The 112947-nt window shown below is 71.1% G+C and carries 100 protein-coding genes and 3 pseudogenes (1 of these 103 running past the window's edge); 42 read left to right on the forward strand and 61 right to left on the reverse strand.

Going from position 1 to position 112947, the window contains the following annotated elements; translation table 11 throughout:
* The 4 genes from ACFQBR_RS27710 to ACFQBR_RS27725 form a co-directional block, all read right to left on the reverse strand.
* A partial coding sequence (locus ACFQBR_RS27710; RefSeq protein ID WP_465264168.1) for a WD40 repeat domain-containing protein occupies positions 1-2323 on the reverse strand: 2323 nt, incomplete at its 3' end.
* Positions 2324-2936: 613 nt separating this feature from the next.
* Positions 2937-3215 carry a hypothetical protein gene (locus ACFQBR_RS27715; RefSeq protein ID WP_344177932.1) on the reverse strand — a complete coding sequence of 93 codons (279 nt, stop codon included), beginning with the start codon at positions 3213-3215 and terminating at the stop codon, positions 2937-2939.
* A 300-nt stretch (positions 3216-3515) separates the two neighbouring features.
* Positions 3516-4613 (reverse strand): alkene reductase, encoded by a 1098-nt coding sequence (locus tag ACFQBR_RS27720; RefSeq protein WP_344177935.1) that lies wholly within the window; start codon positions 4611-4613, stop codon positions 3516-3518.
* A 59-nt stretch (positions 4614-4672) separates the two neighbouring features.
* Complete coding sequence (locus tag ACFQBR_RS27725; protein ID WP_344177937.1) at positions 4673-5098, reverse strand: RidA family protein; 426 nt, start codon at positions 5096-5098, stop codon at positions 4673-4675.
* Positions 5099-5241: 143 nt separating this feature from the next.
* Here ACFQBR_RS27725 and ACFQBR_RS27730 point away from each other — a divergent pair, with 143 nt between their 5' ends.
* From ACFQBR_RS27730 to ACFQBR_RS27740, 3 genes are all read left to right on the forward strand, one after another.
* Complete coding sequence (locus ACFQBR_RS27730) at positions 5242-5838, forward strand: TetR/AcrR family transcriptional regulator (protein WP_344177939.1); 597 nt, start codon at positions 5242-5244, stop codon at positions 5836-5838.
* Positions 5839-6393: 555 nt separating this feature from the next.
* Positions 6394-7104, forward strand: a complete 711-nt coding sequence (locus ACFQBR_RS27735) for an ABC transporter ATP-binding protein (protein ID WP_378554864.1) — start codon at positions 6394-6396, stop codon at positions 7102-7104.
* Positions 7101-9626, forward strand: a complete 2526-nt coding sequence (locus tag ACFQBR_RS27740; protein ID WP_344177941.1) for an ABC transporter permease — start codon at positions 7101-7103, stop codon at positions 9624-9626. The genes ACFQBR_RS27735 and ACFQBR_RS27740 overlap by 4 nt, the downstream gene beginning before the upstream one ends.
* Before the next feature lie 204 nt (positions 9627-9830).
* On the opposite strand, the gene ACFQBR_RS27745 is transcribed toward ACFQBR_RS27740, so the two are convergent.
* The gene (locus ACFQBR_RS27745) at positions 9831-10523 is read right to left on the reverse strand and encodes a TetR/AcrR family transcriptional regulator (protein WP_344177943.1); all 693 of its coding nucleotides are present in this window, start codon (positions 10521-10523) and stop codon (positions 9831-9833) included.
* Between the two features lie 81 nt (positions 10524-10604).
* Between ACFQBR_RS27745 and ACFQBR_RS27750 the strand changes: the two genes are divergently transcribed.
* The gene (locus tag ACFQBR_RS27750) at positions 10605-11528 is read left to right on the forward strand and encodes an alpha/beta fold hydrolase (RefSeq protein WP_344177945.1); all 924 of its coding nucleotides are present in this window, start codon (positions 10605-10607) and stop codon (positions 11526-11528) included.
* A gap of 137 nt (positions 11529-11665) precedes the next feature.
* On the opposite strand, the pseudogene ACFQBR_RS27755 reads toward ACFQBR_RS27750, so the two are convergent.
* The 10 genes and pseudogenes from ACFQBR_RS27755 to ACFQBR_RS27800 form a co-directional block, all read right to left on the reverse strand.
* Positions 11666-12242 (reverse strand): annotated as a pseudogene (locus ACFQBR_RS27755) (snapalysin family zinc-dependent metalloprotease).
* 807 nt (positions 12243-13049) lie between these two features.
* Positions 13050-13994: a transposase gene (locus ACFQBR_RS27760; RefSeq protein WP_344177947.1), complete on the reverse strand. Its 945-nt coding sequence runs from the start codon at positions 13992-13994 to the stop codon at positions 13050-13052.
* A 2064-nt stretch (positions 13995-16058) separates the two neighbouring features.
* Complete coding sequence (locus ACFQBR_RS27765) at positions 16059-16421, reverse strand: Dna2/Cas4 domain-containing protein (protein ID WP_344177949.1); 363 nt, start codon at positions 16419-16421, stop codon at positions 16059-16061.
* A 29-nt stretch (positions 16422-16450) separates the two neighbouring features.
* Entirely contained in the window at positions 16451-19513 is a 3063-nt protein-coding gene (gene cas3, locus ACFQBR_RS27770; RefSeq protein WP_344177952.1) for a CRISPR-associated helicase Cas3', read from the reverse strand.
* The gene (gene cas7i, locus ACFQBR_RS27775) at positions 19510-20538 is read right to left on the reverse strand and encodes a type I-B CRISPR-associated protein Cas7/Cst2/DevR (RefSeq protein ID WP_344177954.1); all 1029 of its coding nucleotides are present in this window, start codon (positions 20536-20538) and stop codon (positions 19510-19512) included. Before cas7i ends, cas3 begins: the two co-directional genes overlap by 4 nt.
* Complete coding sequence (locus tag ACFQBR_RS27780; RefSeq protein WP_344177956.1) at positions 20538-21944, reverse strand: hypothetical protein; 1407 nt, start codon at positions 21942-21944, stop codon at positions 20538-20540. Before ACFQBR_RS27780 ends, cas7i begins: the two co-directional genes overlap by 1 nt.
* Positions 21941-22516: a CRISPR-associated endoribonuclease Cas6 gene (locus ACFQBR_RS27785; protein ID WP_344177958.1), complete on the reverse strand. Its 576-nt coding sequence runs from the start codon at positions 22514-22516 to the stop codon at positions 21941-21943. The genes ACFQBR_RS27780 and ACFQBR_RS27785 overlap by 4 nt, the downstream gene beginning before the upstream one ends.
* Before the next feature lie 841 nt (positions 22517-23357).
* Complete coding sequence (locus tag ACFQBR_RS27790; RefSeq protein ID WP_344177960.1) at positions 23358-23534, reverse strand: hypothetical protein; 177 nt, start codon at positions 23532-23534, stop codon at positions 23358-23360.
* Between the two features lie 233 nt (positions 23535-23767).
* On the reverse strand, positions 23768-25312 hold the full coding sequence (locus tag ACFQBR_RS27795) for a trypsin-like serine protease (RefSeq protein ID WP_344177962.1): 1545 nt from the start codon (positions 25310-25312) through the stop codon (positions 23768-23770).
* A 116-nt stretch (positions 25313-25428) separates the two neighbouring features.
* The gene (locus ACFQBR_RS27800; protein ID WP_344177964.1) at positions 25429-26034 is read right to left on the reverse strand and encodes a TetR/AcrR family transcriptional regulator; all 606 of its coding nucleotides are present in this window, start codon (positions 26032-26034) and stop codon (positions 25429-25431) included.
* 240 nt (positions 26035-26274) lie between these two features.
* Between ACFQBR_RS27800 and ACFQBR_RS27805 the strand changes: the two genes are divergently transcribed.
* Both ACFQBR_RS27805 and ACFQBR_RS27810 read left to right on the forward strand, forming a co-directional pair.
* Positions 26275-27390: an FAD-dependent monooxygenase gene (locus ACFQBR_RS27805; protein WP_344177967.1), complete on the forward strand. Its 1116-nt coding sequence runs from the start codon at positions 26275-26277 to the stop codon at positions 27388-27390.
* A gap of 112 nt (positions 27391-27502) precedes the next feature.
* On the forward strand, positions 27503-28987 hold the full coding sequence (locus ACFQBR_RS27810) for an MFS transporter (RefSeq protein WP_344177969.1): 1485 nt from the start codon (positions 27503-27505) through the stop codon (positions 28985-28987).
* A 518-nt stretch (positions 28988-29505) separates the two neighbouring features.
* On the opposite strand, the gene ACFQBR_RS27815 is transcribed toward ACFQBR_RS27810, so the two are convergent.
* Complete coding sequence (locus ACFQBR_RS27815) at positions 29506-30108, reverse strand: TetR/AcrR family transcriptional regulator (RefSeq protein ID WP_344177972.1); 603 nt, start codon at positions 30106-30108, stop codon at positions 29506-29508.
* A 72-nt stretch (positions 30109-30180) separates the two neighbouring features.
* Here ACFQBR_RS27815 and ACFQBR_RS27820 point away from each other — a divergent pair, with 72 nt between their 5' ends.
* Together ACFQBR_RS27820 and ACFQBR_RS27825 are read left to right on the forward strand one after the other, a co-directional pair.
* Positions 30181-30957 carry an SDR family NAD(P)-dependent oxidoreductase gene (locus ACFQBR_RS27820; protein ID WP_344177975.1) on the forward strand — a complete coding sequence of 259 codons (777 nt, stop codon included), beginning with the start codon at positions 30181-30183 and terminating at the stop codon, positions 30955-30957.
* 178 nt (positions 30958-31135) lie between these two features.
* A complete protein-coding gene (locus tag ACFQBR_RS27825) occupies positions 31136-31678 on the forward strand; it encodes an SMI1/KNR4 family protein (protein WP_344177977.1) in 543 nt (180 codons plus the stop codon).
* A 269-nt stretch (positions 31679-31947) separates the two neighbouring features.
* Here the strand turns inward: ACFQBR_RS27825 and ACFQBR_RS27830 are convergent, their stop codons facing one another.
* From ACFQBR_RS27830 to ACFQBR_RS27865, 8 genes and pseudogenes are all read right to left on the reverse strand, one after another.
* Positions 31948-34179, reverse strand: coding sequence for a xanthine dehydrogenase family protein molybdopterin-binding subunit (locus ACFQBR_RS27830; protein ID WP_344177979.1), 2232 nt, complete (start codon positions 34177-34179; stop codon positions 31948-31950).
* Positions 34176-35153, reverse strand: a complete 978-nt coding sequence (locus ACFQBR_RS27835) for an FAD binding domain-containing protein (RefSeq protein WP_344177981.1) — start codon at positions 35151-35153, stop codon at positions 34176-34178. Before ACFQBR_RS27835 ends, ACFQBR_RS27830 begins: the two co-directional genes overlap by 4 nt.
* The gene (locus tag ACFQBR_RS27840) at positions 35153-35575 is read right to left on the reverse strand and encodes a (2Fe-2S)-binding protein (RefSeq protein WP_378554867.1); all 423 of its coding nucleotides are present in this window, start codon (positions 35573-35575) and stop codon (positions 35153-35155) included. The genes ACFQBR_RS27835 and ACFQBR_RS27840 overlap by 1 nt, the downstream gene beginning before the upstream one ends.
* Positions 35576-36567: 992 nt before the next feature.
* The gene (locus ACFQBR_RS27845; protein WP_344178158.1) at positions 36568-37077 is read right to left on the reverse strand and encodes a GNAT family N-acetyltransferase; all 510 of its coding nucleotides are present in this window, start codon (positions 37075-37077) and stop codon (positions 36568-36570) included.
* Between the two features lie 291 nt (positions 37078-37368).
* Positions 37369-37869 (reverse strand): annotated as a pseudogene (locus ACFQBR_RS27850) (SAM-dependent methyltransferase); the annotation flags it as partial.
* Complete coding sequence (rsgA, locus tag ACFQBR_RS27855; protein WP_344177984.1) at positions 37866-38960, reverse strand: ribosome small subunit-dependent GTPase A; 1095 nt, start codon at positions 38958-38960, stop codon at positions 37866-37868. The pseudogene ACFQBR_RS27850 and the gene rsgA, both read right to left, overlap by 4 nt.
* Positions 38961-39415: 455 nt before the next feature.
* Positions 39416-39757 carry a hypothetical protein gene (locus ACFQBR_RS27860; protein ID WP_344177987.1) on the reverse strand — a complete coding sequence of 114 codons (342 nt, stop codon included), beginning with the start codon at positions 39755-39757 and terminating at the stop codon, positions 39416-39418.
* Between the two features lie 208 nt (positions 39758-39965).
* A complete protein-coding gene (locus ACFQBR_RS27865) occupies positions 39966-40568 on the reverse strand; it encodes a DUF6199 family natural product biosynthesis protein (RefSeq protein WP_344177990.1) in 603 nt (200 codons plus the stop codon).
* A 237-nt stretch (positions 40569-40805) separates the two neighbouring features.
* On the opposite strand from ACFQBR_RS27865, the gene ACFQBR_RS27870 reads away from it, so the two are divergent.
* Together ACFQBR_RS27870 and ACFQBR_RS27875 are read left to right on the forward strand one after the other, a co-directional pair.
* Positions 40806-41390: a hypothetical protein gene (locus tag ACFQBR_RS27870; RefSeq protein WP_344177992.1), complete on the forward strand. Its 585-nt coding sequence runs from the start codon at positions 40806-40808 to the stop codon at positions 41388-41390.
* Positions 41383-44259, forward strand: coding sequence for a tetratricopeptide repeat protein (locus ACFQBR_RS27875; protein ID WP_344177995.1), 2877 nt, complete (start codon positions 41383-41385; stop codon positions 44257-44259). Before ACFQBR_RS27870 ends, ACFQBR_RS27875 begins: the two co-directional genes overlap by 8 nt.
* Positions 44260-44412: 153 nt before the next feature.
* On the opposite strand, the gene ACFQBR_RS27880 is transcribed toward ACFQBR_RS27875, so the two are convergent.
* The 12 genes from ACFQBR_RS27880 to ACFQBR_RS27935 all read right to left on the reverse strand — a co-directional run bounded on the left by ACFQBR_RS27880 (position 44413) and on the right by ACFQBR_RS27935 (position 58497).
* Positions 44413-45207, reverse strand: coding sequence for a nucleotidyltransferase domain-containing protein (locus ACFQBR_RS27880; RefSeq protein ID WP_344177997.1), 795 nt, complete (start codon positions 45205-45207; stop codon positions 44413-44415).
* Between the two features lie 131 nt (positions 45208-45338).
* Complete coding sequence (locus tag ACFQBR_RS27885; protein WP_344178000.1) at positions 45339-45992, reverse strand: hypothetical protein; 654 nt, start codon at positions 45990-45992, stop codon at positions 45339-45341.
* 150 nt (positions 45993-46142) lie between these two features.
* Complete coding sequence (locus ACFQBR_RS27890; RefSeq protein WP_344178002.1) at positions 46143-47189, reverse strand: hypothetical protein; 1047 nt, start codon at positions 47187-47189, stop codon at positions 46143-46145.
* Positions 47190-47553: 364 nt separating this feature from the next.
* Complete coding sequence (locus ACFQBR_RS27895) at positions 47554-47859, reverse strand: hypothetical protein (RefSeq protein ID WP_378554833.1); 306 nt, start codon at positions 47857-47859, stop codon at positions 47554-47556.
* A gap of 356 nt (positions 47860-48215) precedes the next feature.
* The gene (locus ACFQBR_RS27900) at positions 48216-48911 is read right to left on the reverse strand and encodes an alpha/beta fold hydrolase (RefSeq protein WP_344178008.1); all 696 of its coding nucleotides are present in this window, start codon (positions 48909-48911) and stop codon (positions 48216-48218) included.
* A 302-nt stretch (positions 48912-49213) separates the two neighbouring features.
* Positions 49214-49897 carry an NAD(P)H-binding protein gene (locus ACFQBR_RS27905; RefSeq protein ID WP_344178010.1) on the reverse strand — a complete coding sequence of 228 codons (684 nt, stop codon included), beginning with the start codon at positions 49895-49897 and terminating at the stop codon, positions 49214-49216.
* A 206-nt stretch (positions 49898-50103) separates the two neighbouring features.
* Positions 50104-50850 carry a sulfite exporter TauE/SafE family protein gene (locus tag ACFQBR_RS27910; protein ID WP_344178012.1) on the reverse strand — a complete coding sequence of 249 codons (747 nt, stop codon included), beginning with the start codon at positions 50848-50850 and terminating at the stop codon, positions 50104-50106.
* Positions 50834-51748 (reverse strand): sulfotransferase family protein, encoded by a 915-nt coding sequence (locus ACFQBR_RS27915; protein ID WP_267944872.1) that lies wholly within the window; start codon positions 51746-51748, stop codon positions 50834-50836. The genes ACFQBR_RS27910 and ACFQBR_RS27915 overlap by 17 nt, the downstream gene beginning before the upstream one ends.
* Positions 51745-53052: an aminotransferase class III-fold pyridoxal phosphate-dependent enzyme gene (locus tag ACFQBR_RS27920; RefSeq protein WP_344178014.1), complete on the reverse strand. Its 1308-nt coding sequence runs from the start codon at positions 53050-53052 to the stop codon at positions 51745-51747. The genes ACFQBR_RS27915 and ACFQBR_RS27920 overlap by 4 nt, the downstream gene beginning before the upstream one ends.
* 9 nt (positions 53053-53061) lie before the next feature.
* Positions 53062-54558: a GMC family oxidoreductase gene (locus tag ACFQBR_RS27925; protein ID WP_344178017.1), complete on the reverse strand. Its 1497-nt coding sequence runs from the start codon at positions 54556-54558 to the stop codon at positions 53062-53064.
* A gap of 912 nt (positions 54559-55470) precedes the next feature.
* A complete protein-coding gene (mtnK, locus tag ACFQBR_RS27930) occupies positions 55471-56751 on the reverse strand; it encodes an S-methyl-5-thioribose kinase (protein ID WP_344178019.1) in 1281 nt (426 codons plus the stop codon).
* 39 nt (positions 56752-56790) lie between these two features.
* Positions 56791-58497 (reverse strand): flavin monoamine oxidase family protein, encoded by a 1707-nt coding sequence (locus ACFQBR_RS27935; RefSeq protein WP_344178021.1) that lies wholly within the window; start codon positions 58495-58497, stop codon positions 56791-56793.
* 38 nt (positions 58498-58535) lie between these two features.
* On the opposite strand from ACFQBR_RS27935, the gene ACFQBR_RS27940 reads away from it, so the two are divergent.
* The gene (locus tag ACFQBR_RS27940) at positions 58536-59294 is read left to right on the forward strand and encodes a hypothetical protein (protein ID WP_344178024.1); all 759 of its coding nucleotides are present in this window, start codon (positions 58536-58538) and stop codon (positions 59292-59294) included.
* 164 nt (positions 59295-59458) lie between these two features.
* Here the strand turns inward: ACFQBR_RS27940 and ACFQBR_RS27945 are convergent, their stop codons facing one another.
* Positions 59459-60268, reverse strand: coding sequence for a hypothetical protein (locus tag ACFQBR_RS27945; protein ID WP_344178026.1), 810 nt, complete (start codon positions 60266-60268; stop codon positions 59459-59461).
* A 237-nt stretch (positions 60269-60505) separates the two neighbouring features.
* Complete coding sequence (locus ACFQBR_RS27950; RefSeq protein ID WP_344178027.1) at positions 60506-61063, reverse strand: DUF5956 family protein; 558 nt, start codon at positions 61061-61063, stop codon at positions 60506-60508.
* Between the two features lie 278 nt (positions 61064-61341).
* On the opposite strand from ACFQBR_RS27950, the gene ACFQBR_RS27955 reads away from it, so the two are divergent.
* Positions 61342-61695 carry a hypothetical protein gene (locus ACFQBR_RS27955; protein WP_378554840.1) on the forward strand — a complete coding sequence of 118 codons (354 nt, stop codon included), beginning with the start codon at positions 61342-61344 and terminating at the stop codon, positions 61693-61695.
* A 66-nt stretch (positions 61696-61761) separates the two neighbouring features.
* Positions 61762-62181 carry a hypothetical protein gene (locus ACFQBR_RS27960; RefSeq protein ID WP_267944863.1) on the forward strand — a complete coding sequence of 140 codons (420 nt, stop codon included), beginning with the start codon at positions 61762-61764 and terminating at the stop codon, positions 62179-62181.
* Between the two features lie 183 nt (positions 62182-62364).
* On the opposite strand, the gene ACFQBR_RS27965 is transcribed toward ACFQBR_RS27960, so the two are convergent.
* A complete protein-coding gene (locus tag ACFQBR_RS27965; RefSeq protein WP_344178031.1) occupies positions 62365-63111 on the reverse strand; it encodes a phosphotransferase family protein in 747 nt (248 codons plus the stop codon).
* 149 nt (positions 63112-63260) lie between these two features.
* Between ACFQBR_RS27965 and ACFQBR_RS27970 the strand changes: the two are divergent.
* Positions 63261-63395, forward strand: a pseudogene (locus ACFQBR_RS27970) (IS701 family transposase); the annotation flags it as partial.
* A 68-nt stretch (positions 63396-63463) separates the two neighbouring features.
* Here the strand turns inward: ACFQBR_RS27970 and ACFQBR_RS27975 are convergent.
* Positions 63464-63997, reverse strand: a complete 534-nt coding sequence (locus ACFQBR_RS27975) for a hypothetical protein (protein WP_344178162.1) — start codon at positions 63995-63997, stop codon at positions 63464-63466.
* Between the two features lie 249 nt (positions 63998-64246).
* Positions 64247-64612, reverse strand: a complete 366-nt coding sequence (locus ACFQBR_RS27980; RefSeq protein WP_344178034.1) for a MerR family transcriptional regulator — start codon at positions 64610-64612, stop codon at positions 64247-64249.
* 146 nt (positions 64613-64758) lie between these two features.
* Here ACFQBR_RS27980 and ACFQBR_RS27985 point away from each other — a divergent pair, with 146 nt between their 5' ends.
* Together ACFQBR_RS27985 and ACFQBR_RS27990 are read left to right on the forward strand one after the other, a co-directional pair.
* Positions 64759-65664, forward strand: a complete 906-nt coding sequence (locus tag ACFQBR_RS27985; RefSeq protein ID WP_344178036.1) for an NADP-dependent oxidoreductase — start codon at positions 64759-64761, stop codon at positions 65662-65664.
* A gap of 178 nt (positions 65665-65842) precedes the next feature.
* Positions 65843-66439, forward strand: a complete 597-nt coding sequence (locus ACFQBR_RS27990; RefSeq protein WP_344178038.1) for a YdcF family protein — start codon at positions 65843-65845, stop codon at positions 66437-66439.
* 609 nt (positions 66440-67048) lie between these two features.
* Here the strand turns inward: ACFQBR_RS27990 and ACFQBR_RS27995 are convergent.
* Positions 67049-68461, reverse strand: coding sequence for an MFS transporter (locus tag ACFQBR_RS27995; RefSeq protein WP_344178040.1), 1413 nt, complete (start codon positions 68459-68461; stop codon positions 67049-67051).
* Positions 68462-68570: 109 nt separating this feature from the next.
* Here ACFQBR_RS27995 and ACFQBR_RS28000 point away from each other — a divergent pair, with 109 nt between their 5' ends.
* The 5 genes from ACFQBR_RS28000 to ACFQBR_RS28020 all read left to right on the forward strand — a co-directional run bounded on the left by ACFQBR_RS28000 (position 68571) and on the right by ACFQBR_RS28020 (position 73517).
* Entirely contained in the window at positions 68571-69260 is a 690-nt protein-coding gene (locus tag ACFQBR_RS28000) for a TetR/AcrR family transcriptional regulator (protein WP_344178042.1), read from the forward strand.
* A 174-nt stretch (positions 69261-69434) separates the two neighbouring features.
* A complete protein-coding gene (locus ACFQBR_RS28005) occupies positions 69435-69938 on the forward strand; it encodes an NUDIX hydrolase (RefSeq protein WP_344178044.1) in 504 nt (167 codons plus the stop codon).
* 245 nt (positions 69939-70183) lie between these two features.
* The gene (locus tag ACFQBR_RS28010) at positions 70184-71257 is read left to right on the forward strand and encodes a CPBP family intramembrane glutamic endopeptidase (protein ID WP_344178046.1); all 1074 of its coding nucleotides are present in this window, start codon (positions 70184-70186) and stop codon (positions 71255-71257) included.
* A gap of 143 nt (positions 71258-71400) precedes the next feature.
* The gene (locus ACFQBR_RS28015) at positions 71401-72003 is read left to right on the forward strand and encodes a dihydrofolate reductase family protein (RefSeq protein WP_344178048.1); all 603 of its coding nucleotides are present in this window, start codon (positions 71401-71403) and stop codon (positions 72001-72003) included.
* Between the two features lie 278 nt (positions 72004-72281).
* Positions 72282-73517 carry an epoxide hydrolase family protein gene (locus ACFQBR_RS28020; protein WP_344178051.1) on the forward strand — a complete coding sequence of 412 codons (1236 nt, stop codon included), beginning with the start codon at positions 72282-72284 and terminating at the stop codon, positions 73515-73517.
* 88 nt (positions 73518-73605) lie between these two features.
* On the opposite strand, the gene ACFQBR_RS28025 is transcribed toward ACFQBR_RS28020, so the two are convergent.
* Complete coding sequence (locus ACFQBR_RS28025; RefSeq protein ID WP_344178053.1) at positions 73606-74109, reverse strand: CGNR zinc finger domain-containing protein; 504 nt, start codon at positions 74107-74109, stop codon at positions 73606-73608.
* 107 nt (positions 74110-74216) lie between these two features.
* Between ACFQBR_RS28025 and ACFQBR_RS28030 the strand changes: the two genes are divergently transcribed.
* Both ACFQBR_RS28030 and ACFQBR_RS28035 read left to right on the forward strand, forming a co-directional pair.
* Positions 74217-75086, forward strand: coding sequence for an alpha/beta fold hydrolase (locus ACFQBR_RS28030; RefSeq protein ID WP_344178055.1), 870 nt, complete (start codon positions 74217-74219; stop codon positions 75084-75086).
* A gap of 440 nt (positions 75087-75526) precedes the next feature.
* Entirely contained in the window at positions 75527-75820 is a 294-nt protein-coding gene (locus ACFQBR_RS28035) for a hypothetical protein (RefSeq protein WP_344178057.1), read from the forward strand.
* Between the two features lie 135 nt (positions 75821-75955).
* On the opposite strand, the gene ACFQBR_RS28040 is transcribed toward ACFQBR_RS28035, so the two are convergent.
* The 4 genes from ACFQBR_RS28040 to ACFQBR_RS28055 all read right to left on the reverse strand — a co-directional run bounded on the left by ACFQBR_RS28040 (position 75956) and on the right by ACFQBR_RS28055 (position 80643).
* Complete coding sequence (locus ACFQBR_RS28040; RefSeq protein ID WP_344178060.1) at positions 75956-77038, reverse strand: MBL fold metallo-hydrolase; 1083 nt, start codon at positions 77036-77038, stop codon at positions 75956-75958.
* Positions 77039-77120: 82 nt separating this feature from the next.
* A complete protein-coding gene (locus tag ACFQBR_RS28045; protein ID WP_344178062.1) occupies positions 77121-78215 on the reverse strand; it encodes an NAD(P)-dependent alcohol dehydrogenase in 1095 nt (364 codons plus the stop codon).
* 182 nt (positions 78216-78397) lie between these two features.
* A complete protein-coding gene (locus tag ACFQBR_RS28050) occupies positions 78398-79501 on the reverse strand; it encodes a Gfo/Idh/MocA family protein (RefSeq protein ID WP_344178064.1) in 1104 nt (367 codons plus the stop codon).
* Between the two features lie 170 nt (positions 79502-79671).
* Complete coding sequence (locus tag ACFQBR_RS28055; RefSeq protein ID WP_344178066.1) at positions 79672-80643, reverse strand: aldo/keto reductase; 972 nt, start codon at positions 80641-80643, stop codon at positions 79672-79674.
* Between the two features lie 138 nt (positions 80644-80781).
* Between ACFQBR_RS28055 and ACFQBR_RS28060 the strand changes: the two genes are divergently transcribed.
* Complete coding sequence (locus tag ACFQBR_RS28060) at positions 80782-81435, forward strand: MarR family winged helix-turn-helix transcriptional regulator (protein WP_344178068.1); 654 nt, start codon at positions 80782-80784, stop codon at positions 81433-81435.
* Between the two features lie 61 nt (positions 81436-81496).
* Here the strand turns inward: ACFQBR_RS28060 and ACFQBR_RS28065 are convergent, their stop codons facing one another.
* On the reverse strand, positions 81497-81883 hold the full coding sequence (locus tag ACFQBR_RS28065; RefSeq protein ID WP_344178070.1) for a winged helix-turn-helix transcriptional regulator: 387 nt from the start codon (positions 81881-81883) through the stop codon (positions 81497-81499).
* Between the two features lie 202 nt (positions 81884-82085).
* Here ACFQBR_RS28065 and ACFQBR_RS28070 point away from each other — a divergent pair, with 202 nt between their 5' ends.
* The 3 genes from ACFQBR_RS28070 to ACFQBR_RS28080 all read left to right on the forward strand — a co-directional run bounded on the left by ACFQBR_RS28070 (position 82086) and on the right by ACFQBR_RS28080 (position 86506).
* Complete coding sequence (locus tag ACFQBR_RS28070) at positions 82086-84860, forward strand: AAA family ATPase (protein WP_344178072.1); 2775 nt, start codon at positions 82086-82088, stop codon at positions 84858-84860.
* 708 nt (positions 84861-85568) lie between these two features.
* Entirely contained in the window at positions 85569-86174 is a 606-nt protein-coding gene (locus ACFQBR_RS28075) for a hypothetical protein (RefSeq protein ID WP_344178074.1), read from the forward strand.
* Between the two features lie 77 nt (positions 86175-86251).
* Positions 86252-86506 carry a hypothetical protein gene (locus ACFQBR_RS28080; protein ID WP_344178076.1) on the forward strand — a complete coding sequence of 85 codons (255 nt, stop codon included), beginning with the start codon at positions 86252-86254 and terminating at the stop codon, positions 86504-86506.
* Positions 86507-86714: 208 nt separating this feature from the next.
* Here the strand turns inward: ACFQBR_RS28080 and ACFQBR_RS28085 are convergent, their stop codons facing one another.
* The 3 genes from ACFQBR_RS28085 to ACFQBR_RS28095 all read right to left on the reverse strand — a co-directional run bounded on the left by ACFQBR_RS28085 (position 86715) and on the right by ACFQBR_RS28095 (position 88451).
* Positions 86715-87140: a VOC family protein gene (locus ACFQBR_RS28085; protein WP_344178160.1), complete on the reverse strand. Its 426-nt coding sequence runs from the start codon at positions 87138-87140 to the stop codon at positions 86715-86717.
* A 153-nt stretch (positions 87141-87293) separates the two neighbouring features.
* The gene (locus tag ACFQBR_RS28090) at positions 87294-87791 is read right to left on the reverse strand and encodes a hypothetical protein (protein WP_344178078.1); all 498 of its coding nucleotides are present in this window, start codon (positions 87789-87791) and stop codon (positions 87294-87296) included.
* Between the two features lie 345 nt (positions 87792-88136).
* Positions 88137-88451, reverse strand: a complete 315-nt coding sequence (locus tag ACFQBR_RS28095) for a hypothetical protein (protein ID WP_344178080.1) — start codon at positions 88449-88451, stop codon at positions 88137-88139.
* Positions 88452-89553: 1102 nt separating this feature from the next.
* On the opposite strand from ACFQBR_RS28095, the gene ACFQBR_RS28100 reads away from it, so the two are divergent.
* A complete protein-coding gene (locus tag ACFQBR_RS28100) occupies positions 89554-90762 on the forward strand; it encodes a methyltransferase domain-containing protein (protein ID WP_344178084.1) in 1209 nt (402 codons plus the stop codon).
* A 190-nt stretch (positions 90763-90952) separates the two neighbouring features.
* Here the strand turns inward: ACFQBR_RS28100 and ACFQBR_RS28105 are convergent, their stop codons facing one another.
* Positions 90953-91627: a TetR/AcrR family transcriptional regulator gene (locus tag ACFQBR_RS28105; protein WP_344178087.1), complete on the reverse strand. Its 675-nt coding sequence runs from the start codon at positions 91625-91627 to the stop codon at positions 90953-90955.
* A gap of 184 nt (positions 91628-91811) precedes the next feature.
* Here ACFQBR_RS28105 and ACFQBR_RS28110 point away from each other — a divergent pair, with 184 nt between their 5' ends.
* From ACFQBR_RS28110 to ACFQBR_RS28120, 3 genes are all read left to right on the forward strand, one after another.
* Positions 91812-92255 (forward strand): ester cyclase, encoded by a 444-nt coding sequence (locus tag ACFQBR_RS28110; protein WP_344178089.1) that lies wholly within the window; start codon positions 91812-91814, stop codon positions 92253-92255.
* Positions 92256-92296: 41 nt separating this feature from the next.
* Positions 92297-93223, forward strand: a complete 927-nt coding sequence (locus tag ACFQBR_RS28115) for an oxidoreductase (RefSeq protein ID WP_344178092.1) — start codon at positions 92297-92299, stop codon at positions 93221-93223.
* A gap of 74 nt (positions 93224-93297) precedes the next feature.
* Positions 93298-94176 (forward strand): patatin-like phospholipase family protein, encoded by an 879-nt coding sequence (locus tag ACFQBR_RS28120; protein ID WP_344178094.1) that lies wholly within the window; start codon positions 93298-93300, stop codon positions 94174-94176.
* Between the two features lie 435 nt (positions 94177-94611).
* On the opposite strand, the gene ACFQBR_RS28125 is transcribed toward ACFQBR_RS28120, so the two are convergent.
* Positions 94612-96063 (reverse strand): MFS transporter, encoded by a 1452-nt coding sequence (locus tag ACFQBR_RS28125; protein ID WP_344178097.1) that lies wholly within the window; start codon positions 96061-96063, stop codon positions 94612-94614.
* Between the two features lie 158 nt (positions 96064-96221).
* Here ACFQBR_RS28125 and ACFQBR_RS28130 point away from each other — a divergent pair, with 158 nt between their 5' ends.
* The gene (locus ACFQBR_RS28130; protein ID WP_344178099.1) at positions 96222-97013 is read left to right on the forward strand and encodes an AraC family transcriptional regulator; all 792 of its coding nucleotides are present in this window, start codon (positions 96222-96224) and stop codon (positions 97011-97013) included.
* Positions 97014-97228: 215 nt separating this feature from the next.
* The gene (locus tag ACFQBR_RS28135) at positions 97229-97435 is read left to right on the forward strand and encodes a hypothetical protein (protein ID WP_344178101.1); all 207 of its coding nucleotides are present in this window, start codon (positions 97229-97231) and stop codon (positions 97433-97435) included.
* Positions 97436-98108: 673 nt separating this feature from the next.
* On the opposite strand, the gene ACFQBR_RS28140 is transcribed toward ACFQBR_RS28135, so the two are convergent.
* From ACFQBR_RS28140 to ACFQBR_RS28150, 3 genes are all read right to left on the reverse strand, one after another.
* Positions 98109-98765 (reverse strand): hypothetical protein, encoded by a 657-nt coding sequence (locus ACFQBR_RS28140; protein ID WP_344178103.1) that lies wholly within the window; start codon positions 98763-98765, stop codon positions 98109-98111.
* Positions 98766-99192: 427 nt separating this feature from the next.
* Positions 99193-99771 (reverse strand): hypothetical protein, encoded by a 579-nt coding sequence (locus ACFQBR_RS28145; RefSeq protein WP_344178106.1) that lies wholly within the window; start codon positions 99769-99771, stop codon positions 99193-99195.
* A gap of 3 nt (positions 99772-99774) precedes the next feature.
* Complete coding sequence (locus ACFQBR_RS28150) at positions 99775-100110, reverse strand: PadR family transcriptional regulator (protein WP_344178108.1); 336 nt, start codon at positions 100108-100110, stop codon at positions 99775-99777.
* Between the two features lie 420 nt (positions 100111-100530).
* Between ACFQBR_RS28150 and ACFQBR_RS28155 the strand changes: the two genes are divergently transcribed.
* The 5 genes from ACFQBR_RS28155 to ACFQBR_RS28175 all read left to right on the forward strand — a co-directional run bounded on the left by ACFQBR_RS28155 (position 100531) and on the right by ACFQBR_RS28175 (position 105264).
* Positions 100531-101511, forward strand: a complete 981-nt coding sequence (locus ACFQBR_RS28155) for an ArsR/SmtB family transcription factor (protein WP_344178110.1) — start codon at positions 100531-100533, stop codon at positions 101509-101511.
* Positions 101512-101804: 293 nt separating this feature from the next.
* On the forward strand, positions 101805-102194 hold the full coding sequence (locus tag ACFQBR_RS28160) for a hypothetical protein (RefSeq protein WP_344178112.1): 390 nt from the start codon (positions 101805-101807) through the stop codon (positions 102192-102194).
* Positions 102195-102421: 227 nt separating this feature from the next.
* Positions 102422-103597, forward strand: coding sequence for a sensor histidine kinase (locus ACFQBR_RS28165; protein WP_344178114.1), 1176 nt, complete (start codon positions 102422-102424; stop codon positions 103595-103597).
* Positions 103594-104274 carry a response regulator transcription factor gene (locus tag ACFQBR_RS28170; protein WP_344178116.1) on the forward strand — a complete coding sequence of 227 codons (681 nt, stop codon included), beginning with the start codon at positions 103594-103596 and terminating at the stop codon, positions 104272-104274. Before ACFQBR_RS28165 ends, ACFQBR_RS28170 begins: the two co-directional genes overlap by 4 nt.
* Positions 104275-104451: 177 nt before the next feature.
* Positions 104452-105264 carry a CPBP family intramembrane glutamic endopeptidase gene (locus ACFQBR_RS28175; RefSeq protein WP_344178118.1) on the forward strand — a complete coding sequence of 271 codons (813 nt, stop codon included), beginning with the start codon at positions 104452-104454 and terminating at the stop codon, positions 105262-105264.
* Between the two features lie 63 nt (positions 105265-105327).
* On the opposite strand, the gene ACFQBR_RS28180 is transcribed toward ACFQBR_RS28175, so the two are convergent.
* Positions 105328-105633, reverse strand: coding sequence for a hypothetical protein (locus ACFQBR_RS28180; protein WP_344178120.1), 306 nt, complete (start codon positions 105631-105633; stop codon positions 105328-105330).
* Between the two features lie 74 nt (positions 105634-105707).
* Positions 105708-107273 (reverse strand): molybdopterin-dependent oxidoreductase, encoded by a 1566-nt coding sequence (locus tag ACFQBR_RS28185; RefSeq protein ID WP_344178122.1) that lies wholly within the window; start codon positions 107271-107273, stop codon positions 105708-105710.
* A 151-nt stretch (positions 107274-107424) separates the two neighbouring features.
* On the opposite strand from ACFQBR_RS28185, the gene sigK reads away from it, so the two are divergent.
* Together sigK and ACFQBR_RS28195 are read left to right on the forward strand one after the other, a co-directional pair.
* A complete protein-coding gene (gene sigK / locus ACFQBR_RS28190; protein ID WP_344178124.1) occupies positions 107425-108045 on the forward strand; it encodes an ECF RNA polymerase sigma factor SigK in 621 nt (206 codons plus the stop codon).
* Complete coding sequence (locus ACFQBR_RS28195; RefSeq protein ID WP_267944824.1) at positions 108042-108764, forward strand: anti-sigma factor; 723 nt, start codon at positions 108042-108044, stop codon at positions 108762-108764. Before sigK ends, ACFQBR_RS28195 begins: the two co-directional genes overlap by 4 nt.
* 419 nt (positions 108765-109183) lie before the next feature.
* On the opposite strand, the gene ACFQBR_RS28200 is transcribed toward ACFQBR_RS28195, so the two are convergent.
* Entirely contained in the window at positions 109184-109780 is a 597-nt protein-coding gene (locus ACFQBR_RS28200; RefSeq protein ID WP_344178128.1) for a TetR/AcrR family transcriptional regulator, read from the reverse strand.
* 110 nt (positions 109781-109890) lie between these two features.
* Here ACFQBR_RS28200 and ACFQBR_RS28205 point away from each other — a divergent pair, with 110 nt between their 5' ends.
* Complete coding sequence (locus tag ACFQBR_RS28205) at positions 109891-110136, forward strand: hypothetical protein (protein ID WP_344178131.1); 246 nt, start codon at positions 109891-109893, stop codon at positions 110134-110136.
* Positions 110137-110184: 48 nt separating this feature from the next.
* Here ACFQBR_RS28205 and ACFQBR_RS28210 read toward each other — a convergent pair whose 3' ends face one another.
* Together ACFQBR_RS28210 and ACFQBR_RS28215 are read right to left on the reverse strand one after the other, a co-directional pair.
* Complete coding sequence (locus ACFQBR_RS28210; protein WP_344178133.1) at positions 110185-111762, reverse strand: alpha/beta hydrolase; 1578 nt, start codon at positions 111760-111762, stop codon at positions 110185-110187.
* Positions 111763-111885: 123 nt separating this feature from the next.
* Complete coding sequence (locus ACFQBR_RS28215) at positions 111886-112584, reverse strand: hypothetical protein (RefSeq protein ID WP_344178135.1); 699 nt, start codon at positions 112582-112584, stop codon at positions 111886-111888.
* A 113-nt stretch (positions 112585-112697) separates the two neighbouring features.
* On the opposite strand from ACFQBR_RS28215, the gene ACFQBR_RS28220 reads away from it, so the two are divergent.
* A protein-coding gene (locus ACFQBR_RS28220) for a TetR/AcrR family transcriptional regulator (RefSeq protein WP_344178137.1) crosses the window boundary here: on the forward strand, positions 112698-112947 show its beginning. It continues 413 nt past the right edge of the window; the window shows 250 of its 663 coding nt (coding positions 1-250); the start codon lies at positions 112698-112700; its stop codon lies beyond the right edge, outside the window.

Genomic DNA, 112947 nt, shown 5'->3' on the forward strand with positions numbered 1-112947 from the left:
CGGGGGTGGGTCGGTTGGTGGTGGTGTCCCAGAGTCGTGCGGTGCCGTCGTCGCTTCCGGTGGCGAGGGTGGTGCCGTCGTGGTTGAAGGCCACAGCGAGCACCTGGCCGTCGTGGTGGAAGGTTCGGGTGGGGGTGGGTCGGTCGGTGGTGGTGTCCCAGAGCTGTAAGGTGCCGTCGTCGTTTCCGGTGGCGAGGGTGGTGCCGTCGTGGTTGAAGGCCACAGCGCGCACAAACGCACCGATCGGTAGCACGATGTACCCATCGAAATGGAGCACCGAGGTCGTTCCCATGAGTAGCACCACCGTTGCGAGGGTGACCGCACCATGCAACCATCGGCGAACTCGAGAACCGGACCGCCGGCGAATGTCGAGCCAGCGGAGGATGACTCCCCGGGCCGGGGGCGGTCGGCGCTTTGAAGGCCATTGTTCGGCGAGGTGTGTGCGCAGCAGTTCATGGCGGAGCTGATAAGCAGGACCTACTTGACGAAGGACTCCTTTTTCGTGTGCTGTGCGCAGGAAGCGCATGAGGCGCCAGGGAAGCCTTCCTCGGCAGGCGAGCCACAGTCGGGCGACCGTGTACGAAAACCATGCCGAGCCGGATCCCACAACGACCACCGCCATGATTGCGAGCCCGACCACGCCACTTGTCACCCAATCGGCAAGCGTGAGGTCGGCGATCCCCCAATCGTCGGTGGTGAGGTCGGCGTTCCGCCGATCGTCGGTGGCGAGATCGGCGTTCCGCCGATCGTCGTCAACGGTAAAAGCGAGGAACCCCAACGCGGTGAGCGCTCCGCTCGATAGCGCTGCTGTGAGGAGTGCTGTGCGATCACTGCGGAGTACAGACGCCGGAGAACTCGCCTTACGCTCCTCTACGGGCGCTGCCAGCCATCGAACGATGCCCATGGGTATGCCGATCATGGCGGCTGCGAAGGCGTAAGGGGTAATATTAAAATCGTCGAGACCGTAACTCATTATCTCAAGCGTGACCCACAGTGCCGAGAATGACAGGCCCAATAACAACCCTGCCGTCAGGCTGGGCAGGAGGCGGCGTAAATTTGGTGTGCTGCTTTTTGGAGTTCCCGCGCGGAACCCCAGCAGGTTGATGACCAGTATCGCCTGACAGACCAGGAGGGCGACAGGAATGGCACTCAACCATGCTTCGCTGTTGAACGTCCTCAGGTGAAAAATTGTTGTGGCGATAGTGACGGCGGCGTCGCCCAAAAAACTATGATCAGTCATCCTCGCCCCGAGGACCACAAGGATGCCGAGAGTGCAGAGGGCGGCGATCAGGAATTGGATGCCTGTAAGAGTGTCGCTGAGCGTGCTGAAACGGCCGCGATGTGTTCTCGGCTGCTCGGATTCTTTTAGGGAGCGTACGGTACGCAAACCCCCCAAGAAGCCCACGGCGGCTCCCAGGGCGGCTCCCGCTGCGGTTGCGTAAGCCATAGATTCCCAAAAGTCGCTCGTAGGGGTGATATACGAGTCCGTCCAACTGCGCGAGGCCGCAGTGATCCCGAGCAGAAGCGATCCACACAGCGTTGACACAAGGGTGATGAGTAAGAGGAGCAGCCATCGTGGCACGGCCCGAGTCAGGTGCCACCATTCGAAGTCGGGGCCGCCTTGCTCATGCAGGTGGTTCGACAGGAACGACAGCCAGTATTGCGCCTTGTCGTGCTCGCCGGCGGTGAATACCGTGGGAAGGTATTTCTTGAGGAGATGGCTTGTTATCTCCGGCGTCGTCGTGAAACCGGTGAGCTCTTCAGGGGGACTGCTCGACGGCCGATAGATCGAACGGGTCAAGTTGATCATCAGTGGGGTCGACAGGGCATGGGCGAGTGGCCCGCGGGGTTCCCTGCGGATCCGCTCGATGACCACACTCCAACGGTGTGAGTTCGCGACCTCCGGCTCCGTCAGATAGGCAGCGGTGTCTTCGACGCGGATGGGTTCGATGTCGACGACGGCGGCGTGCGCAAGGGCGCCACGGTCGTGGACGGCCTGTGCGAATTCGGCACTGCGGCAGGTCAATACCATCCGCAGACCGATTTCCGCGGCACGGTCGAGATCGGCCAGCGCTGTGCTCAACACTGAACGGGGCATCTCGTCCAACCCGTCCAATACCGGGATAATGCGACGGTCCAGGAGCAGGGCGGATACCTGGTCCGTGTTGAATGTGCCGTTCGCGCCGAAGTCGAGGTAGTCCTCCGTTATTCGACGGACGCACCAGTCCTCGATCCGCTCGGCCGGATCCCACCCTGCCACCGACAACAGGACCGGCACGGGACCCCGGTCCGTGTCCTGCTCGATGACGGCCAAGGTGAACAAGGCCGCCAGAGTGCTCTTCCCCGCGCCCGGTGGCCCCAGTACCACCAACTGCCGACGTGACATGTCCTGGAACGCCGAGGCGAGAGCGTCCGCCGAGCTCAGGTCACCGACTGTTCGGACCAGTTCTCCTCGGATGGGAACGGCATTGGGCCGCTCGGTATCTGAATATGCCCTCTCGACGGGACTCGAGGTCGGTCGCCATCGCAGACGAAGGGGCCGCGGCCTGTGTAAGCCCCGGTGGGACGTCTCGTTCCGCCATTGTGTTCGGACCTGGTTGCGCAAGCGGTTCAGCGCCGATTGGGGAGGGTCACTTCCGCGCGCTCTCTTCCACAGGACCCATATGACAACGAGGAGAACGGCGGCACCGAGCGCCACCACTCCAGCGGTGACCGCCAGGCGCTTCTCAGGGACGATGTTCCATGCGCCCACTGCCAGGGCGGTGGTGGCTGCAAAGGTGATCAGGGCACTTGTGGCAGGCCAGAAAAGACCGGGGCGATGGGGAGCGTGAAGGTGGATATCACCATGAATACTGCCGGTTTGTATCACATGGCCTGAAATGGTCCCTGCTGTCTCGTTGTGTATGGTTGGGCGAGAAGATGCCCGTTTGCTCGGCTCAGGCATCCACTGCTCCTCCATGTCGGCTGCGCTCAAAGGCTGAGAACAGTTCGAAAGCGACCATGGGCGGAACAAGACCGGTGTAACCACAACGGGAACGGAAAGACCGGGCCGTGGCGGCGGCCTCCGCCGCTGCGGTGGTGCCGCTGATCGTTGTCGCTTTGCCGGAGGTGTTCGGGCCTTTGCCGACGGTGAGTCCTTCACCGAACCACAGCGCGCCCCCCAGTACAGCCAGAGCCGTGTAGGTTGCCGCCCAATCCCGCTCCGTCTTGTCCATGTGACCGATTGTGGCGGGAAAGCCCCTGCCCGGTAAGGGGTTTCGGCGGTATCGGCCGCATCCGGCCTGTGGAGCTGAACGGGCGCGCGCGGAGGCCGTCATGGGGCCATGGCGGGCGGACGCGGGTGAGCGACCGCTGGTCGGCCGCGCTGCGTTCGGCGATCACCGCGGGATCGAATACGGGCCTGTCCAGGCCCGGCCGCCGCTCCGGTCCCCTCCACAGGAGGTCGACGCGGGCCCGGACCGCTTCGGCGGTCCGGGCCCGGTGAGCCCCCGGATGAGCGCGGCGTACCGAGCGGCTCAGGCGACCGCCGACACCCCGGATCCGTTTGTCGCGGCAGGGTAATCGGTGTACCCCTCCGCGCCACCTCCGTACAGGTTCTCCGTCGGCGGCCCCGCGAGCGGAATGCCCTCGGCCAGGCGGGCGGGCAGGTCCGGGTTGGTCATGAACAGGCGGCCGAGGGCGACCACGTCCGCATGCCCGTCCCGTACCAGCCGCGCCCCCTCGCCGGGGCTGCTCGGGGTCGGGCCGTTCGTGTTGGCGACCAGCGTTCCCGACCAGCGTGTCCGCAGGTCCGCGATGGCCCCGTACCCGCCGTTCTCCAGCACGTGCAGGTAGGCGAGGCCCAGGGGGTCCAGCGCGTCGACCAGTGCACGGTATGTGGTGCGCGCGTCGGTCTCGGCGAGCTGGTTCTCGGCGTTGTCCGGCGAGATGCGCAGGCCCACGCGGTCCGCGCCGATCTCGGCGGCGACCGCCTCGACGACCTCCGTCGCGAACCGCAGGCGGCCGGTGACCGAGCCGCCGTACCCGTCCGTGCGCAGGTTGGTGTTGTCGGCGATGAACTGCTGGATGAGGTAGCCGTTCGCGCCGTGGATCTCCACGCCGTCGAAGCCCGCCCGGACCGCACGCCGGGCCGCGGACGCGAAGTCCCGCACCGTCCGGGCGATCTCACCGACGGTCAGCTCACGCGGGGTCACGTGATCGAGCATCCCGTCCCGGGTGAAGATCTGCTTCCCCGCGATGGCGACGGCCGAGGGGGCCACCGGCAGTTCGCCGTCCGGCAGCGTCAGCGGGTGCGTCATCCGTCCCACGTGCCACAGCTGGGCGAAGATCGTGCCGCCCTCCGCGTGCACCGCGTCCGTCACCTCCCGCCAACCGCGCACCTGTGCGTCGGTCACCAGTCCCGGGATGCCGGGGCCGCCCTTGGCGAGCGCGTTGACGTACACGCCCTCGGTGATCAGCAGCCCGGCTCCGGAGCGCTGCCGGTAGTACGTCGCCGCGTGCGGGCTCGGCACCCCCGTCACGTCGTCGGCCCGGCCCCGTGTCATCGGGGCCATCGCCACCCGGTTCGCCAGTCCCAGCCGTCCCGCCCGGTACGGCTCCAGCAACTCCCGCATCCTCACACCCTCTTCCGGCATTCCCGTGTCCCGCGCCCGTTCTGTCACGGCCCCGGCGTTCATGCGGTTCGCCGGTCCAGCGCGATGACCTCGACCTCGATCTGCCAGTCGGGCTGGGCCAGTGAGACGACCTCGACGAGGGTGTCGGCGGGGTAGGGCTCGGCCAGGAACTCGCCGCGCAGCGTGATCACGTGCGGGAGGTTCGTCGCCATGTCCCGTACGAAGATGCCGACCTTGACCACGTCGGTGAAGGCCAGGCCGGCCGCCTCCAGCACCCGTCCGACGTTCCTGAACGCCTGCCGCCCCTGCTCCAGGAAACCGCCCTCGACGGTCGTCCCGTCCTCCTCGAAGCCCGCCTGTCCGGACACGTACACGAAGCCCCCGGCCCGGACGGCCTGCGATATCCGGTACGGCGCGTACCAGTCCGGCGTGGTCGCGATCTTCTCGACGTGCCCCACGGTGGCCGCTCCCTCTTCGCTGGACATGCTTCTCCCCTGTCTCGGCGGTGCCCGGAACCGGGCTCGAACGATGGCGTTACGAAACGTTTCGTAACGCCATGGAAGCTAAGTCATCCAAGGCGACTTGTCAAAACGAAACGTAACGTCACGCGGGCGGTAGGATGTGGCCCATGACCTCTGCCCCGAACAGTGAACGGCGTAGCGAGCGCGCCCGCCGGGCGATCCTCGACGCGGCGTTCGACCTGGTGAGCCGCAAGGGCTTCGCGAAGGTGACCATCGAGGGCATCGCCGCCCAGGCCGGCGTGGGCAAGCCCACGATCTACCGCTGGTGGGGCTCCAAGGGTGCGGTGGTGCTGGAGGCGATGAACGAGGAGCTCGGCGACGACTTCGCCTTCCCCGACACCGGGGACATCGCCGCCGACCTCACGACCCAGATCACCGCGGTGAGCCAGCGACTGGTCACCGGCAGGATCAGCGAGGCCTTCAAGGGCGTCATGGCCGAGGCGCAGAACGACGCCGCGCTGATGAAGGCGTTCCGCGAGACGATCCTCGAGCCCAGCATCGCGGAGTGCCGTGCCCGCCTGGATTCCGCCGTCGCCGCCGGGCAGCTCCGCTCCGACGTGCCCACCGACGTGATGGTCGACCTCTTCTACGCGCCGGTCCACTACCGGCACTTCCTGGGCTTCGGCGACGATGCGGTCAGGCGCAGCGCCGATCTCGTCCAGGACGTCCTGCTCGGCCTGCGGCCCCGGCCGGACGCGGGCTGAGCGACCCGTACCCGGCCGCGGCGGACCGCTTCCCCCGCACCGGACCGTCCGCCGGCCGGCCGACGCCTCCGCGCCATCCGTCGTCGTCCCATCCGGATCCCAGGCGCATGCGGGCGGGGAACTCGGGGGAGGGTGGAACGGACCCCTGGGGGTTGTTCACGGCAGGCGCATCCGTCTCCTCGTGCGCTCGTGCGGAATGCGCATTCGGGAATCTTCAGCGGTGCCGACTCCGGTTCTCTCCGGTGTCACTCGCGCGGTCGCGCGAGCGCGGAAGAGGCCGGTCGACGGACGAATCCCACCGGTGGGAAGAAAGGTCGCCCCCCGGTGGTCGAAGTTTCTCTACCCGACCACTCCCACCAGGGCCAGTGACGTTCGCGGCCCGCCTTGTTTGACTTTCCTTGAGTGGGCGACAGGGCGCACCCGGGTCCTGCGACCCGCGCAAGCGATCGGAACATCGGCATGGGCACAAATGGAGGGCGCCGATCCTCGAAAAAGGGGATCGGCGCCCACGACCGGCCATACGGAAAAGAAAAGGATGATCCGACGGTCCTGCGGATCACGGGACTGACCAAGACCTACTCCCGGGGCGTCGTTCCCGTCCATGCCCTGAGAGGGGTGGACGTCGTCTTCCCCCGAGGGGGGTTCACCGCGATCATGGGACCCTCCGGATCGGGGAAGAGCACCCTCCTGCACTGCGCGGCCGGACTGGAGCGCCCCGACGCCGGCGCGGTGCTGGTGGAGGGCCGGGACATCACGGGCCTCTCCGAGAAGGACCTGACACGGTTGCGCGCACGCGCGTTCGGCTTCGTGTTCCAGTCCTTCAACCTCCTGCCCGTGCTCGACGCGGAGGAGAACATCACCCTCGGGCAGCGCCTGGCCGGCCTGCCCCCGGACAAGGCCCGCCTGGCCGGACTCGTGGACTCGCTCGGCCTGGAGGACCGCCTCCGTCACCGGCCCGCCGAACTGTCCGGAGGGCAGCAGCAGCGGGTCGCCGTGGCGCGTGCGCTGCTGCACCGGCCGAGCGTGCTCTTCGCGGACGAGCCCACCGGCAACCTCGACTCCCGCTCCGGCGCCCAGGTCCTGGAGGCTCTGCGGCGTGCGGTGTCCGAGCACGGCCAGACCGTCGTCATGGTCACCCACGACCCGGTGGCCGCGGCGCGCGCCGACCGGGTGCTCTTCCTCCGCGACGGCGGCATCGAGGACGAACTGCCCGACCCCGCCCCGGACACCGTGCTGGAGCGGATCAGGCGCTTGGAGTCCGTGTGATCAGGCTCGTGCTGCGGGGCGTGGCCGACCGGGCCCGCCCACTCGTCCTGTCCGTCCTGACCGTGGCCCTGGGGGCCGGGCTGGCCGTGGCCGCCCTGTCCCTGCAGGGTTCGGCCGACCGGGTGGCCGCCGAGGGGGCGGGTGTTCCCTGGCGGCTCTCGGAGCCGCCGATCGTCGTGGTGGCCGCCCCGGAGGACGCCGGCCTCACCGCGACGCCCTCCGGGGAGCCCGCGCGACTGCCCCCCGCGACCGTGGAAGCGCTGGCGGGGGTCCCCGGGGTCGCGGAGACGGAGGTGGAGGCACCCTTCCCCGCCTACGTGGTGACCGACGAGCGCACGCTGGGGCACCAGACGCAGCGCTCCTGGGGGCACTCGTGGGCACTCGCCGAGGCCGAGCCCCTCACGCTCGCCCAGGGGCTGCCGCCCGGGGCGCAGGGGGAGGTGGCGCTCGACGCCGGGACCGCGGCCGACGCCGGTGTGGCCCCCGGTGACCGCACCCGGGTTCTCACCCCCGAGGGCACAGCCACCGTGCTCGTCACCGGGATCGTGGACCGCGACACGGCCGACGGGCGGGACAGGGGCGTCTTCTTCACGCCGGACGAGGCCGCCGCGCGGGGCGGAGCCCCGGTCCTGGCAGCGGTGTGGCCCCGGGAGGGGACGGACCCCTCCCGGCTCGCCGAGGCGATCCGGGAGGAGCTTCCACAGGTCAGCGTGTTGACCGGGGCCGAGCGGAGCGAGGCCCTCGCACCGGGCCGGACCGGCCGCGAGCTGGCCTCGGGCATGGGGCGGTTCCTGGGCACGGTGTCCGGACTCGTGCTGGCGGTGGCCGCCGTCATGGTCGCCGGCCTGCTCACCACGACGGTGCGCAACCGCGTCCGGGAATTCGCCCTGCTGCGCCTGGCCGGGGCCGCACCCGGGCTCGTCCGACGCCTGGTCCTCGGCGAGGCCCTGGTCCTGGGCGCCGTCGCCGCGGTGCTCTCGTGGGCGGCGGGTGCGCTTCTGGCGGTCCTCCTGGCCCGGTTCTTCGAGGCCATGGGGGTACTCCCGCCGGGGTTCGAGCCGGAGGTGGGGCTGCCCGCGCTCGCCGCCGGAACGGTTCTGGCACTGGCCGTGCCGCTGCTGGCCTCCTGGGCGCCCGCGCGTGCGGCGGGGCGGACGGCGCCGGTCGAGGCCATGCGCACGGCCCAGGTCGCGTCCGCGCCCCTGTCACGGGTGCGGGTCGCTCTCGGTGGGGCGGTCCTGGGCGGGGCCGTGGCGCTGCTCGCCGTGGCATGGGCGGCGGCGGGGAGCCGGGGCGCGGTGGTGGCGGCGCTCGCCGCCTCGATGGTCCTCGTCCTGGCCGCGGCCCTGCTCGCCCCGGTCCTCGTCCGGGGCGTGCTGCGCCTGGCGGGCCCGCTGACGTCGAGGGGGTCGGTGCCCTTCCTGGTGCACAGGGAGGCGTACGCCGACACGCGCCGGGTGGCGGGTGTGATGACGCCGCTCATGGTGACCACCGCCGTCGCCTGCCTGCTGCTGTTCCAGGGGCCGACCACGAGCGAGGCACGCATGCACTCCTACGGGCAGCGCCTCGCCGCCGACCTGGTGGTGTCCGGGCCGGTGGGGGTCGGGCTTCCCGAGAGCGCGGCGCAAACAGCCGCCGGGGTTCCCGGGGTGTCCGCCGCAGGAGGGTTCCGGCAGACGGTCACGGCCGGCACCGGCGCCGCCCTGACGACCTACCTCGTCGACCCCGGGACCGTGGCGGACCTCTACCGGATCGACGCGGAACAGGGTGCGTGGGAGGCGTTCGACGCCGACGGGGTCGCGCTCGACACCGGGACGGCGGGGCAGGAGGGCTGGCGGGTGGGCGACACCGTCACACTCTCCGGGCCCGACGGGCAGCCGATCCGGGCCCGGGTGGCGGTTCTCTACGAGGCGGGGCTCGACTTCCCCGAGGTCCTGCTCCCCCGGCAGGTGCTCGCCCCCCGGATGCTGGACGCGATGGAGAGCGCCGTCTACGTCACGCTGGACCCCGGGGCCGACCCCGCCGCGGTCGCGCGCCTGCTGGAGGGGGCGATCGACGCCGGTCCCGGAACCCTGGTCACCGACCGGCCCGGACACCTGGCCGACGTGGCGGCCCAGGGGGAGGGCGACGACTGGATCACCTACCTGATGGTGGCCGTGGTGGCGGGATTCGCCGGGATCGGCGCGGTCAACACACTCGTCGTCTCCGTGGCGGCGAGGGCGGGGAACTTCTCCCTGCTGCGCCTGGTGGGGGCCTCCAGGGGACAGGTAGCGGGCATGGTCGCCGCCGAGGCGCTGGCGGTGTCGTCGGCGGCGGTGGTCCTGGGGAGCGCGGCCGCGCTGGCCGGGCTCGCGGCCTCCGGGTACGCCTTCACCGGTGACACGGTGGTCCTGTCCGTTTCCCCGGGCCGGTACGCCCTCCTCGCCGCGGCGGTCCTGGCGCTGGGCCTGGCGGCGAACCTGGCGCCGGTCGCCGCGGCCCTGCGTGCCCGGCCCCTGCACGTGGTGTCCGCCAACGGGTGAGGTCCCACTGCCCGGACGCGGCGACCGGGCCGGTCGGGCGCTCCCGGCCGGCCCGGCGGGGGCGGGTACGCGCGGGGAGCTCCCGCGCTCCTCCGAGGGCTGCCGCGACCTGTCGGGGACACGTCGGCCGTCCACGGCCGTTGAGCCGCGGAAGGGGCTCAGGCGCCGGTGCGGCCGGGACCGCCCCGGGCGCCCGCGGGCGGTTCAGGGGTTGTCGACGAGTCCGGTGAGCACCCGGCGCACCACCCGCTCGAACAGGGTGTGCGTGTCCTGGGGCGCTTCGGAGCCGGGACCGTCCGCCAGCGCGGCCAGCAGGAGCGGATGCCGTTCCGCGGTCGCCGCGGAGGCCAGGTGGGAGGCGTGCGCCCGTCGGGGGTCGGCGGACGCGTTCCGGCGCTGGAGCTCGGTGCGGGCGAACAGGGTGACCAGCCCGTTCAGCACCCCGACGGTCTCCAACCGGGCGGGGGAGGACAGCGGCGCCGGAGCCAGTGCGCGCAGCGCGTACTCCAGGTAGTCCATGCCCCGGGGGCCCACTGCGGGTTCCGCGGGCAGGTCGAGCAGCCAGGGGTGGCGCAGGTGGACCTGCTTGGCGCGGACGGCGAGGGCGGCCAGGTCCTCGACCGGGTCCCCGCTCAAGGGGACGCCGAGGTCGATCTCCCCGGCGGCGGCGTCCGCCATGAGGTCGAGGAGGTCGTCCCGGGTGGACATGTAGCGGTACAGCGAGGCCGGTCCCGTGCCGAGCTGTCCGGCCACCTGGCGCATGGACACCGCCGCGAGGCCGCCCCCGTCCGCCAGCCCGATCGCGGCGGCGGTGATCTGTGCCCGGCTGCGCTCCGGCGCGGGACCGCGTGCACCCCGTTCGGGGCGGTTCCACACGGTCGTCGGTTCCTCGGCCATCGGTCCCCGTTCCACTCCTGTTGCGACGCCCCCTACCCTAATACTGAGAACACTGATCGCAGTATTGTGAGGAGTGGGAGCATGGACCGACGACCGTGGACACCGACCCGGTGGGCACGCAACGGCGACGTCCGACTGGCCTGCGACACGTGGGCCGGCGCGGACGGGAACGAACCGCTCCTGCTCGTCATGGGCATGGGCGTCAGCCGGCGGTGGTGGCCGGACGGCCTGTGCCGGATCCTGGCCGACCACGGCTTCTCGGTCGCCCGCTACGACCACCGCGACGCGGGCGAGTCCACGCACCTGCCGCCGACGAGGACCCGCCTGCCCGCCACCGCACTCCTGGGCAGACGCGGCGAGGCCTACACGGCCGAGGACATGGCCGACGACGCCGTCGCCGTGCTCGACGAGCTCGGCTGGGAGGCGGCGCACCTGCTCGGTGTGTCCCTCGGCGGCGCCGTGGCGCAACGCGTCGCGATCCGCCACCCGGACCGTGTCCGCACCCTGACCTCGATGTCGGCGGTCCCCGCGGACGCGGCGGGACTGGGCGTCCTGCGCTACATCCGCGTCCACGCCGTCGCCGGGCTCAGCCGGATGCGCTATCCCGACACCGAGGAGGGCACCGTCCGGGCAGGCCTGGCCATCGCCCGGTTCTGCGCCTCACCCGCCCAGCCCTTCGACGAGCGGGAGGAGCGGGCGAAGGCCGAACGCCTCGCCGACTCCGGCACCCGCGACACCCGGGCGCAGAGCCGTCAGATCGGAGCCCAGTGGCACGGCCCGGCGATCAGCACGATCACGGCCCCCACACTGGTGCTGCACGGCCGGGACGACCCCCTGATCCGGCCGAACGCCGCCGCCGCGATCGCCTCCCGCGTCCCCGACGCACGCCTGGTCCTCCTGCCGGGTGTCGGACACGACATCCCCGCACCGGTGTGGCGCACCGTCGCCGCAGAGGTCCGCGCACTCGCCGACGGCTCACCGGCGCGAGCGAACCGGGGAGAGTGACACCACGGTCCATGACCGGGGCGACGGGGACCGGAGCGTCGGCGACCGGTCTGACGCGGAAGCGGTGACGCCTCCGGCGCCGACCCCTGGTGAGGGTAGGTGCCGGAGGCCGGTGACCGCCGATCCGGTGTGCCCGGTCAGAAGCGGTCGACCAGAAGCCGCCCGTCGGCGGCGCGCTGGCCCGCCAGGCCGCCGCCGTAGTTGGCCTCGACCCGCGCGCGCTCGGAGGCGTTGGGGGCGCGGACGGTGCAGTTCACACCGCCGGTGGAGCCCGACATCAGCGAGGAGCACGGGCCGGGCTTGACGTCGGGCAGGCCCAGGCTGTGGCCGAGCTCGTGCGCGGCGATGCGCACCGCGTCGTAGCCCTGGGCGGTGCCCTGGCGGCCCATCCAGACGGTGACCTGCCCCCCCCGGGCGCACCGGGCCCAGGTGGGCGCGGGGCCAGCCGTCGTCGGCGATGATGCGGATCTCGGCCCGCCGCCCGGCGGGGGCCGGCTCCAGGCGGACGTTGTTGACGCTGGAGTTCCACACGCCCACGGCCGAGGCGACGGCGGAGGCGTACTCCGCGGACTGGCTCGCGTCGTAGTACAGGGTGGTCTGGCGCAGGGGCTGGACCTGATCCGCGGGTTCCGCGGAGGCCGGTACGGCGCCCACCAGCGTCAGCGCCAGGGCGCTCAGCGCGATGAGGAGGGGTGTGAGGATGCGTCTCAGCATGGGGGTCTCCCTGGGATGAGGGTGCTGATCTCTCTGGTGACCCGGTGAGGTCGCCCTGATGCTATGTGTAGTGACGTGTCGCCACAAGACGGGCAGAACGTCTGATTGCGGCGCGGCGCACCGGCGCGGAGGGCCGGGGCGGGGGAGCCGGCTTCGCCGTGGCGGGGCAACGCCTCGTTGCCCCGTCGGGGAGCCCTGCCGGAGGCGCGGCGGCGTCGCGGGGCGGGAGTCGGGGCCGACGCCGGGCCCGCGGGCACCTCCTCGGCCGTCGCGCAGCGGAGTACCGCCTGGTGGCAAAGTCGCTGTGGCCTACGTTCATGATATTAAAAATCATTATCAAAACCGTAGGGGTCGCATCGACCCTCGCCCTGGCCGGGTGCGCCACGGCGCCCGCCCCCGCGACCGACTCCACGGCGGCAGCGGAAGGGGGCGCGACCCCCTACCCCCTCAGTATCGAGAACTGCGACGCCGAGGTGACCGTCGAACAGGTTCCCAAGCGCGCGGTCTCCCTGAACCAGTCGGCCACCGAGATCATGATCCGCCTCGGCCTCGCCGCCCGCATGGCGGGCACCTCCTACGAAACAGTTCCCGTCCCGAGCGACATCGCCGACACCCACGAGGGCATCCCCCTGTTTGCGGACCACACCCTGGTGAACCTGACGCCTCACCGGGTGGTGCTCATGTCGGACCAGGGGAACACGGTCACGCTCGGGCGCTGCGAGCAGCCCGCTCGCGTGACCACGGCCCGGGTGAGAATCTCCCCGCCCGGCCACCCGTGGACCATGGTTCACGAACGTCCACTGGGCTCTATCGATCTGCCCGAGCGCACGGCCTCATGGCTCGTGGTGGCCCGTGTTGTCGCTGCCCGGAAACCTCGGGGCACCTCAACCCGAACCGCAACGAACTGCTCGTGCCCACCGACCTGTCCCGGGACGAGCACGGCACGGTGCTGTGGGCGCGAGCCCTGGCTCGAGTCGGGATCTGATCTTGCAGGCGAGCGCCCCACTTTGACGACACGGTCTGGAGCGGGGTGAGGCCGAGGTTGACCAGTCGCCGGAGGTTGAGGGCTGCGGCCCGGTTAAGGAGCCAGGTGTCGTTCCTGAGGATTCCGATGTAGCGCAACCGGCGGTTGCCCCGGGCGACCAGCCAGGCGATGCCCCGTTCGACGGGCGGGCGCCAGCGCCGGTAGGCGTCCTTCCAGGCGGGGTCGGCCGCCTGGCGGAGGGCATCGGCCAGGCGCTGGTGCTGGGGGTGGACCCGCAGGACCCGGCCGGTCTTGGAGGTGGTGCAGCGCTCACGCAACGCGCAACCCGCGCACAGCTTCTTGAACTGGGCCTGGCGGAAGCCGCCCTTGAGCGGTTCGCCGAGCAGGCGGGTGTGCCCGGCCGGACAGGCCACCTGGCCGCCTGCGGTGTCGATGCGAAAGTCGTCGCTGGTGAACCCACCAGGGACTACCGAACGCAGCGGCGGGGGCTTGAGCACCTGCCCGTGACCGGCCTCTTCCAGGTGTTCACGCAGGTCCGCGGTGCCGTAGGCGGTATCGCCCAGTACCTGGACCGGCTCGGCCTCCTCGGCCAGCAGGTCCTCGGCGACCCTGGCCTCGTGGTTGTCGGCCCCGCAGCCGCTGGTGAGGGCGACCCCGGTGAACAGGCCGCTCTCCGGTTCGACGGCGACGTGGCCCTTGTACCCCGCCTGGTGCCGGGTGCGGTTCTTATGGATGTGCCTGGCCTCGGGGTCCACCGTGGAGACCAATCGAGGTCCTCGCGCAGCTCTTCTACAGCGGCCAGATCTACGCGTCCATGATCGCGGAACCGAGCCGAGAAAACAGATACTTAACGAAGTACTACTAGATGGGAATGTTGTTTCCCCTCGTAGGGGCGATGAGGACGGGATCACCCGGTAGGTGTCCTCGCCCATCGCCAGTTGCTATCCCTCGTAGGGGCGATCAGGACCGGTGCGCCAGGAGCTGCGCCAGCTCCCGTCCATGTGGTTGCTACCTCTCGTAGGAGCGATGAGGACCCGTACTGCTCCTTCTCCCGCTCCCGCCAGTCCGGTTGCTACCCCTTGTAGGGGCGATGAGGACGCGGGTCGCGGGGCCGCCAGATCCCACCCGGACGCCTGTTGCTACCCCTCGTAGGGGCGATGAGGACCACCACGCGGGCGGGGTTCGAGACGCGTCCGCCCCGTTGCTACCCCTCGTAGGGGCGATGAGGACCCGCACGGTCCTGCGCCGTGGTCAACGCCGTCCTGTTGCTACCCCCCGTAGGGGCGATGAGGACCCTGCGCGCCCTGGCGGCTGATGCCCAGCACACCGCGTTGCTACCCCTCGTAGGGGCGATGAGGCTTCGGAAGATCGCTGGGGAGGAGGCGTGACCGTGTGTTGCTACCTCTCATAGGGGCGATAAGGATGCCTACGTGGGTGAACCCCACCAGTGGCGGTGGGTGTTGTTACCCCTCGTAGGGGCGATGAGGACCTGTCCCCGCCCGTGGAGACACCGCCGTCCCCGTGTTGCTACCCCTCGTAGGGGCGATGAGGACGGCCCTGGCCGCCATCACCCGCGCCCTGGACGCCATGTTGCTACCCCTCGTAGGGGCGATGAGGACCCCAGGCCGCCCAGGGCACCACCGCCGGCAACCGGTTGCTACCCCTCGTAGGGGCGATGAGGACGGTAACGCGGCCGTCGGTCACCGTGGCGCCGGGACGTTGCTACCCCTCGTAGGAGCGATAAGGACGACCACCGCAACAGCTCAGAACCAGGAGGTGACTGTTGTTAACCCTCGTAGGGGCAATGAGGACCTTGGGGGTGTGGGGCTAGTGTGCCACCACGGCCCCGTTGTTACCCCTCGTAGGGGCAATGAGGACCGGAGCCTCCCCCCGCCAGCTCACCGCGGCCTACGGGTTGTTACCCCTCGTAGGAGCGATGAGGACATGGGCGGCCTGGCCATGGACCAGCGGCGCCTGCTGTTGTTACCCCTCGTAGGGGCGATGAGGACATCTCGGGGTGGTCGGCGGCCAGACGCTTGTCGTGTTGTTACCCCTCGTAGGGGCGATGAGGACGGCTGGTCGGCCGGGAGCCCTCCGGCCCGGTAGTGGGGTTGTTACCCCTCGTAGGGACAATGAGGACCCGACCCCGGCGCCCGCGCGGTCTACGAACCCGAGTTGTTACCCCTCGTAGGGGCGATGAGGACTTGGGACGCGACCTCGACAGCGGCCGAAGGCTAGAGTTGCTACCCCTCGTAGGGGCGATGAGGACCAGCAGCCAGGACCAGCCGTGGCGGCTGAGCGCCTGTTGCTACCCCTCGTAGGGGCGATGAGGACGAGACGGCCTGGGAGACCACCCGCAGCCGCAGCACGTTGCTACCCCTCGTAGGAGCGATGAGGACGGTCGTCTCCGATCGGGTGCAGGGCGGTGATGTGGTTGCTACCCCTCGTAGGGGCGATGAGGACCACAGGCGAGTGGCTCCACCGCGAACTCCCGCTCTCGTTGCTACCCCTCGTAGGAGCAATGAGGACGCTGGTCCCTGGAGACCCACACCGACGCCCTGGCGGCGTTGTTACCCCTCGTAGGGGCAATGAGGACACCGAAGCGGGCATCGCCAACCACCGGGCGCTCCTGTTGTTACCCCTCGTAGGGGCGATGAGGACGATCCGGAGGGCCTGGGCGCGGTCGTACCGGCATTGTTGCTACCCCTCGTAGGGGCGATGAGGTCCCCCGTAACAACAGGGACACCGACCAGGCCTACAAGCTGTTACCCCTCTTAGGGGCGATGAGGGCGCTCGGCTTGGCCGACCGCGTCGAGGAGCTGCCAGGGTTGCTACCCCTTGTAGGGGCCCACACCAAGGCGATGCAGGGACCGGGGACCATGGGTGCGCCGGGTCTTGGGGTAGTGCGGGATCGCGCCCTGGGCGTCGACGCCGACCTGGCGGAGCCGGTAGGAGTAGTGCACGGCTTGGGCTTCGTCTGCCGCGGTGGCGTGGGAGGAGGACTTGATCTCGTGGACCCACAGGTTGCCGTCCAGGTCGTCCAGGCGTGCCGAGCCCAGGTCGGCGGGGTGGGCTCGGCGGTAGGAGGTCTCGTGGACCGCCTCGCCGAGTTGGACGGTGGAGCTGGTGGCTTCGGGGCGAAAGCCCCGGGCGTACAGCCATAGCTGGCGGGGGCAGTGGTAGAGGTACTTCATGGGCACCCCTCCGACATCTTCGACGCCGATCACAGGATCGCTCCGGGCTGGTAGGAGCCCGTGCTGGATGTTGACCTGATCGCGGTGAGTCCACGGTCGGCTTTGTACTCGGCGTCGATGACCAGGACCTTGAGCTTGTGGTCCCAGGTACCCAGGAATCGGGCGTAGTGGGGGAGCGGGATCAGGTACTGCGAGGCCAGCAACCGCCCGGTCCCCGGTTCCTCGTTTGCTGCCTTCTCGAAGAGTGCGTCTTCGTAGTCCTGCCGGTCCTTGGCGAGGATGCCGTCCACGCCGTCGAACATCTTGTCGAAGGCTTTGGAGAGCTCGGATGTGTCGTTCAGAGGCTGTTCAAAGCCCAGGAAGTAGTCCTGGAAGTTCGCGGCGGACTCTTCCACCTGGGCTTGCCACGCATCGCCCCAGGAGCTTGTGTAGATCTCGTCGAGCCACGTGGTGAACAATCGCTCGTCCAGCTCCTGGCCGTCGTCGCGGGCCAGGATGTCCCAGCTCAGCTTGGTGGGCTCGGCATCGTAGACCTTGTCGGCGAACTCGGGTCCGCTCCTGCCGCGCGGGGCGTAGTGGGCTTGGTGCACGATGACCGGCGCCGGTCCTTCCAGGGCGCCGACGCGGTTGACGCGTCCGAAGCGCTGCAGGAGCGCTTCCAGGGGTGCGGCGGAGGTGTGCAGGACGTCGAAGTCCACGTCCAGGGACACCTCGACCACCTGGGTGGCCACCAGCAGCCCGGGGCGGCGGGGTGTGATTTTGGTGCCGAACCGGTCCCGGATGGCCTTTTCGATCCTGCTGCGGTCGCCGGTCCTGAACCGGGAGTGCAGGAGCAGGGCGGCGTCGTCGCCGTGGAGTTCCTTGGCCAAGGGAGCCAGCTGGTCGTAGAGGTTCCAGGCGTCGGCGACGTTGTTGGCGATCACGGCCACGCTCTGCCCCGCGCGCAACGCGTCCCTGATCTGCTCCACGCTCGTGGGGTCGGTCAGGTGTTCCTGGCGCAGGTACAGACGGTGGCGACGCGGCCAGGCGTAGTCGGCGTCGGGCTCCACCAGCTCCACCCGGTGGTTTTCGCCAAGAGTCTCCCGAATGGTGTCCAGGAGCCGGTCGGGCAGGGTCGCGGAGATGACGCCGATGCGCCCGCCGAGGTTAGCCCACTGGCGCATCATTGCCAGGATCATGCCGAGGCGTACGGGTTCGTAGGCGTGGAGTTCGTCGAAGACGAACACCGAGTTGGCGCTGTCGATGAGGGTGGCCGCGTGCGCGGTACCTCCCAGAGCTCCGCGCAGGAGCTGGTAGGGGGTGGTGACGCGCACGAGCTCCCGGAACAGGCGACTGGCGTTGGCCTGGGCGACAGCCCGGGAGGCCCGTCGGCGTTCCTGGCCGGCATCGCCCAGCTGGTGCTCGTCGCAGGAGGCGGTGGACAGGTAGAAACTCGCCGCGCGGGAGTGGACCACACCGACCTGGTCCTGGCCCAGCACTTGGCGCAGGCGCGTGGCCATGGCGTTGATCGAGGCGAGGTAGGGCAGCGAGTAGAACAGGCGGGGTGTGCCGCCTGTGCCGGCGGCCAGGTCGCGGGTGTGGGTGTGGGACCACAGCAGGGCGGCTTCGGTCTTGCCCTGCCCGGTGGGAGCACGGAGGACCATGTGCGTGGTGGTGGCCTCGGCCCGTTCCTGGTGGGGGTAGGCGCTGTTGCCCCTGCCGGCCAGTTCCAGGCGCAGCCGCCTGGGGTAGTCGGCGCCGACCAGGGGGTGGTCGGTGAGCAGTGGGCTGTGGGCGGAGGCCACGTGGTCGGCCAGGGTGACGGCCCCCTGGAGCAGGGCGGCGGTCAGCCCGGCCCGCTCATCAGGGCTCTCCCCGTGCTCCCACTTCTTGAGGATGCGGTCCAGCATCCGGTGCGTGGCCTGGGCCAGGTCGGACTGGTCGACGGGTGCGGGTGCGGGCGCCGAGGCGCGTGCGGCCAACCAGGCGGCGAGGGCGTTGGCGGAAGCGGTGTCCACGGGCCCGAAGCTGTCCTGCACCTGCTGGGGGTCGGTCAGGGTGAGCTGTTCATTGCGGATGGACCCCTCACCTCCGGCCAGGGGCCGGTGGTGGGTGAGTACTCCGAGTCCGACCCAGGTGCGTTCCTCTTCCGGTAGGTGGGCGAGGACGTGCTCGACGAAGGCGAGCGAGTAGATCTCGTGCCTTTTCCCCCACGGTTGGGCGGGAGGGGGGTTTCCCACCATGGTCTGGAACCCGTTCGGGATTTTCCCGGCGTCGTGGAACAAGCACGCCAACCGTGCCCAGGTCCAGAAGCGCTCGTCCATCCCGGGCAGGGCGCCGACGCGGGCGCGCAGCAGGTCCAGGGCCCGGGTGGTGGCCTGGAGGTGGGTGGTCAGCGCCTCCCCTGGCTGGGGAGGTCGGATGCGCTTGTCGAGGCTCTTGGCCCAGATGTGCGGCAGCTCGACCTGTTCCTCGGCACTCGCGCGGGGGTGGACCGGGGGCAGGGGCACGACTGCCTGACCGCCGTCGGTGCGCAAGGAGGAGTCGACCTTCGCGGCGCTGCCCTTGGGGGCGTAGCGGTAGGTGCCCCACTGGATGCGGGAGCGGTCGGGGCTGATCGCGTGCGGCATCCGCACCTGCATCCCCGAGGTGGACGCCTCTGCCGGCAGCAGGGCATGTCCCTGGGAACCCGCGCCCGCGTGGAGGGTGATGCGGCGGGTGCGGGCCGAGGCCAGGTCCTGGCTGCGGCCCAGGCGCAGCGGCCACACCGGCCGGCGCAGAGCCCGCTCCCACAGGTCCAGATGGTTCAGCACCCACACCGTGAGCGTCGTGTCGGCGAGGAACTCGTGGTCCTTGGGGGTGGCGTCCCGCCTCTTGCCTTCGGCGTCCAAGGGGTGGAAGGTCTCCAGGTCCACCCCCTTGCCCCGGGCGGTGAAGGCCATGGCGATGCGGGTGTCCGCGGGCATGCGGTCCCAGCCGCCCACCGCCGCGGCCAGCAGGCCCGCGACGGTGGACGGCGGGGGGCAGGGCAGGGTGACCTGCACACCCGAGTACAGGGGGTTGCGGAAGGAGGCCACCGGGGCGGTGACCGTGATCTCCAGAGCGGCGGTCATACGGCCGGGTCCTCGAACCAGGCGTCGCGCTGACCAGACTCGATCTCCTTGGCCAGGGTCCCCAGGACGGTGCGCGGGTGGTCGATCACCACACGCCCGGCCGTGATGTGCTCGACCAGGTCGTCACGGACCTGCTCGCGCTGGGCTCCGAGGAACCCCGGCGCCCAGCCGATGTGGACGGGCCCGTCCAGCTCATCGGCCCAGGCCCGCATCTCCTCGGCGAAGACCGCCACGTCGAAGAACACGCCCTGCGGCCCGGTGGCCAGCACACGGGTGAAGGGGTTGTTGCCCCCCTTGAGGGGGGCCAGGAGCACGAAGGAAGGGGCACGGTCGCCGTAGTGCAGGGCGCGGCTGGCCCCACCCTGGACCTGGGCCAGGGTGCGCAGCAACACAGCGGCCCGGCGTCGGCGCTCCTGGATCGGCAGACGCAGCGACCCGACGCCGCGCAGCACGTACTCGTCGGCGCCGGCGTTGACGGCCTCTTCGGCTGCGGCCGGGGACAAGGCTCGGCGCAGGCCCCCTCCGTCCTGTTCGAAGGTGCCCACCCGTGGCAGGTCCAACAGCACGTCCCCGGCCATCTCGGCGGTGTAGTGCTCGTGTTCGTGGATGACCGGGTCGGCGTCCGCCGGGAAGCCGCGGCTCATCGTGCCGAAGTCGGTGCTGATGCGCTTGGATGCCAGCGAGACGAGGGTGCCGGTGGCCAGGACGGTGTCACGCTGGTAGTTCTCTTTCTTGATCGCGACCATGTAGCCGAACAGGTCGTCGTCCAGGTGCAGGTCCGGGCGTCCCGCGGTATAGGCCTGCTGCTTCTTGCCGGTGCCGGACCGGGTGACCGGGGAGCGCTTCTCGGTCGCGGGCAGCGAGTCGCGCCACCACCGGCGCAGCGCCTGCGCGGAGATGTAGGGGACGCGTTCACCGCGTCCGATGGTCAGGTACTTGACCTTGGCCGTGTTGTCCTCGCCGCGGCCGTTGTTGGGGGCGCCGGCGGTGATGTCCAGGGCGATCTTGCCCACCAGGTAGGTCATCAGTTGTTCTCCGCATCCAGGTCGGTGTCGGGAATGAGGTCGTCGGTGGACACGTCGTCGTGGTCGCGTCCGCGCCAGGAGGGTTTGAGTTCGTGCAGGTGGTTGAGCACGCCGATGAACAACAGGTCGCGGTGGAGGAAGACCCGGTCCTCGGCGTCGAAGAGCAGCCGCCACTGGCGCTCGGTGATGAACGGCTCGGCTTCCTGGGTGCGCAGGGTGCGGTCGACGGAGGCGCGCTGCAGCCAGGCGCGCAGGGTGGCGAGCTTCTTGCGGGCCTGGAGGAACTTCTTCAGTTCCTTGTCGTCCTCGGTGTTGAGGGCCCGGGCGATGCGTGCGGCGAGTTGGTTGATCTGGTCCAAGTCGGTGGTGGACACCTGGAGCACCTTCGTGGCGTAGGAGGAGCATGTGGCGGAAAGCAGCGGGGTCTGGGCGCAGATACCGTCCTTGCCCAGGGCGCGTTCGCGCAGGAAGTGGGCGACGGTGGGAATCACCCGCTCGGGCAGGTCGAAGAGGTTGCGGGCGAGCATGGACCGGCCGGGCACCCTCTCCCAGCGGTGGGCACGCCCCAACCAGAGCAAGGACGGCTTGGGCAGGTCGCGGATCCACTCCGTGGCGGGCTGGTCCATGGCGTGCACCGCCAGCTCCTGCTCCTTGTTGCTGTTGGTGAAGACCATCAGCTCCACCCCCTCGGTCACCGTCTCCTCATAGCCCCGCAGACTGCTCAGCGCGGCGAGCTGGCGGGCGTAGGAGGGACGTTCGCCCGCCGGGGCGCCGGCCACGGCCTGGCGCCGGGTCCGGTCGACCTGGAACTTGGTGAGCGCGCGGAGCAGGTTGTCGTCCCAGCTGTGCAGTGCCGTCGCCCGCCCGCCACCGATCGCGCACCCGTAGGGCAGCGCGTAGAAGCTCAGCAGGCAGCCCCGGCACAGCGCCATCCCCTCATGGGTGGGGATCGTGGTGTTGCGGTAGGAGGAACTCTCCAGCAGCGGAACGTCGACCTTGCCGTAGAACCCGCAGGCCGGGTGGTCGCACAGCACACATCGGGCGTCCAGGACGGTGTCGGCCTCGGACAGGTCGCGCCACTGGGCGAGCTTGTCCTTGAGGTCCTGCCCCAGAAGGGACTTGCGGTTGGTGGTGTTGATGGGGCAGTTGGGCCAGAACAGGTAGCTGGTTCCCAGCCAGAACCCCCCGGGTTCCTTGCTCGTCGCGACGGTGGTGGTGCGGCCCAGGTCGCGGGTCATGTTCGCGTTCGCCGCTCGCAGGTCCTGCTCTGTCAGCTCCAAGGGGTGGGCGAGCTGCTTCAGCTTCACCGGCTTGCGGTGCACGAGCGAGGACAGCGCGAACGCACCCACCCGCTGGAGGGGGTGCGCGGTCAACCGCACACTGAGCCCGGTGGTTGTGGTGCTCACGCGACCACCCACCCGAAACCCGCGGCGTTGGCCTGGCCCAGACCCCAGCTCCAGATACACCGCAGGGTTTCCGGGGCACCGTGGACCTCGGCTTCCACGGCGGCTCCGGGCTTGCGGCCCTTGCCCACGGCGAAGCTGCGTTTGGGTCCCACCCAGGTGATGGCCTGCACGCTGACGTCGGGGTCAGTCCCCACCGTCAGAGCCTTACGGCGCAGGTTGGACTCGAAGTAGGCGGGGAACTCCGGTTCGGTCGGCAGCACCCACGCCTGCCGGGTGGTGCGCTCCCCGTACTCGTCGTGCCCGGAACCCTTCATCACCACGGGGGTGGAGGTCCTGAACACGGCCTTGCCGGAGGCGAAGTCCGGCGGGGGAACGACATCGACCGAGTCGACCCGCAGCGCTACACCACCCCAGTCCACGACTGTCTGCCCGGCCAGTCCTTTGGCCACGCCTTCGACAACCTCCGGAAGGGGACTGCCGAACTCCAGGACACCGACCCCGCCCGCCGCGTACTGGCCGCGCTTGCGGCGAGCCGACGGAAATGTCGGAGCGCTGTGTCCGAAGGGGGTCATACCGGTCGCTCCCCAACCGCGTTCGTGCAGTTGGGCGCCGACCTCAGGGGCACCGCGCGAAAGCAGCTCGTAGATTAGGCCGCGGCCTGGGCGAAGCACGTTCTCCCAGTCCAGGGATGTGGCAGCCGTGCGGACCGTCATTCGAAGACGCATGGGTCACCTCCTCCGCTTTTCGGAATCATCTTTGAGCACCGTAGAGAGAGCTGGTGACAGTGCAGGCTTGAGAGTTCCGTTTTTGGCCAGGTCGGGACATTGTTCGGTTTTCCTGCGAGAGTAGGGCCAGTATGGTAGCTGGCACGGCAGGGGGTGCAGCTGTGTGGCTATCCCTTCTTGTCCGGAATGCCTTCTTCTGTGAATTTTACGTTCACTACTTCCGTGTCTACCTTTTTCGGACTTTTTGACCAGAAATACCAAAAACCACGCTGCTCTGAACAGCGTTTGACCTGGAGCTGTATGTCTCGTTGGCTTCGCTCCTGAGGCTCCTCTGTCACGCGAACTCCCTAAGTCGTTAAGAAAATGACTTTACTGTCGATCGATGATGTGATCACAGCCCACTTGGGCAGCAGGAAGGGCGAGCGCTAAGCGCTCGCCCTCCACCCTCACAGGGGAATTATATATAATAGGACATTGTAGACATTTGCTTAAATTTCTACCCCTTGCAAGGGTTGATGATGGGGGTTGATAAGCGGACCCTGCACTACCCTACGTGGCTGTGCTCCGCAGGGGGATGAAAAGGAGGGGCTCTGCTGTTTCCGGGTAGGCTTTGAACCGCCTATCTCATATGGCCAGTCGCATCTCCTGATGCGCCTCAAGGTGCCGTGGCGTGATCGCTTCGCATCGGCTACTCCTCCTCGGTCCGGGGCAGCAGCCCCATCAGCTCGTCCAGGTCCCCATCCGGCTCCCACAACCCCCGGTACCGGTACCGGCCCGCTTCCCACCCGTGCTCGTGGGTCTCACCCAACCCCGACCCCACAGGAGGAGGCGGGGCCTGGGCCGCGACCTGGAGCACCTCGGGCACGCGCCCCTCCTGAGGCGCTCCGGCGGGGGCTGGAGGCAAAGCCATACGTTGCTTATGGCAACGACCGTAGAGGGCGCGGACCCGGCCCGTGCCGGGTTCGGCCGCAGCGGCCAGCGACCACTTCGACGGTTCGGCCCTGCGGGGGGCTGTCGCGCTGCCACACTGGCCCCGCGGACCGGGGCGGGTCCGCCGCGGAGGCGGACCGGCGGGTGCGCCCGACCCGGACGGGTCGCTCAGGGGCGCGAAGCCCCGGTGAGGGTGCAGTCCGGCTGCGCCAGGTCCAGCTCAGACCCGGTGGTCAGGCAGTCCGTGACCATGTGCACCTGCTGGCCGTAGGCGCGGCCCTGCCCGAAGGTGACGTTCCCGTCCCCGTCCACCTCACAGGGGTTGTTGTCGGTGCACTCCTCGCCGTCCCGGTTGTGGGTGTTGTGGACCCCCACCACAGTGGAGCCGTCGGGGGCCAGCAGCGCCGAACCGGACATGCCCGGAAAGACATCGCAGCCCTCGCCCGAGGCGTAGCGGATCGCGTCGTCCTGCTCGTAGCCGCCCTCGCGCAGGTGCGGGACCACGGCTTCGGCCGAGCACTCCAGCCGGGTGTAGGGGACGAGCATGCTGAGCGGATCGCCCGAGCGCACGGGTTCGGAGGCCAGTTCGAGGACCTTGGCCCCCTCCGACTCCAGCTGCCCGTAGGTCGTGTCCAGGCGGTAGAGGGCGACGTCGGTACCGGTCATCGTCGCGTACACCAGGCGTTCCAGCCGGGCGGTGGCCTGCGGGTAGCCCTGGGGGTCGGCCACGTGCACCTCGCCGTCGGCCGGGCGGTCGACCAGCGCGCTTCCCGGGGCGGGCCGCTCCTCCTGCACGCAGTGGCCGTTGGTCAGCATGAGCGCGGGGTCCTCCGGCAGCGAGGAGGCGGTGCGCACCACCGACCCCGCGCAGCCGCCCAGGTACGCCGCCCCCTCCACGTCCGGGATCTCGTCGTCGGCGGGCACGTCGGTGCCGTCGATGATGCCCTCGACCCACGCGGTGTGCAGGGTGGCGTCGGTGAACCAGACCGGGGCGTCGGTCCCGCTCGGGCCGCTGACCACGCCGGCCACGGCCCACTCCCCGTCCTCGCGGACCAGCGCGGGCCCGCCCGAGTCCATGTTGGCCGCGTTGACGCTGCCGTCACGGCTGCCTATGCACAGTTCGTCGGTGTCGTCCGTGGTCCCGCACGCCGAGTCCGGCTGGACGACGGTGTCGGCCTCGTGCAACCGGTTCGGGTAGCACGCCGGGTCGTCGCTGTCGTCGCAGGTCATGCCCCAGCCCAGGAGCCTGGTCGGCGTGCCCTCCGCCGGGGTGCTCCGGGCGATCCGCACGGGTTCGGCCTCGACCGGGGCCGCCAGGTGCATCAACGCGAGGTCCCTGCCCCAGAAGCCGCCCTCGTCGTTGCTGGTCGCCAGCCGGTAGTAGTGGTCGACCTCGGCCACCTCACCCCCGGAGGTGCTGTCCAGCGACCCGATCCGGACCTTCCAGTCCCGGGGGACGCCCACCTTCGCGTTGGTCGGGTTCTTGCCGGCGCAGTGGCTGGCGGTCAGCACCCACTGGGGGGCCAGGAGCAGGACACCGCATCCGTGGCCGTCCTCGCGCGGGGGAGCGGGATAGGAGGGCTGGAAAGAGCCCATGAAGGAGTAGGCGCTGGTGGACTCGGTGCCGCCCACGATCGCCTGGGCCGGGATCGCGGTGAACAGGGGTACGGCGAGCGCGCACAGGGCGCCGAGCAGGAGGAGTTGTCTACGCATGCGCCGGACCGTACTCGGCCCCGTGTTGCGTCGATGTGTGGTGCCGCGCCACAGCGGAGGCGTCCGCCGGAGGACGCTCCGGCCTCCGGCCCCGGCGGGCTGGCCGGGGCGAAGGATCAGACGTGCGCCGCCGTGGCCCGGAGGCCGGCGAGCACCACGCCGACGATGCGCTCCGCGTCCGCGCGGGTGAACGAGCGCATGCCGCGGTTGACGATGAGGTGCACCGGGCCGGAGATCATCTCGCCGAGGAAGGAGCTGTCGACCGGGGGGAGCTCGCCCCGCTCCACGGCGGTGTCCACCCGCCGCTGCATGGCGGCCACGCGCTGGTCGAGGATCCTGCTCAGCGCCTGGACGGTGGGGCCCTGGCGGGCGGGTTGGACGGCCTGTTCGAGCGTCCGGCCGAACGGCGTCTCCAGACCGCCGGCGAGGGCCTCCAGGAAGTCCACCAGGTCCCGGTGGATGTCGCCGGTGTCGGCGACCGAGGCGAGGTCCTCGGCGTAGCGCAGCAGGGCTTCGACCACCAGCTCCTCGCGGTCGGGCCAGTTGCGGTAGACGCTGGTCTTGTGCACGCCGGCGAACTCGGCGACCTCCTCGTAGCGGAAGCCCGCGATGCCGTCGCGCGCCACGAGCTCGGCGGTCGCGGCGAGGATCTGCGCCCTCACCCGTGCGTTGCGGCCACCGGGGCGCCGTGCGGGCGGCCGGTCAGTGTTCCCGTCGGCCATCGCCGCGCCCACCTCCTGGTCCTCTGCTCGGGTGCCGATTGTCGCCCGGCTCGGCGTTGCGGTGCAAGCCGGTCGTCAGTAAGCTCTCTAAAAGCAACAGATGATTGCTTTAGTGTCGTCGGGTCGCCGTGGCAGCGCCCCGGACGACGGCCGCCCTGCTCCGCGGTTCCGCCCGCCCCACCCGCGAACGGCCACCGGCCCGCTCGCACACCCCACCCCAGCGAAACCTGGAGCGCCCACGTGAACATCCTCGTCTCCGGAGCCGGTGTCGCAGGGCTCGCCTGCGCCATCGGACTCGGCGCCCGCGGCCACGACGTCACCCTCGTCGAGTACGCCCACCACCTCCGGATCACAGGAACACCCGTCGACATCCGCGGTGACGCGATCGAGGCCGCGGACAGGATGGGACTGCTCGCGAAGATCCGGAAGCAGCGGATCCGGATGTCCGAGCTCGCCCAGTTCGTCGACAGCGCGGGCGAGCCGGTCGCCCCGCTCCCGCTGGCGCAGATCAACGATTCCGACGACGACATCGAACTCCTCCGCGAGGACCTCGTGCGCATCCTCGCCGACGCGCTCCCGGCCACCGCGGCGATCCGCTTCGGCGACTCGATCCAGGCGCTGAACGACGACGGAAGCGGCGTCGACGTCCGTTTCGCCTCGGGCCGCACCGGCCGGTACGACCTGGTGCTCGGCGCCGACGGCCAGCACTCCGCCGTCCGCGGGCTCGTGTTCGGACCCGAGAAGGACCACCTGCGGCACCTCGGCGTCTACTTCGCCCTCGCCGACCTCCCCGGAGAGGCCCACACCGGGGGCATCAACCCGATCCACAACGTCCCCGGCCGGATGGCGGGCGTCTTCCGGTACAAGGGCAGGGCCGTCGCGGTCTTCCAGTTCCGCTCGGACCCGATCGACCACGACCACCGCGACCTCGGCGCCCAGAAGAAGATCCTCCTCGACGCCTTCGCCGGCCACCGGTCGTGGCGGATCCCGGAACTGCTCGACGCCGCCCGCGCCGACCCCGGTTTCTACCTCACCTCCGCGAGCCAGATCCACCTGCCCTCCTGGCACCGCGGCCGCGTCGCCCTCGTCGGGGACGCCGGGTACAGCCCCGCCTACCTGTCCGGCCGGGGCACCTCGCTCGCGCTCACCGGCGCCCGCTTCCTCGCCGAGGAACTCGAACGGAGCGGCGGCGACCACACCGCCGCGTTCGCCCGGTACGAGGCCCGGCAGCGCCCCTACGTCACCTTCGCCCAGGGCCGCGTCCACAGCGGCCGCGACCGCATGCTGCCCGCCACCTGGGAAGACATCGCCGCCCGCAACGAGGCGCTGCGCGCCTCCGGCGCCGGCACCCCCTGAAACCGGCGCGGGACGACCGGCGCCCGGGGGCACCGCTCCCGGACCGGCCCCGCCGCCCGCGCCTCGTGCCCTCCGCCGGGCCCCCGCCCCCATGCACTGGAGAGAACCCACAGTGAAAGACACGCCGGCAACGCCCGCCCCGGGCGCCCAGGAGCACCGCTGGAGCAAGCGGCTCCTCCTCTGGGCGGCCGTCCTCACCCTCGCCAACGTCCTGGCAGACGTGGCCATCGGCTCGCCCATGATGGTCCTGCCCCAGCTGCTGGCCCACTTCGACACCGACCAGGCCGCATGGCTGAACGCGAGCGCGATGCTGGCCGGGGCCATCTGGTCGCCGCTGCTCGCGAAGAGCTCCGACATCTTCGGGCAGCGCCGGGTACTCGTCGCCACCCTGCTCCTGGCCTGCGCGGGAGCGCTGGTCTGCCTCGCCGCCCCCAACGTGTGGGTCTTCCTGGCGGGGCGCTTCCTCCAAGGCGCCGCCTTCGCCGCCGTCTTCATCACGGTGGCCCTCGTCCGCCAGATCTGCACCCCGGGTGTGGCGATGGCCGTGGTCGGGATCGTGACGTCCGGCTCCGCGGTCGTCGGCATCGCCGAGCCGTTCCTGATGCAGCCGGTCATCGAGGTGTTCGGCCACCGCAGCGTGTTCGTCGCGGCGGCGCTGCTCGCCGCGGCGGCCGCGCTCTGCGTGCGCTCCTTCATCCCGGAGTCGCCGATCCGCGGCACCGGCCGGATCGACGTGGGCGGGGCGCTCCTGCTCGGCGGCGGCCTCGGCGCGGTACTCGCCTACATCAGCCTCGGAAGTGACCTCGGATGGCTGTCCGGGGGCACGGTCGCGCTGCTGGCGGCCGGAACCGCCGCGCTGACCGGCTGGGCGTTCCTCGCACTGCGGGTCGAGGAGCCCGTCATCGACATCCGTGCCCTCAGCCGCCCGATCCTGCTCACGCTGCTGGCCCTGGTCCTGGCGGCGGGATCCTTCCGCAGCATGCTCCAGCTGACGGGGATCATCGCCCAGGTGCCCCCCGACCTGGGGCTCGGTTACGGGCTGGGCCACGGGGAGGCGGTCGCCGTGCTGCTCGCCGCGCCCAACCTCGGCATCGTCGTCGGCGGCACGTGCGCCGGATGGATCGCGGGGCGGTTCGGCCCCGCACTGCCCCTCCTCGGCGGCATCGCCGTCGGGGCGGTGGCGACCTTCGCGATGCTGGCGGGGGTGTCGGTGCTCCCGGTCGCGATCGCCTGCGGAGCCATGGTCGGCATGGCCGCCGGCGCGATCGGCGCCTCCGGCTACAACCTGGCGACCGGCATCGAGGCGCCCGAGCGGCAGGGCACGGTCGCCGGACTGGTGTCGGTCGTGCTCGCCCTCGGCTCGGTCGTCTTCAACTTCGCCGGGGGAGAGGTGCTCAAGGCGACCCAGATCGCCGGGACCTCGGCCGACGGCGCCCCGGTGAGCACGGCGGCCGGCGTGTACCTCTACGTCGCCATGGCGGGGGTGCTCTTCGTCCTCGCCGCGGTGCCCGCGACCATGCTGGTACGCAACCGGACCGCCGCGCCGGCCGCGCCCGAGGGGGCGGAGGGTTCGGGTTCGCCCGCGGTCGGCCGGTAGCCCGGGGGCGGAGCGGCACGGCCCGTCGCCGCTGCTGGCAGAACCTTCGTGGCGGACGGCCGGGCCGTCCCGCGCTCCCCCGTCGACGCTCGGCCGACATCACGCATACAGGCCCATCAACTCAGGAACGGGTTGGAAGACAATGGCGGGATTCGCCGAAAGGCTTCTTGGCATGGCCGGCATCGGTCCACCCTTCTCGTTCGACGAGGACGAGTGGGGTGCGGTCGAGCGCCATGTCGGATCCCCTCTGCCACAGGACTGCAAGATGAACTCGTCCGCACGTGAAAACCTCAGGACCGGCGCTGTCTCCCTCATGCCGGGAACTTGAACGAACTCTGGCCTGGGCGCGGTCCCGTGTGGCGGGGAGGTATGCGTGAAGCGGTCACCACTACGCGAGAGAACTCCGCCCGTATTCGGTGGCCTCGCATGTGAGAACCGTGAGCTACTCGGTCAGGGCCGACGAGATTCTCAGGACCGTGTCGGCCCTCCTCGCGTCAGTGCCGCCTCCCACCAGCTCATCAGAGCCGTTCCGGAGCCGGGCCCGGCAACGGAGAAGCACCCTGGGGCCGCAGCCCGTCGAAGAGGATGGTGAGGTGACGCCGCCATGAATCTGGAGTTTGTTCCGTCCGGAGACCGACCGTGTGAACGAGAGCGCAGAGAATCAGAAGGATATCGGACCCGGTGACGTCAGAACGGATTCCACCGGCTTCCTGGGCGCGGTCGACCAAAGCATTGGTTCTCGCATGCAGCTGATTCCGACACTCGGTCACTGTTGAATCTCCTTCGGTGACCGCCTGCAAGAACACAAGATCCTGGTGCTGCAACTGTTCTGCCGCCACAGTCAGGAACTCCAGCAACGCACCCGTGGGATCAGCGGATTCCAGCAGATTTCCCGCGACGGCGCCGAGCGAGACGAAATGACCGCCGACGACCACGGCGACCAGTTCCTCCTTCGTGGCGAAGTGTCGAAAGACGGTCCCCTTCGCCACGCCCGCACGGCGAGCGATATCCGCGATCGAGGCATCCATGCCCCGCTTGGCGAACTCCTCCTCTGCGGCAGCGAGGAGTAGTTCTCGGTTTCGCGCCGCGTCTGAGCGCAGTGAACGGGCAGACAGGGTCATGCACGCCATCCTAGCAAGTTGACCAGGCGGTCATCTTGTGGTCCACTGTCGGCTTAAGATGACCGATCGGTCATGTTCTTCCTCGTCGGGCAGCCCCGCAAGCCCAGATCGGACAAGGACCCCATGCAGCTACAAGGATCCACAGCCCTCGTCACCGGCACCAACAGCGGGCTGGGTCGCCACTTCGCCATCGAGCTCCTGCGTCGCGGGGCGAAGGTCTATGCCACGGCCCGCCGCCCGGAGCTTGTCGATATCCCCGGTGCCGAGGTGCTCTATACCGACATCACCGACCAAACGTCCGTCGAAGCCGCCGCCGAGGTCGCCACCGACGTCGACCTGCTGATCAACAACGGTGCCTACACGGGAATCGGAAACCTTGTCAGCGGAGACCTCGATGTAGTCCGGCAGCTCATGGAATCGCACTACTTCGGCACACTTTCCATGATCCGAGCGTTCGCCCCCGTGCTGGCCGGCAATGGTGGCGGTGCCATCCTCAACGTCCTGTCAGCGGTGGCTTGGACCACCGTCGAGAGCAACACCGCCCTCGCCGCCGCCAAATCCGCGCAGTGGGGACTTACCAACGGTGTGCGGGTGGAGTTGGCGGACCAAGGGACCCTGGTGGCCGCCTTCGTCCCCGGGCTCGTGGCCAGCGAAACCCTGAAAGAAGCCATGAAGGCTTCCGGGTTCGCTCTCCCCGAGGATCCGATGATCGAACCGGACTACCTCGTTCGACTGGCACTGGACGGAATCGAGGCAGGGGAGGTCGAGATCCTTGACCGCTTCGGAGCCGCAGCGAAGGCAACCCTCTCGGGCCCTCCGCGCACCTTCGACCTGACAGCGCTGGCATAGCTATGGCATAGGTATAACCCCCTGGGTGTCGCGACGGGAACACCGGAGTGCGAGGTCCTGCCCGCCCATTTTCGCGGACGGCCGCTGTTCGGTGAGGAACGGGGCCGGTGAGGTGTGGTCGGATGGACTGTGCCGGGTGCCCGGAGCGGGGTGTTCCGTGGTACGTCGAGGGGATTTCATGAACCATCTGCAGTGGATGAAGGACAGATTTCCCGGGGCTGGGTCAGGGGAAGGCCCTGCTGACTGGAACGCCTTGGAATCGGAATCCGGGATCTCCTTTCCCGAGGACTACAAGGCTCTGCACGATTATTTCGGACCCTTCGCCCTGGATGACGGCTTCGCTGTCCTGGGTCCTGCCGCCATCGCGCGGGTCCGTGCGGGGGACCGGGAGGATCTGGGGCGGGCGACCGGGGGGAAGGCCGGTTTCTTCAGCGGCAGCGGGGTCGGGTTCACCCGCCTGGAGATCGAGGGTGAGTTCATCCACTTCGACGACCTGCTGAGATTCGGAACGACCGACGTGGCCTACAGCCTGTATTGGCACACCTCCTCGGACGACCCTCGGAAGTGGGGGATCGTGGTGGGAGATGCAAGCCGGTGGTACGTGTTCGACACGGGGATCACCGAATTCCTCGTCTCCATGCTCTCGAGGAACCTGTCCTGTCCTCCGCTGGTCCAGGACGACTGGCCCGATGAGAACACGGAGCTCTCTCCTCTCCGGTGACGCGTGGACCCCGGGGGCTCGGCGGGCGGGTGGAGCCCGCGGACCGGGGAGCACCGGGACCGGGCGGTGCGGGGCGTCCGGCCGAGAGCGGCGGGGCCGGGCACGGGCGTCGCCGCCGGTCGAACGGGCGCGACCACCCCCGAGAGGACGGCTGCGGGGGTGGTCGCGGGTCGGTGTGGGCACGTCCGCGTCGAACGGTCGTCGGGGGCGGGTCCGGTCTCCCCCTCCAGCCTGTCGGCCGTTGTGCCGAACCCGTCGGGACGACCTCGTCACACGCGATGGAGGGCGCCGGTCTCCCCTCGGCCGATCAGCTTGTCGAGGGTGATCGGCAGGTCGCGGACCCGGATGCCGGTGGCGTTGAAGACCGCGTTCCCGACCGCGGCGGCGCTGCCCACGGTGCCGAGCTCGCCGAGACCGCGAGCCCCTGTGGCACTGAAGGCGGTGTCGGAGTAGTCGAGCCACGTCACGTCGATCGGTGGGACGTCGGCGTTCACGGCCACCAGGTAGTCGCCCAGGTTCCCCGCGGCGAAGCGCCCGCTCTCCTCCACCGGGTTCGCCTCCAGCAGCGCGCCCCCGATGCCGAAGACGACGGCGCCGACGAACTGGCTGCGCGCCGTGCGGGCGCTGAGCACTCGCCCGACGTCGAAGGCGCTCGTGAACCGGCTGACCCGGGGCTCGCCGGTGAAGCGGTTGACCCGTACTTCGCAGAAGTGCGCACCGAAGCCGTGCGCTGCGAGCCGCGCGGCGGAGGGCTCGGCCACCGGTGTCGTGGCCTCGACCGCGGGCAGCCGGGCCATCCCGAGCAGCTCGGCGAACGAGGCCGAGTCCGCGCCCGCCTCGACCCGCCCCTCCCGGTAGGTCAGGGCGGACGGGTCGAGCCCCCGGAAGGGCGACCCCTCCGTCCGGACGGCCAGGTCCAGCAGGGCGGCGATCAGTACCCGCGAGGTCGACTGGATCGCCGGGGCCAGGGCGCCGGCGGCGCGGGAACCGGCCGCGGGGGCGCTCGCGGGCAGGGCGGAGTCGCCCAGCTCGGCCGTCACCCGTTCGATCGGCACACCGAGCGCGTCGGAGGCGACGATCGAGGCCACCGTGTACGTTCCGGTCCCGATGTCGGGCGTCGAGGCCGACACCACGACGGTTCCGGAGTCGCGCAGCTGCATCCGCACCGGCCACGGTTCCGCGTGCGCGGGGTAGACCGCGCTCGCCATGCCGACGCCGATCAGCCAGTCGCCGTCGACGCGGGAGCCGGGGACCGGGTCCCGGTCCTCCCAGCCGAAGCGTTCGGCCCCGATGCGGTAGCACTCGTCGAGGCGCTTGCTCGTCCACGCCTGCCCGCTGCTGGGCACGGTCGTCGTGTAGTTGCGCAGCCTCAGCTCGAGCGGGTCCATGTCCAGGGCGACGGCGAGCTCGTCCATCGCGGTCTCGAGCGCGAACGCGCCCGGCGCCTCGTTCGGTGCCCGCATCGCCCACGTGGGCGGGGTGTCCATGGTGACCAGCCGCTGGTCGATCGCCAGGTTGCGGGTGCGGTAGAGGACGCCGGTCGTCTCCGTCGCGGGGATCTCGGGCCAGCCGCCGACAGCGGGCAACTCGGCGGCGCTCTCGTGGGACACCGCGTTGAGCGTGCCGTCCCGGTCGGCGCCGAGCCGGACCCGCTGGGTCATCATCGGCCGGTGCCCGGACAGCACGATGCTCTGCTCCCGGGTGAGGGCGAGCCGGACGGGGCGGGCGAGCTCCCGGGCCGCCACCGCGGCGAGCGCGGCCTCGCTCCAGACCGGCACCCGGCTCCCGAAGCCCCCGCCGACGAAGGGGCTGACCACCCGGACCCGGTCCGGGGGGATCCCGATGCGGGTCGCGAGCAGCATGGCGTACATCTGGGGTGCCTGAGAACCCGAGTAGACGGTGAGGTCGTCGCCCTGCCACACCGCCGTGATGCCGTGCGGTTCCATCGCGACATGGCTCTGCGCCTCCTGTTCCACGGTCGTCTCCACCACGACCGCGCTCGCCCGGAGCGCGTCGTCGATCGTGTCGACGCCCGGCGCGAGCAGGGTCGGGTTGGGCGACGGACCGTCCGGCGACATGCCGGGCGAGGGCAGGCCCGGAAGCCCTGCGGAGAGGGAGGTCCGGGCCGGCGCTTCCTCGTACTCGACGGTGACCCGTGCGGCCGCGTCCCGGGCCTGTTCCGCGGTCTCCGCCACCACCAGGCCGATGATCTGCCCGCGGAAGCGCACCTCCCGGTCCTGCAGCGGCGCGTAGTTCTCGCCGAAGCCGGGCGCGGCGTGGATCGGCAGCGGAGCGAGCGGGGTGTAGACCGCGATCACGCCCGGTTGTCTCCGGGCCTCGTCGACGTGCATCGCCCGGACACGGCCGCGGGCGATCGCGCTCACCACGACGTGGGCGGCGGCGGCGCGGTCGACGGGGTGGTCGGCCGTGTAGCGCGCGGCGCCGGTCACCTTGAGCCGACCGTCGACGCGGGCGACGTCACTTCCGATCGGGGTGTTCACGACCGGCCTCCCAGGGCGACGAGGGCGCGCACGAGCGTGCGGCGGAGCAGGGCCGGCTTGAACATGTTGTGGGGGAGCGTGTGTGCGCCCTCGCCCGCCGGTGCGGCGGCCGCCTCGTACGTCGCGAGGGCGGCCGGCCTGCCGACGAGCGCCCGTTCCACCGCCTCCAGCCGCCAGGGGCGGGTGCCCACCCCGCCGGCGGCGACGCGTGCGTCGCGGATCGTGCCGCGGTCGATGTCGAGCGCGACGGCGACGGACGCCAGGGCGAACTCGTACGACCGGCGGTCCCGGATCTTGAGGTAGGCCGACCTGGACGCCCAGGGCAGCGGCGGCACGGTCAGCCCGGTGAGCAGCTCGCCGGCCCGCAGCTCGTTCTCGACCTGTGGGGTGTGGCCGGGCAGCCGGTAGAAGTCCGCCAGCGCGACGGTGCGCTTCTCCCGGAGGCTCTCCAGGTGCACCCGGGCGTCGAGGGCGACGAGTGCCACCGCGACGTCGCTCGGGTGCGTGGCGACGCACGCGTCGCTCGTGCCCAGCACCGCGTGCATACGGTTGTGACCGGTCAGCGCGGCGCAGCCGCTGCCGGGCTCGCGCTTGTTGCAGGTTGTCGTCAGGTCGCGGAAGTAGCCGCACCGCGTGCGTTGCAGCAGGTTGCCGCCCATGCTCGCCATGTTCCTGATCTGCGGTGAGGCGCTGAGCTCGAGTGCCTGGCTGATCATCGGGTACCGGGAGCGGACGTCCTGGTGGTCCGCGACGTCGCTCATCCGCTCCAGTGCGCCCACGTGCAGACCGCCGCGATCGACGGTGATACCGCGCAGTGGCAGCCGGTTGATGTCCACCACGCGGGAAGGGGTCATCAGCTCGAGCTTCATCAGGTCCACCAGGGTGGTGCCGCCCGCGAGGAAGGCGCTGGCCTCGTGGGCGTCGCCCAGGGCCGCACCGACCGACCGGGGGCGGGTGAAGTCGTAGGGGCGCATCAGCCCACCTTCCCGCGGACGGACCTGACGGCGTCCACGATGAACGGGTACGCGCTGCACCGGCAGATGTTGCCCGACATGTGCTCCCTGATCTCCTCGTCCGAGCCGGTCCGTCCCTCCTCGACCAGGGACACCGCCGACATGATCTGTCCGGGGGTGCAGAAACCGCACTGGAAGCCGTCGTGGTCGATGAAGGCCTGCTGCACGGGGTGCAGCTCGTCGCCGTCGGCCAGACCCTCGATCGACGTGACCCGGGCGCCGTCCAGGGCCGCTGCCAACGTCAGGCACGACAGCACCCGCCTGCCGTCGACCTGGACGGTGCACGCACCGCACTGGCCGCGGTCGCAGCCCTTCTTGGTGCCGGTCAGCGCGAGCCGGTCGCGCAGGGTGTCGAGCAGGGTCGCCCGCGGGTCGGTCTCCATCCGGACCCGGCTGCCGTTCACCCGCAGGCTCACCTCGACCGGGTTCTCGCCGACGGATTCCACGGTCGCGGTCGGGGCGTTCTCGGCCACGGTCGGCACGGCGCCCGCCGCCGCTGTGGCCGTACCGGCGCTACCGGGGTACTGCGGGCGGGACGTCCCTGGCCCAGGGCGCGGACGTTCTCGCGATGGATCGGTGGGAGGCATGGCGACTCCTGACGTGCGGGCCTGTGCGAATACCGGAAAGGCGGGGCGGGGGAACCGCCGGCCGTGCGGGGAGGTGGCGATGGCGTCCATGCTGGCGGCTCGGGGAAACCTCAGCCAGGACTCACCGATCCCCCTTTCGGGGGAACCTTCGCGGGATCGGGCGTTCGACCGTGCGGCGGTACGGGCGATCGCCCCATTGCGGGTGGCCGCGTCCCTGCGAGCCCCCACCGTCATCCGCGTCGCCTCCCGCCTTCTCCATCGCGGAAGCCGCCATCACCTGCCGTGTCCTGTACACCAGCGTGGATGACCGCAGCGGACCGGGAGCAGGGTATTCGAGCGGCGGGCAAGTACATCAAGGGCGGCGCTTCGAATACATCAGGACCGACGCAGGAAACGACTGGCAGAGCTGGTTTTGCGGAAATCTGCCTGGAATTCGTTCCGGAGTCTATATTCGCCGGAATTTTTCAGGCTGCTGAAAACCCCAATCCTCGGGCGGCGGGATCGGAGCCATCGTCCATCTCTGAAGGGGAGGAAGGCAGGGGCTGTCGAGCCTTGGCCGTCCTGATATGGGCCTGGTTCTCTCGAAGCTGCGGCGAGGGGCAACGAGGGAGCCAGGTAAGCCCGAAAGGGGCTATGGGTGAACCGAGGCGGGCAGCCCGGTCGGCCTCGCGTGGGTGTCGTACTTCTGGAAACGAGCATTTCCGGGCACGGGCTGCCGGGGTGGCTTCTGGAAACACGCATTGCAGGGGCCGCGCCCCCGGGGGAGCCCCCCGGGGGCGCGGGAGGGGTCAGACCCCGAACGCGGCGGGGTAGCCGATGGTGCCGGTCGGGACGGGGCGGGCACCGTCCAGGGCCATGGCCATCATGGCCTCGTCGGGAACCTCGAAGGGCGCCCGGATACCGAAGCGGGAGGCCGGGGTGAAGCCGAACCGCGGGTAGTAGTCGGCATGGCCCAGGACGAGGACGAGGTTCTCGCCCATGGCCCGGGCGGCGCCCAGGGCCGCGCGAATCGCGGCCGAACCGGCCCCGGTGCGCTGGGCGGAGGGCACCACCGCGCACGGGGCCAGGGCGAGGGCGGGCTCGCCGTCGACGTGGCAGCGGCTGAGCAGTGCGTACCCGACCGGAGTGCCCTCAGCGGTCGTGGTGACCATCGACAGGCCCTCGATCCACGCCCGGGGGTCGGCGCGCAGGGCGTCGACGATGTCGGCCTCGGCGGCGGTGGGGAAGGCCGCCAGGAGGATGTCGCGGATGGCGGGGATGTCGTCGGTGGTCTCGGGGCGGGTGGTCCAGGTGGTCATGGTTCCGTTCTCGGTGTCGTCGTGGGGGCGGAGCAGGTAGGTGGCGTAGTCGTAGTCGCTGCCGTACCGGCGCCGCATGTCGATCTCTGCCCGGTGTGCGGCCAGTGCCTCCGGCATGCCGGGGTACTGCGGGTCCGCGCGGGCGATGCGCTGGGTGAGGGGCGTGTAGTACTCGTCCCACCAGTCGCTCTCGGGCAGCGGCCAGTGCGCGAGCACCTCATAGCCGGCCGCCCGCGCGGCGGCGGCGTTGGCGGCGTGGGTGCGCAGCGGGTAGGCCGCCTCCCAGTAGGCGCGCGCGGCAGCTGCCGGATCGGGGCCGGTCCATTCGATCTCGGTGAGGGCCAGGACGCCGTCGGGAGCCAGCAGGCGTCGCCAGGAGCGCAGGGCACGGTCGAAGCCGATCGTGTACACCGACCCCTCGGCCCAGATCAGGTCGAAGCTGTGATCGGGGACGGGCAGCGTGTCCATCGAGCAGTTGAGGACCCTGACCTGCTCGTCCAGGCCCCGGCGGGCCGCCTCGGCAGCGAGGCTGTCCAGGAACGGCTGGTGCAGGTCGACCGCGAGCACGCGGGCGCCGGCCTCTTCGGCGAGCAGCAGGGCGGCGCGGCCGGGGCCGCAGCCCGCGTCGAGCACCCGCGGGCGCTCGGGCAGAGGACCGGCCGCCCTGAGCAGGCGGCGCGTGGTGGCGTCCGACCCCGGGCCCTGCCGGGGCAGGTCGTGGTGCAGGGACAGGAGCGCCTGCGTCACCGGGTCGTCGCCGGCGCCCTGGTGGGTGTTGTCGGTGTCCTTCACTGCTGGCGCTCCCGGAACCGGTAGGTGGCACGCAGGTGCCGGGTGATGTCCTTCTTGTCGGCTTCGCGGCCGGCGCGCAACCGCGCGTCGGTGCGGGAGGCGGCGTAGGCGTTCTCCCGGAGTAGCCGGTGGTAGCTGTCCAGACGGCGGTGGGGGATCTCTCCCGCCTCGACGGCTGCCAGCACCGCGCAGCCCGGTTCACTCGTGTGGGAGCAGTCGGCGAACCGGCACTCCTGGGCGAGGTGTTCGATCTCGGCGAAGGTCTGTTCCAGGCCGCCCTGGGCGTCGTGCAGGCCGATCGCCCGCAGGCCGGGGGTGTCCAGCAGCACGCCCCCGCCGGGCAGCGGGAGCAGCTCCCGCCAGGACGTGGTGTGCCGTCCCTTGCCGTCCGCCTCGCGCACGGCGCCGGTGGCCAGCAGGTCCTGGCCCAGCAGCCGGTTGCCCAGGGTGGACTTGCCCGCCCCGGAGGGGCCGAGCAGCACGATGGTGCCGTCGAGGACGGCGGTCAGGACGTCCAGGCCCTGCCCGGTCCGGGCACTGGTGACCAGCACGTCCACACCGGCGGCCACCTGTGACACCTGTTCCTGCGCCGAGGGCAGGTCCGCGCACGCGTCGGCCTTGGTCAGGACCACGACCGGTTGGGCGCCGCTTTCCCATGCCAGGGCGAGCATGCGTTCGGTGCGGCCGTGCTTGAGCGGTGCGGCCAGGGAGACCGTCACCACGACGGTGTCGACGTTGGCGGCCAGGAGCTGGCCGTGCGAGGTCCGTGAGGCCGAGGCGCGCACCAGGGTGGTGCGCCGCTCCAGGACCTCGTGCAGAACCGGTGCGGCGCCGGTGAGGGGACGCAGGGCCGCCCAGTCACCGGTACACGGTGCCGTCAGCGGATCGCTCTGGTCCGCGGCGCCGGGGAGGTCCGCGCGGACGGTTCCGGTGTCGGTGACGGCTTCGCACGAGCCGCGGTCGGCCCGGACGATGCGGGCCGGGATCAGCCCGTCGGCGCGATAGGGGGCGAAGGCGCGCTCGCACGCCTGGTCCCAGCCGTAGTCCGCCAGGGAGTACGGCTGAGCATGATGCGAAAGGGATGGAGACAACGTAGAGACCCTAGAAAAGGGGCCCCGATGAGCACGGAGTACCGCCTCCTGTGAGCCGTCAGGGCTCCGACAGGGGGATCAGCGTCAGGTCAGACCGGGGCCCGGGACGTGAGGATGGTCCAACGGGCGCTGCACAGGGCAGCGGCCTTCACCGCAGACATCAACTCACCTCCCATTTCTGGTCCCGCAGCCGACCGGGTTGTCTCTGCGCCGGTAATGGTAGCACGAAGGCGAGAAGCCCCGGCCTGTCGCGCGGGGACCTGCCTGACCGGGCCATCACACGGGGTCACCGCGAGGCGGAGCCGGTACATGCCAGAGCCTCCGGTAAAACCGGAACGGGACAGAGGGATCGACAGCTGACCGGTACGGGGGTCACGGCCGGGGACCACCGGCACGGCCGTGAGGGGGCAAGCGCAGACGGGTCCGTGCCTGTGCCGCGGCCGGGACGGGGTCGGCTACAGGGGCTCCAGGGCGGCGGAGGTCATGACCGCCGCGTACACGACGCACACCAGGGCCAGGAGCAGCGTGCCCACGATGCGGGTGCCGCGGCGCGTACGGTACCCCTCCAGCACCAGCATCATGTACAGGAACGACACCGGCAGGGCGGCGTAGAGCAGGTACAGGGCGATGGACAGCAGCGGCCCGTCCCAGGGGTGCGCGCCGTTGGCCGTGGCCATGTACGCACCCATGACCAGGACGAAGGCGCCGCCTCCCAGTACGACAACCCCGACGGCCCACAGGGGGAACGCGAGCCAGGGGTGACGGTCCAGGAAGGCGGCCGGTTCGGTGTATGCCATGCGCCCATTCTGGCCAGGGGCGCGGCCACGCACATGAGTAGCCGTACCCGGGTGCCGCGGCCCTCTGCCTCGGCGGAGCCGGGCGTGCGGTCCGCGTGAGGCGACGCGTCTACGCGCCGGGCCCGCGCGGGCACGCGGGCGGTGGCAGAGGGGGACCGCCCACCGCGGAGCGCCGGGCGCGGTGCCCGGCGTCCGGTCCACCGCGGGCTCAGGAGCAGTTCTCCTCGCACGGCCAGACCGGCTCGCCGTCCACGTCCACGACCTGCCGCTCGCCCACCGTCACGTCGGACCTCACCTGGGCACGCAGGACACGGAGTTCCCCGCAGCAGGAGACGTCGCTGGAGGAGATCGTGGCGCTGACGGTGACGGTCTCCTCGTCCTCCTGCACCACCCTGGCGAAGACCTGTCTTCCGGTACAGGCGCCCGGAATGACGTAGAGCGCGAACCCGGAACCGTCCTGGCTGTACCCGCTGATGCGCCCCTGGTCGGAGGCCGCTGTGGTCAGGCGATGGGTGTCGGGGTCGGCGTCGGCCGGCTCGAGCTCCCCGGCCGGGGCCGAGGGGGAGCGCTCCTGACGTGGAGAGGCGGAGTCCGAGCCGGACAGGTCGAAGGCCTGCACCCACGCCACCAGACAGAGCACGACCATCACCACCGCGCCCAGCCGGTAGAGCGAGAAAGCGGTGTCGCTGGGCTCGTTGGCCTCGGGATCGCGGTAGGCCCAGGCCCTGACGTACCAGTGCACTCGGGGTTTGACGGCGACCAGGACGAACCATCCGAGGGGGACGAGCAGGAACAGGTGCATCAGGTTCATGGGACCTCCAGGGGACAGGGCTGTCAGGGGTTCGAGGCGCGAGGTGAGGGGGCCCGCGTTCGCGTGGGGACCCCGGTCATGGGGGTGCGCCGATCTGCCGGTGGGCAGAGGGGCCGCGACGACGATAGTGGGGAGCGCCGACCGGGACGCATCGTGAGCGCCCGGCCGGTGGCGGACAGGAACCCTTGCCGGCAAGGCGTTCCCGTGTCACCGCGGGATGGTAGAAGGGATCTGTCCATGACCCGGCCCGAGCCCTCGAACCGCGCTCGCGCGGTCGGACAGGCGATCGTTGCGACACGGCCGCCGCCGATGCGCGAGCGGCTTCCCCCGACCACCCCGTTGAACGAGCACGCAGAGGTGTCGATGTTTGAAGACCTGGTGAAGGACGGTGTGGCCGTGGTGGTCAACGCCATGGCGACCGACGCATGGCCGCTCGCCCGTGACGGGGTGGTGCGGCTCTTCCGGAGGAAGGGGGAGGAGGAACAGCAGGCCGTCGCCAGGCGCCTGGACGAGGACGCGGAGCTGCTGGCCCGAAGCGACGCCGACACCGCACTCGAACTGCGTACCGGCCTCGCGCCGCACTGGCGGGTCCGGCTGCGTCTGCTGCTCGAACAGAACCCGGAGATCGCGGAGGAGCTCCGGGCCCTGGAGGCGGAGATCCGGAACGCCACGGGTCAGGCACCCCAGACGGTCCAGAACAACACGGCCAGGGACGGAGGCCAGGTCTTCGGAGCGCTCCACGGCAACGTCATCGTCCACCAGCTGCCCCCGGACCCGGGACGGCCCGAAGGCCGGGGCACCGAAGGGCCGCTGGATGGATGAGGAAGGCCGGGACCGGCACTCCGCCGCCGACCGTGTCCCCCCGGTGCGGCAGGTCGTCAGCGCCGAGAACGGCGGCTACGCCTACGCGGTCGCCCACGGCGACATACACGTCAACCAGCAGTCGGGCCCCGTCTACCTGCTCCACGAACACCGCCGCCCGACAGCGCCCGAGGAGGGAGGCCCGCTCGAACGCCCCGGCCACCTGCTCGACGCCCGGTCCAGGGTCGTCGGCTTCACCGGCCGCGCGGACGAACTCGCCGACGTCACCGCCTGGAGGGACGCCGACGGCCCCCGGGTCTCGGCGCTGTGGGTCCACGGCCCCGGCGGGCAGGGCAAGACGCGGCTGGCCATGGAGTGTGCCGACCGCGGGCTCGACGACGGGTGGAAGGTGGTCACGGCCGTCCACGGCGCCGGGGCGGTCTCGACCGACCACGCAGGGCAGGATCTCGGCCTCCGGGGGGCCAGGGGGCTGCTCCTGGTGGTCGACTACGCCGACCGCTGGCCGCTCACGCACCTGAACTGGCTTCTCAGCAACTCTCTGCTGCACGCGGATGTGCCCACCCGGCTGCTGTTGCTCGCACGGTCGACGGCCATGTGGAGCCCGGTCCGGCACAGCCTGGAGAAGGCGTTCCACGCCCGCACGCGGAGTCTGGCACTCCCACCCGTCCGGAACGGCGCCTCTCAACGCGAGGAGATGTTCACCGCCGCCCGTGACTCCTTCGCGCGCCGCTACGGGGTGTCCGACCCCTCTGCCGTTCCGGCGCCTGCCAGGATCGGCGATCCGGAATTCGGTTCGGTCCTCACCCTGCACATGGCCGCCCTGGTGGCTGTGGACGCCCACGTCCACGGGGTCAGGCCGCCCGAGGACGCCGTAGGGCTGTCGACCTACCTCCTGGACCGTGAAAGGGAGCACTGGACACGCCTGTACGAGAACGCCGCCGCGGGCCTGGACTACGCGACGGCACCGGGGACCATGCACCGGTCGGTCTTCACGGCCGCGCTCACCGGGGCCCTGCCCTACTCCCAGGGCGTGACCGTCGCCGACCGCCTCGGTTTTCCCGATCCGCACCGACTCCTGGCCGACCACAGCGTCTGCTATCCGCCCGCGGAGCCGGAGAAGGTACTCGAACCGCTCTATCCGGACCGCTTCGCCGAGGACCTGTTGGCGGTCGCCCTGCCAGGGCACGGCATCCCGGAGCACCCGCCCTCGCCCTGGGGACGGCACACGGTGGACCTCCTCGTCGACACGGCCGCCCCCGACCGGCGCCCGACCTATCTGCCGCGCGCGTTGACCTTCCTGGTGGCGGCGGCCGCGCCCGACCGGTGGCCCCATGTCGCGGGCCACGTCGAAGACCTGTTGGGACGCGATCCCGCGCTCGCGACCTCCGGCGGCGGCGAGTGCCTCGCGGGGCTGGCGCTCCTGGACCTCTCCCTGGAGACGCTGGAGTCCGTCGAGGCATGCTTCCCGGACCACCGCCGGATCGACCTGGACGCCGGTATCGCCGCGCTGGGCAAGCGCATCGCGGGTGAACGCCTGCAGAGGATCGACGATCCGGCGGAGGAGGCACGCGAGTACCGCCTGCTCGGCCTGAGGATGTCCCGGGCAGGCCGCCACGAGGAGGCCCTGGTGGTGACGGAGAGGGCGGTCGACCTCCACCGGACCCTCGCCGCGGAGGACGCCCGCGCCCACGAACCCGAACTGGCCCGTTCCCTGACCCAGTCGGCTCGGCACCACATGGACCTGGGGAACTGGAGGGAGGCCTTGAGCGCCGGCGAGGAGGCCGTGAGGATCCACCGGGAGCTGCCCGCCGACGACATGAGTGCTCGCGCCTCCGACTTCGCCACGGCGCTGAGCCAGACCGCCGACCTGGTCGTGCTCGACCGGCGGTGGGACGACGCGCTGTCCCACCAGCTGGAAGCGGTCCGGCTCCTGCGCGCCCGCACGGTTCCCGAAGGCTCCTTGGAGGAGGCGGAGCTGGGGAACGCCCTCAACGACCTGGGGGTTCTCCTGGAGACCCTCGGGCGCTGGGACGAGGCGACCGTCGTCCTGGAGGAGGCCATCGGGATCCTCCGCCGTTCCGTCGAGCTCCGTCCCGGTGTCCACGAACCCGAGCTGGCCCGCCTCCTGAACTCCTACGCGTCCGTGCTGCACTTCCTTCGCGAGTCCCAGGAGAGCGTGCGGTGGTTCGAGGAGGCCGGCCAGGTCATGCGGGAGCTCGAGCGGGTCAACCCCGAGGCCTTCGCCGCCGACCTGGCCGCGGTGCTCGGAAACCTGTCGACGACGCTGCGGCGTGTCGACCGGTGCTCGGAGGCCGCCGCGCTGGCGGCGGAATCGGCCGAACGGTACCGGCGGCTGGCGACGGCCCGGCCTTCCCTGTACCGGCGAAGGTACGCGGACGCCCTGACCCACCAGGCCGACTGCCTCGCCCACCGCAAGCACTGGCACGAGGCGGTCCTGGTCAAACGCGAGGCCAGGGAGCACTTCTGGCGGGCGGGGCTGGAGGGGGCGATCGACCCGACACTGATCAGCAGGGTGGAGGCTGCCGAGCACGTCCGCAGGGCCGATCTCCTGCGCAGGGACCAGCCGAGCTGGGCCCCGGAGGACCACTGGATCATGCTCCTGGACCAGGAAGAGGTCTGGAAGGGCAAGGACGGGGTCGTCCGCCAGATCTCGGAGATGGACCACTCCCACCGGAGGAACGTGCTGCGGTTCATCCTCTCCCAGCCCCAGGGGATCTTCGAGACCCTGATCCGGACCGAGAGCGACCAGCCCGAGGACTGGCGTCCGGACGACACCCCCGAGACGTGGCTCGTCCGCCGCCCCCTGGTCCGGGCTCTGGACCGTCTCGTGAACGGGGGCCCCGGCTGACGGGTGGACCTGCTCCGCATCGACGAGCTGGGCTGCACGGAGCTGGACCGGCGCGGGCCGAGCCGCTGCGGGCCGACCCAGGACCCGTCCCGCGGCGAAGGTCGCAGCCGCATCCGACGCATCCCCGTTCGGTGACCCGCCGGAGCGCTTCGGTCAGGTCGGCCGGTCGATGACGTCGTGGAGGTAGCGGACGGCAAGCCGTTCGGCGGTGCGGCGGTGGTCGAGGGCGGCTCCGGTGTCGTCGCGCCAGCGTCGGTAGAGGTCGACCGTGGCGAGGATGGCCCGGCCGGCCTCGTGGGCGTCGTGACCGCAGAGTGTCGCCCGCAGCTCCCGGGCCTCGTCCGGTGCGACGGATTCGAGGTGGCGGACGCCGCGGGACGGCGCTCCCGCGCGCTGCGCGGCCAACGGGCCCAGCACGGCATCGCGCAGGTAGCCGAGAAAGCCGATGACCTCGAACAACTCTCCGCGGCCGAGCTTCGCGGCACCGTAGTGCACCCATATCCAGAACCGGTCCTCGATCCACTGGAGGTCGAGCGGATCGGTCGCGAGCGGGTGCGCCGCGAGGACGTCGGCCAGGGCGCCGTTCCGGTCCCACAGGATGGCGGGGTCCTCGACGCGCTCGGCGAAGTCGCGGACCCGCACGAACTTGAAGTCGACATGGAGAAGAGGCGGGCCGACCAGAGTGATGATCAGACGGGGTTCGCCGACGTGCTCCCCGGTGAATCCCGCCACGAGGTCGGTCCACGAGCCGATCAGAGCGAGGCGCTCGGCCATGACGGAGTCGAACGCCTCGTCCTCGACGGCCACGACCAGATCGACGTCGGAGTAGATGTCGGACAGTCCTCCCGCGATCGAACCCGCGACGGCCACGCCGGCAATTCTCGGCTCCTGCCGCATCCCGGGAAGCACATCGTCGAGGAAGCGGCGGTGCGGGGAGGGCATGTCCATGGAGTTCCTTCCTGCGCGAACAAAGTTTTCGAACGTATCACACCGTTCGGCAGGGGTTTCGCAGGCGGTATCCGGTGAGCGCCGCCGGGTCACGACGGCCGGCACCGTTGCGGCGCTTCAGGCGCCCGGCCTCACTTCGGGGCGGTTCTCGGCGAGCCCCCAGGCGTCCGCCAGTGTGCTCCGGATATGTTCTCCAGGCGGGACAGGGAAGCGAAGCCCGGCGCGGCCACGTGGACCTCCCACCCGGAGTCGGGATCGACCTCGACGATCTCCGCGAGCGCACCGTCGCCCAGGAAGATCCTGCAGCCCGGCACCGGCCACTTCCAGGCGCCGAACGCGACTTCTTCCATGGGGGAGAGGATCTCCGGCAACGCTTCGTCGGGAACCGCGGGCGCCCACGTCCTGGCGGCGGCGCCGAAGGCGGCTTCTCTGACGGTGTTGTGGACGAGAAAGTCCGCGAGCCGTTCCGGGTTCCTCTCCACGGGGTCGTATTCCTCGGCATCGAAGACGCTGTCCGGCTCGTCCGGGTCGATGCACCAGCGCCAGTCGGCCGTCGAGTCCACCATGAAAACGGCCTTGCCGTCGGCGGGAAGAATTTTCTCGGGTGGAATCATCGACGTCGTGTGGGTGATCCGGGTGTCCCACCGGCGGGCCAGAGTGTGCCAATCCTTCAGCGGACCGGGGAGCCAGTCGCAGGAATCGGGAAGCGGTGCCGCGCGTCTGCTGGGCGCGCCGTACCAGGTGTGCAGGAACTCGGTCAGGTCGATGGTCCCGGGATCGATCACACGGTCATTCTCCCGTGGGAGTCGACGGTTCATGGCGTCGTGCCGAGAGCGCAGATCACGGGGTTGACCGTGGACATGGGGCGGATGCCCCCTCCCCGGGCGGGAGCGGGGCCGCAGACAGCGGTGCGCGGGCGGCCGCCGTCCGGGCGCTCACTGCATCAGCTCGGTGTGCGGGTGCTCCGGGTCCGCCGGGCAGATGTAGAGCTGCTGTCTGTAGCCGCTGGCGATCTGGACCGCGGTCGGCATCCTCGGGTCGGGGCAACCGGGGCGTTGGGACGACACAGCGGTCAGGTCCTCGTGCGGAACCCAGGTCTGGTCTCTGCTGTCCCATTCGAACGTGGCGACGGTCAGGAGCGGGTCCATCCCGGTGCCGCAGGCGGGGCAGAACCGGGGAACGGGGTCCGTGGGGCCCCACGGCGCCCAGCCGCCGACCTTCCAGCCGGGCGCCACGGACAACTCGTCCTGGTAGAACTCCTCCGGGGCGGGCGCGTAGGACCTGTCCGGGGCGGCGCCGGCCGCCTCCCACGTGCTCCACCGCCCCAGCAGCTCCTGCAGGTCCTTGCCCAACTCCAGGAGATGGGGGTACTCGGTGACCTGCTCCGGCTCGATCAGGCACGGCTCGGGCAGGTAGCCCGGGTACTGCACCGCCGCCGGTTCCGGGGGTGCGGTGCGGACGCCGGTGACCGCGGCCGAGGACCGCCAGACCAGCGCGGTTCTGGGCATGAACGTGTCCGGTGGGTGGTCGAAGGGGCACCACAGCACCTGGAGCAGGTCCGCCCCCGCCGGGGCGGGCAGGTCGGGCACGTCGCGCGCGTACAGTTGCGCGAGCGGCAGCATCGCCACCGAACCGTGGTGCGGCGCGATCGGTGGGCTCGTGAGCGGATAGGCTCGGGACTCCAGCTGCCCGAGCGTCTTCTGCTCCTGCGGGGTCCTGTTCCTGCCGCGCACGGCGGCGCGTAGCCGTTCCAGTCTCAGGTCCACCAGGGACATGTCCAACGCGAAGCCCCGCTCGTGGGGCCCGTCGCAGTACGGCCACGGCTCGCTGGTCGGCCACAGCAGCGGACCGCCGATCGAACTGTCGGGGACGGACGGTGAGCCTGGGCGGGGGTGCAACCGGGTCGTGGTGCGCGCCAGCGGCGCCAGTCGGGGGGCGACATCGGTGATGTCGACCGGTCGCGGGGGTGTGGTGCGGGGCATGGCGGCTCTCTGTGGGACAGGTCGGTCCCGGAGGCCGGTCCACCTGCGGTCCCGGCGTTCCGGACGACGACTGCGCTGGACGGCGGTCGGGTTGTTCCGCCGGAGGGCCCGACAGTAGCGGCCACCGGTGACAAGGCCCGGGGCGGTGTCCTGCTGATCACGCGTTGCGTGCAGGCACACCCCGCTTCCGACCACCCTGACCGCGGAGCTGCTCATCCCTGCCCGCGCCCGGAGCCGGTCGAGGAGGAGGGCTCCTCCGCCGTTGCGGTGCGGTTCCCCGGAGTGCTTCCAGAAGCGCCGTTGGCCGTCTCTCGGCCTGGTCCGACCGGATGCCTGGTCCCGGGCCGTGACTTCGGGGGAGCGCTCAGGCCGGCGCGATCCGCATGACCGCGCTGTCGCCGCTCACGTCCACCACCTCCAGGACGAGGTCGTTGAGGCCGACCTGCGCGCCGGGTCCGCCGGTCGCGTGTCCCGTGGCCGCGCCGCCGGGGCCGAACGTTCCTTGCAGGCTGCTGTCGCAGGGCGCGGAGTCGCTGTTCTGGCAGCCGAAGGACACCTCGCCCGCGGTGCTGGTCATCGTGAACGCCAACGACCCGTCCGTGATCGAGTCGATCGTGAGGGTGTCGATGGCGAACTCCGGGTCGAGGTCGACCTCTGCCGGTGCGGTCACCTCCACCTCGCAGTCGCCGTCGGAGCAGGCGGCCAGATCGGTGCCGTCGGACGGTGCGACCGGGGAGGGGGAAGCCGACGGGGAGGTGGAGGGGCTGGTCGGGGGCGTTGACGGGACGCCGGCCGACGGGACCTCTTCAGGGGGCTGAGCCGGCCCGCCGCAGCCCGCCAGGGTCAGTACGACCGCGGACGTACAGAGGGCGGATAAGGCGACCGAGCGGGACGGAACGGGTGCTTTCGGTGATGTCATGGAGCCATTGTTCCCGTGCAACCTGACCTCTGACAGGAGAATCGGTGAACCGGCAGGGGTGCGTTTGGTCGGGGCCGGAGGGTTCTGGCGTGTGTGTCGAAGGTGGATCACATCGTCGTGGCGAGTTCAACGAGGTGCCCGGCTGTGCCGGCGGGATCGACGAGCTGGTGGAGGTGCGCGCCGGGCAGGCGCGCCACGCGCCAGCCGCGTTCACGCGCCTTGGCGGCAAGGCCGTCGTAGGCAGGGCTGAACTGCAAGTAGGAACAGGGATGATCGTCCCAGGAGTCGGGAACCGGGATGTGCTGCTCGTAGTAGGACAGCGGCAGGGTGGGCTGCTCCTCGGTGACGGTCCGCCGCACCAGCGGATCGGGGAACATGGGGGCGATGTCCGCCTCGTCCCACCAGTCGGTCCAGCGTGGCAGCCTGCCGTTCGCAGCCATCGGGCGGAGGAACTCCAGCACCTCGGGTGGGGCGACGGGTATCGGCCCGATCTGTGCCGGCAGTGCGGCATCGACGAAGACCGAACCGGTCACCGGGTGGTCGAGGCTCGAGCGGATCACCGGGAGGAACAAGCCTGCGTTGCTGTGTGCCACCAGAGTGACGGGACTGCCGGCCGGGACCTGCCGCAGGTCGTCGCGGACGGCCTCCGCGATCCGGGGCCAGAAGGGCGGAGCACCGGCGCCGATGTGCAGGAGGGACGGCACCCGTACCCGGTATCCCGCCGCTGTCAGGTGTTCGGCCACAGGTTGCCAGGTGGAGGGACCCACGGACGGGCTGTGCACGAGAACGAAGACCGGCTGCATGCGACGATCCTGTCCCCTGTGCCATGGGAGCCGCGACCGTGTCGGCCGACAGCAGAACGCCTGGTTCCGGCCAAGCCCGTGTCCGGCCGTTCACAGCCATGCGTCGACGGCCGGGACAAGGCCAGCCGCCTCGTATCGGACCGCGGGCCCGTCGTAGAGCGTGGCCACCGCGCGGTGCCTCTCGAGGCGGTCGGTTCCGCACTCGACCGCATGGCGCTCGCGGTGGTCGTCCGGGTCGAGACGCGGCGGCCGGCCGCCGCGGGAGCCGAGTTTCCCGCGGTTGCGCGCCTGGTCGGCCTTGCTCAGGGGAGCGCCTCGGGGATCGGTGTCGGGCCGTCGTAGAAGTTCACGGTCTGCCGGATGCCGGCGTTCGCGGTGATGACGTGGGTGATCACCTCGGCGACGTTGTCCCGGGAGGTGCGGCCCTCGTCGCCCGGCTGCCGGCCGTCGATCGTGCCGTCGGCGTCCGCGAGCCGGATCTTCCCCGTCGCCGGTTCGAGGGTGAGGTTCCCGGGGCCGAGGATCGTGAAGTCCAGTTCGGTCCCCCTCAGGTGCGCGTCGGCGTCGTGCTTGGCCTTCGCGTAGGCGTAGAAGGGGTTGTCCGGGTCGATCCTGTCCACATCGACCCCGGCTCCCGCGTAGGACACGATGACGAAGCGCCTCACGCCCGCCTTCTCGGCGGCCCTCATCGCGCGGACGGCCGCCTCGTGGTCGACCCTGGCGGTGCGCGCGGGGTCGCCCCCGCCCGCGCCGGCGGCGAACACCACGGCCCGCGCGCCGTCGAAGGCTTCCGTGAGCGCCTCGACGTCCGCCCGCTCGATGTCGAGCACGACGGGGTTGCCTCCCGCGGCTTCGACATCGGCGCTCTGGGCGGGGTCCCGGATGACCGAGTCGACGGAATAGCCCGCGCTCGCGAGCTTGGGTGCGGTGAGCAGGGCGACCTTGCCGTGGCCGCCGAGGACGACCACGCGCTCGGCATCCGACATGAGCGCCTCCTTGTGTACCGGTTGCGAGGCCGGACGGTCCCGACCGGCGGCTCCTGGTGCCACAAGGTATCCGCTCCCCGGTTCCCTCCCTCCGGACCATCCTGGAGCAGGGCGAAGTGATCCGTAAGTTTTACGGGCGGGCCGTCCGGTGACGCCGACGAGCGGGCGGGGAGCGTACCGGCGCCCGCCGACAGCGGTCCTCGGCCTCACGTGAGGCCGAGGGCGCCCAGGGACACGACGGCCGACGTGGTGAGCAGGCCGAGGACGATGTGTTCGTAGCGGGTGTGGCCGAAGCGGTGGAAGGCCCGGGTGCCCGCCGCCTGACCCAGGAGCGCGGCGCCTACGAGCGGCAGCCACAGGGGGTAGACCTCCCAGGCGCCCGTGAACAGGAGCGCCGCGACGCTGAGGGGCAGGCGCACCAGGGAGAGGGCGACGAGGGTGTCGCGCATGGTGTGCGGGGTCAGGCCCCGGTGGACGAGGTAGTAGACGCTGGGCGGTCCCCCGAGGGACGTCGAGGTGCTCAACGCCCCGGACAGGAGGCCCGCCGGGGCCGCCCAGACCGGGTTCAGGACGGCGCCGTCCTCGCGTGAGAGGACCCTCATGACCACCGCCGCGATGACCACGCACGCGACGAACACCTGGAGCCCGAGCGCGGGCAGCGCCGTGAGCAGCCAGGCCCCGAGGAGCATCCCCGGGGCCGACCACAGCGCGAGGGCGCACGTCTCGCGCACCGCCGGCCGAGGCAGGTCCCGTCGCATCGCCAGGATGGCGATGTCGCAGGCGGTACCGGTGATCATGATGGTCGAGACGGCCTGGGGGCCGCCCAGCGCCGCCGTGAGCAGCGGGGCGCTGAGCAGCGCGAAGCCGAACCCGGACAGGGACTGGACGGCGGCGCTGAACAGGATCAGCGCGAACAGCCCCGCGAACAGGGCGGCGTCATCGGGAGGGGGCACCTGTGCTCCGCTCGTATCCGCAGTCGGCCAACAGGTCCCCCGCGACGCTCTCGTACTGTGCCGTCCTCGTGTGGCCGAGTTCGCGGCGGAAGCGGCCCACGGAGTTCTGTGTGAGCCGCGCCTTGGTCTTCTCGGCGGCGGGGTGGGACCACGGGTTCCGGTGGAGGGGGTGCTCCAGCTCGTGGTGGCGGACCATGCGCGCCGACCACGCGATGCCCAGGAAGTCGCACATCCGGCGGGTGACCGCCTCGGGGGAGGCGACGAGGTCCTCGTAGCGCACCTCGAGGTAGCGGCCGGACGGGGCCCGGTGCCGCGCGAAGGAGATGATCTCCACCCAGTCCCGGGCCGCGGTCTCGACGTCCTTGTGGCCCCAGTCGGGCACCGTGTGGAGGTGGGAGGTGATGACGTCCCTGCCGTCGCGGACGATGTGGATGAACCGCGCCCGCGGCCAGATCCTGGCGAACTCGTCCACGTCCCTGATCTTGCGCTGCAGCTTGATGCCCCACGTCCGCGCGCCCTGCGCGCGTGCGCGGGCCTCGCTGAGGACCCTGATCAGCTCGCACCGCTGCGGGAGCGTGACGAGGTTGCCCCCGTCCCTGTCGAGCCGGGCGCGGATCGCCCCGGCCAGCTCGGCGTAGCCGATGCCGAACCGTTCGCACTGCTTGACGAAATGGGCCGCGTCGTACCAGTACGGATCCCCGCTGGAGGTGCCGGGGCCGACCGCGCGCGGGTCGCGCGACCGGACCAGCTCGATCGCCTCCAGGACGTGCGTGCCGAGGTTGGGGGGCTCGACGAAGTCGAGTTCGGGACCCACGCACAGGTCGGGGTGGGAGTTGAGGACGATGCTGAGCAGCGTGGTGCCGGAGCGGTTCTCACCGCCGAGCAGGACGGGGTTCATCGGAGCGCTCCCTTCTCACGGGCGGGTTTGACCTGCGCGGCGACCTTGGCCGTCCACCACAGGTCCGCCACCGAGGGGGTGGCGCGGAAGGCGTCGGCGCAGAAGTCGGCGAACGGCTGCCAGGGCGCGCCGTCGGGGGTCTCGAAGGGGCTCGTGAAGCCGGTCGCGGCCGTCCCCTCCGCGAGCGTGCGGGCCGTGCGGACGGCGAGGGCCACATGGTCGTCGGTCACCCCGGCCCCGGGCAGGATCGTCCCTCCGCTCCCCAGGAAGAGTCCGGAGTCGAGCATCGTCCGGTAGAAGCCGCCGGCGAGGTCGCTGGTGGCGAAGACCAGGTGGAGGATCCCGTCGTCCCACGCCGCGCACGCCGGGTAGCCGGCGGCGGAGAACACCTCGTTGAGCCCGGCGCCCAGGGACGCGGTGGTCCGGTGCACCCGTGCTGTCTCCTCGGCCAGGAGGTCGATGCTCTCCAGCGCCACGACGAACGGCGTCGTCTCGCGCAGGTAGGTGTTCCCGAGGTCGGTGGCCTCGTGGGCGCCGGCGACCCGGGGGCCGAGCAGCACGGCCGAGAGGGCGGTGCCGTTCGCGAGCCCCTTGCTGAGCACGGTGATGTCGGGCCTGGGGTCCAGGCGCGCCGTCAGCCCGCCCGGGCCGACGCGGAACCCCGTCATCACCTCGTCCAGGACGGCGACGCCGCCGAACCCGTGCGTGATCGAGACGAGCTCCTCCAGGTGCCCCGTCGGCATGACGTCGTGCTCGGGGGAGACGACGACGGCCGCGAGGTCGTCGGCGTACTCGCGGCAGAGCGCGAGCAGCTGGTCGGCGTCGTAGCCGAAGTGGTGCACCCGGGGGTCGTACGCGTGCTGCCGGGCGTCGCCCTGGTACTGCAGCTGCCAGTCGTGCCATCCGTGGTACCCGCTGGTGAGGACGGTGTTCTTGCCGGTCGCCGCCCGTGCCAGGCGCACCGCTGCCGAGGTCGCGCAGGAGCCGGTCCGCATGAAGGCGACCCTCTCGCTGTGCGGGAACAGGTCCAGCAGCCGTAGCGCGAGGTCGACGCGGATCCTGCTCATGGTCCCGGGGAGGATGCCGCCGCCGTCGGCGAGGTGCCGGGTGACGGCTTCCACGATCCTGGGGTGCCCCATACCGAGGGGGGCGGCGCCGGTGCACGAGGTGAAGTCGACGTAGGACCTGCCCTCGGCGTCGGTGAACGTCGCGCCCCGGCCCCGTTCCAGCAGCAGCGGGTTCTTGCGGTCCATGTCCCGCGTCCGGGTGCAGGTGGTGTCGAGTGCTTGCTGTATTCCGTCCAAGGGGTCCTCCTAGGAGTGCTGTGCGAGCTGCCTGCTGATGCGCAGCGCGTTGGCGATCACTGTCATCGTCGGGTTGGCGGCGGCCGCGTACGGGAAGTAGGCGGAGTCGGCGACATAGACGTTGTCGCACTGGTGCAGCCGTCCCTCGGGGCCGACCACCGAGGTCCTGGGGTCCGTGCCCGCGCGGCAGCCGCCCGCCAGGTGCGCCATGCCCGTGGCGTTGAACTCCTCCTGGGCACGGACGCCGCGTCCGATGCGTGCGAGGGTGTCGACCGCGATCGAGCGGAGGGAGCGCAGCCGTCGCAGGTCGGACCGGTGGGTCCTGTGCCGGATCACGACGTTGGGCCCGTCGGCGGAGGAGGGGGCCGGCGCCACGGAGTTCTCGGCCATCGGCGTCTCCGACACGACGAAGTGCAGACGGATCGTGTCGGGCCGGTCGGAGGCCGACGCCTCGTAGAGGAAGCCGCCGCATCCGCCCCCGGGCAGCCGGTGGTAGAAGTCCGTGGTCGCGGTGGTGCTGAACAGGGTGGGGCTCTCCCGCAGCTGTGCCGAGGCAGGGGCCCGCACGTCGGCGTACCCGGTGAGCTTGAACTGGATGCCCCGTCCCACCTGGTCGTTCCCGTTGGCCAGTCCGTGCGGGTGGAGGCGGCTGGTGGAGCGCAGGAGCAGGGCGCAGCTGTTGAGCGCGCCGGCCGCGATGACGAAGTGCCGGGCCCTGATGGTCGCGTGCCGGCCCCTGACCGTGTCCAGGCACTCGACCGCGCTGACCCGGCCGCTCGGGTCGACCCGGAGGGCCTCGGCGGTGACCGCGTGGGCGAGGCGCAGCCGGTGCTCGGAGCCGGATCCCAGCACGAGCGGGAGCACCGAGGCCTTCGCGCCCGTCCGGCAGAGCGTCTCGTTGCAGGGACCGCACCGGGTGCAGGCGGGGCGTCGGTCGAAAGGACGGGAGTTGACCCCGAGCGGTGTGGGGAAGTGTCCGATCCCGAGTTCGTCGAACGCCTCGTTGATGAGCTCGGCCCGTGCGCTGGGCGGATGCGGTGGCAGGAGGGGCGCGCACGAGGGCGGCTCGGTGGGGTCGAGGCCGGTGGTGCGCGCGATCCCGAAGCGCCGCTCGACCTCGTCGTAGTACGGGCGCAGGTCCTCGTATCCGATGGGCCAGCGCGGGTCGGCCGAGGCGTGTGCGAACGCCGCGGACCTGTCGAAGTCCTGTGCGCGGTAGCGGACCAGGATCCCCGCGTACCGCTCCATGCCGCCGCCGGGACCGCGCAGGGTCCACGGGTTGGCCGGATGGACGCCGTGGTCGCTGACGAGCACGCTGTCGGTCGTCGCGGCGCGCAGTTCGCTGTAGGAGCTCTCGGGCGAGGCCGCTCCGGCTTCCAGGAGCAGCGTCTCCCCGCGCCTGGAGAGCTCGTGAGCGGCGATGAGGCCTGCGGGCCCTCCGCCGATGACGCAGTAGTCGTAGTCGGGGCTTCGTGGGATCTGACTGAGCTGGACGAAATGCTTCACTGGCTCGGTGTCCCGTGCTGGGGCGTGGTTGGCCGGAGGCCATGGTCGGGTGAGGGGCCTCGGATGACCGCGTGATTCCGACTGGTTCTCGTTCGACGTGAAAGGGAGTAGCGAATCTGGAGCGAATTCTTCCGGCTGGGGAACCGGGTTCCGGGGCGCTCGGTACGTTGGAGGGAATGGGGTCTGGCGGCACTCCAGGGCCGTTCGGTCTGTTCACTGCTCGTTCTCGTTCGTCGGCGAGAAGCCCCCCGCGGAACATTAGTTCCCTCAATCGCCCCAGTCAATAGCAGTCCCTTATTAGTTGATTTACCCGAATTGGTGTTGGTGTGGGTCTTTATCGTTCCTTTGTGGGGGTGCTCCGGGCGAGGAGGTGGACAGATACTTCTGTCCTGCGGGTGATAGCGGTCCTCGACGCGGTCGTGCACACTCGTGGGAGTGTGCTGTGGTCCGTGGGATTCCCTGTGCGGCCGCGGGAACATATCCGCCCGCGGGAAAGGGGCGGTGTTTCCTTTCTGTTTCCACTCGCGCCGAAGACCGGTGTGCTCCTTCGGTGGAAGTGGCGGCAGTGGGATCCGTCATTTTTCACGCAACCCCTTTCGCGCCGGTTCTGCCCGCGGTGGTTTCCGTCGGCCGGCGTTTGGCGGAACGGCGGATCGGTGCGCCGAACCGCTCTTCCGCCTTGCCGGCGAATGTTTCTCCGTGCGAGGACCCGTGTATCCGCGCACCGGGTTGTCTCGGGAGGGAGGGCCCCGCGCACATCAACCCTGTCCGCCGCGGCACGGCGCCCGGAGCCGTCGGTCCGACACCGCTTCCCCGGGAGGCACAGCGCCCGAGGGCACGCCTTGGGAGCCCGGCCGGGGACCGGTGTGCGGCTCCGGACCCGCCCGGCCACGGCGTCGTGCCGTGCCTTCCTCACCCCGTGCGGGCGTGCCGGGCCGCGTCCGTGACGTCGCGCACGCTCCTGTGGCCGGAGGCGTCCACGAGCAGGCTCCGCGCCAGCCGCAGGGCCGCGCGTTCACAGGCCGCCCGCGCCCCGGGGTCGGTGATCCCGGTCAGGTCGGCGGGACGGGCGAAGCCGATCAGGCGCCTCATGAGCTCGGCTCCGCAGAAACCGACGGAGTCGCAGAGGACCCGGTCCAGATAGGCGCCGCGTTCGGCTTCCAGGGCGGCCGCCCCGCGGGCGTCGGCGAAGAGCGCGGCAGGGTAGGAGTCGCCGCGGCCCGACGAGCGCCACAGGGCGAGGAAGCGCTCGCGGAAGACGTCCCAGGTCTGCTCCACCTGGTCCAGCAGCCAGGCCTGCTGTTCGTCCTCGTGGGGAGAGGGCGTTCCGCGGCGGCCGTCCGCGGCGAAGTAGGCGATGAGCAGGTGCGCCAGGAACCCGCCCACGTCGAAGCCCATGGGGCCGAAGCACGCGAACTCGTGGTCGAAGACCCGGCTCCCGGTCGCGCCCACCATGACCGAGCCGGTGTGCAGGTCACCGTGCAGCAGCGCCTGTCTGCTGGTGAGGTAGCGGTCCTTGAGGCGGGCGGCGGCGACCAGGACGCAGGTGTCGGCCCGGACGGCGGCCACCTCCGCGTCCAGTTCGGGAGAGGTCCAGCTGTTGCGGTGGAAGTCGCGGTAGATCTCCGTGAAGACCATGTCCTCCATGATTCGGCACATCTCGGTGTTGAGCTCGAACTCCGCGACCAGGGCGCGTTTGTCCGCGGCGGGCAGGGCCAGGTCCGAGGTGGCGAAGAGCGTGCGGGCCAGGTAGTCGCCGACCTGCTCGCCCAACCCCGGGTGGAGGGCCCCTCGACCGAGGTGGTGGCGCAGGACGGTGTGGTCCTCCACGTACTCCATGACGAGCACGTGGCGGTCGCGGTCCAGGTGCAGGGGGGCGGGCAGCGCCCCGGGGGCCGCCCGCCCGTGCTCCTCCAGGGCGCGGTACTCGTGGACGACGCGTTCGGGGGTCAGCGGCCAGGACTCGCCCGCCACGCGCACGTAGGGCGGGGCCTGTTTGACGCACACCGAGCCGGAGGGGCCCAGGACCCGGTACACGAAGTTGACGTTGCCGTCGCCGACCTCCTCGACCCGCCAGTCGCCGGCCCCTCCGCCGAGCCGCGCCCGCGGCCGGGGGAGCGTCTCCAAGTAGGCGGTCAGGGCGCGGTCGGCGAACGCGGTGCGTCCGGGCGGGGATGGATCGGTGTTCTCCACGGCGGCTCCTCCGGTCGTGTGCTTCCTGTCAGGGTGCGTTCAGCGGGCGCCCGCGTCGCGGTACCACTCCGGGACGGGCAGGGCGAAGTGCTCGCGAAGGACGGCCTCCGCGCTGTCGAGGGTTCCCTCGACGGATCCCGGGTCGTGGGTCCAGCAGTCGCCGACCACGTGCACGCGCTCGCGTGCGGCCGGCTGCCCCATGCGCCGTGCCAGGGCGCGCGGGTCGTGGCCGGGGCGCCTCGTGTGCCACGCGCCGCTGCTCCAGTCCCGCCAGCAGGCGGCGAGGGGCGGTTCGAGGGAGGGCAGGCCGTGGACGTGTTGGAGCAGGGCGTGGGCGCGGGTGACCACGGCGGCGCTGGGCGCCGGAGCGTCGCCCGCGGCGGGGAAGGCGTGGTCCCCCGCCGTGCCCTCGCCGATCCCGCCGCTGAGCCACTGCCCCACCGAGGGGCCGCTGGGGTAGGCGGCGAGCAGCGGAGCGGGCGACGGGTGCGGATCGCCGCCGGGGGGTTGGCAGGTGCTTCCATACCAGAGCTGGCGCAGGGGGGTGTCGGTGGTGCTCCTTCCCCGGGTCAGGCCCAGGTCCCGCCACCACGGGCGCCGGTAGAGGTGGAAGAGCTTGAGGGCGGGGACGGCCTCGACCGCTGCCAGGTCGGCGGACAGGTGCGCGCCCACGGGCAGGCCGGTGAGGTCGAGAGCGCCCAGGGGCCCGGGAGGGAGGGCCAGCACGACGGCGTCGGCGCACACGCGGACGTGGCCGGGCAGGAGGCGCCCCCGCGTGTCCGACCGCCGGAAGAGGAGCCGGTGGCGTCGCCGCCCGGAGCCCTCGACGGGAGCGTCCCCGCGCTCGACCCGCACCAGCCGGTGGCCGAGGCGGGTGGCGCCGCCGGCCTGCGTGAAACGTTCGTGCAGGGCCCGCGGCAGGCTCTCCATGCCCCGCCGCAGACAGACGTACTCGGCGTCGGGCGGGGTTCGGTAGAGCAGGTCGAGCTGAGCGGTCGCGCCCTCGCCCCCTGCGGACACGTCGTAGCCGCCCGCGTCGTGCACGAAGGCCACGGCGTCGCCGCTCAGGACGGCCCGCAGGGCGTCGGACCAGGTCGCCTCCTCCAGGGGGCGGTTGTGCAGCCGCCCCGTACGGCACCGCGCTCTGAAGTCCGCCAGCGCGCGGTCGGCGACCGACCGTTCCCCTCGCGCGCGTGCCTCGTGGTGGGTGCGGCGGCTCTCCGCGAACCCCGGCACCAGGGTCTGCGCCACCCTGTCGGCCAGGGCCCCCGGCGCCAGCCCGCGTTCGGGGGGGCGCAGCCGGTAGGGGAGGGCGGCGCCCGCCAGGTCCCCCTGCCGCGTCCTGCTCCCCCTCAGGTGGAACAGGTTCTCCGGCCGCCCGAACTCGAACGGCACCAGGTCCGCGCCCAGCCTCAGGTCCTCGACGAGCCCCAGGACCCGGCGCAGGCCCGTGTGCAGCCGCATGGCGCCCAGGTCGGCCCAGGACCCGGACGGGCCGGGAAGCCGGACGGAGTGCATTCTTCCGCCGATCCTGTGGTCGTTCTCGAAAAGGCCGATTCTGCTCCCTCTCCTCGCCTCGGCCAACCTGGTCGCGACATGGCATCCGGCGAGGCCGGCACCGACGACCGCTACATCCAGATATTCCACACCGGAATCTTCTTCCCCTGAAACCACAGAACCAACACCTGCACTTCCGCCCCACAGTACTCTTGCCAGCCGAAGGCACCGCACGCATACTGAGGGCATAATATGCTGTTCATATTTTCTTGAGACCGGGGAGCTGTATGATCTTCCGTCCGCAGGTACTTCAGGAGACCTCGAACGCTTACGACCAGTTCTCCGAGTACTTCCGCGACATCAGATCATTCTTCGAGGTCCTCAGCGTCCGGTTCTCCCTCCCCGAATACGGGACCCGGCTCACCCCCGTGGCGGGAAAAGCGCTGTTCTCCAACGCCAACAGCTACCTCCTGTCGGACGACAGCGCCTACCCCTACTACCTGTGGGTTCCCAGCTGGCTGGGCCGTTTCTACATCGACGCCGAGCGCATCCCCGAGGGCAGGACCGCCGACGACTGCCGTATCGCCGACGCCGGCCTCGTCGCCTTCGTCTGGCCCTGGCTCGGCTTCGGCGACGCCTACGTGCAGAACTCCCCGCACCCGGAATGCTGGTTCGGGGTGACCGACCCGCGTCCACAGAATCCTGATGAGCCGGTTCTCACCACCGCTCAGAACCTCTTCAACCACTTTCGCCTGGAAACCACGTTCGAGGCCGAGCGCGGGGGCTGGCTCACCGGTGGTTTCCATCCCGAACCGAGGATCGGCTGCAACCTGACCGGCACCTGGTACCTGCGCCGTGTCCCCCTGTCGGTTCTCACCGACTACTACCAGGTGGAGAAGAACGTGATACGGCCGCTGGGAGAGAAATTCACGGAGCTGTCCGAAGCCGGGCGGGAAAACACTGCTGCCTTCTCGGCCGGGAAAATGGAGGGGCCCTTCACCGGCAACGGCGTGAACGGGAATTCGCCGAAATCGGAGATCCCCTGAGGGCGCAGCCCGAAAGCCCCGTGAGGCAGCTCCGGGCCCGGTACGGTGTCGCAGGCGTGGCGCACGCTCCGCTGTGAACTCAGCCCGCTGCCGGGCCCGGGGCGGACGTGGCCCGTGGGCAGGGGCTGCTTTCGGTGGCCGGGCGCCCGGTCGGGCGGGAGGACTCAGTCGGGGGCGCGTGTTTCGTCGAGCCGTTCGACGTCGGCTCTGGGGTAGCGGTCGAGTCTGCCGGGGAACAGGCCGTGGCGTTCGGCGGTGACCTCGAACCTGCCGACGGACCAGCCCAGCAGGTCGGCGGCCTCCTTGCCGGTCAGGCTCGCCTCGATCCAGGCCCGGCGTTGCTCGATGACGGGGGCCAGGCGTTCCTCGGTCAGGGCGTCCAGGTCCCGCAGGGAGTACAGGGCCGATCCCATGTAGTCGCCGACCGGGGACAGCGTGCCCCGGGCGGCGAGTTCGGCGACGTCGTCCCTGGTGACGGCCAGGCCGGTGCGCGCGGCCACGCGGTCGGCGGCCTTCTGCGAGCCCAGGCCGGGGTGGTCGCCGATCTCGCGCGCGACGTCGGCGGCGATCTCGGGCAGGGCCTCGGCGACGTGCTGGGTCCAGCGGCGCCCGTCGATGTCGGGAGGTGGGATGAGGCCGCGCTGCGCGGCCCTCTTGACCTGCCATTCCTTCAGGCCCATGAGCCGGGCGAGTTGGAGGGACCCGTAGCTGCCGCGTCGGCCGGGTGTCGTCTTCTTGGGAAGAGGGGTCGGTTCCGGTGCGGGGGAACTCTCGGGTGTGGGGCCGGCGGCCAGGTCGGCGAGGATGGCCTCGGTGCGTTCGGGCAGGGTCTTGGCGAGGGCTTCGGACCACTTGCGGTCGTCGATGTCGGGGGGCGGTACGAGGCCGCGGTGCAGGGCGCGGCGGAGTTGGTCGTGGTCCAGTCCCAGCCAGCGGGCGAGCTGGACCGGTCCGAATTCCCTGGGGCGACTCATGTGGTGGGGGTGCTCCTCGTCTGCGGCAGGGGGGCAGAGCGGTTCGCCGTCCATGATGCCCGGGGGCGGTGACAGGGGACGAAGAGTACCCAGGAGTGCTGGTGGCCGAGGGCTCCCCTCGGCTGTGGAATGCCGGCCGGGCGGGGTGCCGCCGTGCGCGGAAGCTCCTCTTTCCTGCTCCTGGACATGCTTGGCGGCAACCGCGGACTGCCCGCGCCCGATGGGACTGTCATCGGTTCACCCCGACCCGTCTCCCACAGATTCTCTGCTGCTCTCCTGGGGAACGGCTGTGTACAGGGTCTTTGCGACCGCGATCATGGCCTCACGCTCCCGCCGCGGACGGGGGCCGGGCGGCAGGTCCATCAGAGCGGGCCCGAAAAGGGCGAAGAACTGATCGGCGTCGTCGATGCCGTCCGGCAGTTCGATGAACCACCGGTAGCCGCAGGGCTGGGAGGGCACCCGCGCGTCGGTGAGGTAGTCGTGGATGCCACCGTCCACGGCCGACCGGTCGCCTCGTGTCCGCTCCTCGACTCTGACAGTGCGCTCGCCTTTGCTCTCATAGACCACGTGCACGGGTTCGGGGGGACGCACGTCCAGGCATCGGACCATGTGCTCGGGGCCGACAGCCCAGGCGAACAAGGTATGCCAACCGGACTCGGGGACCTCGAAGAACCTCCGTCCATCGCCCGTTCCGCTATCGGTCGGCGGTTCCGCGACGATCGGGACCGCCGACCATGAACGCTCGTGCATCAGAGCACTCTCCTCGACCTCGCAGCGGTCTGCCGTCTTCTGCATGGGGGAACGGGCAGGAATCGCCCCCGCCATGATCGGAGGGCAGTGGAAAACGCGTTTCCAACGAACGTATGTCCGTGGAACCATAGGCCCCGGACCATGCATATTCCTTCACGGTGCATCGTACTGGAGAGCGTCTTCCATGCGGTCGCCGATGATCTTCCGGTATCCCGGAACTGCGCATCATGGAAATGTTCCCTACCGAGGGCGGATCACGTGGACAGCGAGCCGGACCGGATCGATCTCCTCCTGGGGTCTCAGTGATCGAGAAGACACCGAACATGAAGAACCTCATGCTCTCGATCCGGGTGGCGTCCTGGAGCGGAGAACGCCAACTGGACTGGATCAGGCGCACGGGGTGCGCTGAGGACGAGATCGTGCTGCAGCTGGAAGACTTCTACATCGCTGTGAAAAGTCACGTCACGTATGACGAGGAGGAAGAGTTCCCCGACTTCCTTGATGAAGGGATCCGGGAGGTCCTCGACCTCTTCACGAGACTGATCGACGTCGATCCGGAACTGTGGAGCCCCGAGTCCATGGTTTCCGCCAGGCAGTGGGACGTGGTGAGAGACAGGGCTCGGCGCCTCCTGGTGGAAATAAGGGGTTCTTCGTGGTCGTCTTTCCTGGATGAGTGATCTCGTCTCAGACCGGGGTCGGCGAGCTGGAAAGAAGTGATCGTCCTCGCGTCCGAGGGAGTGGTGATGGCCGAGCAGGCTGTTCGCTTGTCAGATGTGTGCGAGGTGTGCGGTCGCGCTCGTGAAGTCTGGGTGGTTCAACTGGTCAGAAGCGGCAGGCTCCGCTGGGAGGTCGAGCGAGAGTGTGCCGGCTGCCAGGTCTCCCATCAGTGGGTGTGGGGGCCGGCCCCTGCCCATGTGCGCGACCTGTTGATCGATCGGCATGGCGTGGAGCACGTGAAAACCGTGGGCGAGGTGCGGAAAAGGGGGGTGCTGCTCAAGGTCTTCAGGGAGGTCTTCGGCGCATCCATTGCCGAGGCCCGAGAATTCGGTCGCGAGGCGACGGGCACCGGATATGAGGGAACACGTGTGGAGGTGCATCTTCTGTCCCGGCTCCTGCGCGAGAGAGGTGTGGAAGTCGAGGTGCGCCCTGGTTCGTGTGGGTGATCCTCGAGCACGGGGAGATACGCGACGACATCCACCACGCGTTCGCCACCCTCGGGTGCGCCGTCATCTGCCGGCGACGACTGCGCACCGCACTTCGTCGGGAGTAAGGGCAGGCGATGCGACCCGGGGGACGGCCTGCTCGATGCGTCAGAACGCACTCACAGCGGTCGGGCCCGCGCAGCCTCACATCCGGGATCTCAGCACGTCGACCTCACAGCCCGGCGCGAAGGGGTCGAAGCCGTGCTCGACCAGCCAGCGAACCCCCAGCAGGCTTCGCAACGACCACCACGCGCGGATCACGTCGCGGTCGGCGTCGGGGCCGTAACCGGCGATGACGTCGTCGAGGTTCTCCTCGTGTCCGAGCGTCAAGGTGGCGAGGTCGAACAGGGCATTGCCCCGGCCCGCCTCGGACCAGTCGATGATGCCGGTGACCTCGTCGCCGTCGACGAAGACGTGCTCGATCTGCAGGTCGCCGTGCGCGAACACCGGAGTCCACGGCCGGAACGCGGCCTCGGCGACCTGGCGGTTGCGGGTGACCAGGTCAGCGGGCAGGACACCGTTCGTCACGAGCAGCTCGCACTCGCGGTCGAGTTCCGCCGCCCACTCGTCGGGACCCCGGCGGCGCCGGCCGGGCCAGGGCGGCAACGGCGCCTCGTGCAACTGCCGGATGACGGCGCCCGCCGCGGCCCACGCCGCCGCCGACGCGGTCGACGGCCCACCGAGGCGGCCGAGCGCCGTCCCCGGGACGGCGGCGATCGCGAGCACGGGCGGCTTGCGCCACAGGACCTGCGGAGTCGGGACCGGCGCGAGGGACATCGCCTCGACCTCGACGTCGATGCGCGCCTGGTCGGCGTCCACCTTCAAGAACACGTCGCCGGCGCGCAGGGTCGCGCGCTCGGAATGGGCGACGACGACTTCGATCTCATCCATGGGCGACCAGTATCCCGGGGCTGACCGCCGGCGTCGCCGGGTTTGTCGCGTGCGACGACGCGGCTGGCCACGTCCCGCCACCCGGCGGCCTCGTGCACGGCACCGACCTCCGACCAGGTCAAGCCCACCGCTTCTGTGAGGAGTCCTCAGTGCTGCGACAATCTGTCGTTGCAGTACTGAGGGACTTGGTTCTGGGACTGCTGTCGGGCCTGCCACGCAAAAACTGTTGGAGCATCGCGGAATGGGCCGGGGAGGCCGCTCCGGACGGCATGCAGCACCTGCTCGGAGCCCCGGTGAGCCACGACCGGCGACAAGCCGCACAGCCATGGAGATCACGAACTGTGATGGACCGTCAGCGGTCCTCCAACTCGACGAACCGGCTCGCCCATGCCCTGAACCGATCGTCGGACTCCTTCCGCCCGGTCCAGAGCGCGTGCGGGTCCTCCGGCGGCTCAAGGCCGAAGTTCTCGTTCAACCAGGTGAGGAACTCATGGTGGCCGTCGCTGTGCTCCTCGATGTCCTCAGGGGCGAGAAACCCGAAGTCGGCGACGGGCTCGCTGTCGATCGCCAGAAGCTGGAACAGCTCCCTCAGGTCTCGCGCGATCACATAGAGGTGCCCTTCATCGCCGACCAGGACGACGGGCAGAGCGGCGAGGTCGGTCCGATCGTCGCACCGCCACAGCGCGTAGTCGGAGCCGGAGTGGTTGGCCTGCGCGAAGGGGATGAACCGGCTCAGGAACTCCGGGTGCTCCGACCAGGTGTGGAGGCCGGAGTCTGCGCCGTACCCGCGCAACTCGAAACCCTCCGAGTAGTAGACCGGGCCGATCCGGTCCTCGAACTCCTTGAGCAGGTTCAGCTCCGGGATCGGCGAGTACGCCTCGCTCATGTGGCCTCCTTGCCCGGCCGGGACGCCTGGCGCGGTTGCGGACGTCTTGCACCGGCCAGGTGATGCTATCCACGCCGGGGACCATCGGGCGGGTGCCGGCGGGCGGCCTCGATCGTGGGCGGGCGAGGTCAGCCGGTCAGGGGCGACGGGCGGGGCGGGTCGCGCTCCTGAAAAGCAGCCGTCAGCGGCTCCGGGCCGTGACGCGCCCTCGCGCGCCGGTGACGTCCGCAGTCGTTGCGGTGGTCGTCCTCACTGCATGGGGGAGCAGTCGGCATCGGGGTCCCGCGTGATGGCGATCACGTCATCGAGCCGGTCGCGCACGTCGAGCAGGTCGGTGATCCGCTGGTCGATGCGGGCGCGTTCGGACTCCAGCTGGTCCAGGAGCGCCGGGTGCGCCTCGCCCGAGTCCACGCACGGCAGCACATCGCGGACCACCCTGCTGGGCAGGCCCGCGGCGTACAGCTGTTGGATCAGCCGGACCCGGCCGACGGCGGTGTCGGGGTAGTGCCGCTGGCCTCCGGGGCTGCGGTCGGCCGGGAGCAGATCCTGTTCCTCGTAGTAGCGCAGCGCCCGGACGCTCACCCCCGCCTTGTCGGCGACCTCACCGATACGCACCGGTCCTCCTCCGCCCGGGCGGCCTGCCCGATTTGCACCTGACGTCAACGTCAGGTTCTAGCGTAGTGGGTGTAGGCGCTCGTCGAACATTCACCTCACCGATCTCACGAACGGCCGGTTCCGGCCGCGTGGAAGGGCAGAACATCATGCGCGCAGTCCGTTTTCACGAGTACGGCGGTGTGGAGACCCTCGTGGTCGAGCAGGCGCCGGACCCGCACCCCGGACCCGGTGAGATCCGCATCCGCGTCGCGGCGGCCGGCGTCAACCCCGTCGACTGGAAGGTGCGTTCCGGAGCGGTCCGCGAGATGTTCCCCGTGGACCTGCCCGCGATCCCCGGGCGTGACGCCGTGGGCGTCGTCGACGGGATCGGTGTGGGTGTGCAGGGCGTGAACATCGGGGACCGCGTCTTCGGCCTGGGCGGCGTCACCGGCGCGACGGCGGAGCTGGCCGTGCTCTCGGCCTGGGCCCACGCGCCCACCACATGGACGGACGAGGAGGCCGCCGGCGCCGGTCTGGCCTCCGTCACCGCGATGGGCGGACTGAAGGCGCTCGGCCCCCTGAGGGGGCGCACCCTGCTCGTCGAGGGCGCCGCCGGAGGCGTGGGCAGTGCCGCGGTCGAGATCGCGGTGGCCCGGGGCGCCACCGTGATCGGGACGGCCAGTGAGCGCAACCACGAGTTCCTCACCTCCCTCGGGGCCGTTCCCACCACCTACGGCACCGGCCTCGCGGAGCGCCTGGCCTCCCTGGTCCCGGGCGGGGTCGACCTCGCGCTCGACACCGCGGCCTCCGGCTCCCTGGACGACCTCGTCGCGATCGTGGGCGACCCCTCCCGCGTTTCGACGGTCGCCGACCACGCCAATGCGCAGCGACTGGGCACGCACCTGGCCAACGCGGAGAACGACTCCGCGCTCCTCGCCGAAGCGGGCGAACTCGGCCGACAGGGCCGCTACACACCGCGCATCGAGCGGACCTACCCCCTCGAACGGCTCGCGGAAGCGCACGCCCACGCCGAGCGCGGACACACACGGGGCAAGATCGTGGTCCGCGTCTGAGTCCGTCCGACCGTCCAGGGCTTCCCGCTGCTTCGGCCGCGGGGAGCCCGCGTCCCCGGAGGGGCCGTGCCGATGTCCTTGGGGCGGGAGCGGCGCTCCGGCGCGTCCCCCGCTGTCCCGACCCGCTCGGCGACCGGTTTGCCCCGGCCGATACCCGGGGTGCCCTAGAGTCGGCCGTATGCGGCGAAGGACGGGGCTGGTGGTGGTCGGGGTCCTGGCCCTGGCCTGGAGCGAGTGGCTCAACTGGCGCTGGTCCCGGTCCCTCGTGGGGAGCGGTGGCGGAACCGCCGACGCCGTGGTCGTGCTCGGTTTCCGCAACCCCCAGGCGAGGGCGAACGCCGTCAACCGGTGGCGGGTTCGCGCCGCGATCCGTTCCATCCCGGCCGGCGGAGCGCACGCCACCCGACTGATCCTCAGCGGCGGTGCGGTCGGCAGCGGCGTCGCGGAGGCCCGGCTGATGGCCGACCACGCGAAGTCCCTCGGGTTCGACGGCACGGTGCTCCTCGAGGACCGGAGCACGACGACCTGGGAGAACGTCGTGAACGTGATCCCGCTGATCGAGGACGCCGAACGCATCGCGATCGTCTCCCAGCCGGCCCACGCGCTCAAGGCCCGCGCGTACCTGCGGCGCCGACGCCCGGACCTGGCCGCGAGGCTGGTGCGCGCGGACGACTACCGCCCCGGCGAGTGGGTGCTCGTCAAACCACTGCTGGTCCTGTACGGGCTGTGGGCGCTTCGCCGTCTCGGAAACGACGAGCGCAAGCCATCGCCGTAGGCAGCCCCTGTTACTGGCGACGGCCACGGAGATGTCAGTGGAAAGGCCACCGTGTCAGTGCCGTCGCCGTGCTCGGGCTGTGCTCGGGCTCACGGGGTTGGCTGGGATGGTGCCTGGCCGCTTCCGGCTAACCCCTGTCCGTCACGACCCGGGCGCGGCACAATCCCCCGTATGGGACACAACAAGGCCTGGGCTTTGATTCTGGGTGTGGTTGGCAGCAACCCCTGCTTTGACACAGAGAACGGTGAAGGGCGCCCATGAGCGAGGCCGCCCCCCCAACCTCCGATCGGGGATGTGCGCAGCACGATCACCGGCGACTCCTCGGGACTCACTGTGCAGGCCCACACCGTCCGGGGCGGGGTCGGCAATACCACCGTGGTCCATCAGAGCCCCGCACTCCGGTATGGCATGCGTTTCATGGAACCGTAAAACCGTAAAGACGTGCCGAAGGGAACTCTGGTTGTTCCATTCTCCGTCCTGGGAAGACCTCGGTTTCTGGCCTGCTCGACCGGTTCCCCGAGTTGTGAGGGGCGGAGCGTCAGTGGCACACGGTGAAGAACATTCCGGTCGCGCTCGGCCTTTGAGAAGCCCTCATGGTCGCTGCCCGCATCAGGCTGCGGCTTCCTCGTGACGTGCCGGGCGGGGCACCCGGCGGGGGCTGATCAGGATCAACGTCGTCGCCACGGCGAGGCCGGACAGGAGGGCGGATACGGTCAGGACGGCTTGAACCCCGCCGGTGACAGCTTCGCGGTCGGCGCCGCCGTAGAGGGTGTAGACGGCGCCGAGCGCTGCGGTACCGATACCGGCTCCGACGGAGGCCAGGGTGGAGACGCTTCCGGCGACCATGCCGACGCGTTCGGGTGCGGTGACGTTGACCGCCACGGCCATCACCGGCGCTCCGGCGATGCCGCCTCCGGCGCCCCAGGCCAGCAGCGGGACCAGGAGCACCCACCACGGGGTGTCGGGGGCGACCAGCAGCGCCAGCGCGAGGAGCCCGGCGCCTTTGAGGGTGTAGCCCAAGCCGATGACCAGACCGGGCGCCCAGTGGCTGAGGAGCTTGGAGCCGACCATTCCGGTGATCATCTGCGCGAGGAAGATCGGCGTCATCAACAGGCCCGCGAGGGTCGGGCCCAGCAGCAGCGCGTCGGCGAAGTACAGCACCAGGTAGACAGAACCCCCGATGCTCAGAACGCGGGAGAGGAACACCGCGAGCATCGCCCCGGAGAACGCCGTCTGGGTGAACAGCCGCAACTCCAGTGTCGGCTGGGGCACGCGGAACTGGAGGACGGAGAACCCCGCCAACGACGTGAGCGCAACGATCAGCAGTGCCGTGTCCTGTATGCCCCAGGTTGCCTCTGGGCGGAGCATGAGCGTGGTGGCGGCGCCGAGACCGACCATCAGCAGCACGCTGCCCAGCCAGTCCGGACGGGCAGCGGGGCCGGGCTGCGCGGTGCGTGGCAGCACACGCGCTGCGACGATGTAGGCCGCGATGCCCAGGGGGATATTGATCCCGAAGACGGCCTGCCATCCGAAGGCCTCGATCAGCAGCCCGCCCAGGGTCGGGGCGAGCAGCCCGGCCGCGGTGGCGAACGATCCCCAGGCGCCGATCGCGAGGTTGCGTTCTTCACCCGAGTACCGGTCCGAGAGCAACGGGATGCCGTTGACCATGATCACCGCAGCCCCGGCGCCCTGGACGACCCGGGCGAGGTTCAAGAACCCCAGGCTCGGCGCCAGCATCGCCGCCAGCGAGGCCAGGGTGAACACCGCGATCCCGGTCAGGAACAACGGCCGCCGCCCCCACCGGTCGGAGAGGCTTCCCACCACCTGCGTGAGGGCGCCCATGGCGACCGTGTAGGTCACCACCACCGACTCCACGGAACCTCCATCGGCGACGTCGGCGCTGATCAGCGGTAACCCGAGCGCGACGATCGTGATGTCGACGACCACCAGCCCGGTGGAGGCCATCACCAGCACCAGCACCCCGCTCAACGGCGGCAGACGACGGGACTTCTCGGCGGCCATACGATCCTCGGCTTTCGACGCGTCAAGGGTTACCTGAGCCAGGGTGCGGCACCAACGACCTAAAAGTCAATGTGTGTGAAGTTTAAGTGTGCGGCCCTAGGATGGGGCCATGCCCAGCTCGCAACGCCGCCGACCGACGACCCGCAAGGGCCGCCCCGTGCTCACCCGCGAAATCATCGCGACCAAAGCCTTGGAGATGGCCGGCGCACAGGGGTTCCGCGCGATCACGATGCACGCCCTGGCCGCCGAACTCGGGGTGACCGTGCGGGCGTTGTACAACTACGTCGAGAACCGCCGCCAGGTCATCGACCTCACCGTCGACCTCATGCTCGACGCCTGGAACCCGCCCCCGCTCGACCCCGGGACCTGGGAGGACTCGGTAGCCGCCTACGCCCGATCACTGCGAGCGCTGTACCGGCGCTGGCCCCGCGCCCTGCTCGTCGCCGTCGACGAGGACACCCCGCCGACCTCGGTCCACCCCAACCGGCTGACCAACCTCGACCGGTTCCTGACACTGCTGCGCGACATCGGCCTCGACACCACCGCCGCGCTCGACGTCCACCGGCACCTGTCCCTGCTCGTGTTCTCCTTCGCCCTGATGGTCGACCACCCCGCCGACCGCACCACCACCGCGAACCGACCACTCATCCCCGCCCCCTGGCTGGAGGAACACACCGACCTCGACATCCCCACCCTCCGCGAAGCCGCCGCCCTCCCCACGCCGAGCCCGGACGAACAGTTCCAGGCCCTGATCGCCTTGATCACCACACAGGTCAGAAGCCACCTCCACAGTCGGTAACCGGGTTGCTGCAAGGAACGCACCGCGTACGAGGGATGGCGCGGTCTCGTCACAGGCCGGGGCGTTAGAGGGCCTGGACCGGTGGCTGGACGCCGGGAACGAATCCGGCGGGGGCCGCACCGTCTCCACGGCGGCCCCGGCCGCCGGCGAACGGCCCCGTGTACGGTCTGCGGCATGACAGCAGAGGAAGCGAAGGCCCCCAGGCCCCGGGTGCAGCTGGTCATCGGCATCGTCCGCCAGGGCCACGAGGTCCTGCTCGTGCGGGAGAGCCTCGGCAGCGGCGGCGAGATGCGCTGGTCACTGCCCGGCGGCGGGGTCGAGGACGGCGAGCTCATGCACGAAGCCCTGCGCCGCGAGCTGCGGGAGGAGACCGGGCTGTTGGTGGGCGACCCGGTGAGGACCGCGTTCCTCATGCACATCGACTCCGAGGAGCACCCCTCCGCAGTGGCCGCAGCCTTCGAGATCGACGAGTGGTCGGGGGACATCGCCCCGCAGGACGACGACATCGAACACGCCGCCTTCTTCCCCCTGCCCGACGCCCTGAAGCTGCTCGGCGAACTGGACAGCGCGACACAGCGGGAGCCCATCCTCGGCTACCTGACCGGGGCCGTCGCGTCGGGGGCCACCTGGCTGTACCGCAACCGGGGCACGCAGGAGAGGCTTGTCGCCCGCTGGTGACGCCAGACCGCATCCACTGTCGTCTTCGCGGCTGCCAACGGTCGCGCGGCCTCGCGCACGGCACCCCGTGAACCGGCGTCGCGTTCCGGGACCGCACCCGGTGCCACGACGGCGGCGGACCCGGCCGCTCCGCCGGTCACCGCGACCGCGCATGACATCTGTCATCCCGGGCCCGTGCGGAGCGCAGAGGTATCCCGTGACCGGTGGCACTCGGTTGTGGGCGCACCCCGAAATACGTTCGTGGCATGTACCGCAACGATGACTTCTCCACCCCCCTTCCACCCTCGCGACCGGCCGCCGAGCCGTTCCGCACGGCGTGGGACGGCGGTGCGGGGCAGGCCCCGCCGCCCCCGCCGCCCGGGGAGCCCGCCCACTCCGCGCCGACCCCTGGGCGCCGCGGTCCGCGGGCGGTTCCGCCGGGCGTGGAGTACCACCGCGTGCTCGCCGGGGACAAGCGCCGCATCGGTCGGGGCGTCCTCGCGATCGTGCTCCTGGTGGCGGGGCTGTTCGTCTTCAGCTTCGCCTTCGTCCAGGCCGCCACCTTCCTGGACACGCGGATGGGCAACACCAACCCGGCGGCGGGCGGCACCGACTACACACCGCTCTACCACGCCGCGGGCATGCTCTCCCTCGCGCTGCTCATCCCGTGGAGCATGCTCCTCCAGCGGTGGCTCTACGGGGTGAGGGGCGCCTCGCTGCACTCGGTGGTCTCGGGCTTCCGGTTCGACGTGTTCGGCCGGGCCCTGCTGTTCATCGGTCCCGCCTGGCTGGTCGCCGTGTTCGTCATGAACGTCTCGATGCCCATCGAGCAGACCTACTGGCCGGTCGCCGACCTGGTCGGCGTGCTGATCGGCACCCTCCTGCTGACGCCCCTGCAGTCGGCCGGCGAGGAGTACGGGCTGCGCGGCCTCGTCTTCCGGGTCGCCGGGAGCTGGAGCCGTGGACCGCGCACCGGGCTGGTCCTCGGCGTCCTCGTCTCCAGCCTGCTGTTCACGACCGTCCACGGCGCGGACGACCCGTGGATCAACCTCTGGTACTTCACCCTCGCCGTCAGCCTGGCCGTCATCACCTGGCGCACCGGCGGCATCGAGATCGCCGTCGTCGTCCACGCCCTGCTCAACACGCTCACCTTCCTCATCGTCACCGCTCTGCACTCCGACATCGGCAGTGCTGTCACGGACCGGTCGGTGGGCACAGGGTCGGCCGTCCTTCTCGTGCCGAGCGTCACCGTCGCCGCGATCGCGGCAGTGGTGTGGCTGCGCACGCGCAGGTCGGGACCGGCGCTCACCCCTTCCGACCCGCACCCCGTGCGGGTCTGACGGGGCGACGGCGGCCATGGGCGCACGGCCGCCGGCCGGCGTCGGCGGGGCCCGTCGACGTCTCCCTCTCCCGAACGCCGATGACCTTCTGTCCGGGGCCCGGTCTACAAAGACGGATACAGACGGATCGACGGGAGCAACTCATGGGACAACTGGTCGTGGTCGAGTTCGTGTCGCTGGACGGCGTCATGCAGTCGGTCCTCTCCGCGGACGAGGACCGGGAGGGCGGGTTCGACGGGGGCGGCTGGGTGCTGCCCTACGTCGACGACGTCGTGGAGCGGGTCATGAGCGAGGCCACGGCCGGAGCCGGCGCTCTGCTCCTCGGCCGCAGGACGTACGAGATCTTCGCCGGAACCTGGCCGTACGCGGACATGGACGATCCCGCCGTTGCGGCGATGAACGCGATGCCCAAGTACGTCGCCTCACGCACCCTCGAGGAGCTCGGGTGGGCCAACTCCGTCCTCCTCGGCGCAGACCTGGTGGCGGAGGTCGGCCGGATCAAGGCCGAGACGGAGGCGGAGACCGTGGTGCTGGGCAGCGGTGACCTGCTCCGGACGCTGGTCGGGCACGACCTCGTCGACGAGTACCGCCTGCTGGTCTTCCCGCTCGTCCTGGGCAGGGGCAAGCGGCTCTTCGCCGAGGGCACGGCCCCGCGCGGCCTGGCCCTGGCCGCCACACGGTCGACACCGTCCGGAGTCCTGATCAACACGTACCGCCGCGTAGGGGAGAGCGGCCCCGCCGCCTAGGCCCGCCGGCTTCGGCTCGTGCGGAGAGGGGCTTCCACCCTGATGGGAGCCCCTCGCCGGACATGCGGGCGCGCGGCCGTCGTCGCGTCCCCTCACGGAGCGGCACGGACGTGGTTGGATTGGCGGCGCACCTTCGCGCCGGAACGTCCTGTTTCGTCCGGCGCTCGCCGTGCCGCCGCCCTTCGACCGCCCGCCGACGGGCCGGGCGGCCGGAGCGCCCTGGCGAGAGGCCGTCCCGGCCCGCTGCCCGACGGCACACCCCCGTGAGGAACCACGCGATGAGCACCCCGCCCGCCTTCCCCCTGAAGCCCGTTCCGATCCACGTCGGCGACGAGGTCCTCGACGACCTGCGCGCCCGCCTCGCCTCGACCCGCCCGCCGCTGGACGAGGGGAACGGGGACTGGTCCTACGGCGTTCCCGACAGCTATCTCCGCGAGCTGGTCGCCTACTGGCGGGACGGCTATGACTGGCGCAAGGCCGAGGCCGCCATCAACGTCCACGAGCACTACCGGGTGGACGTCGCCGGTGTCCCGGTGCACTTCATGCGCAAGCCCGGCCGCGGCCCGCGGCCGATCCCGCTGATCCTCACCCACGGCTGGCCGTGGACGTTCTGGCACTGGTCGAAGGTGATCGGTCCGCTCGCCGATCCGGCCGCGTTCGGCGGTGACCCTGAGGACGCCTTCGACGTCATCGTGCCCTCCCTGCCCGGCTTCGGCTTCCCCGGTCCGCTCACCGGCTTTCCGGACGTCAACTTCTGGAAGGTCTCCGACCTCTGGCACACCCTGATGACCCGGACCCTGGGGTACGCGAAGTACGCCGCCGGGGGCTGCGACATCGGCGGGATCGTCTCCAGCCAGCTCGGCCACAAGTACGCCGACGAGCTGTACGGCATCCACATCGGCTCCGGGCTGCCGCTCGACTTCTTCAACGGCCCCCGAGCCTGGGACTTCGCCCGCAACCGGCCCCTCACCGACGACCAGCCGGCCGATGTCCGCGCCCGGATCGTCGAGATGGACCACCGCTCGGCGAGCCACCTCGCCGTGCACATGCTCGACGGCGCCACCCTCGCCCACGGGCTGAGCGACTCACCCGCCGGACTGCTCGCCTGGCTGTTGGAGCGGTGGAACGCCTGGAGCGACAACGGCGGCGACGTCGAATCCGTCTTCACCAGGGACGACCTGCTCACCCACGCCACGATCTACTGGGCGAACAACTCCATCGCCACGTCGATGCGCTACTACGCCAACGCCAACCGCTACCCCTGGACGCCCTCCCACGACCGCACCCCGGTCGTGCAGGCTCCGGTCGGCCTCACCCTCGTCACCTACGAGAACCCGCCCGGCGTCCACACCGCCGCCGAACGCGTCCGGGCGTTCAGGAACGGCCCGCAGGGCGACTGGTTCAACCACGTCAACGTCAACGCCCACGACCACGGCGGCCACTTCATCCCCTGGGAGAACCCCGAAGCCTGGGTGGACGACCTGCGCCGCACCTTTCACGACATCAGGCCCTGACCGGCCTGCGCGGGCTCCCGGACGGACGGTCGGGAGCCAGGCCGGCGGGGGAGTGCGCGTAGTCCGACCGGCCCCTCCCGTTCGTCTCTCAGGCCCCCGGATCCTGGCGGACGCGCTCCTGGTGGCGACGGGCCTTCAGGCGGTTGCCGCAGGTCTTCATCGAGCACCAGCGGGCGGTGTTGGCGCGGCTGCGGTCCAGGAGGAAGAGGCGGCACTCGTCGTTGCCGCAGGGGCGCAGTCGGCCGGGCCTGCGTGCCCGGACCTCGTACCAGGCGAGCACCAGCTCCACCGCGAGCCTCCGTTCGGGCGGCCCGTGCAGAGGCCACCGCAGCTCCTCCCGGCCGACCTCGGGGACCCGGTGGGCGCCGGCGAGGATCCGCCGCAGCTCCGTCTCGGGCAGGGGACCGCGGGTGGCGGCCTGGACCGCGTCCCTGGCCGTCCGCAGCCAGTCGAGCGACGGCGCCTCGTCCGGGCCGCCGTGCTCCTGCGCCCACCGCCGCAGCGCGGCGTCATCGGCCCACAGGTCCCGCGGCCGGCCGTCCACCACCGGGGTGCTGTTCAGCGCCTCCAGCAGCGCCTGTTCGTCGATCACGACCGCCCACCTCCCTGCCTAACCCTCTTGGTTCACTTGACAGGTTACCTCGAATGGGGTCCACTGTGGGTGCCGATAACCACCAAAATGGATTGATAGGGTTAGTCATGGTCGAGGTCCGCCACCAGTACGCCACCGTTCGAGGGCACCGCGTCTTCTACCGGGAGGCCGGCCCCCGCGAGGCGCCGGCCCTGGTGCTCCTGCACGGTTTCCCCACCAGCTCGCGCATGTTCCGCCACCTGATCCCGCGGCTCGCCGACCGGTTCCGCGTCATCGCCCCGGACCACCTCGGGTTCGGCCACTCCGACACCCCGCCGGCCGACACGTTCGGCTACACCTTCGACGCGCTCACCGACATCACCGAGGCGCTCCTGGCCGAGATCGGCGTCGACCGCTACGCCGTCTACGTGCAGGACTACGGCGCCCCCATCGCCTGGCGGCTCGCGCTCCGCGCCCCGGAGGCGGTCACCGCGGTGGTCTCCCAGAGCGGCAACGCCTATGAGGAGGGCTTCGTCCCGCAGTTCTGGGCGCCCCTGTGGGCCTACGCCGAGGACCCGGGGCCCGGGACGGAGCCGGCGGTCCGCGCCGCACTGGGGCCCGACGCCGTCCGCTGGCAGTACCTCCACGGCGTGGACCGCCCGGAACTGGTCGACCCCGACACCTGGACGGCCGACCACCGCGACATCAGCCGCCCCGGCAACGACCTCGCGCAGCTCGCCCTCTTCCGCGACTACGCCGCCAACCGGCCCCTGTACCCGCGGCTGCACACGTACTTCCGGGAGAGCCGCGTCCCACTCCTGGCCGTATGGGGGGCCGGGGACCTCATCTTCGGCCCCGACGGTGCGCGCGCCTTCGCCCGGGACCTGCCGGACGCCGAGATCCACCTGGTGCCCGGAGGCGGCCACTTCCTGCTCGAGAGCCACCTGGACACCGTGGTCGGCCACATGCGGGACTTCCTGGGCCGCACGCTGCCGTGACCAGGGCGGGTCTGACGCCGCGGCCCCCGGCGCGGGCTGTGACGCTCCTCGGCCCCCGGGCGGCCACGGCGGCCGGCGCCGCCCGGACACCCGCCGTGCGTGCCGGCGCCCCCCGGCGCGCACGGCAGGGAACGCCCGTGCCAGGGCCGCGTCCGGGGCGGGACAGTGGCGCGCCCCCGCCGGTGAGGCGGGAATCGGAGTTCTCCTGCGCCCGCCGGCCTCCCCGGTGAGGATGGGGCCATGACCCTCCCGCGCCCCCTCCTCGCCCCGGCCGCACTCCTCGCCCTCGCCCTCACCGCGTGCGGCGGACAGGACACGGCCCCCGACCCTGAACCCTCTCCCACCGCCGACGCCTCGACCCCCCCTCTCCCGAGGGCCTGTCGCAGGAAGCCCTGGAGCAACAGGAGATCGACACCATCTCGGCGTGCACGCACGCGCGCATGGCCGCGGAGTCGTGGGACGTGGCCGCCGGTGTGGAGCCGGCGGAACCCGGTGTGGACGTCGACAGCACCATCACGTCCTTGACCGAGCTGGGCGACCTCTACGCCGGGACGGCTGCCGATTTCCTGACAACGGCGACCCCGGAGGCCCGGGAGGCGGTGGCCGACCAGGCTTCACCTCAAGGAATGGTGGCGGTCCTACGCGAGTGGTGCCTGGACACCGGGGTCATCGACGAGGAGGGGGAGCCGATCGACCCTCCGCCCGGGTACGAGCCCCCTTCCGAGGCGGAGTGACCCGGCCCCTCGCGCAGGAGGGACGTGGCCCGTCGTCCCAGGAAGACGACCCGCTCAGGGGAAAGCCCGCCCTTCACACCTGTGGAGGACGGGGCTTCTTCGCGTCCAACCGCACACCTGTCGTGCACGGCCGCGTCAGGTCTGGAAGGGCGGGGGGTTGGTCCCGCGCATGCGGTAGTCGGGGCGGGGCCGTTCCAACCGGATCGACTCCAGCACGGTGTAGGCGTGGTACTTGGTCTGGGTGGTGGCGCCCGCCAGGCGCTCCCACCACAGCTGCCCGTTACTGGTCCGCTTCTCCAGGACGTGCCGGGTGGTGTAGTTCGCCATGGAACTGATCCAGTTCTCCGTGCCGACGAAGACCCTGTCCTGGCCGGCGCCGGCCAGGATGCCGACCAGCACGTCGGAGCCGCTGAACCGCTCGACCGCCGCGGTGGCCCCTTCGAGCACGTCGGCGAAGTACTCCACACACAGCTCCACCTGCTCACGGGTGCCGTAGTGCATGTGGTGCCCGCCGACGAAGAAGTCGAAGTCGTACTCGAGGATCTGGGAGTGCGCCTCGTACCAGCCGGAGATGTTCTGCGAGGCGTCGCAGTGCATGAACGTCACGGAGCCCGGGCTCAGGATGTCCACGGCGGTGAGCACCTTCTGCCGGGGGGCGTAGACGAAGATGTTCCCCGGGCAGTGGTTCTCGCCCTTGTAGGACAGGTGCAGCTCCACGCCGCCCACGTCGAGGACGTAGTCGTTCTCGAACGTGCGCGTCGGCACCGGGCGCTTGGGGTCGGGGAACCGCTCCAGGAGTTCCTTGGTGATGCGGTGGGCGACGATCTCGACGTCGGGACCGAACACGGAGGCCGCGCCGATGTGGTCGGCGTGCCAGTGGCTGTAGACCACGTGGGTCACCGGTTGGTCGGTGACCTCCTCGATCGCCGCCAGCATGTTCTCGCCCAGCGTCGGCGGCGCGTCGATGGCGACCACGCCCTCGCCGGTCACCACGAACGCGGCGTCGTAACCGGCGCTGGTGACCCAGTAGAAGCCGTCGCGCAGTTCCTCCACGTGGTAGCCGTACTTCTGGAAGCGCTCACTCTGCAGATACGGGGGGTAATATCCCTTGGGGTCGGAGGGGTCGTCCTCCCCGACCCGGGGGAAACCGTAGTGGTCGATGCCGTAGAAGTCCGGGGCGCTGTCGGCGGTGATGGTTTTCTGGCCGCTGGGGCACATGGATGAAATACCTTTCCTTGCTCTTCGCTCTTGTGGAACATGCGATCCTCGGCGCGGCGCACGACCGGCCGCGCTGTTCCGGTCACGTGAACCGCAGGACCGCCTTGGTGATCCGACCCGAGCCCGCGTCGTCGAACGCGGTGTTGATGTCGGTGAAGTCGTAGAAGGACAGCAGCCGGTCGATCGGGAACCGGCCCGCCCGGTAGAGTTCGGCGAGTTCGTCGACCAGCAGCGGCGAGACCGCGTCGCCCTGGATGATGCCTTGCAGCGACTGGCCCATCGTGAGCCGGCCCGCGTCGACCACCGCGCCCCCGCCCTCGTGGAAGGCCACGAAGCCGAACCGCCCCATGGGCGCCAGCGCGCCGACACCCGCGTCGAGGTTCTCCGCCCGGCCGCTCGTGTCCAGGACGTACTCCATGCCGCGCTCCTGGACCGCGCGGAGCTCGGCTGCCAGGTCCCCGACCAGCCCGGGGTCGACGGTGTGGGTCGCTCCCAGTTCGCGCGCGAGTGCGAGCCGGTCGGCGTCGACGTCGACCGCCACGATGACGGCCGCACCCGCGACGCGCGCCGCCATGACCGCAGCCAGGCCCACGGCGCCCACGCCGAACACGGCGAGGGACGCGCCCACCGGAACGGCGAGGGCCTTGAGCACGGCCCCGGCGCCCGTCTGCAGACCGCAGCCCAGCGGGGCCATGACCTCGAGGGGCAGGTCGGCGGGCACCTTGATGGTGTTGCGCTGGTGGGTGAGGGCGTAGGTGGAGAAGGAGGACTGCCCGAAGAAGTGTCCGCGGGGTTCGGGACCGGTGTCGGGCCCACCGGCGGTGTGCAGCCCGTTCGACCCGTCCAGGCGGGCCCCCGCGAAGTTCGCCGCCCAGACGTCGTCGCAGTAGGCCGCGTGCCCGGAGACGCACGGCTTGCACCGACCGCACGAGTGGTAGGAGAGCACGACGTGGTCACCGGGTGCGACGGAGGTGACGGCGCTGCCCGTGCGTTCGACGATCCCCGCGCCCTCGTGCCCCAGCACCACGGGCAGCGGTGTCGCCATCCGCTGGGCCCGCACGTGGGCGTCGGTCGCGCATATCCCGGTCGCGACCATCCGGACCAGGACCTCGTCGGGCCGGGGTTCCTCGACCTCGACGTCGCGGAACTCGAACGGCCCGTCCTGCTTCTCGATCACGGCGGCCAGCGCGGGTGTGGTCGTACGGCGTTGCCCTCTCACAGGGCCCCGCCGACGCCGAAGCGATCGGGGACAGCATTCATCGACGACTCCTGGAATCGGTGTGGTGCGGGCCGAAAGACCCTCGAGCGGGACTGAACCTACGGCAGCCGTTCGGGTCCGCGAATCGGTCGCCGTATCGGTCACGGCCGCAGGTGCTGCCGGAGGCCGGTGCGCGCGGCCTGTTCCACCCGGGCGATCAGTCGGCTGTTGTGGACGGCGTGTGCGAATCCCGGGGTGTCGTACGTCCCGTTCCTGATGTCGCGGGCCAGAGCGGCGTACACCTCTCCCACGTTGACGGAGGCTCCTGTCCAGACCTCCGCGGCGGTCGGGCCGGTGCCGGTGGCGACGGGGGCGTCGGGCGCCGTGAACTCCGCGCTCGAGGTCAGCGCGAGGTCGCCGACCTGAACACCCGCGGGATGGTCGCCGGTCAGCGCCAGCCAGCCGTCCGTTCCGCGGACCTCCAGACTGAAGCGGGCGTCCGCCGCGGGTACGCCCGCCAGGACCTGCACCCCCACCGGCGCCCCCGAGGCGGTCTTGACGACGGCGTCGAGGTGGTCCGGTGTCTCCCGGACCGACATCTCGCCGGTGTCGGTCAGCCGTACCCGTGGCCACAGGAGTTCGGTGCGCGCGTCGATCTCGGTGACGCGCCCGAGGACCGCCTCGACCACGTCGAGCACGTGGCCCACCGCGATGGTCAGGAAGCCGGCTCCCGCCGCCGCCTTGTCGAAGTACGCGTAGGCGCTCACCGACTCCGGGCCGTTGCCGAACGTCGTCGCGGCGACCCGTGCCGAGAGCAGTCGCCCCAGCCGGCCCTCCGCCACGATCTGCCCGGCGCGGCGCACCGAGGGGTTGTGCCGCCCCTGCAGGCCGATCGCCGTGTGCAGTCGGCCCGCCGCCGCGGCCATCTCCTCGGTCTGCGCGGTGGTCGCGCCCAGCGGGGACTCCGAGTACACGGCCTTGCCCGCCGCGAGTGCCGCCAGCACGAGTTCGCGGTGGGCCGGGACCTTGACGGCCACGGTGACGAGATCGACGGAGGGGTCGCAGATCAGTTCGAAGGGATCGGCGAACCAGCGTTCGGCGCCGAACACCTCGGCAGCGCGGCGCGCACTCTCCTCGCGCCGGGTCGCCACGGCCGCCAACCTGAACTCCGGCTGCGCCGCCAGGGCGGGGACGTGCGACGCCCCCGCCCAACTCGCCTCGGTGTCGGCGCCGATGACGCCGACACGGATCGGGCTGTTCGACATGATGTGCGGTTCCGTTCTTGATGAGCGGCCGGCGTACGGCTGGTCCGTAGGTCCGGTCCGCTGTCGGGGCGCGGAAGTGGTGGGGCCGTCCCGGAGGCGTCGCGCCACCGCCCGGGAGCCGACCGGTTCGGTCGGCGGGCGCGCGGGGCGGTACGCGCCCCGCCGCCTTCTCAGCGGTCGACGGCGGCCATGTCGGCGGCGGCGTGGCGCTCGCCGGAGGCCGGCGCCAGTTCGTTCAACCGGGTGATCTGGGCGCCGGTGAGCCGCAGGCCGTCGGCGGCGGTGTTCTCCTCGAGGCGGTCGGCGCGCCTGGTGCCCGGAATGGGAGCGATGCCTTCGCCCTGCGCGAGCAGCCACGCGAGGGCGACCTGCGCCGGCGTGGCTCCGACCTCCGCGGCGACCCCGCTCACCTCATCGACGATGCGCAGGTTGCGCGCGAGGTTGCCGCCGGTGAACCGGGGGTTGGTACGCCGCCAGTCGTTGGCGTCCAGGCCGTCCAGCGAGCGGATGCCGCCGGTGAGGAAGCCGTGCCCGAGAGGCGCATAGGGGACCAGGCCGATCCCCAGTTCCCGCAGAGCGGGCAGCACGTCGGCCTCGACGTCACGGGTCCACAGCGAGTACTCCGTCTGGACGGCGGCCACGGGGTGGACCGCGTGGGCCCGGCGGATCGTTGCCGAGGCCGCCTCCGACAGGCCGATGTGGCGCACCTTGCCCGCGGCCACCAGTTCGCCCAGCGCGCCCACCGTGTCCTCGACGGGGGTGCCGGGGTCGACGCGGTGCTGGTAGTACAGGTCGATGCGGTCGGTTCCGAGACGCCGCAGGGAGCCCTCCACCGCCGCGCGGATGTTGGCGGGGGTGCTGTCGGGGCCCGGTCGGCCGGTGTGGGAGACGAGGCCGAACTTGGTGGCGACGACGACCTGGTCGCGGCGGCCGCTGATCGCGCGGCCCAGGAGTTCCTCGTTGACGTAGGGCCCGTAGGCCTCGGCGGTGTCCAGATGGGTGGCGCCGAGGTCCACGGCCCGCTGGACGGTGCGGATCGACGCGGCGTCGTCACGGCCTGCTCCGGTGTAGAACGCGGACATTCCCATGACGCCGAGGCCGATGCGCGAGACCTGGAGTCCGCCGAGCGATGTGGTCCGCATGCGGTGGTCCTTCCTGGAGGGGGTCGCCGGTCCGCGGTGGCGCACCTGTGCCGGTGTGCTCCGGGCCGTGCGAACTTGACGCATCAAGTTCTACGTGACTCAACTTGATCCGTCAACAACGGCGGTTAGGATGGGGTCATGGCGAGAATCACGGCGGGGGAGCACGGGTCGGACCGGGACGCGTCCCAGGGGCCGACGACCGAGGGGGCGGAGCCCGGCGAGGATCTCCACGCGGGACGGCCCCCCGCTTCGGCTGCGCGAACGCGGTGGCTGGAGCCCGACGAGTTGGCGGCGTGGCTGGCCAACTCCGCGCTCATGATCAGCCTGCCGGCCGCCCTGGACGCGCGGATGCAGCGCGAGGCCCGGATGACCTTCTTCGAGTACATGGTGCTCTCGGTGCTCTCCGAGCAGCCGGCGCGCACCCTGCGCATGAGCGAGCTGGCCGCGCGCACGTCGGCGTCGCTGTCGCGGTTGTCGCATGTGGCGGGGCGGCTGGAGAAACGCGGACTGCTCACGCGGGCCCGGGTCCCGGGGGCCGGTCGGCGCACCGACGCGATACTGACCGAGGCCGGTTACGAGGCGGTGGTGGCGGCGGCGCCGGGGCACGTCGCGGCGGTCCGCGAGTACCTGATCGACGGCCTGGGGCCGCAGGAGCTCGCGGCGCTGCGCCGTATCGGCACCGCGGTCGAGGCCGCCATCAAGCACGGGCGATCCGAGAGCGGCTCAGCGGCACCGGCTCCCGAGGAGGGAGCGACATCCCGGGCGGACGGTCCCACACCGCCGCACGGGTGACTCCGCCACCCGGTCCCGGACGGCCGGGGGTGGGGGCTCACCGGTCGTCGGTGACGGTCCCTCACTCCCGGTTGTTCTCGATGCTCCACTCGACGAGCGGGTGCAGGACGCGCATCAGCCCGGCACCGCGCTCGGTGGGCCGGTACAGGATCTGCACCGGGGTGGTCGGCACGACCGTCCGGTCGATCAGCCCGTGGGCCTGCAGTTCCCGCAGGCGCTGGGACAGCAGCTGGTTCGAGATGCCGGGAACGTACGAGCGGTACTCGACGAACCTGCGGGCGCCCCGCACGGACGCCAGCAGCACCGAGGCGGTCCACTTTTTGCCCACGATCTCGACCGAGCGCTGGAAGCTGCGGCACACCTCGTCGTCGATGTACTCGAATTCGTCGGCCGCACCACCGTGGGCGGAGGGAGCCGCGGACGTGTCGGTCGGTCTGGATCTGGCCATGCGGGCAGGGTACCGGAGAGGGTCATCTTTGCTGACCGAGTCATGTCTGTTTTGTTGCTGAAGGGAGCTGTTGGGCAGTCTTGGACCATGAACACGCATCCCATCTGTCGGGAATCGCCATGAACCGGGGACACTCGCCGGGACACGGACCGCACCCGCCCGCCGGTGCCGCTCGCGAGCCCCTCACCGCCGATCGAGCGCCATGAAACCGCCGCTTTCCGACACGCACACCGCCGAAGCCGGGGTTCTCCCGGCAACGGCGGAGCCGATCGGCCGCCAGGAGGAGATCGCGGCCCTCGACGGGCTTCTCTCGGGGGCACGCGGCGGTAGGGGCGGCGCCCTCGCGCTGTGGGGCGAACCGGGCATCGGCAAGTCCACCCTGCTGCGCTACGCCCACGACCGGGCCGCGGACTTCGTCCGGCTCGGCCACCGGGCCACCCGGTCGGAGTCGGACCTGCCCTTCGCCGGGCTGCACGGGCTGCTGCGACCGTTGGCCGCGCGGACGGGGTCGCTGCCGACGGACAGGGGCGCGGCATTGCGTACCGCACTCGAAGCGGGTACGGCGTCGGCGAACCCTCTCCCGGTGGGGGCGGCCGTGCTGTCGCTGCTCTGCGCGATCGCCGAAGAGCGGCCCGTCCTCGTCTTGCTGGACGACGCGCAGTGGCTCGACGCAGCCAGCGCGCGGTGCCTGGGAATCCTCGTCCGGCGTGTGGCGGCACATCCCGTGGTGGTGCTGGTGGCCGACCACGGAGACCCGGCCGCCCGGCCGTGGGAGGGCATCCCCGACGTGCGGGTCGAGGGCCTGGCCGAGGAGAGCGCCCGGCACCTTCACGCGACCGTGGCCCCGCGCGCCGACGAGGCCGTGGTGCGGGCGGCGGTCGAGGAAGCGGGGGGCAACCCCCTGGCGCTGCTGGAGTCGGTCGGGTCCGACTGGATCCCCGCCGAGGCCGAACCCCTCCCCGGCCGACTGCGGCCGCCCATCGGACCGCGGCTGTGTCGCGCCTTCCGTGCCGCGATCGAGGTCCTGAGCCCCCCGGCGCGGTTGCTCACCGTACTCGTGGCGGCCGAGGACCACGGTGACCTGATCGTGGTGCGGCGGGCCGGCCGCGCCTTCGGCATCGACGACACCGCCTGGGACGAGGCGGCGGACGCGGGCCTGCTGCGCGTGAGAGGCGACCGAGTGGGGTTTCGCCACCCCGTCGTGCGCAGAGCCGTCTACGAGTGCTGCGGTGCCGCGGCGAGGCGGCGGGCGCACCAGGCCCTGGCCGCCGCGCTGCCGGACGAGGCGGACGAGCACGCCTGGCACCTCGCCTCCGCCGCACACGACCACGACGAGGACGTCGCCGGGCTGCTCGAACGGACCGCTGCCCGCTCCCGGCTCCGCGGTGCCATGGCGGCGGAGGCACGGGCGCTGCGGCGGGCCGCCGAACTCTCCCCGGCGCCGATCGACGCCTCCCGGAGGCTCGCCGGAGCCGCACGGGCCGCCTGGGACGCCGGGTGGGCGACCACCGCGGAGCGCCTGCTCGACGATGCGGAGCGGTTGGCCCCGGGGACCCACATCGCCCGCTGCAGCCTGGGACTGCGGGGTGTCATCGAGTCGTCCCGCGGCGCCCCCGAACTGGCCCACCACTACCTGACCACCGACATGGAGCTGGTCGAGGACCCGGGTACGGCGCTGGAGCTGGGCACCACGGCCATGCGCGCCGGCTGGGCGGCCGGACGCAGCGATCTGGCGGCCGGGGCTCTGGAGTCGCTGCTGGAACTCGACGTCGAGGAGCGGGCCGGGCTGCCCGTCCTCCTGGCCTGGTGGAGCGACGACCCGGCCGCCGACACCGCGCCGGCCGACGCGACCGGTTTCGCCGACGCCCTCTCCCGGGCGCGGAGGACGCCGCTGCGGTTGCTTCCGCCTGCTCCTCTCGCTGTGGTCTGGGGCATCGACACGGCGACGGGGGACGCGTTGCGCCGCCGAGCGCCGCACCTGCGGCGGCGTTTCGAACCGGCCCGGCTCGCCGACGTCCTGGCCCATACCGCGACGCTGGACGGCTTCGCCGGCCGCTGGGCGGAGTCGGAGTCCGCGGCCGAGGAAGGGTTGCGGCTTGCGGAGGACGTGGGCGCCGACCAGATCGCCGCCCACTGCCGCAACTGCCTGGGCTGGCTCGCCGCCGTGCGCGGTGACGAGCACCGGGCCGCCGAGGCCGCCGACCGCGTGCTACGGACCGCGCTCCCCCGGGGAAGCCGTGCGGTGAGCGCGGCGTCCTACTGGATCAAGGGCATGACGAGTCTGTTCCAGGAGCGCCCCGGGGAAGCGCTGGACACCCTGCTGCGCCTGGCCGACCCCGGACACGGCGCGATGCACCCGACCTTCGCGCTGCTGGCCGCGCTCGACACCGCCGAGGCCGCTGTGCACGTGGGACGGCTCGACGTCGCCGAGGAACGGGTGCGGCGGCTGCACGCCTGGGCGCGGCGCACCGGAGCGCCGTGGGCGTGCTCCTCCGCGCACGCCGCCGAGGCACTGTTGGGCGGGCCCCGTGCCGAGGACGCCTTCCGAACCGCGCTCGACGTGCACGGCACACGATCGCAACCTCTTCTGCGGGCCCGCACCCAGCTGTTCTACGGCGAGTGGTTGCGGCGGGGCCGTCGGCGGACCGACGCGCGTGTCCACCTCGGGAGCGCCTTGGAGGTGTTCGACCGCCTGGGGGCCGAGCCGCTGAGCCGGCGCGCGCGGCGTGAACGGGACCTCACCGGCCCCCCGGGCGGCCGGGGGAGCTCCGACGCCGGAGAGGACGTCCGACTCACCGCCCAGGAGCACAGGATCGCCCGGCTGGCCGCTCAGCGGATGACGAACCGTGAGATCGCCGCGAAGCTGCGGATCAGTCACCGCACCGTGGGCCACCACCTCGGCAACGTGTTCGCCAAGCTGGGCATCACCGCGCGGTCCGAGCTGGAACGCACCCACGGCGGCCCGGAGCCGGGTTGAGCCGCGCCGGTGTGTGGGGCTGCCGAAGCCGTTCGCGGGCCGGACGACGCCGGGACGGTGGTCGCCGGGGGTTCGGGCCGCCTCCGGTAGCTCGGGGGGACCTACCGGAGGCGGCGCAGGGGGCACCTTCTCGAACGGGGCGCGAAGGTCTCCACTCCTCGCTCCCCGGTGTCCAGTCGAGTCGCCCTCCCAGGTTTCAGAATTCCGATAACCTGGTTTGCGCGTGACCGGAACTGAGAAACTTGTTCTGATCCGCGCATGGCGTTTTGTACCCGACGTGCCGCGTTTAAAAGCCTACGAACGAGTAGATCTCACCTGTGAACGTTCCTGAACGTTTCTGAACGCCTGGGAATGCGATTCCGACGTGTGGGCGCATCAGACTCATTGGTTCATATTAGGCACTCAATCGGGCATACCCTGTTCTCCCCCATGCCGCTTCCTCCTCGACTTGAGGTACTTTTCCCCACATCGACACCTCACGGGCATCCACCTCTCGATCGCGACGTCTCCGGGGTATCTGTCGCGATTTCTTTCCGCTATGAGCGGGTGTGTTCCGGTCCAGTCGAAGAGGAAAATCCTTCACGAAAGGGTTGTTGAGCCCATGATTCGCTTCATCTTTCACAGGGGCACCACATCCACAGGCACATTGTGCGCCTGCGGCCGGACCGGGGGCACCGCCCCCGTCGCGCACGGGGCGGAGGCCGGCCGATGAACCAGCGGCGCCAGCCCGAGAGCGGCCCCCAGCAGTCCCTGTTCCGCTACCGCCCCGAATACGGCTACGAAGTCGTTCCCGACGCCCTGCCGCGCCGGATCCGCGTGGACGCCGAGGGAATGCTGTGGGGCGAGGTCCCCGTGGTCCCGGTGGTCTCCGTGACGCCCCCGGAGGAGCCCCGCACCCGGACCGGCCGCAGCGTGGAGGTGCTCGTCGTCGGCGAGCGCTCCTCCCACGGTTCCGCGGCCGGGGCGCGCCGTCGGCCGCAGGCCGTGCCGGACCTTCCGGGCCACGACCTCAAGCCCGACCCGCTCCTGGCCGCGACCCCCGCCGAGTTCATCGAGACCATGCGCCGCTACCGGCGGTGGGCGGGGGAGCCCTCGTTCCGGGAGATGAACCGCCGGGTGGAGTTCTGCTCGGCGGCGGCCTTCTGTGCGACGCTGCGCGGTGACCAGCTCCCCAAGTACTCCGTGCTCAACGCGTTCGTGGTCGCGTGCGGAGGGTCCGAGGAGGACTTCCAGCGGTGGGTGACGGCATGGCGGCGCCTGGACCAGAACGGCGAGGAGCGCCCCACCATGATCCTGCTCCCGCCGAAGGACTGACGGTGCGGGGGGACGGGGCCCGTCGGCCCCAGCGGAGAAGGCCCAGGTCTCGCGTGCGAGGAGAGGCAGAGGGACAGGTGTCCGACAACCGGGACGGGGCGCGGGGCCGACGCGCCCGGAAGAGGGCGGAGTGCTGCTCCGCCGAGAACGGTCCGGCCGCCGAGGAGGCCCGGCGGAACACGAGGATGCTCCTGCTCACGGCCTTGGGAGTGGTGATCGCGGCCGCGGCGCTGGCGGTCGGCGTGGGCCAGTGGTACACGTCCGCCCGGCCGACGCCCGGGAGCGACTCCGACCGCTCGACCCTGCAGGTGAACATCACCGTGCAGGAGTGACCGGACACCGTTCCGGGCCGAGCGGCCGGAGCGCCCGCGACCGGCGTGGTGCCCCCTGTGTCCTGCCAGGAAACCCGGGGCACCCCGCCGGGACCCCGCCGGCGGGTGGTGATCGGCAAGGCGTGATCCTATCGGGGATCCGCCGATCGGGTCGGTCGGAAGCGGGAACGCCTGGTCACGCGTTCGCGCAACGGTGCCCGTGCCATCGCTAACCGAGCTGTTCGGCCAACCCGACGATGATCCCCGCGGGGCCGCGGACGTAGCAGAGCCGGTAGCTGTCCCCGTACCGGGCCAGCTCACCGACGAGTTCGGCGCCGTGAGTGCGCAGACGGGCAACGACGTCCTCGATGTCGTCGACGGCGAACATGACGCGATGCATGCCCGGCGTGTTGTGCGGCGGGTTGTGCGGACCGGCGCCGATCGGCGCGGGGGAGTGGTATTTTGCCAGCTCAAGACGTCCGTGCCCGTCTGGGGTGCGCATCATCGCGATGTCGCAGCGGACGCCGTCGAGTCCGACGGTGCGGTCCGCCCAGGGGCCCTCGATCTGCGCTCTGCCCTCTAATTCCATGCCGAGTTCGGTGAAGAAGGCGATGGCGGCCTCCAGGTCGTCGACGACGATGCCGACGTTGTCCATCCGCTGAATCGTCATGGTGGTTCTCCTTCGTCGCGTGGCCCGGCGTGCCCAGGTGTACCCGGGACGGAACCGGCGCCGCGTTCTCGACACCCGGAAACGGGCTGAGTTCCCAGAGGCCTGCCTTGAGACCCTCACCGCTCCCGGGGTGCCTGCCTAGGAGGCGAGGTAATCCAGGGCGAACCCGAGCAGGAACAGCGGGACCGCGATGACGCGTACCGCTCGCTCGAAGCGGGGCCGCTCCAACAGGGCCCCGAAGCCGGCCACCGCGGACGGCCCGTGGAGCAGCAACAGCCAGACGGTGGGGTAGACCGCGAGCACGGCCAGGGCGATGAGGAGGGGCGCCCCCCATCGTCCCGCCACAGCGCTCGGTACGAGTGCGACCGCCACGATGAGCAGCAACAACCCGAGCAGCACCACACCGAGCAGTCCGACGATGAAGTACGGGCCTTCGCGCTCGGTACGAAGGGCGCGCCCCCAGGTCATCAGCCGGGCCGGGCCGATGACGTCCAGGAGGATGGTGGTACCGGCGAGGAACGCGAGCAGTTTCCCGAGTCTGCCCAACCACAGCACGGGCACGCCGTACAGGGTGTGGCCGGTGAGTTGCTGCCCGGACCACCACAGGTTCCAGGCGTCGAGGAGGGAGAGATCCATGCCTCTATGAGACCCCGTTCTGAGCACGACACGGGGTCTCCCACCAGATCCTGCAGTGGTCCTCCTGGACCTCGGGGAGTCGGGGCGGGGTGGTCAGGGTCGTCTTGGCGGCCGGGCGGGCTGAGGTGACCTGCGCCAGAACCCGCCGCGCGGCAGGTTCATCGCGTAAGAGCCTGGGGACACTGCAGCCGCGCACGAGAAAGCCCCGCCTTCCACGCGAGGGTGGAGGGCGGGGCTGGTGTCAGGGGTGGAGCTGGGCGGCCAGGTCGAGCAGGCGCCGCACCTGGGGGGCCACGGCGGACCTCAGCGCGTCGGCTGCCCGTAGCTTCGGGGGAATCAGGCCTTCTAGCATTCCTGGAGGCCGTCGAACCTGCTGGGCCACGGCCACTGGTAGCTCATCCGACCGTTCGCGGCAATCGTTGTGCAGGAGAAATCGGGGCCGTAGGCCAGCAGGACTTTGATACGAAGGTTGTCGTCGCAATCGTTGTACACCGTCAGATAGTCCGTAGCTCCGCTGTCGTTGAGGCTGGTGGTAACGCAGTTGGGGACCGCCGCGGCGGCCTGCGGAGCTGTCTCAGCGGAGACAGGGGTGGACCAAGCCAGAAGCCCGGCCGCCGCCAGCGCGCTGGCGGCGATTGCTGAAGTCGTCTTCCCAAGCATGGCGAAAACTCCTTGTGCCAAAGGTAAACAGGACGAGGACAGCATGCGCGCCATGAGTCGGATCGGCCAAGGCCTCATGAGCGTCCAGGTGTGGCCATGACCGGACGCGGCCACCCTGCGCGGAAGAGGGCTGGAGGAGCTATTCGTCGTCGGTCAGCTCTGCCTGCTCGTGTAGAGCGCGAGACCGTCGCGTGGGGGGCTTCGTGGTCTCAGTCGTCCTTGGCCGGGGGCTGCTCGGTGCGCTCAGGGCACTGAACTGGTGCCTCTCTATGACGGGCTGCGCCAGGCCGAACGCTCCCGAACCCTGTTCACCTGGACGGGCAGAGACCACGTTCAGCGGACCCTCCAGCAGGCCCACGACCAGGACCACGATGACAAGGGGGAGTGTGGGGAAACCGGCCAGCCTGAACACTTCGATGGTGTGCCGGTCCAGCAGTGAGGAGTACCCGGCGAGCGATGACAGCTCGGCCGGGGGCGTGGTCATCAACAGCGCCGCGAGTGCGAGGCCCAGGCTGCAGGACAGAATGGTCCACGGGGGGTAGGTACCTGCGAGCGGGTTCTGCGCCACGTGCCAGACCAGGAGGCCGATGGCGACGATCAGCAGAGCGGCCGCGTTCCACGCTCTGCCCCGGTCCGCAGAACCCGCTCGGCGCCCGTCCGCTGGCGCTTGGGCGGTGGAAACTGTCGGCGCGATACCGCGTCGGGGAGATCTCCCAGGCCCGCATCGCGCAGCCACGCGCGCCGTTCGGCCGGGGGGACCCACCCCGTGGCTCCGGCCTCGCTGCCGCTCCGGTGGACATGGTCCGTGCGTGAGAGGAGTTCGGAGCCGACGGATGAGCAGGCCGAGCTCTCGTGGTGCCGGGCCCTTCCGTGATGTTCCAACCCTCGTTCGCGCCGAAACCACCAGTCCGGTTCCGGCCAACCGTCGTGACGGTACGTGCACGCCGGGCTACCGTCTTCTCAGGACCACCCGAGGAGCGCGCATGGGCAGTCACGGCAAGCCCGACAGCGAGGACAAGAAGGACGGCCCCAAGTGGGAGCAGGACGGGCAGAAGCCCAGTCCCCACGGCGGAGGCGGCCAGAAACCGGGCGGCGGTAAGTAGTGCCTCCCCCCGGCTTCGACGTCGACGAGCGACTGGCCGCCCTGCTGGACCACCTTCAGGAGATCGGCGCGCTCACCGACGAGCGGTGGCGGGCCGCTTTCGCCGAGGTGCCCCGCCACCTGTTCCTCCCCGACCCGATCTGGGCCGACGACGGCGCCCGCGACGACGGGTGGATGGTCCCCGTCGGCCGCCAGGACCCCTACTGGTGGGAGAACGCCTACGCCGACTTCGCCCTGCCCACCCAGGTCGACGACGGCACCCCGGCCGGAGCGGACGGGCGGGGCCGTTACACCACCAGCTCGGCCTCCCAGCCCTCCCTCGTCGCACTGATGCTGGAGGCCCTGCAGGTCGAGGACGGCATGCGGGTGCTGGAGATCGGCACCGCCACCGGCTACAACGCGGCCCTGCTCAGTGCACGCCTGGGCGCGGAGAACGTCACCACGATCGAGGTCGACCCGCACCTGGCGGAGCAGGGCCGCGCGGCCCTGGCCGACGCGGGGTTCAAGCCGACCGTGGTGTGCGGCGACGGCGCCTTGGATGTGCCCGGGGCCGCGCCGTTCGACCGCGTGCTGGCGACCGTGGCCGCCAAGCGCATCCCCTATGCCTGGGTGGAGCAGACCCGGCCCGGCGGCCTGGTCGTCACCCCGTGGGGCAACGACTACGCCGCCACGGTCCTGCTGAGGTTGGAGGTGGGCCAGGACGGGACCGCGTCGGGCCGGCCGATCGGCGAGGCCCCGTTCATGTGGCTGCGCGAGCAGCGCTCGGCGAAGGGCGCCTGGTCCGACCACGTCGACTTCGACGCACCGGTCAGACGATCCGCGACGCAGGTCGACCCGCAGGTCCTCGCCGAACCGTGCGGTGGAGCCGAGTTCGCCGTCGGCGCGATGGTGCCCCACCTGGCGAAGGCCCTCTTCCACGCCCGGGACGGGTCCGGGGAGTACACGCTGTGGCTCTACGACACCCGCGGCTCGTGGGCGTCGGTGGACTTCGTTCCGGGCGCCGCGGAGTACGCGGTCGAGCAGGCCGGCTCCCGCCACCTGTGGGACGAGGCCGAAACCGCCCACCGATGGTGGGAAGCACAGGGAGGCCCCGGCCGGGAACGGTTCGGGGTGAGCGTGGGACCCGAGGGCCACCGGGTGTGGCTCGACGAACCCGCCCGCCCGGTACCGACCCCGCAGGGGCCCAGAACCTGGTCGCACCGATCCTGACTGCAACGTGTTAACGCACTTGTGTGCGAGGTGGGGGAGCCTCGAACGCGAGGAGGCCCGCACCCTGTGAACTGGTCTCCGGTGTCGCGAAACCGTGGCGACGGTACGCACCCTCACCGCCCTGTGACGGCCCGGGCTGCGAGAAGGTTGACGGCCGTGTCGTCCGCGACGTTGCTCCGGCACGGGTGGGTCAAAGGGAGGCGCGGGCGATGGTGCCCGCGGTGAGGGTGGCCAGCATCTCCTGCAGAGCAGTCACGAAGTCCAGCTTGAACGCGGTGAGTGACGGGTCGGCCTGGTAGGCGGCGAGCATCGCCTCGGAGGGGCGGGAGTGCGTCCACACGGCACCGATGGCCATGATCATGGCCGCGATCAGCTGCGGTGCGCTGTTGCCCAGCTCGGGAAGGTGCCGGTGGGCCAACGCCGCTATCTCGGCGACGTTGGCCACGGCCGCGCGCTTGTAGCGGGCGGCCACCTCGGCGGAGACGTTGTGCTCCAGCACCCCCGCCTGCGCGCTCAGCAGGTCGCACAGGACCCGGCGCTCGGCGAGGGAGCCCGCGATGACGGTGGCGAACTGCTCCGTACGCCGGTCCACGGACGCCGCCTGGTCGATGCCGGCGTCGAGGAGGACGGGCAGGTCGGCGATCCACTGCTGCCAGGCACGGTCCAGCAGCTCCAGCAGGATCGCCTCGCGGGATTCGAAGTAGCGCAGCACGTTGGACTTCGCCAGCCCGACACGGCGGCTCAGTTCGTTGAGGCTGACGGCACTGGCGGCCATCTCCTCGAGCATGGTCGCGGTGGTGTCGAGGATGGCCTGGCGCCGTATCTCGCGCTGCTCCTCACTGCGCGCACGCTGGAAGTTCGTCATGTCCCAAGGATACAGACTGCCGGTCTTTTGACATCAGACCACCGGTCCCTTAACTTGGGGGCGCGCCACAGAAGACCTCCTGGCCGGGTATCCGGTCGCCGTTCAGGCTGCTCCGCGCACCACTGTGAGTAGTTTCCTGCTTACACAAGGGGCTGTCGCGGCACCCCCTGAAAGCGAGAACACCATGAGCCCCGCCGCAAGCACCGAAGCGAACATCGCGGTCGTCAGACGCTTCGTCGACGAAGTCGTCAACGGAGGCGACCTCGACACGATCGACGAGCTCTGGGCCGACGACATGATCTGGCGCGGCGGCAGCCTGGGTGAGCACCACGGCATCGACGCCTACAAGAACTTCATGGCGGCCAACGCCGTCGGCGCCTTCACCGGCATGCACCTGGACGTCATCCAGGTCGTCGCACAGGGCGACACCGTCGTGCTGCTGTTCACCAACAGCGGCACCCACACCGGCGCATTCATGGGCACCGCTCCCACCGGCAGGCACGCCCGATGGCTGGGCACCGCCGTGTACCGCATCAAGGACCACAAGATCGCCGAAGCCACCTTCGCCGAGGACATCCTCGGACTGTTTCTCCAGCTCGGCATCACGACCCTTCCGAGCGCCGGATGACCCGCGCGCAGCACACAACGAACAGGCGGAGAGACACAGAGATGAACCACTGGACGCCCGACGACATCCCCGACCAGAGCGGTCGCACGGCGCTGATCACCGGCGGGAGCAGCGGGATCGGGCTCGAGACCGCGCGCGTCCTGGCCCGGCACGGGGCCCGCGTCATCCTGGCCGGACGCAGCCAGGCCAAGCTGGACCAGGCCGCGGAGGCCGTGCGCGCCGCCACTCCCGGGGCCCGGGCCGACACACTGCTGCTCGACCTGTCCGACCTCTCCTCCGTCCGCGACGCCGCCACGCGCATCGCCGAGACCGAGACGGTCGACCTGCTCTTCAACAACGCCGGCGTGATGAACCTGCCCGAGCGCCGGCTGACACGCGACGGTTTCGAGATGACGGTCGGCACCAACCACCTGGGCCACTTCGCCTTCGACGCCCAGGTCTGGCCCGCCGTGCGCCGCTCGTCCGCGCCGCGCGTGGTCACCGTCAGCGCCATCGCGGCGCGGTGGCCGACGGGCAGGCTCGACGACCTGATGAGCGAGAAGGGCTACCGCGCCATGGGCGCCTACGCCAAGTCCAAGCGCGCCAACATCGTCTACACACTCGAACTCGCGCGCCGCACGGCAGCCAGCCCCGTCGAGGCGCTCGTCGTCCACCCGGGGTCGGCGATGACCGGACTGCAGCAGCACGGCAACGACGCTCTGAGCCGCATGGTCACCCCGATCGCCGCGCGCCTGCTCATGGGCTCGGCCGAGGGCGCGGCCTGGCCCTCCCTGTACGCGGCGACCAGCCCGTACGTCACCTCCGGAGAATTCATCGGCCCGGCCGGACGCGACCAGACCTCCGGCACCCCCAAGCCCGCCAAGCTGCCCACGGGCGCCGACGACCCCGCGGAGGGCAGACGGCTGTGGGCGGCGAGCGAGCAGCTCACCGGAGTCCCCTTCCACCCCGGGACCGAAACAGCCCCCTAGACCCCCCGACGGTCGGCACGTGGTGAGCACACACCCTCGACCGACAAACACCCCACCCACGCAAGGAGTTGGACATGAACACCGGACTGATCCTCGGCGGAGGCGGCGTGGTCGGCATCGCCTGGGAGACCGGTGTGCTCGCCGCCCTGTGCGAGCACGCGGGATTCACCCCCTCGGCCTGCTCGGTCGCCGTCGGCACATCGGCCGGAGCCTACGTCGCGACGATGGCCATGGGCGGAGTCGACCTGGTCGAGCGCGCCCGCGCCGAACAGAGCGGCGCCCTGCTCACGTCACCGGCACCGCTCCCCGAACCAACCCCCGGCGCCACCACCGACACCGGTGGCGGCACCAGCGCGGTTCCACCGGACATCATGCGCTTGATGCTCTCCCCCGAAGGACCGGGCATCGATCGCGCCCGCGCCATCGGTCGTCTCGCCATGGCCGCCACACGCGACCTGGACCAAGACGCGGCCGTGCACCTGTTCCGGTCCCTGCTGCCGCTTTCGATCTGGCCGGAGGGCGACCTGCGCATCACCAGCGTGCGCTGTGAAACCGGCGAGACCGTGTTGTGGACACGAAGCGACGGCATTGACCTGGCCACAGCCGTCGCTTCCTCCTGCGCCGTACCCGGCTTCTTCCCACCGGTCCGATTCGACGGCGCCCATTACTGCGACGCCCCCCGCCTCCCCAGCGCCGCCGCACTGGCGGAGGAGAAGAACCTCGACGCCATCGTCTTCATCGGTCCCCGAGCGGGGGCACTCGCCAACGTGGCCGAAGACGCGGAACTCGACGAGCTCGAACGACAGGGTCTACGCATCGTGAGGATCACCGACGGCCCGGACTTCACCGAGGTCGCCGGAGAACTCCTCGACCAACGACTGCGCCCCCGCGCCGCCCGGATCGGCCTGGAGGACGGCCGCAGGGCTGCCCAGCAGGTCGCGGCGCTGCTGTGAGGGGCAACCCACTCGGCTGTCGGAGCAGGGGGTCGTCGTGGAGCGCGGTGCGATCATCCAGTCCCTGGCGGGCCGGCACCGAGCCGCGGTCGGGCCGGACGACGAACTGCACCGCGATCCAGTACGCCGACCACAGGGCGCCCAGTGCCAGCACGGTCTCCACGGCCTTGGGAACCAACCCCATCGTGTGCTCCGTGTCCCGGGGGTCCACCCCCGCGTAGAGGGCTCCGCCCACCGCCAGGGGAGCGCACGCCGCCATCACGACCGTGATCAGCTCCCCGGTGACCGTGGCTGCCTGGCTGGGCTGGCCCCCTGCGACCTCATCCGTAGCCGGCTGGGCAAGCACTCGGGTGGTGGTCTTGTCGTGGAACCCCGGGCCCGGACGAGGACCGGGGACACGGGTCCGTGGAGTCGGAATCGAGCGGCCGCAGGCGGCTACCCCTGCTGTGCCGGGGTCTGGCCGGTGTCGACGGATCCCGGGTGGCGGCTCCCGAGCAGCATGGCGATGAGGGCGGCGCCGAGCGCGAGCAGCACGGCGGCGGCGACGAGCGCGAACGAGAAGCCCTCCGTCGCGGCGAGCGACGGGCCGACCGCGCCGGTGAGGGCGTCGCTGCGGTGCACGGCCAGGGCGACCAGCACCGCCAGGCCCACAGCACCGCCCACCTGTTGGACGGAGCTGAAGAGAGCCGCGCCCAGGCCGGCGTTCTCCTCGGTGGTGCCAGTCACCGCGGCGACGGCCAGGGCGGGCAGGCTCAGGCCGCACCCGAGGCTCGTGACGAGCAGGCCGGGAAGCACACCGGACGCGTAACCGTCATCCGGCGCCACGCCGGACAGCAGAAGCAGACCGGCCGCGCTGATCAGGAACGACACGATCAGGGTGCGGCGCATCCCGAACCTGAGCACCGCGCGGGAGGAGAGCCACAGGCCCACGAGGATTCCGGCGCCGTAGGGCAGGTAGGCGACACCCGCCTTGAGCGGGCCGTAGCCGAGAACGGTCTGCAGGTGGACCATCAGCAGGAAGGCCATCGCGTAGAAAGCGGCGGAGAACAGCAGGGCCGTGCCGTTGGCCACGGCACGGGGCGGGAAGGCCAGGAACGACAACGGCACCAGCGGCTCGGCCGTACGCGACTCGACCACGAGGAACGCCGCCGCCAAGGCGACGGCGAGGAGCAGCGGTCCCACGAAGGCCGTGCCGCCCCAGCCGGCCTCCCCGGCCCGGAGGAAACCGTAGACCAGGGACACGACGGCGCCGGTGCCCAGTACCGCACCCGGTACGTCCAGGTGTGCTCGGCGGGCGGCCCGGCTCTCGGGGACCACGCGGGGGAGCAGCACCAGGGCCAGAGCGGCCACGGGCAGGTTGATCAGGAAGATCCAGCGCCAGGAGGTGAGGTCGGTCAGCACACCGGAGACGACCAGCCCCATCGTGCCGCCCAGACCCGCGATGCCTCCCCAGATGCCCAGTGCCCCGGCGCGCTCCTCGGTGCCGGGGAACAGGAGTGTGATCAGGGACAGCGCCGCCGGGCCGGCCATGGCCGCGCCCGCCCCCTGGGCGAACCGTCCGGCCACGAGCTGCCATGGCTCCTGGGCCAGTCCGCAGGCGAGGCTCGCCGCACCGAACAGCGCCACGCCGCAGAGGAAGACGCGCCGTCGGCCCAGCAGGTCGGCCGCACGGCCGAACAGCAGCAGCAGCCCGCCGAAGGCGAGGAAGTACGCGTTGGCCACCCAGGCCAGACCCGCGGCGCCGAAGCCGAGCTCGTGCCGGATGCTGGGGAGGGCGACGCTCACCACCGTGTCGTCCAGGACGAGCATGAACTGCACGAAGCACAGCAGGAACAGCGCCAGCCGACGGCGGCCGGCGATCGCGGTGAGGGATGACGCCGAGGTCATGACGCACGCCCCTGCGGCGTGGTCGGCAGTTTCGTCCTGGAGGAGCGCCGTCGGCGCGGATGATTGATCGGCATGCGACGAAGCTACGCACGGGCCGTGTCGGCCACAATCCGCTATGAGGCCACATCGTGTCGAGTTGAGGCCATACCCTGGAGCGCATGAGCGAAGACGACTTGGGAGCCGTTCCACCCGGGGTGGGGACGATCGTCGTCGGGAGCTTCCCCCTGTCGTCGGGGCAGTGGATACCCCCGCACAGCCACACGAAGCACCAGTTGGCCTGGTCCCGACACGGTGTGCTCGGCATCGCCGTCGAGGACACCTACTGGGTCCTGCCGCCCACGCGGGCGCTGTGGGTGCCCGCGGGGGTCGTCCACCGGACCGGTGCGACCCGCGACGCGGTGCTGCGCTGTCTCTACCTCGAACCGGACCAGTGCGGTCTGGACTGGACGGAGCCCACACCGGTAGGCGTCAACGGACTGCTGGCCCACCTGATCGAACACCTCAGTCGGCAGGACCTCGCCGACGACGTACGGCTGCGGGCCGAGGCGGTCGTGCCGGACCTTCTGCACCCCCTGCCGACGATGCCCATCGACGTGCCCCGCCCCGTCGACGGCCGTGTGCGCGCCGTGGCCGACGCGCTGCTCGCCGATCCCGCGGACCGGCGGAGCCTCGAAGCCCACGCACGGGCCGTCGGAGTGAGCCGGCGCACCCTGACACGGCTGTTCGTCGACGACACGGGCATGAGCTTCGACCGCTGGCGCACCCATGTGCGGCTGCGAGCCGCCCTGCCGCTCCTGGCCGAAGGCCGATCCGTGGCCCGGGTCGCACACGCCACGGGGTACGCGACACCGAGCGCGTTCCTGGCGGCGTTCCGCCGAACCGTCGGCACCTCGCCGAGGCGCTACCTCGACGGCGACGCCGTCTTCGAGGCGTCCGACACGAGCCTCTAGCGCTGGTCGGGGCCGGTCTTCCGCCGACCGGTCGGCGGACGGGACGAGGCCGTCGCCCGCCGCGCAGCGCGGCGAGGAGGGGGCCGGAGCGGCGCCGGGCCGTGCGCCGAACAGTCAGATGCACCGGCCACCATGGCAGCGGCAGCGGCGGCCCCGTCGCACTCCGGCGCCCGACCGTCCACAGCACCGAGCCCCCTGACGGAACTGGGTTCCCCGTGCCCGACCGCCTCACCCCGGCACGATTCGTCGCCCTCTACGAGCTGGACGCCGTACCCGGGATCCTCGACCTCCGCGACATCCCTCCCGACCGGCGGCGTCAGGAGTGGTTGATCGACGCCGGGCTCTTCGCACGGTGCGGAAGCGCCGACCCCGACCACGCCTTCCGTCTCAGGCGGGCCTCGCCGTGGTGCGGGAGCACCTGACGTACCCGGAGGAGCGCGATCGCGCGCGGTTGCCGCACCGTTCCGGGAACGAGTACGGCATTCAGCGCGACATCCCGTACTCCCGCGCCGCCTGGACGCGGCTCTGGCCCGGCGCGCAGTGCCTGGCCGCCCCGCCCGCGGGACCCGCGATCCCCGAATGGCGGTTCGGGCAGGGGACGAAGGCGTGGTCCGGGGCTCCTTCCGACGTGCTCGCGGCAGCGGCCGCGCCACAGGAGTCCGGGCACACGCCCGTGGCCTTCGTGGGGGCACGCACGAGGCGGGAGGTCCGAAGGGCTTCTACGTGGAGCCGCGCGGGGGGCTTCCTGTACGTGTACCACGTCGAGGCAGGCCGGTCGGCTCGCGAGGACGGGGCGTGGTTCACGGCAGAGCCGGACGGCTACGCGGACGCGCCGCGCGAGGCCGGATGGAGTGCGGAGCCGGGCGCCCGCCGGTGCGTCCACGTCCGGGAGCCCGGCCAGGGCGGCGACGCCGGGAACGGTGGAGGTCGTGGTTCCCCGCGGGGACGCTGCGACACAGGTGGGATGGGCCTGCCCGACCTCGGAGTGAGCGACGGCGGGTGGGCGGCGGGCGTCGACCCCTGGGCGCGGTGTCCGACGGCACCGACGGGGCGGCCCGCCCGTCGGATGACCTGACCGGAGGGCGCGAAGCGCCGTCAGTCCAGCTCCTCCTCGATCTTCGCCAGCTGTAGGGCCGGCCACCTCGCGACCATGTCCCGCTCCTCCTGTTCGCCCACCTGGCCGCTTCCGTCCCAGACGATGGACTCGACGACCACCGTCCCGGTCCGGACGGCCATGACCGTGACGCCCGGGCCCTCGAACACCACGCCCGCGTCACCCAGATCGGACGGGCGCTCCTCGAAGTCCGGGAGTTCGCCGGAGGTACGGCGCTGGTCTGCCGCCAGCCCGTTCCACGCGGCCTCCGCAGCCTCCTCGTCGTCGTAGGCCAGGACGGTGGACAGGACGCGGAAGAACACGTTCTCCGACTGTTCGAGCACGACCATGCCCACACCGCGCACCTGCCGGCACGCCCAGCCGTCGCCTTCCTCCCGCCACGTCCGGCACTGCTCGTCCAGGTCGGCTTCGACCAGTACGGAACGCCCCTCGTCGTTGTCGGGCGACACCGACAGGGTGCCGGTGAGCCCGTCGTAGGGGATGAACCCCGGCAGGTCCCGCTCGGTCGGGAGTACCGTGTCGAGGTCCGTGGCGTCGAGCGTGGGGGTGGGCCACAGCAGATAAGCGCCGAGGCCGACCAGTGCGGACACGGCGGTCACCACACCGATCAGCGCGCGGCGGCGCGTCGTTCGAGCCATGCCGGTCATGAACACCTTCCGGAGCGGAGCCGGGCGCGGCCACGCTACAGCCGCGCCCGGCCCGGTGGGGGGCGAAGGCCGCATTCGGCCATGAAAAGTCCTGTGCCACGCTCCGTCTGCCGTGCCGGCCCAACGCTGCACTTCCTCGGCCGGACGCGGTGGAGGCGGCCGGCGGCGTCGGCGACCACGGCCGGGGCGACGGGACCGCGCAGGGGGAGAACAGGTGGTCGTCCGCCTCGAAGACGCGCTCGACGTCTTCTTCCACACTCCCGGGAGCCGAGGGCAGGGGCTGCGGGTGGAGGAGAGGCGACGCGGAGCGCACGGTCCCGCTCCGGTTGTTCCTCACGATCCGGCTCCGGGCGGCGGAGGAAACGACGCAGCCTTCGACCGCCGCTGAGCTGGGGGCAGGCCTTCGGGCAGAGCGATGTCAGCCGTGGTGTCCGGCAGTCCCGGCCGGGGGTTCGGTGCCGGGGGCGAAGCCGTGCCGGGCCAGCACCGAGCCGCGGTCGGGCCGGACGACGAACTGCACCACAATCCAGTACGCCGACCACAGGGCGCCCAGCACCAGCACGGTCTCCACTGCCCTGGGAACCAATCCCATCGTGTGCTCCGTGCCCCAGGGGTCCATCCCCGCGTAGAGGGCTCCGCCCACCGCCAGGGGAGCGCACGCCGTCATCACGGCCACGAGTGAGACTAGGCCCCAGCCGAAGCGGCGCACCTCGAACCAGCGCCCGGCCGCGTCGTCGCGGGCCCACATCCGGTACCGGTAGGGGAGTCGGGAGCCGAAGAGGCGGTAACCGGCCCACGCCCACAGCGGCGGCCTCTCACGCAGGCGTGTGCGCACCCCCGCCAGGGCCAGCCCCCGCAGCTCGGCGCGGTCCACCGCGTCTGCGCCGGGGGCACGCAGCTCCAGTGCGGTGGCCACGATCTCCTCGCCGCGGCTCTCCCGGTAGTGGCGCGGGTACCAGCGCAGTGCCCGGCGCAGCTGCTGTTCGTAGGCGTCCATCGGTCAGGCTCCTCCTGGCTGGGGGCGGGGGCCGGGGTTGAGCAGGCGGTGGGCGAGCTCGGCGAGGCGGGCCATGCGCTCGGTCTCGGCGGCCAGGACCGCGTGCCCCCGGCCGGTGAGCCGGTAGTAGCGGCGGTTGCGCCCGTTGACGACCTCCTCGCCCGCGGCCTCGACCAGACCCTGGTCGCCCAGGCGGTCCAGGGCCCCGTACAGGGTGCCGGCGCCGAGCTTGACCTTGTCCTCGGACAGCCGGCGCACGGAGGTGATGATCCCGTAGCCGTGGGTGGGCCCCTCGGTCAGGGCCAGGAGGACGAGATAGCTCTGCTCACTCAACTTCATACAGAGGATATATATCAGGTGCCGACATATTAAGTCCAGAGGTTCGTGTTGGCAAGCGACCGCGGTGCCGCTGAGGCGCCGGTTGCTCAATGTGACGCTTCCCGTCCACAAGAGGACACAGGGTTACGAACTCGGCCCTGAGTCCTCTACGTTGAGCGCGGCGCGTCACCGAGAGACCTCGGTCCGCACACGCTTGCCTCCTCTGAACCGGAGCTCCCCTTGCGCATGAAGACCTTCCCCGCCCCCGGCCTGGTCGGCCTCACGGCTACCGGACTGTTCGCGACCGTCGCTCCCGCCGACGCCTTTCCTGTGCCGCGGTACTGATTCCCCGACCCGTTCACCTCCCCGAGTTCCGCCCGATCCGCCGCGCCTCATGCGCGGCGCACAGAGGCCTCGTCACACCAGGTGGGAATGGCAACGATGGTAAGAATCCACTTCACCAGCACCGACTTCGCGCGAACCGTGGTGGCGGCGGAGCCCGACCCCATGTGGGAGACGCTGCTCAGCCTTCACATGCTCCAGAGCCGGGACGGGCGCAGGGTGTTCGGGCCCTGGCGCCGCACGCTCGGAGGGGTTCCTTCCGAGTCACTGCGCGACGTGCTGCCCTTTGCGCCCCCGCGCGGCTACTCTCCCGATTTCCTCACCCCCGCGGGGGCCATCGGACATGTGGAGGAGGGGATCGACGTCCTCGCGGGCACGCCGCGCTCGCGACTGCGCGGCGACCTGGAGGTCCTCGGACGCGACCGGAGACTGCCAGGATGGAGCTCGGACCTGGCGAGGGGAGGCACGGGCGCCCTTCGCAGGCTCACGGGCGCCTTGCGCGACCACCACGACCGCGCCCTGGCGCCCCACTGGGACTCCGTCCGCCGGCATGTCCACGCCGACCGGGCCCTGCGCGCCCGCACGCTGCTCCAGGGCGGCGTCGACTCCCTGCTCTCCGGCCTGAGCCCGGCCCTGGACTGGCAGCCCCCCGTGCTGGAGATGCGGAGTCTGCTCACCGACCGGGACCTGCACCTGGACGGGCGAGGACTGCGCCTGATCCCGTCCTTCTTCTGTTGGCGCGCTCCCATTCTGCTCCGGGATCCCTCCCTGCCGCCCGTCCTGGTCTACCCCGTCGACCACGACGCGGTGGAGGCCGACTGGATCTCAGGCGGGCGGGGGCGCCGTGGCGACGAGGCGCTGGGAAACCTCCTCGGCCGGACCCGGGCCGAGGTCCTGTGCACAGTGGCCCGTCACGGGCACTCCACCACCCAGGTGGCCCGCCACGTCGGCGTCTCCATGGCGACGGCGAGCCAGCACCTGAGTGTGCTGCGGGAGAACGGCCTGGTCGCCACACACCGGCTCGGCTCCTCCTCGCACCACACCGCCACACCCCTGGGACGTGGCCTGTGCGGTGGTTGAGCGGTGGTCCGGCTCCGCGCTTCCGAGGGTGCGCCCGGTGAACCGGCCTTTCCACGGTCCGGCGGGGCGTCGTCGACCTCCACCGACCGGACGCCCCGGTACCGGCTGCCTGGTGGAGGCCCACCCGCAACTGGGAGGTCCCGTTCCCTGGACGCCACTCCTACCTGTGCCTTTAGGGCACGGCCGAAGGTTGTTGCCGGTCCGAAGCCGTTGAGCGGAGGATATGAACGACAACGGGAACCCGCTCCGCCAGCGGCAGACGGGCCCGCACCCCCTGTGAAAGTGGAACCCCCATGCGCATGAAAAGCCTCCTCGCCACCACGCTGGTCGGCCTCATGGCCACCGGTCTGTTCGCGACCGCCGCACCTGCCTCCGCCGCCGCGGCACCCTCCGCGGCCCCGGCCGAAGAGGTGTCGGCCCAGGCCTACCGCGTCTACGCCTGGGGCGGCCAGACCCCGGTGCGCTCCCAGCCCCGCAACACCAGCACCCAGATCAGCCACGTCGTGGGCCCCAACTACTACAACGCCGAGTGCTGGGGCCACTACCAGTGGATCGACTACCGCGGTTACCGAAGCGACGTGTGGGTTCGGCTGCGCCTGAACTCCGGCGGCATCGGCTGGGTCACCGCGATCGCCCTCAGCGGCGACTACAAGGCCAACCTGCCAGTGGGCGCGCGGTGCTGATCGCCTGACCGCGGCCCAGGACGTCTCCGCACCGCGAGCGGTGCGGAGACGTCCGTGCTCGGGTCGGTTGCTGCATCTCGGGTGCCTTGCAGATGAGGCCGGATCCTGTTCCGATGTCCCTGGCAGCCCGCAGCCCGCAGCCCGCAGCCCGCAGCCCGGCGCCGGTTCGCGACCACTGTGCAATGCGTTTTGTCCGACCCCGCGGCGGCGCGGGATAGTCTGCTCGGGTGTTCGAGACAACGGCGTGGAAGGAGCGTGTGCTCCGGCCCGCACGAAGAGTGGGAGCGGCCGATGCCCTGCTCCCAGCGGCCCTCGTGGCCCTGTCCTTCGTCCCCGGAATCGCCCACCAGGGGGTCGATCTGGTGGAACTGCCGGACGACCGGTCCCTGGACACTCTGGGCCTGACCCTCATCGCCGCCCAGGCCGCCCCCCTCGCCCTCCGGCGCCGGTTCCCCCTCACCTGCCTGGTCGTGGTCGCCGCCGCGTTCACCGCCTTCCAACTGCTGCGCTACCCCAACGCCTTCGCCTCCCTCGCGCTGATCGTGGCCCTGTACACCGCCGGCACGCGCCCGCCGCGCCGCCCCGTGCCGGTGATCGCGGGGGCGGTCGCCGTCTACGCGCTCGTCTGCTCCTTCCTGCACCTCGCGGGCTCGCGCGCCACCGTGGCCGACTACTTCGCCTTCGGCCTCGTCCTGGCCGCGTGCTGCGCTCTCGGCGGGTGGGTGCGCGCCCGGGCCCTGGACGCGGAGGAGCGCCGCCGCCGAGCGGAGGCGGACGCCGCCGCCGCCGAACGGGCCCGTATCGCCCGCGACCTGCACGACGTCGTCACCCACCACGTCACCTCGATGGTGGTCCAGGCAGACACGGCGGGCTACCTGCTCGGGCAATCCGACCGGGTGGGAACCACCCTGACCAGCATCGGGGAGACGGGACGGCGCGCACTGGACGATCTCCGGCACCTGCTCGGCGTCCTGGACGCGCGCGAGGAACCGGCCGGTCCCTCCCTCGGCGAACTCGCCGGCCTCGTCGAGCGCTCCCGCAGGGCCGGGCAGAACGTGGACCTGGTCGAGGACGGCGAGCCCCGGCCGATGCGCCCCCAGGAGGAGGAAGCCCTGTACCGCGTCGTCCAGGAGTCCGTCACGAACGCGCTCAAGCACGCGCCCGACAGGCACGTCGTCGTCCGCATCGACCACGGGGACGAGGCGGTGGGCGCCCGGATCACCACCGGGGGCGGCGCCCCTTCGGCCGAGGGGAGCGGACCGCCTCGGCTCAATCCTGGCGGCGGTCGCGGCCTGACGGGCCTGCGGGAGAGGGTCGGCGCCGTCGGCGGGGAGCTGCGCGCAGGTCCTTCCGACGACGGGGGCTTCACGGTGCACGCCAACATCCCCAGAGGAGAGAAGTGAACGGTGGTTCGCCCATCCGCGTCGTGGTCTGCGAGGACGACGAGCTGGTGCGCGCCGGGTACGCCGCGGTGCTCGACGCCCAGCCGGACATGGCCGTGGTGGGGCAGGCCGGCGACGGCGCCGAGGCGGTGAGCCTCATCCGGGACCTGCGACCCGACGTCGCGGTGATGGACATCCACATGCCCGGTCTGAGCGGCATCGAGGTGACCGCCCGCCTGGCGGAGCCGCCGGACCCCCACCCGGTGCGGGTCCTGGTGGTGACCACCTTCAACCTGGACGAATACGTCTACGAGGCGCTGCGGGCGGGTGCGAGCGGGTTCCTGCTGAAGGGCACCCCGCTGCACGAGCTGATCGCGGGCGTGCGCACGGTCGCCCGGGGGGAGGCCCTGCTGGCGCCGGCGGTGACCCGGCGGCTCATCGGCGAGTACGCCCTGCGGATCCGCCCCGCCGACCCCGTCCCTCCACCGGTGCACACCGAGCCGCTGACCGGGCGCGAGCACGAGGTGCTGCTCCTCATGGCGGAGGGACTGTCCAACGGTGAGATCGCCGAGCGGATGACGATCGCGCACGAGACCGTCAAGACCCACGTGTCGCGGATCCTCACCAAACTCCGGTTGCGCGACCGGGTCCAGGCCGTCGTGTTCGCCTACCGCTCGGGGCTGGTGCGGCAGGGCTGAGAGCCGGGTCCCCCTTCCGAGCTACCGAATCGCGCTCGCGCGGGTGATGTGGCCGAGAGGGCTCCTTTTCTAGCCTGGGAACCGGTCGGAGCGCCCCCCGCGCTCCGCGTTCCAGGAAGTGGTCCCGACATGTCCCACGACGCCGCACCCGCGTCCACCCCCCGCAGGCTCCGGCAAGTGGCTCCGCGCTTGTTGCTCCTCCTGCTCCTGTTCGGCGTCCTGGCCGCGCTCATCCCCGGTGTGACGAGCGCGGTGGGCACAACGGTGTGGGCCCTGCCCGTCGGCGTCGCGGCGGCGGCCCTGGGCCTGTGGGCCTACCGGCTCGCGATCCGCCGGATCGAGGCGAGGGAGCCGCTGGAACTCTCCCGCGAGGGGGCGGTCCGCGGACTCGGGTGGGGAACGGCGGCCGGCCTCGGCGTGTTCATCGCGACCATCGCGGTCATCGCCGTCTTCGGGGGCTACCGGATCACCGGCTGGGGATCGTTCGAGGCGTTCCTCGCCGTGTGCGGACTGATGTGCGCGGTCGCGGTCGCGGAGGAGCTGCTGTTCCGCGGGGTGCTCTTCCGCGTCGTGGAGGAGGTCTCCGGGACCTGGGGCGCGCTCGCCGTCAGCTCCGTGCTCTTCGGCGGACTGCACCTGGTGAACCCGAACGCGACCCTGTGGGGCGCGCTGGCCATCGCCCTGGAGGCCGGTCTCATGCTCGGCGCCGCCTATGTGGCCACGCGCTCCCTGTGGCTGCCGATCGGTCTGCACCTCGGCTGGAACACGGCGCAGGCCGGGGTCTTCGGCACCGCCGTCTCCGGCAGCGAGGACGCGTTCGCCGGGCTGTTCGCCGGGGAGACGAGCGGGCCCACCGCGCTCAGCGGGGGCGCCTTCGGCCCCGAGGGCAGTGTCTTCGCGGTGCTGCTCTGCGGCGCGGTCACGGTGTACCTGCTGCGCGTGGCCCACCGCAGGGGCCACATCGTGCCCCGGCCCGCGCGCCGGGTCTGAGCTCCTGGTCGCCGCCCGGCCGCGGAGGCGGAGGCCGCCCCTCCTGGGGGCGGCCTCCGTGTGTCAGCCCTCGTCGTCCATGGGCTCCTCGTCCATTCCCTCGTCCATGGGCTCCTCGGACATGTCGTCCCCCATGGGGTCCTCCGACATATCGTCCTCTCCGGACTCCTCCGTCATCTCCTCGGACATGTCATCGGGCATCTCCTCCGACATGTCCTCGTCCGCGGGACCGTCGGTCATCTCCTCGGAGTCCACCGAGTCCCCCTCGCCCCCTGCCGTGTTCTCGCAGGCGGCCAGACCGAGGACGGCGGTGACGGCGATCGCGCCGGCGGCCAGCAGTGTGCGGCTCCGGTGAAAAGTCGTGGGCATGGTGTCTTCTCCTTCTCGTCATGTGCGTTTCCCGCCCGGCTCGCGGTCCGAGCCGGGTGTTCCTCACGGGCGGCTCAGACCACCGTCACGGTGATGCGGTGGTGTCCGGTGGCGCCGGCGGGCGCCGGGGCCGCCCGGTCGGGGGTCTGTACTCGTCCGGCCCGGTCGGTGGCGCGGACGGTGATCGTGTGCTCTCCGGGTTCGGCTTCCCACTCCAGGACCCATTGGCGCCAGGTGTCGGTGCTCCCCTCCGGGGCGAGTTCGGCCTCGGTCCAGGAGCCGTCGTCGAAGCTGACCTCGACCCGGTCGACGCCGGTGCCCTGTGCCCAGGCCACTCCCGCGACCGCGATCCGGCCCCGCTCCGGGCTCGCCCCGTCGCGCGGGGTGTCCACGCGCGACTGGGTCTTGATCGGGCCGCGCTCGGCCCACCCCCGCGGGACCCAGTAGGCGTCGAACGACGCGAAGGTGGTGAGTTCGATGTCGACGATCCACTTGCAGGCCGAAACGTAGCCGTAGAGGCCGGGGACGACCATGCGGACGGGGAAGCCGTGCTCGTGGGACAGGGGGCGTCCGTTCATGCCCACGGCCAGGAGGGCGTCGCGCCCGTCCGTGACGTCGGCGACCGGGGTGCCGATGGTCATGCCGTCCTCGGACCTGGACACCAGTTGGTCGGCGGGCCCGCCCTCGTCGGGAGGGCGCACCCCGGCCTCGGCGAGCAGGGAGGCGAGCGGGACGCCGAGCCAGCGCGCGTTGCCCAGGTAGCCGCCGCCCACCGGGTTGGACACGCAGGTGAGCGTGATGTCCCTTTCGCACAGGTCGGCGTGGCGGAGGAGGTCGTCGTAGGCCAGGACGAGCTCCCGGCGCACGCCGAGGCCGTGGATCCGCAGAGACCAGGTGGAGGCGTCGATGCGGGGGACCGAGAGCGCGGTGTCGATGCGGTAGAAGTCGCTGTCGGGGGTGAAGTACGGGGCGAGGCCGTCGATTTCCAGGTCCACCCCCTCGGGCAGGGGCGCTGCTCTGTCGGCGGGCGTCGGCAGGCGGACGGTGGCCGGGGTGAGGCCGTCGCGGGAGATCCCGGCGGACAGCAGGCGGGCGCCGGCGCCGACTCCGGCCGCGGCGGCCGTGGCCGCTCCGGCGAGGAGGACGAAGCGACGCCGGTCGGGACCGCCCGCGGCGCCCGGAGCGGTCCGGCCGCCCCGTAGTGTGCGGATCGACCAGGTGAGGGCGCCCGCGAAGACGACCGTTCCCGCGGCGGTGGGCAGGGCGTCGAGCGGAACGGCGTCGGGACGGCTGAGTGCGGCGGTCAGACCGGCGCCGGCGAACAGCGCGGCGCCCGCCGCCCCGAGGACGGGGCGCCGGGACGCCGCCACGCCGATCAGGGCCGCCGCGCAGGCGAGGAGGACCCCGATGCCGCTGAGCAGCGCCACCTTGTCCGCAGTGCCGAAGAGGTCGACGGCGAACTGCTTGAGGGGGAGGGGGACCAGGTCGATGACACCGGCGCCGACGGCCTGGACCGGCGTGGCGGTCGGGCGCGACAGAACCGCTCCGACGACTTCGGCCGCGGCCAGGGCGACCGCTGCGGACACGAGTCCGGCCAGGGAGGCCGAGCCCGTGGGAATGCGTCGTGGTGTGTCGGTCATGCCCTTGGTTCGGTGCCGGACCGGCGAGGGCGACTCCGCATTCGGTAACGAAGAGGTGACGAATGCGGAGCGGCGGTCTCCTCGGGCCGCCCGGGACCGAATCCCGGAGTGACGAGGTGGGAAGGTCGGTGGCGAGGTGAGGCGGGCGAGGATGCGCGTTCCCGGATCGGGGGCCCACACGGTGTCGGACGGAGGGCGCGACGACGAGGAGTCCTCCGGCGGGAGGCACGCCCTGTCTGCTCTGCTGCGCGAGGTCGCACTCGGCGACCTGTCGGCGTTCGAGTCGCTCTACCGGGAACTCTCGGGGGCGGTGTTCGGCGTGGCCAGACGTGTGCTGGTGGATACGGCCCAGGCGGAGGAGGTGTGCCAGGAGGTGTTCCTGGAGGTCTGGCGGACCAGTGCCCGCCACGACCCGTCCCTGGGCAGCGTGGGCGCATGGGTGCTGACCATCGCCCACCGCCGGGCGGTGGACCGGGTCCGCTCCGAGCAGGCGGCGTCGGACCGGTTGACCGCGGTCGGCCGCCTGGAACCGCCGGCCACGCCGCACGACACGGTGCCCGAGCAGGTGGAGCACCGGCTGGAGCGGGAGAAGGTGCGCCGCTGTCTGCGGAAGCTGACCGAGCCGCAGCGCGAGGCCGTGCGACTCACCTACTACACGGGGTACACGCAGCGGCAGGTGGCCGACCTCCTGCGGGTACCGCTGACCACGGTCAAGGGACGGCTGCGCGACGGGTTGATCAAACTGAGGGACTGCCTGGGGGTGACGGTGTGAGACGGCGGGGGGAACACGGTCTGACGGCGGGCTACGCCGTCGATGCCCTGGAGCCCGCGGAGGTCCGGGCGGCGGAGCGGCACCTCGCCGAGTGCGAGGACTGCCGGCGCGATCTCGCGGAATTCCGTGAGACAGCGGTGCGCCTGGCGCGCGCGGAGACGGTGCAGCCGAGGGAGGAGGTGTGGGAGTCGATCCTGGCCGAGGCCCGGGTGACACGTCAGAAGCCGCCGACGCGGTCCCGTCCGGCGGAACGGACCCTCCGTTCCCGGAGCGTAGGGCGGTGGCTGCCGTGGGGGCTGGCCGCGTCCCTCGCGCTGTTCTCCATGGTGCTGGCGGGAACTCTGGCGTCCGTCAGCGAGCGGCTCGCCGAGCAGGAGGCCCGGACCTCGGAGGTGGAGACGCTGCTGGCCGCGGCCGACACCAACATGGTCGCGGCGTCGCTGGGCGAGGCCCGGGCCACGGTCTTCGCCTCCTACGACCGCGACGCCGCGGTCCTGGTGGTCGAAGGGCTCTCCGCCGCGCCGGAGGGTATGGCCTACCGCATGTGGTGGGTGGACGGTGACGGGGTCCGACCCGCGGGGGTCATGGAGTCCTCGGGCGAGGGCCGGTACGCGGGTGTGGCCGGTGACATGGGGTTCCCCGACCAGTTGTGGATCTCCCTGGAGCCCGAGGGCGACATGGCGGAGCCGAGCGGTGAGGAGCTCTCCATCGACCTGTGAGGGTACGGCCGTCCGGCCGGGCCCATGACCCCGGAGGCCGGATCCGCCGTCCTATGACGTCTGCGACTGGTCGGCCCACCCGGCGGAGGCCTCCGACGAGGTGGACCCCGCAGTGGTCGCGGGCGGGGGACGCAGGCGTAGCGTGCGCGAGCCCGTGGGAGGCGAGCGGATCCCGGACGGCCGGGTCGGCCGGATTGGTGAAGAGCCCGGTGCAGGTGTCCGTCTCCCCGGTCACAAGACCGTGCACCACGGCCCTGCCGGAATCCTTGGTTGAGGACAACGGTCCTCCGCCGTCCATACCGGCGACCATCAGGGACAGGGCTCGCGGGCCCCTACCCGCGACGACGGAGCTCCGTAGCCCGGGCTGAGAACGCCGTTGTCGCGGCCGAACCCTCGCCCTCCCGGGACATCGCGGACGGTCAGCCGGCGAAGAGTCGGTCCAAGTGGGCGTCGAGGACCGCCAGTGCCCTCTCCCTGGCCACATGGCCGAGGAGCGTCTGCGCCCTCAGCCCCTCCGCCAGTGCGAAGGCCTCGAGTGCCGCCGTCTCGGGATCGGTGCCGGCCGCGACCGCTCCCGCGTCGACCCCCTCGCTCAGCGCCTGCTCCAGGAGGGCCTGGATCCCCGCGTAGCCCTGGAGCAGGAACGCGGCCAGCTGCGGCTCGACCAGCGCCCGCGCCAGGAAGGCGACCCCGATCCGCTGTGCCTCCACCTGGCGGGGGTCTCCGTCGAGCAGGCCGCACAGAACCGTGCGGACGACATCCCGCGGAGACGGCGACGTCGCCGGCGCCAAACGCTTGCGGGTTCCGGCGACGTCGCGGGCGCCCACGTATTCCAGCGCGAACAGCAGCATCTCGTCCTTCGTGCGGAAGTAGTGCTGCACGCGGCCCATCGAGATCCCTGCCTCGGCCGCCACGTCGCGCAGGCTGACGCCCTCCAAGCCCCGTGCGGAGACGAGCGCGCAGACCGCTTCCGCGATCTGGGCGCGCCTCTGCCGGTGGTCCACCTGTCTGGGCATCGCTTCCTCCGTCTCCCGTCCAACGCACCGCATGGGACCACGCCTCACGTGTCAAGGTTACAATGCAGATGCATTGCAATGCGACTGCATTGCCAAGAGAGGAGCTCGGCATGTCAGCAGCACTCCGCCTCATGTTCGGAGAGGCCCGGATCTACGGACTCACCCTGGTCGCCGGCATCCTGCTGATCGTCCAGGGGTACGGGACGGGACTCACCGAACTCCTCTGGGGTGTCGGCTGGGGGCCCCTCGCGTGGGTCGGCGAGCGCGTCGCACTCCCGGACGGCTCACCGTTCCTGCTCGGCTCGCTGGGGTTCGTGTTCGTGCTCGCCACGTGCTTCGCCGTCCAACACGATTGACCACCGTTCACCGGCGCAGGCCGGGGCGGCTGCGCCGGCGGCGACCGTTCACAGGCTGCAGCGGGCGTCCGTGGGCGGGGATTCGAGGTCGAGGAGATACGCGTCGACCACGTCGTCGACGCACTCGCTGCCGCCGAGGAGGTAGGCGCCGTGCTGCTTGCCGTCCACTGTGAGCAGGCTTCCGCCGAGGGCTTGCGCCATCGCGATGCCGCCCTCGTGCGGCGTGACCGGATCGCCGGTGACCGACACGACGAGCGTCTCCGGGAGTCCTTCGACACCGGCGAGCCAGGGCTCGTCACGCGTGGGCGGCGCGGGCCACGCCTCGCACTCGCTGTGGTAGCTCCCCGCCGTGAACACGTCGAGGTCGAACATCGGCGCGACCTCTCCGATCTCGCGTGCGAGCGCAGTCTGTTCCTCCGGCGTCAGACGGGGCGAGTCCATGCAGCGCACGGCGATGTTCGTGTCGAAGTCCGTGCCGTAGGCGCCGTCCGCCGTGCGGGCGTAGAACGCGTCGCGCAGGGCGAGCATCCCGTCGGCGTTCCCCGCCTCGAGCGCGGTCAGGGCGGAGATGACCTCGGGCCACTTCGCTTTGGAGTACAGTCCACCGCTGATCCCGAGGTAGACGTCCCAGACGCTCACCTCCCGGCCGTCGGCGGTCGCCGCCGGTGTCTCGACAAGCGGTTGGACGATCTCGTGCAGACGATCGTTCGCAGTCGCGGGGTCGGGGCCCAGGACGCAGTCGGGCGATTCGGCGCAGAGTGCGGCGAGGTCGTCGAACCGTGCCTGCAGGCCGGCGAACGAGGAGACGCGGAACCCGCTCGCCGTCAGGTCGGGCGCGACGGCGCCGTCGAGCACGATCGCGCGGACCTTCTCCGGGTAGGTCGCGGCGTACATGGCGCCGAGCTCGGAGCCGTAGCTGTAGCCGAGGTAGGTGAGCTTCTCGTCGCCGAGCACCTCCCGCATGACGTCCATGTCGCGGACGACGTTGGTCGACCCGGCGTTGACGAGGTTCGCGACGCCGCCGGAGCCGTCGGCGCAGCGCTCTGCGAGCTCGACCGACTGTTCGGCGCTCGTGATGTCGTACACCGCGCCGAACCGCGGCACGTCGCCCGCGTCGTACTCCTCGTCGGTGTAGCAGTCGAGAGCGGGGGTCGACGATCCGATCCCGCGCGGGTCGAAGCCGACGATGTCGAAGCGCTCGGCGACGGGGTTCGCCTGCCACAGGGGCAGGGTCGATGCCACGAAGTTGGTGCCGGAGCCTCCGGGGCCGCCCGGGTCGATCAGCAGAGAGCCCTCGGTCTCGCCCGTGGCGGGGAGGCGCATGAGCGCGATGTGCGCCCTCTCGCCCTCCGGCTCGTCGTAGTCGAGCGGCACCTCGACCGAGGCGCACTCGAGCGCCGGGTTCGCGAACAGCTCGGCGTCCGCCGCGCTCGTCGCGGTGTCCTCGCACCCGGCCCAGTCGGGCTCTTGCCCGAGGTAGGCGCCGAGATCGGCATCCGTGCCGGAACCCGGTGGAGGAGGAGCGGGCGTGCATCCGGCGAGCAGGAGGAGCACAGCCGTGGCGGACGCGGCGAGTGCGGTCTCGAGGTGTCGTGATCGATGGGGGAGCCGAGGATGTGATCGCATGGGTTTCTCCTGTGCCGAGCCGCGACCGTGTACGAGGGCGCGGCGACGGTTGACGGATCGTTCTTGGGTCAGGGCGCTGAGATGCCCGACAGGGCGGCGACGTGACCGGACAGAGCGGGGATGTCAGCCCCCGAGCCCCTCGGCCTCGGCGTCCAGGAGCCGGTGATGGCGGAAGGTGAGTGCTCGTTCGGTCCCCGCGAGGCCGGTGGTGACGGTGAGAATCGTGTTCGCCCATGCCGGCAGGTCGATGGGCGAGACGAACGGGGTGAAGCGATCGGCCCAGATCGGCAGGTGGGTGGCCGCCTCGAGCAGCTGCGGGGCGAGAAGGATCAGATTGACCGTCAGCACGAGGACGGCGCAGGCAGCGAGGGCACGTCCGATCCCGGGATGACGGCGGGAGAGTCGGGCGCGCCAGTGCTCGGGTGTCCCCGGCGCGGGATCGAGACGTCGCCGGCTGCCGTCCGCGCTGATCAGGTGGATCCGCTGCATGCCGTACCTGTTCGCGGCGACCTCGATGCCGTCCGATCCGAGCGGGAACCGGACCGGCATGTCGGAGGTCTGCACGTGCCGGTCGTCCCGGTAGAGCGAGGCCCGGCCCGCCATGTGATCGACATCGACCGTCGCCGTCGACGCATCGGGAAGGTCGATCGCGAATCGTGTGCGCTGCAGCGAGGGGGAGGTGCGGAACGGCGGCAACGGCGAGCCAGGCTCGGGAGCGGGCGTCGACCACGCTTCCGCATCGCCGTCGAGGCCTTCGAGCCCCTCGAAGCCGTGAGGATCCTTCCGCGCCGCACCGGTCCAGGGCTGGTGCCAGTCGTTCATGCCTCGTCCTGCCCGGGGGCGTCACAGGACGGGGCGCCGCCACGAAATCTATTTAGCATGTCCATGCCAAATAAAGTAGCACAAGCATGCCAAAAAATGGCTAGGATGGCGTCATGCCCAAGAGAGTCGACCCGGATGCCCGCCGAGAGCAGGTCGCCGAGGCCGTGATCGACGAGATCGTCGCGCACGGGATCCGCTCGGTGACCCTCGCTCGGATCGCCGCACGCACCGGCCTGGCCATCGGGAGCATCCGGCACTACTTCGGCGACACCGTTCGCGAGGTCATGCGCTTCACGCTGGGCGTCCTCATGCAGCGCGTCGCGCGCCGAGACGCGACGCTGTCCGACGATCCGGTGGCACGGA

This window comes from Nocardiopsis tropica, from assembly GCF_042660575.1.
GTDB lineage: Bacteria > Actinomycetota > Actinomycetes > Streptosporangiales > Streptosporangiaceae > Nocardiopsis > Nocardiopsis tropica.

What these genes read in the sequence shown, in the direction of transcription:
- ACFQBR_RS28000 (WP_344178042.1), top strand. Translation starts at nt 68,571, where the DNA reads ATGCCCAGCTCGCAACGCCGCCGACCGACGACCCGCAAGGGCCGCCCC.
- cas3 (WP_344177952.1), bottom strand. Translation starts at nt 19,513, where the DNA reads ATGACCGCCGCTCTGGAGATCACGGTCACCGCCCCGGTGGCCTCCTTC.
- ACFQBR_RS27880 (WP_344177997.1), bottom strand. Translation starts at nt 45,207, where the DNA reads ATGGACATGCCCTCCCCGCACCGCCGCTTCCTCGACGATGTGCTTCCC.
- ACFQBR_RS27835 (WP_344177981.1), bottom strand. Translation starts at nt 35,153, where the DNA reads ATGCGCCCCTACGACTTCACCCGCCCCCGGTCGGTCGGTGCGGCCCTG.
- ACFQBR_RS27960 (WP_267944863.1), top strand. Translation starts at nt 61,762, where the DNA reads ATGGCCGAGCAGGCTGTTCGCTTGTCAGATGTGTGCGAGGTGTGCGGT.
- ACFQBR_RS28115 (WP_344178092.1), top strand. Translation starts at nt 92,297, where the DNA reads ATGAACCACTGGACGCCCGACGACATCCCCGACCAGAGCGGTCGCACG.
- ACFQBR_RS27840 (WP_378554867.1), bottom strand. Translation starts at nt 35,575, where the DNA reads ATGGAGACCGACCCGCGGGCGACCCTGCTCGACACCCTGCGCGACCGG.
- ACFQBR_RS28130 (WP_344178099.1), top strand. Translation starts at nt 96,222, where the DNA reads ATGAGCGAAGACGACTTGGGAGCCGTTCCACCCGGGGTGGGGACGATC.
- ACFQBR_RS27825 (WP_344177977.1), top strand. Translation starts at nt 31,136, where the DNA reads ATGAACCATCTGCAGTGGATGAAGGACAGATTTCCCGGGGCTGGGTCA.
- ACFQBR_RS27955 (WP_378554840.1), top strand. Translation starts at nt 61,342, where the DNA reads ATGAAGAACCTCATGCTCTCGATCCGGGTGGCGTCCTGGAGCGGAGAA.
- ACFQBR_RS27990 (WP_344178038.1), top strand. Translation starts at nt 65,843, where the DNA reads ATGCGGCGAAGGACGGGGCTGGTGGTGGTCGGGGTCCTGGCCCTGGCC.
- ACFQBR_RS27940 (WP_344178024.1), top strand. Translation starts at nt 58,536, where the DNA reads ATGATCTTCCGTCCGCAGGTACTTCAGGAGACCTCGAACGCTTACGAC.
- ACFQBR_RS28145 (WP_344178106.1), bottom strand. Translation starts at nt 99,771, where the DNA reads ATGGACGCCTACGAACAGCAGCTGCGCCGGGCACTGCGCTGGTACCCG.
- ACFQBR_RS27845 (WP_344178158.1), bottom strand. Translation starts at nt 37,077, where the DNA reads ATGACCACCTGGACCACCCGCCCCGAGACCACCGACGACATCCCCGCC.
- ACFQBR_RS28090 (WP_344178078.1), bottom strand. Translation starts at nt 87,791, where the DNA reads ATGGATCTCTCCCTCCTCGACGCCTGGAACCTGTGGTGGTCCGGGCAG.
- ACFQBR_RS27745 (WP_344177943.1), bottom strand. Translation starts at nt 10,523, where the DNA reads ATGGCCGAGGAACCGACGACCGTGTGGAACCGCCCCGAACGGGGTGCA.
- ACFQBR_RS28155 (WP_344178110.1), top strand. Translation starts at nt 100,531, where the DNA reads ATGGTAAGAATCCACTTCACCAGCACCGACTTCGCGCGAACCGTGGTG.
- ACFQBR_RS28050 (WP_344178064.1), bottom strand. Translation starts at nt 79,501, where the DNA reads ATGTCGAACAGCCCGATCCGTGTCGGCGTCATCGGCGCCGACACCGAG.
- ACFQBR_RS28015 (WP_344178048.1), top strand. Translation starts at nt 71,401, where the DNA reads ATGGGACAACTGGTCGTGGTCGAGTTCGTGTCGCTGGACGGCGTCATG.
- ACFQBR_RS27875 (WP_344177995.1), top strand. Translation starts at nt 41,383, where the DNA reads ATGGATGAGGAAGGCCGGGACCGGCACTCCGCCGCCGACCGTGTCCCC.
- ACFQBR_RS28020 (WP_344178051.1), top strand. Translation starts at nt 72,282, where the DNA reads ATGAGCACCCCGCCCGCCTTCCCCCTGAAGCCCGTTCCGATCCACGTC.
- ACFQBR_RS28210 (WP_344178133.1), bottom strand. Translation starts at nt 111,762, where the DNA reads ATGCGATCACATCCTCGGCTCCCCCATCGATCACGACACCTCGAGACC.
- ACFQBR_RS27965 (WP_344178031.1), bottom strand. Translation starts at nt 63,111, where the DNA reads ATGGATGAGATCGAAGTCGTCGTCGCCCATTCCGAGCGCGCGACCCTG.
- ACFQBR_RS27915 (WP_267944872.1), bottom strand. Translation starts at nt 51,748, where the DNA reads ATGAACCCCGTCCTGCTCGGCGGTGAGAACCGCTCCGGCACCACGCTG.
- ACFQBR_RS27800 (WP_344177964.1), bottom strand. Translation starts at nt 26,034, where the DNA reads ATGGCCGACGGGAACACTGACCGGCCGCCCGCACGGCGCCCCGGTGGC.
- ACFQBR_RS27860 (WP_344177987.1), bottom strand. Translation starts at nt 39,757, where the DNA reads ATGGCATACACCGAACCGGCCGCCTTCCTGGACCGTCACCCCTGGCTC.
- ACFQBR_RS28085 (WP_344178160.1), bottom strand. Translation starts at nt 87,140, where the DNA reads ATGGACAACGTCGGCATCGTCGTCGACGACCTGGAGGCCGCCATCGCC.
- ACFQBR_RS28120 (WP_344178094.1), top strand. Translation starts at nt 93,298, where the DNA reads ATGAACACCGGACTGATCCTCGGCGGAGGCGGCGTGGTCGGCATCGCC.
- ACFQBR_RS28215 (WP_344178135.1), bottom strand. Translation starts at nt 112,584, where the DNA reads ATGAACGACTGGCACCAGCCCTGGACCGGTGCGGCGCGGAAGGATCCT.
- ACFQBR_RS27730 (WP_344177939.1), top strand. Translation starts at nt 5,242, where the DNA reads ATGACCTCTGCCCCGAACAGTGAACGGCGTAGCGAGCGCGCCCGCCGG.
- ACFQBR_RS28205 (WP_344178131.1), top strand. Translation starts at nt 109,891, where the DNA reads ATGTCAGCAGCACTCCGCCTCATGTTCGGAGAGGCCCGGATCTACGGA.
- ACFQBR_RS28180 (WP_344178120.1), bottom strand. Translation starts at nt 105,633, where the DNA reads ATGCCCACGACTTTTCACCGGAGCCGCACACTGCTGGCCGCCGGCGCG.
- ACFQBR_RS28035 (WP_344178057.1), top strand. Translation starts at nt 75,527, where the DNA reads ATGGCCGCGGAGTCGTGGGACGTGGCCGCCGGTGTGGAGCCGGCGGAA.
- ACFQBR_RS28070 (WP_344178072.1), top strand. Translation starts at nt 82,086, where the DNA reads ATGAAACCGCCGCTTTCCGACACGCACACCGCCGAAGCCGGGGTTCTC.
- ACFQBR_RS28005 (WP_344178044.1), top strand. Translation starts at nt 69,435, where the DNA reads ATGACAGCAGAGGAAGCGAAGGCCCCCAGGCCCCGGGTGCAGCTGGTC.
- ACFQBR_RS27995 (WP_344178040.1), bottom strand. Translation starts at nt 68,461, where the DNA reads ATGGCCGCCGAGAAGTCCCGTCGTCTGCCGCCGTTGAGCGGGGTGCTG.
- ACFQBR_RS27765 (WP_344177949.1), bottom strand. Translation starts at nt 16,421, where the DNA reads ATGAAGTACCTCTACCACTGCCCCCGCCAGCTATGGCTGTACGCCCGG.
- ACFQBR_RS28105 (WP_344178087.1), bottom strand. Translation starts at nt 91,627, where the DNA reads ATGACGAACTTCCAGCGTGCGCGCAGTGAGGAGCAGCGCGAGATACGG.
- ACFQBR_RS27985 (WP_344178036.1), top strand. Translation starts at nt 64,759, where the DNA reads ATGCGCGCAGTCCGTTTTCACGAGTACGGCGGTGTGGAGACCCTCGTG.
- ACFQBR_RS28040 (WP_344178060.1), bottom strand. Translation starts at nt 77,038, where the DNA reads ATGTGCCCCAGCGGCCAGAAAACCATCACCGCCGACAGCGCCCCGGAC.
- ACFQBR_RS27820 (WP_344177975.1), top strand. Translation starts at nt 30,181, where the DNA reads ATGTTCTTCCTCGTCGGGCAGCCCCGCAAGCCCAGATCGGACAAGGAC.
- ACFQBR_RS27950 (WP_344178027.1), bottom strand. Translation starts at nt 61,063, where the DNA reads ATGCAGAAGACGGCAGACCGCTGCGAGGTCGAGGAGAGTGCTCTGATG.
- ACFQBR_RS28110 (WP_344178089.1), top strand. Translation starts at nt 91,812, where the DNA reads ATGAGCCCCGCCGCAAGCACCGAAGCGAACATCGCGGTCGTCAGACGC.
- ACFQBR_RS27865 (WP_344177990.1), bottom strand. Translation starts at nt 40,568, where the DNA reads ATGAACCTGATGCACCTGTTCCTGCTCGTCCCCCTCGGATGGTTCGTC.
- ACFQBR_RS28160 (WP_344178112.1), top strand. Translation starts at nt 101,805, where the DNA reads ATGCGCATGAAAAGCCTCCTCGCCACCACGCTGGTCGGCCTCATGGCC.
- ACFQBR_RS27725 (WP_344177937.1), bottom strand. Translation starts at nt 5,098, where the DNA reads ATGTCCAGCGAAGAGGGAGCGGCCACCGTGGGGCACGTCGAGAAGATC.
- sigK (WP_344178124.1), top strand. Translation starts at nt 107,425, where the DNA reads ATGCGCGTTCCCGGATCGGGGGCCCACACGGTGTCGGACGGAGGGCGC.
- ACFQBR_RS28095 (WP_344178080.1), bottom strand. Translation starts at nt 88,451, where the DNA reads ATGCTTGGGAAGACGACTTCAGCAATCGCCGCCAGCGCGCTGGCGGCG.
- ACFQBR_RS27890 (WP_344178002.1), bottom strand. Translation starts at nt 47,189, where the DNA reads ATGCCCCGCACCACACCCCCGCGACCGGTCGACATCACCGATGTCGCC.
- ACFQBR_RS27785 (WP_344177958.1), bottom strand. Translation starts at nt 22,516, where the DNA reads ATGACCCCCTTCGGACACAGCGCTCCGACATTTCCGTCGGCTCGCCGC.
- ACFQBR_RS27795 (WP_344177962.1), bottom strand. Translation starts at nt 25,312, where the DNA reads ATGCGTAGACAACTCCTCCTGCTCGGCGCCCTGTGCGCGCTCGCCGTA.
- ACFQBR_RS28010 (WP_344178046.1), top strand. Translation starts at nt 70,184, where the DNA reads ATGTACCGCAACGATGACTTCTCCACCCCCCTTCCACCCTCGCGACCG.
- ACFQBR_RS28150 (WP_344178108.1), bottom strand. Translation starts at nt 100,110, where the DNA reads ATGAAGTTGAGTGAGCAGAGCTATCTCGTCCTCCTGGCCCTGACCGAG.
- ACFQBR_RS27720 (WP_344177935.1), bottom strand. Translation starts at nt 4,613, where the DNA reads ATGCGGGAGTTGCTGGAGCCGTACCGGGCGGGACGGCTGGGACTGGCG.
- ACFQBR_RS27715 (WP_344177932.1), bottom strand. Translation starts at nt 3,215, where the DNA reads ATGGACAAGACGGAGCGGGATTGGGCGGCAACCTACACGGCTCTGGCT.
- ACFQBR_RS27900 (WP_344178008.1), bottom strand. Translation starts at nt 48,911, where the DNA reads ATGCAGCCGGTCTTCGTTCTCGTGCACAGCCCGTCCGTGGGTCCCTCC.
- ACFQBR_RS28075 (WP_344178074.1), top strand. Translation starts at nt 85,569, where the DNA reads ATGAACCAGCGGCGCCAGCCCGAGAGCGGCCCCCAGCAGTCCCTGTTC.
- ACFQBR_RS27945 (WP_344178026.1), bottom strand. Translation starts at nt 60,268, where the DNA reads ATGAGTCGCCCCAGGGAATTCGGACCGGTCCAGCTCGCCCGCTGGCTG.
- ACFQBR_RS28030 (WP_344178055.1), top strand. Translation starts at nt 74,217, where the DNA reads ATGGTCGAGGTCCGCCACCAGTACGCCACCGTTCGAGGGCACCGCGTC.
- ACFQBR_RS27870 (WP_344177992.1), top strand. Translation starts at nt 40,806, where the DNA reads ATGACCCGGCCCGAGCCCTCGAACCGCGCTCGCGCGGTCGGACAGGCG.
- ACFQBR_RS27935 (WP_344178021.1), bottom strand. Translation starts at nt 58,497, where the DNA reads ATGCCCTCAGTATGCGTGCGGTGCCTTCGGCTGGCAAGAGTACTGTGG.
- ACFQBR_RS28185 (WP_344178122.1), bottom strand. Translation starts at nt 107,273, where the DNA reads ATGACCGACACACCACGACGCATTCCCACGGGCTCGGCCTCCCTGGCC.
- ACFQBR_RS28065 (WP_344178070.1), bottom strand. Translation starts at nt 81,883, where the DNA reads ATGGCCAGATCCAGACCGACCGACACGTCCGCGGCTCCCTCCGCCCAC.
- cas7i (WP_344177954.1), bottom strand. Translation starts at nt 20,538, where the DNA reads ATGACCTACCTGGTGGGCAAGATCGCCCTGGACATCACCGCCGGCGCC.
- ACFQBR_RS28200 (WP_344178128.1), bottom strand. Translation starts at nt 109,780, where the DNA reads ATGCCCAGACAGGTGGACCACCGGCAGAGGCGCGCCCAGATCGCGGAA.
- ACFQBR_RS28125 (WP_344178097.1), bottom strand. Translation starts at nt 96,063, where the DNA reads ATGACCTCGGCGTCATCCCTCACCGCGATCGCCGGCCGCCGTCGGCTG.
- ACFQBR_RS28140 (WP_344178103.1), bottom strand. Translation starts at nt 98,765, where the DNA reads ATGGCTCGAACGACGCGCCGCCGCGCGCTGATCGGTGTGGTGACCGCC.
- ACFQBR_RS28055 (WP_344178066.1), bottom strand. Translation starts at nt 80,643, where the DNA reads ATGCGGACCACATCGCTCGGCGGACTCCAGGTCTCGCGCATCGGCCTC.
- ACFQBR_RS27750 (WP_344177945.1), top strand. Translation starts at nt 10,605, where the DNA reads ATGGACCGACGACCGTGGACACCGACCCGGTGGGCACGCAACGGCGAC.
- ACFQBR_RS27815 (WP_344177972.1), bottom strand. Translation starts at nt 30,108, where the DNA reads ATGACCCTGTCTGCCCGTTCACTGCGCTCAGACGCGGCGCGAAACCGA.
- ACFQBR_RS27905 (WP_344178010.1), bottom strand. Translation starts at nt 49,897, where the DNA reads ATGTCGGATGCCGAGCGCGTGGTCGTCCTCGGCGGCCACGGCAAGGTC.
- ACFQBR_RS28060 (WP_344178068.1), top strand. Translation starts at nt 80,782, where the DNA reads ATGGCGAGAATCACGGCGGGGGAGCACGGGTCGGACCGGGACGCGTCC.
- ACFQBR_RS27975 (WP_344178162.1), bottom strand. Translation starts at nt 63,997, where the DNA reads ATGAGCGAGGCGTACTCGCCGATCCCGGAGCTGAACCTGCTCAAGGAG.